At 66.8% G+C, this 114342-nt stretch carries 100 protein-coding genes and 1 pseudogene (1 of these 101 only partly in view); 44 read left to right on the top strand and 57 right to left on the bottom strand.

Features of this window, described 5'->3' with window-relative positions:
* Window positions 1-45: the 5' end (the start) of an acylphosphatase gene (locus tag FFI87_RS17340; RefSeq protein ID WP_012367074.1), read on the bottom strand. 252 nt of this gene lie to the left of the window's left edge; 45 of the gene's 297 nt are visible here — the first part of the coding sequence; it begins with the start codon at window positions 43-45; the stop codon falls past the left edge of the window.
* Window positions 46-255: 210 nt separating this feature from the next.
* On the opposite strand from FFI87_RS17340, the gene hpnA reads away from it, so the two are divergent.
* Window positions 256-1263, top strand: a complete 1008-nt coding sequence (gene hpnA / locus FFI87_RS17330) for a hopanoid-associated sugar epimerase (RefSeq protein ID WP_006760929.1) — start codon at window positions 256-258, stop codon at window positions 1261-1263.
* Between the two features lie 108 nt (window positions 1264-1371).
* Window positions 1372-2769 carry a phage tail protein gene (locus tag FFI87_RS17325; protein WP_138849703.1) on the top strand — a complete coding sequence of 466 codons (1398 nt, stop codon included), beginning with the start codon at window positions 1372-1374 and terminating at the stop codon, window positions 2767-2769.
* Between the two features lie 108 nt (window positions 2770-2877).
* Here the strand turns inward: FFI87_RS17325 and FFI87_RS17320 are convergent, their stop codons facing one another.
* Entirely contained in the window at window positions 2878-4065 is a 1188-nt protein-coding gene (locus FFI87_RS17320) for a glycosyltransferase (protein WP_012367077.1), read from the bottom strand.
* 432 nt (window positions 4066-4497) lie between these two features.
* On the opposite strand from FFI87_RS17320, the gene ispH reads away from it, so the two are divergent.
* Entirely contained in the window at window positions 4498-5439 is a 942-nt protein-coding gene (gene ispH / locus FFI87_RS17310; protein WP_011659818.1) for a 4-hydroxy-3-methylbut-2-enyl diphosphate reductase, read from the top strand.
* A 12-nt stretch (window positions 5440-5451) separates the two neighbouring features.
* Window positions 5452-6612, top strand: coding sequence for an adenosyl-hopene transferase HpnH (hpnH, locus tag FFI87_RS17305; protein ID WP_012367078.1), 1161 nt, complete (start codon window positions 5452-5454; stop codon window positions 6610-6612).
* Between the two features lie 155 nt (window positions 6613-6767).
* On the opposite strand, the gene FFI87_RS17300 is transcribed toward hpnH, so the two are convergent.
* The 4 genes from FFI87_RS17300 to FFI87_RS17290 form a co-directional block, all read right to left on the bottom strand.
* A complete protein-coding gene (locus FFI87_RS17300) occupies window positions 6768-7028 on the bottom strand; it encodes a hypothetical protein (RefSeq protein WP_012367079.1) in 261 nt (86 codons plus the stop codon).
* 181 nt (window positions 7029-7209) lie between these two features.
* Complete coding sequence (locus tag FFI87_RS17295) at window positions 7210-7689, bottom strand: hypothetical protein (RefSeq protein WP_138849704.1); 480 nt, start codon at window positions 7687-7689, stop codon at window positions 7210-7212.
* Complete coding sequence (locus tag FFI87_RS34500) at window positions 7686-7898, bottom strand: hypothetical protein (RefSeq protein WP_186381743.1); 213 nt, start codon at window positions 7896-7898, stop codon at window positions 7686-7688. Before FFI87_RS34500 ends, FFI87_RS17295 begins: the two co-directional genes overlap by 4 nt.
* Window positions 7899-7912: 14 nt before the next feature.
* Entirely contained in the window at window positions 7913-8287 is a 375-nt protein-coding gene (locus FFI87_RS17290; RefSeq protein WP_138849705.1) for a hypothetical protein, read from the bottom strand.
* A 492-nt stretch (window positions 8288-8779) separates the two neighbouring features.
* On the opposite strand from FFI87_RS17290, the gene FFI87_RS17280 reads away from it, so the two are divergent.
* On the top strand, window positions 8780-9133 hold the full coding sequence (locus FFI87_RS17280; protein ID WP_138849706.1) for a DOPA 4,5-dioxygenase family protein: 354 nt from the start codon (window positions 8780-8782) through the stop codon (window positions 9131-9133).
* Between the two features lie 108 nt (window positions 9134-9241).
* Complete coding sequence (locus FFI87_RS17275; RefSeq protein ID WP_138849707.1) at window positions 9242-9673, top strand: nuclear transport factor 2 family protein; 432 nt, start codon at window positions 9242-9244, stop codon at window positions 9671-9673.
* Window positions 9674-9706: 33 nt separating this feature from the next.
* Here the strand turns inward: FFI87_RS17275 and trhA are convergent, their stop codons facing one another.
* From trhA to FFI87_RS17260, 3 genes are all read right to left on the bottom strand, one after another.
* A complete protein-coding gene (gene trhA / locus FFI87_RS17270) occupies window positions 9707-10327 on the bottom strand; it encodes a PAQR family membrane homeostasis protein TrhA (protein ID WP_006761278.1) in 621 nt (206 codons plus the stop codon).
* Window positions 10328-10855: 528 nt separating this feature from the next.
* On the bottom strand, window positions 10856-11551 hold the full coding sequence (locus tag FFI87_RS17265; protein ID WP_138849708.1) for a RelA/SpoT domain-containing protein: 696 nt from the start codon (window positions 11549-11551) through the stop codon (window positions 10856-10858).
* 3 nt (window positions 11552-11554) lie between these two features.
* The gene (locus tag FFI87_RS17260) at window positions 11555-12661 is read right to left on the bottom strand and encodes a ParA family protein (RefSeq protein WP_138849709.1); all 1107 of its coding nucleotides are present in this window, start codon (window positions 12659-12661) and stop codon (window positions 11555-11557) included.
* Between the two features lie 160 nt (window positions 12662-12821).
* Between FFI87_RS17260 and FFI87_RS17255 the strand changes: the two genes are divergently transcribed.
* A complete protein-coding gene (locus tag FFI87_RS17255) occupies window positions 12822-13001 on the top strand; it encodes a hypothetical protein (protein WP_138849710.1) in 180 nt (59 codons plus the stop codon).
* 52 nt (window positions 13002-13053) lie between these two features.
* Here FFI87_RS17255 and FFI87_RS17250 read toward each other — a convergent pair whose 3' ends face one another.
* The 4 genes from FFI87_RS17250 to FFI87_RS17235 all read right to left on the bottom strand — a co-directional run bounded on the left by FFI87_RS17250 (window position 13054) and on the right by FFI87_RS17235 (window position 17598).
* A complete protein-coding gene (locus FFI87_RS17250; RefSeq protein ID WP_012367086.1) occupies window positions 13054-13260 on the bottom strand; it encodes a YbdD/YjiX family protein in 207 nt (68 codons plus the stop codon).
* Between the two features lie 12 nt (window positions 13261-13272).
* Window positions 13273-15351: a carbon starvation CstA family protein gene (locus FFI87_RS17245; protein ID WP_138849711.1), complete on the bottom strand. Its 2079-nt coding sequence runs from the start codon at window positions 15349-15351 to the stop codon at window positions 13273-13275.
* A gap of 279 nt (window positions 15352-15630) precedes the next feature.
* Window positions 15631-16059, bottom strand: coding sequence for a PRC-barrel domain-containing protein (locus FFI87_RS17240; RefSeq protein ID WP_012367088.1), 429 nt, complete (start codon window positions 16057-16059; stop codon window positions 15631-15633).
* A 408-nt stretch (window positions 16060-16467) separates the two neighbouring features.
* A complete protein-coding gene (locus FFI87_RS17235; protein ID WP_012367089.1) occupies window positions 16468-17598 on the bottom strand; it encodes a 3-deoxy-7-phosphoheptulonate synthase in 1131 nt (376 codons plus the stop codon).
* A 261-nt stretch (window positions 17599-17859) separates the two neighbouring features.
* Between FFI87_RS17235 and FFI87_RS17230 the strand changes: the two genes are divergently transcribed.
* A complete protein-coding gene (locus FFI87_RS17230; protein ID WP_138849712.1) occupies window positions 17860-18414 on the top strand; it encodes a hypothetical protein in 555 nt (184 codons plus the stop codon).
* A 28-nt stretch (window positions 18415-18442) separates the two neighbouring features.
* Window positions 18443-18865, top strand: a complete 423-nt coding sequence (locus tag FFI87_RS17225) for a hypothetical protein (protein WP_138849713.1) — start codon at window positions 18443-18445, stop codon at window positions 18863-18865.
* Between the two features lie 84 nt (window positions 18866-18949).
* Here FFI87_RS17225 and FFI87_RS17220 read toward each other — a convergent pair whose 3' ends face one another.
* Complete coding sequence (locus FFI87_RS17220; RefSeq protein WP_138849714.1) at window positions 18950-19660, bottom strand: YceH family protein; 711 nt, start codon at window positions 19658-19660, stop codon at window positions 18950-18952.
* A gap of 423 nt (window positions 19661-20083) precedes the next feature.
* Here FFI87_RS17220 and FFI87_RS17215 point away from each other — a divergent pair, with 423 nt between their 5' ends.
* Entirely contained in the window at window positions 20084-20848 is a 765-nt protein-coding gene (locus FFI87_RS17215) for an SDR family oxidoreductase (RefSeq protein WP_138849715.1), read from the top strand.
* A gap of 17 nt (window positions 20849-20865) precedes the next feature.
* Here the strand turns inward: FFI87_RS17215 and FFI87_RS17210 are convergent, their stop codons facing one another.
* Genes FFI87_RS17210 through FFI87_RS17200 form a run of 3 tightly spaced genes read right to left on the bottom strand, consistent with a single transcriptional unit; the run spans window position 20866 to window position 23296 of the window.
* Entirely contained in the window at window positions 20866-21570 is a 705-nt protein-coding gene (locus tag FFI87_RS17210) for an MOSC domain-containing protein (RefSeq protein WP_138849716.1), read from the bottom strand.
* Window positions 21567-22463 (bottom strand): dihydrodipicolinate synthase family protein, encoded by an 897-nt coding sequence (locus FFI87_RS17205; protein WP_138849717.1) that lies wholly within the window; start codon window positions 22461-22463, stop codon window positions 21567-21569. The genes FFI87_RS17210 and FFI87_RS17205 overlap by 4 nt, the downstream gene beginning before the upstream one ends.
* 50 nt (window positions 22464-22513) lie before the next feature.
* Window positions 22514-23296 (bottom strand): aldolase, encoded by a 783-nt coding sequence (locus FFI87_RS17200; protein ID WP_138849718.1) that lies wholly within the window; start codon window positions 23294-23296, stop codon window positions 22514-22516.
* 134 nt (window positions 23297-23430) lie between these two features.
* Here FFI87_RS17200 and FFI87_RS17195 point away from each other — a divergent pair, with 134 nt between their 5' ends.
* Both FFI87_RS17195 and hutC read left to right on the top strand, forming a co-directional pair.
* Window positions 23431-23973, top strand: coding sequence for a helix-turn-helix domain-containing protein (locus tag FFI87_RS17195; protein ID WP_006750216.1), 543 nt, complete (start codon window positions 23431-23433; stop codon window positions 23971-23973).
* 31 nt (window positions 23974-24004) lie between these two features.
* Complete coding sequence (gene hutC / locus FFI87_RS17190; protein ID WP_012367097.1) at window positions 24005-24742, top strand: histidine utilization repressor; 738 nt, start codon at window positions 24005-24007, stop codon at window positions 24740-24742.
* 91 nt (window positions 24743-24833) lie between these two features.
* On the opposite strand, the gene FFI87_RS17185 is transcribed toward hutC, so the two are convergent.
* Window positions 24834-25682, bottom strand: coding sequence for a phytanoyl-CoA dioxygenase family protein (locus FFI87_RS17185; protein ID WP_138849719.1), 849 nt, complete (start codon window positions 25680-25682; stop codon window positions 24834-24836).
* A 57-nt stretch (window positions 25683-25739) separates the two neighbouring features.
* Window positions 25740-26543 (bottom strand): ABC transporter substrate-binding protein, encoded by an 804-nt coding sequence (locus FFI87_RS17180; protein ID WP_012367099.1) that lies wholly within the window; start codon window positions 26541-26543, stop codon window positions 25740-25742.
* Between the two features lie 527 nt (window positions 26544-27070).
* On the opposite strand from FFI87_RS17180, the gene FFI87_RS17175 reads away from it, so the two are divergent.
* Complete coding sequence (locus FFI87_RS17175; RefSeq protein WP_138849720.1) at window positions 27071-27937, top strand: LysR family transcriptional regulator; 867 nt, start codon at window positions 27071-27073, stop codon at window positions 27935-27937.
* Window positions 27938-28003: 66 nt separating this feature from the next.
* Here the strand turns inward: FFI87_RS17175 and FFI87_RS17170 are convergent, their stop codons facing one another.
* Both FFI87_RS17170 and FFI87_RS17165 read right to left on the bottom strand, forming a co-directional pair.
* Window positions 28004-28492, bottom strand: coding sequence for a nuclear transport factor 2 family protein (locus FFI87_RS17170; protein WP_138849721.1), 489 nt, complete (start codon window positions 28490-28492; stop codon window positions 28004-28006).
* A 65-nt stretch (window positions 28493-28557) separates the two neighbouring features.
* Window positions 28558-29742, bottom strand: a complete 1185-nt coding sequence (locus tag FFI87_RS17165) for an amidohydrolase family protein (RefSeq protein ID WP_138849722.1) — start codon at window positions 29740-29742, stop codon at window positions 28558-28560.
* Window positions 29743-30278: 536 nt separating this feature from the next.
* Between FFI87_RS17165 and FFI87_RS17155 the strand changes: the two genes are divergently transcribed.
* Window positions 30279-30893, top strand: coding sequence for a glycine zipper 2TM domain-containing protein (locus tag FFI87_RS17155; RefSeq protein ID WP_138849724.1), 615 nt, complete (start codon window positions 30279-30281; stop codon window positions 30891-30893).
* A gap of 253 nt (window positions 30894-31146) precedes the next feature.
* Window positions 31147-31653: a GNAT family N-acetyltransferase gene (locus FFI87_RS17150; RefSeq protein WP_012367104.1), complete on the top strand. Its 507-nt coding sequence runs from the start codon at window positions 31147-31149 to the stop codon at window positions 31651-31653.
* Window positions 31654-31705: 52 nt separating this feature from the next.
* On the opposite strand, the gene FFI87_RS17145 is transcribed toward FFI87_RS17150, so the two are convergent.
* Window positions 31706-33700, bottom strand: a complete 1995-nt coding sequence (locus FFI87_RS17145) for a glycosyl hydrolase family 28 protein (RefSeq protein WP_138849725.1) — start codon at window positions 33698-33700, stop codon at window positions 31706-31708.
* 328 nt (window positions 33701-34028) lie between these two features.
* Between FFI87_RS17145 and FFI87_RS17140 the strand changes: the two genes are divergently transcribed.
* Window positions 34029-35387, top strand: coding sequence for an aspartate aminotransferase family protein (locus FFI87_RS17140; protein WP_138849726.1), 1359 nt, complete (start codon window positions 34029-34031; stop codon window positions 35385-35387).
* Window positions 35388-35566: 179 nt separating this feature from the next.
* On the opposite strand, the gene FFI87_RS17135 is transcribed toward FFI87_RS17140, so the two are convergent.
* Both FFI87_RS17135 and FFI87_RS17130 read right to left on the bottom strand, forming a co-directional pair.
* Window positions 35567-36751 (bottom strand): M20 aminoacylase family protein, encoded by a 1185-nt coding sequence (locus FFI87_RS17135; protein ID WP_138849727.1) that lies wholly within the window; start codon window positions 36749-36751, stop codon window positions 35567-35569.
* A gap of 38 nt (window positions 36752-36789) precedes the next feature.
* The gene (locus FFI87_RS17130) at window positions 36790-38034 is read right to left on the bottom strand and encodes a diaminopropionate ammonia-lyase (RefSeq protein WP_138849728.1); all 1245 of its coding nucleotides are present in this window, start codon (window positions 38032-38034) and stop codon (window positions 36790-36792) included.
* A gap of 181 nt (window positions 38035-38215) precedes the next feature.
* Between FFI87_RS17130 and FFI87_RS17125 the strand changes: the two genes are divergently transcribed.
* Window positions 38216-38692, top strand: coding sequence for an Lrp/AsnC family transcriptional regulator (locus tag FFI87_RS17125; protein ID WP_138849729.1), 477 nt, complete (start codon window positions 38216-38218; stop codon window positions 38690-38692).
* A gap of 2 nt (window positions 38693-38694) precedes the next feature.
* Here FFI87_RS17125 and FFI87_RS17120 read toward each other — a convergent pair whose 3' ends face one another.
* The 4 genes from FFI87_RS17120 to mhpT form a co-directional block, all read right to left on the bottom strand.
* The gene (locus FFI87_RS17120) at window positions 38695-39312 is read right to left on the bottom strand and encodes a PolC-type DNA polymerase III (RefSeq protein ID WP_138850244.1); all 618 of its coding nucleotides are present in this window, start codon (window positions 39310-39312) and stop codon (window positions 38695-38697) included.
* Window positions 39313-39542: 230 nt separating this feature from the next.
* On the bottom strand, window positions 39543-41264 hold the full coding sequence (locus tag FFI87_RS17115) for a tannase/feruloyl esterase family alpha/beta hydrolase (RefSeq protein ID WP_138849730.1): 1722 nt from the start codon (window positions 41262-41264) through the stop codon (window positions 39543-39545).
* 28 nt (window positions 41265-41292) lie between these two features.
* A complete protein-coding gene (locus FFI87_RS17110) occupies window positions 41293-42441 on the bottom strand; it encodes a porin (protein WP_012367111.1) in 1149 nt (382 codons plus the stop codon).
* A 63-nt stretch (window positions 42442-42504) separates the two neighbouring features.
* Window positions 42505-43710 (bottom strand): 3-(3-hydroxy-phenyl)propionate transporter MhpT, encoded by a 1206-nt coding sequence (mhpT, locus tag FFI87_RS17105; protein ID WP_138849731.1) that lies wholly within the window; start codon window positions 43708-43710, stop codon window positions 42505-42507.
* Window positions 43711-43802: 92 nt separating this feature from the next.
* Here mhpT and FFI87_RS17100 point away from each other — a divergent pair, with 92 nt between their 5' ends.
* On the top strand, window positions 43803-44855 hold the full coding sequence (locus FFI87_RS17100; RefSeq protein WP_138849732.1) for an RNA-guided endonuclease InsQ/TnpB family protein: 1053 nt from the start codon (window positions 43803-43805) through the stop codon (window positions 44853-44855).
* 164 nt (window positions 44856-45019) lie between these two features.
* Here FFI87_RS17100 and FFI87_RS17095 read toward each other — a convergent pair whose 3' ends face one another.
* From FFI87_RS17095 to FFI87_RS17080, 4 genes are all read right to left on the bottom strand, one after another.
* Window positions 45020-46912: a feruloyl-CoA synthase gene (locus FFI87_RS17095; protein WP_409995116.1), complete on the bottom strand. Its 1893-nt coding sequence runs from the start codon at window positions 46910-46912 to the stop codon at window positions 45020-45022.
* Window positions 46913-46923: 11 nt separating this feature from the next.
* Window positions 46924-48372 carry an aldehyde dehydrogenase gene (locus FFI87_RS17090; protein WP_138849734.1) on the bottom strand — a complete coding sequence of 483 codons (1449 nt, stop codon included), beginning with the start codon at window positions 48370-48372 and terminating at the stop codon, window positions 46924-46926.
* A 47-nt stretch (window positions 48373-48419) separates the two neighbouring features.
* Window positions 48420-49250, bottom strand: a complete 831-nt coding sequence (locus FFI87_RS17085) for a p-hydroxycinnamoyl CoA hydratase/lyase (protein WP_011659856.1) — start codon at window positions 49248-49250, stop codon at window positions 48420-48422.
* Window positions 49251-49474: 224 nt separating this feature from the next.
* The gene (locus FFI87_RS17080; protein ID WP_138849735.1) at window positions 49475-50002 is read right to left on the bottom strand and encodes a MarR family winged helix-turn-helix transcriptional regulator; all 528 of its coding nucleotides are present in this window, start codon (window positions 50000-50002) and stop codon (window positions 49475-49477) included.
* A 231-nt stretch (window positions 50003-50233) separates the two neighbouring features.
* Here FFI87_RS17080 and FFI87_RS17075 point away from each other — a divergent pair, with 231 nt between their 5' ends.
* The 3 genes from FFI87_RS17075 to FFI87_RS17065 are packed head-to-tail and all read left to right on the top strand — an operon-like array spanning window position 50234 to window position 55214.
* Window positions 50234-50503, top strand: coding sequence for a PAAR domain-containing protein (locus tag FFI87_RS17075; RefSeq protein ID WP_138849736.1), 270 nt, complete (start codon window positions 50234-50236; stop codon window positions 50501-50503).
* Window positions 50504-54358: a type VI secretion system Vgr family protein gene (locus FFI87_RS17070; RefSeq protein WP_138849737.1), complete on the top strand. Its 3855-nt coding sequence runs from the start codon at window positions 50504-50506 to the stop codon at window positions 54356-54358.
* Entirely contained in the window at window positions 54324-55214 is an 891-nt protein-coding gene (locus FFI87_RS17065; protein ID WP_261378601.1) for a hypothetical protein, read from the top strand. The genes FFI87_RS17070 and FFI87_RS17065 overlap by 35 nt, the downstream gene beginning before the upstream one ends.
* Before the next feature lie 253 nt (window positions 55215-55467).
* Here FFI87_RS17065 and FFI87_RS17060 read toward each other — a convergent pair whose 3' ends face one another.
* The 8 genes from FFI87_RS17060 to FFI87_RS17020 all read right to left on the bottom strand — a co-directional run bounded on the left by FFI87_RS17060 (window position 55468) and on the right by FFI87_RS17020 (window position 65438).
* Window positions 55468-56367, bottom strand: coding sequence for an SMP-30/gluconolactonase/LRE family protein (locus FFI87_RS17060; protein WP_138849738.1), 900 nt, complete (start codon window positions 56365-56367; stop codon window positions 55468-55470).
* Between the two features lie 50 nt (window positions 56368-56417).
* Complete coding sequence (gene araH / locus FFI87_RS17055; protein ID WP_011659859.1) at window positions 56418-57437, bottom strand: L-arabinose ABC transporter permease AraH; 1020 nt, start codon at window positions 57435-57437, stop codon at window positions 56418-56420.
* A 35-nt stretch (window positions 57438-57472) separates the two neighbouring features.
* Entirely contained in the window at window positions 57473-59035 is a 1563-nt protein-coding gene (gene araG / locus FFI87_RS17050) for an L-arabinose ABC transporter ATP-binding protein AraG (RefSeq protein ID WP_012367123.1), read from the bottom strand.
* A gap of 20 nt (window positions 59036-59055) precedes the next feature.
* Entirely contained in the window at window positions 59056-60060 is a 1005-nt protein-coding gene (locus FFI87_RS17045) for an arabinose ABC transporter substrate-binding protein (RefSeq protein WP_012367124.1), read from the bottom strand.
* A gap of 81 nt (window positions 60061-60141) precedes the next feature.
* Complete coding sequence (locus tag FFI87_RS17040) at window positions 60142-61071, bottom strand: Gfo/Idh/MocA family protein (protein ID WP_012367125.1); 930 nt, start codon at window positions 61069-61071, stop codon at window positions 60142-60144.
* A 24-nt stretch (window positions 61072-61095) separates the two neighbouring features.
* The gene (locus FFI87_RS17035) at window positions 61096-62025 is read right to left on the bottom strand and encodes a dihydrodipicolinate synthase family protein (protein ID WP_138849739.1); all 930 of its coding nucleotides are present in this window, start codon (window positions 62023-62025) and stop codon (window positions 61096-61098) included.
* Between the two features lie 52 nt (window positions 62026-62077).
* Window positions 62078-63436: an MFS transporter gene (locus tag FFI87_RS17030; protein WP_138849740.1), complete on the bottom strand. Its 1359-nt coding sequence runs from the start codon at window positions 63434-63436 to the stop codon at window positions 62078-62080.
* Between the two features lie 250 nt (window positions 63437-63686).
* Window positions 63687-65438 (bottom strand): IlvD/Edd family dehydratase, encoded by a 1752-nt coding sequence (locus FFI87_RS17020; RefSeq protein ID WP_138849741.1) that lies wholly within the window; start codon window positions 65436-65438, stop codon window positions 63687-63689.
* Window positions 65439-65552: 114 nt separating this feature from the next.
* Between FFI87_RS17020 and FFI87_RS17015 the strand changes: the two genes are divergently transcribed.
* Window positions 65553-66503, top strand: coding sequence for a LysR substrate-binding domain-containing protein (locus FFI87_RS17015; RefSeq protein ID WP_138849742.1), 951 nt, complete (start codon window positions 65553-65555; stop codon window positions 66501-66503).
* A gap of 2 nt (window positions 66504-66505) precedes the next feature.
* On the opposite strand, the gene FFI87_RS17010 is transcribed toward FFI87_RS17015, so the two are convergent.
* A complete protein-coding gene (locus FFI87_RS17010; RefSeq protein ID WP_012367129.1) occupies window positions 66506-66982 on the bottom strand; it encodes an OsmC family protein in 477 nt (158 codons plus the stop codon).
* A gap of 409 nt (window positions 66983-67391) precedes the next feature.
* Here FFI87_RS17010 and FFI87_RS17000 point away from each other — a divergent pair, with 409 nt between their 5' ends.
* Window positions 67392-69497 (top strand): TonB-dependent siderophore receptor, encoded by a 2106-nt coding sequence (locus FFI87_RS17000; protein WP_138849743.1) that lies wholly within the window; start codon window positions 67392-67394, stop codon window positions 69495-69497.
* Window positions 69498-69598: 101 nt separating this feature from the next.
* Here the strand turns inward: FFI87_RS17000 and FFI87_RS16995 are convergent, their stop codons facing one another.
* Entirely contained in the window at window positions 69599-70636 is a 1038-nt protein-coding gene (locus tag FFI87_RS16995; protein WP_138849744.1) for a LacI family DNA-binding transcriptional regulator, read from the bottom strand.
* 189 nt (window positions 70637-70825) lie between these two features.
* Between FFI87_RS16995 and FFI87_RS16990 the strand changes: the two genes are divergently transcribed.
* The 5 genes from FFI87_RS16990 to FFI87_RS16970 all read left to right on the top strand — a co-directional run bounded on the left by FFI87_RS16990 (window position 70826) and on the right by FFI87_RS16970 (window position 77200).
* Window positions 70826-71974 carry an ABC transporter ATP-binding protein gene (locus FFI87_RS16990; protein WP_012367132.1) on the top strand — a complete coding sequence of 383 codons (1149 nt, stop codon included), beginning with the start codon at window positions 70826-70828 and terminating at the stop codon, window positions 71972-71974.
* Between the two features lie 8 nt (window positions 71975-71982).
* Window positions 71983-73974 (top strand): beta-galactosidase, encoded by a 1992-nt coding sequence (locus FFI87_RS16985; RefSeq protein ID WP_138849745.1) that lies wholly within the window; start codon window positions 71983-71985, stop codon window positions 73972-73974.
* Between the two features lie 67 nt (window positions 73975-74041).
* Complete coding sequence (locus FFI87_RS16980; RefSeq protein WP_138849746.1) at window positions 74042-75301, top strand: ABC transporter substrate-binding protein; 1260 nt, start codon at window positions 74042-74044, stop codon at window positions 75299-75301.
* A 60-nt stretch (window positions 75302-75361) separates the two neighbouring features.
* Complete coding sequence (locus tag FFI87_RS16975) at window positions 75362-76327, top strand: carbohydrate ABC transporter permease (protein WP_138849747.1); 966 nt, start codon at window positions 75362-75364, stop codon at window positions 76325-76327.
* A gap of 21 nt (window positions 76328-76348) precedes the next feature.
* On the top strand, window positions 76349-77200 hold the full coding sequence (locus tag FFI87_RS16970) for a carbohydrate ABC transporter permease (RefSeq protein WP_012367136.1): 852 nt from the start codon (window positions 76349-76351) through the stop codon (window positions 77198-77200).
* Window positions 77201-77592: 392 nt separating this feature from the next.
* Here the strand turns inward: FFI87_RS16970 and glcC are convergent, their stop codons facing one another.
* Complete coding sequence (gene glcC / locus FFI87_RS16965) at window positions 77593-78363, bottom strand: transcriptional regulator GlcC (RefSeq protein ID WP_138849748.1); 771 nt, start codon at window positions 78361-78363, stop codon at window positions 77593-77595.
* Window positions 78364-78586: 223 nt separating this feature from the next.
* On the opposite strand from glcC, the gene glcD reads away from it, so the two are divergent.
* From glcD to FFI87_RS16925, 8 genes are all read left to right on the top strand, one after another.
* The gene (gene glcD / locus FFI87_RS16960; RefSeq protein WP_138849749.1) at window positions 78587-80086 is read left to right on the top strand and encodes a glycolate oxidase subunit GlcD; all 1500 of its coding nucleotides are present in this window, start codon (window positions 78587-78589) and stop codon (window positions 80084-80086) included.
* Window positions 80086-81168 carry a glycolate oxidase subunit GlcE gene (gene glcE, locus FFI87_RS16955; RefSeq protein WP_138849750.1) on the top strand — a complete coding sequence of 361 codons (1083 nt, stop codon included), beginning with the start codon at window positions 80086-80088 and terminating at the stop codon, window positions 81166-81168. The genes glcD and glcE overlap by 1 nt, the downstream gene beginning before the upstream one ends.
* Window positions 81169-81192: 24 nt before the next feature.
* The gene (gene glcF / locus FFI87_RS16950; RefSeq protein WP_138849751.1) at window positions 81193-82413 is read left to right on the top strand and encodes a glycolate oxidase subunit GlcF; all 1221 of its coding nucleotides are present in this window, start codon (window positions 81193-81195) and stop codon (window positions 82411-82413) included.
* A gap of 22 nt (window positions 82414-82435) precedes the next feature.
* Complete coding sequence (locus tag FFI87_RS16945; protein ID WP_006753196.1) at window positions 82436-82840, top strand: GlcG/HbpS family heme-binding protein; 405 nt, start codon at window positions 82436-82438, stop codon at window positions 82838-82840.
* Window positions 82841-82876: 36 nt separating this feature from the next.
* On the top strand, window positions 82877-85051 hold the full coding sequence (locus tag FFI87_RS16940) for a malate synthase G (RefSeq protein WP_138849752.1): 2175 nt from the start codon (window positions 82877-82879) through the stop codon (window positions 85049-85051).
* Window positions 85052-85537: 486 nt separating this feature from the next.
* On the top strand, window positions 85538-87100 hold the full coding sequence (locus FFI87_RS16935) for a GGDEF domain-containing protein (RefSeq protein WP_138849753.1): 1563 nt from the start codon (window positions 85538-85540) through the stop codon (window positions 87098-87100).
* A gap of 127 nt (window positions 87101-87227) precedes the next feature.
* A complete protein-coding gene (locus FFI87_RS16930; RefSeq protein ID WP_138849754.1) occupies window positions 87228-88607 on the top strand; it encodes a cache domain-containing protein in 1380 nt (459 codons plus the stop codon).
* 31 nt (window positions 88608-88638) lie between these two features.
* The gene (locus FFI87_RS16925; RefSeq protein ID WP_012367145.1) at window positions 88639-89283 is read left to right on the top strand and encodes a response regulator; all 645 of its coding nucleotides are present in this window, start codon (window positions 88639-88641) and stop codon (window positions 89281-89283) included.
* 683 nt (window positions 89284-89966) lie between these two features.
* Here the strand turns inward: FFI87_RS16925 and FFI87_RS16920 are convergent.
* Window positions 89967-90563, bottom strand: a complete 597-nt coding sequence (locus FFI87_RS16920; RefSeq protein ID WP_041490220.1) for a phospholipid-binding protein MlaC — start codon at window positions 90561-90563, stop codon at window positions 89967-89969.
* Window positions 90564-90893: 330 nt separating this feature from the next.
* On the opposite strand from FFI87_RS16920, the gene FFI87_RS16915 reads away from it, so the two are divergent.
* Together FFI87_RS16915 and FFI87_RS16910 are read left to right on the top strand one after the other, a co-directional pair.
* On the top strand, window positions 90894-93527 hold the full coding sequence (locus FFI87_RS16915) for an MMPL family transporter (protein WP_012367148.1): 2634 nt from the start codon (window positions 90894-90896) through the stop codon (window positions 93525-93527).
* Window positions 93520-94491 carry a VacJ family lipoprotein gene (locus FFI87_RS16910; protein WP_138849755.1) on the top strand — a complete coding sequence of 324 codons (972 nt, stop codon included), beginning with the start codon at window positions 93520-93522 and terminating at the stop codon, window positions 94489-94491. Before FFI87_RS16915 ends, FFI87_RS16910 begins: the two co-directional genes overlap by 8 nt.
* Window positions 94492-94973: 482 nt before the next feature.
* Here FFI87_RS16910 and FFI87_RS16905 read toward each other — a convergent pair whose 3' ends face one another.
* The 7 genes from FFI87_RS16905 to FFI87_RS16875 all read right to left on the bottom strand — a co-directional run bounded on the left by FFI87_RS16905 (window position 94974) and on the right by FFI87_RS16875 (window position 101856).
* The gene (locus FFI87_RS16905; protein ID WP_138849756.1) at window positions 94974-95567 is read right to left on the bottom strand and encodes an N-acetylmuramoyl-L-alanine amidase; all 594 of its coding nucleotides are present in this window, start codon (window positions 95565-95567) and stop codon (window positions 94974-94976) included.
* 14 nt (window positions 95568-95581) lie between these two features.
* The gene (locus FFI87_RS16900) at window positions 95582-96064 is read right to left on the bottom strand and encodes an Hcp family type VI secretion system effector (protein ID WP_138849757.1); all 483 of its coding nucleotides are present in this window, start codon (window positions 96062-96064) and stop codon (window positions 95582-95584) included.
* 393 nt (window positions 96065-96457) lie between these two features.
* A complete protein-coding gene (locus FFI87_RS16895) occupies window positions 96458-97165 on the bottom strand; it encodes a phosphorylase (protein WP_138849758.1) in 708 nt (235 codons plus the stop codon).
* 3 nt (window positions 97166-97168) lie between these two features.
* A complete protein-coding gene (gene shc, locus FFI87_RS16890) occupies window positions 97169-99142 on the bottom strand; it encodes a squalene--hopene cyclase (RefSeq protein WP_138849759.1) in 1974 nt (657 codons plus the stop codon).
* A 15-nt stretch (window positions 99143-99157) separates the two neighbouring features.
* Window positions 99158-100411, bottom strand: coding sequence for a hydroxysqualene dehydroxylase HpnE (gene hpnE / locus FFI87_RS16885; protein WP_138849760.1), 1254 nt, complete (start codon window positions 100409-100411; stop codon window positions 99158-99160).
* 3 nt (window positions 100412-100414) lie between these two features.
* The gene (hpnD, locus tag FFI87_RS16880; protein ID WP_138849761.1) at window positions 100415-101263 is read right to left on the bottom strand and encodes a presqualene diphosphate synthase HpnD; all 849 of its coding nucleotides are present in this window, start codon (window positions 101261-101263) and stop codon (window positions 100415-100417) included.
* A 260-nt stretch (window positions 101264-101523) separates the two neighbouring features.
* Window positions 101524-101856 carry a hypothetical protein gene (locus tag FFI87_RS16875; protein WP_012367154.1) on the bottom strand — a complete coding sequence of 111 codons (333 nt, stop codon included), beginning with the start codon at window positions 101854-101856 and terminating at the stop codon, window positions 101524-101526.
* 218 nt (window positions 101857-102074) lie between these two features.
* Between FFI87_RS16875 and FFI87_RS16870 the strand changes: the two genes are divergently transcribed.
* On the top strand, window positions 102075-102959 hold the full coding sequence (locus FFI87_RS16870) for an alpha/beta fold hydrolase (RefSeq protein ID WP_012367155.1): 885 nt from the start codon (window positions 102075-102077) through the stop codon (window positions 102957-102959).
* A gap of 44 nt (window positions 102960-103003) precedes the next feature.
* On the opposite strand, the gene FFI87_RS16865 is transcribed toward FFI87_RS16870, so the two are convergent.
* The 3 genes from FFI87_RS16865 to FFI87_RS16855 are packed head-to-tail and all read right to left on the bottom strand — an operon-like array spanning window position 103004 to window position 104959.
* Window positions 103004-103975, bottom strand: a complete 972-nt coding sequence (locus tag FFI87_RS16865; protein WP_138849762.1) for a GGDEF domain-containing protein — start codon at window positions 103973-103975, stop codon at window positions 103004-103006.
* Window positions 103972-104598: a chemotaxis protein CheC gene (locus tag FFI87_RS16860; protein ID WP_012367157.1), complete on the bottom strand. Its 627-nt coding sequence runs from the start codon at window positions 104596-104598 to the stop codon at window positions 103972-103974. Before FFI87_RS16860 ends, FFI87_RS16865 begins: the two co-directional genes overlap by 4 nt.
* A complete protein-coding gene (locus FFI87_RS16855) occupies window positions 104591-104959 on the bottom strand; it encodes a response regulator (RefSeq protein ID WP_006751668.1) in 369 nt (122 codons plus the stop codon). The genes FFI87_RS16860 and FFI87_RS16855 overlap by 8 nt, the downstream gene beginning before the upstream one ends.
* Before the next feature lie 467 nt (window positions 104960-105426).
* On the opposite strand from FFI87_RS16855, the gene FFI87_RS16845 reads away from it, so the two are divergent.
* Window positions 105427-107667 (top strand): hybrid sensor histidine kinase/response regulator, encoded by a 2241-nt coding sequence (locus FFI87_RS16845; RefSeq protein ID WP_138849764.1) that lies wholly within the window; start codon window positions 105427-105429, stop codon window positions 107665-107667.
* Window positions 107668-107712: 45 nt separating this feature from the next.
* Here the strand turns inward: FFI87_RS16845 and FFI87_RS16840 are convergent, their stop codons facing one another.
* Window positions 107713-108267: an NADPH-dependent FMN reductase gene (locus FFI87_RS16840; protein ID WP_012367159.1), complete on the bottom strand. Its 555-nt coding sequence runs from the start codon at window positions 108265-108267 to the stop codon at window positions 107713-107715.
* Between the two features lie 366 nt (window positions 108268-108633).
* Between FFI87_RS16840 and FFI87_RS16835 the strand changes: the two genes are divergently transcribed.
* Together FFI87_RS16835 and FFI87_RS16830 are read left to right on the top strand one after the other, a co-directional pair.
* Window positions 108634-109230, top strand: a complete 597-nt coding sequence (locus tag FFI87_RS16835) for an RNA polymerase factor sigma-70 (protein ID WP_138849765.1) — start codon at window positions 108634-108636, stop codon at window positions 109228-109230.
* The gene (locus FFI87_RS16830; protein ID WP_012367161.1) at window positions 109211-109450 is read left to right on the top strand and encodes a zf-HC2 domain-containing protein; all 240 of its coding nucleotides are present in this window, start codon (window positions 109211-109213) and stop codon (window positions 109448-109450) included. The genes FFI87_RS16835 and FFI87_RS16830 overlap by 20 nt, the downstream gene beginning before the upstream one ends.
* A gap of 384 nt (window positions 109451-109834) precedes the next feature.
* Here FFI87_RS16830 and arsC read toward each other — a convergent pair whose 3' ends face one another.
* Window positions 109835-110191 (bottom strand): arsenate reductase (glutaredoxin), encoded by a 357-nt coding sequence (arsC, locus tag FFI87_RS16825; protein ID WP_041490116.1) that lies wholly within the window; start codon window positions 110189-110191, stop codon window positions 109835-109837.
* Window positions 110192-111138: 947 nt separating this feature from the next.
* Between arsC and parA the strand changes: the two genes are divergently transcribed.
* Window positions 111139-111801 (top strand): ParA family partition ATPase, encoded by a 663-nt coding sequence (gene parA / locus FFI87_RS16820; RefSeq protein ID WP_006751663.1) that lies wholly within the window; start codon window positions 111139-111141, stop codon window positions 111799-111801.
* 23 nt (window positions 111802-111824) lie between these two features.
* Window positions 111825-112886, top strand: coding sequence for a ParB/RepB/Spo0J family partition protein (locus FFI87_RS16815; protein WP_012365030.1), 1062 nt, complete (start codon window positions 111825-111827; stop codon window positions 112884-112886).
* Between the two features lie 94 nt (window positions 112887-112980).
* Here FFI87_RS16815 and FFI87_RS16810 read toward each other — a convergent pair.
* Window positions 112981-114299 (bottom strand): annotated as a pseudogene (locus FFI87_RS16810) (replication initiation protein); the annotation flags it as partial.
* Between the last annotated feature and the right edge of the window lie 43 nt (window positions 114300-114342).

The following is a 114342-nucleotide window of genomic DNA, read 5'->3' as shown; positions in this document are numbered from 1 at the left end:
CACGTAGTAGGTCTCGATCCGTTCGTCCAGTTCATTACGGCTCATCGCGTCGCCCTCCTGTTGCATTCAAGCCCGGCATTGTAGTCGCGTCGGCGGCTTCCTACACGCGCCCGGCAGGCCGGCCATCGGCCGCCGCCCGGCGTGGCCGCGGAGTGCGGCCGCCCGCGCGGCGCTCGCGTCGCCGTGCGCGCCGACCACGTACAATCTCGCCGACGCACAACCGCCGCGCCGCCCGCGCGGCCCTGAAGGAAACGCATGACTGATACCTCCCGCGATCTCGTTCTCGTCACCGGCGCGTCCGGTTTCGTCGGCTCGGCCGTCGCGCGCATCGCGCAGCAGAAAGGCTATGCGGTGCGCGTGCTGGTGCGCCCGACCAGCCCGCGCACGAACGTCGCGGATCTCGACGCCGAGATCGTCACCGGCGACATGCGCGACGAGACGTCGATGCGCGCCGCGCTGCGCGGCGTGCGCTACCTGCTGCACGTCGCGGCCGACTACCGGCTGTGGGCGCCGGATCCGGACGAGATCGAGCGCGCGAACCTCGAAGGCGCAGTCGCGACGATGCGCGCGGCGCGTGCCGAAGGCGTCGAGCGGATCGTCTATACGAGCAGCGTCGCGACGCTGAAGGTCACGAGCGCCGGCGATCCGTCCGACGAAAACCGGCCGCTGACCGCCGAGCAGGCGATCGGCGTGTACAAGCGCAGCAAGGTGCTGGCCGAGCGCGCGGTCGAGCGGATGATCGCCGACGAAGGGCTGCCGGCCGTGATCGTCAACCCGTCGACGCCGATCGGCCCGCGCGACGTGAAGCCGACGCCGACCGGCCGCATCATCGTCGAAGCCGCGCTCGGCAAGATTCCCGCATTCGTCGATACCGGCCTGAACCTCGTGCATGTCGACGACGTCGCGCACGGCCACTTCCTCGCGCTCGAGCGCGGCCGGATCGGCGAGCGCTACATCCTCGGCGGCGAGAACCTGCCGCTGCAACAAATGCTGGCCGACATCGCGCAGATGACGGGCCGCAAGGCGCCGACGATCGCGCTGCCGCGCTGGCCGCTCTACCCGCTCGCGCTCGGCGCGGAGGCCGTCGCGAAGTTCACGAAGAAGGAACCGTTCGTGACCGTCGACGGGCTGCGGATGTCGAAGAACAAGATGTATTTCACGTCCGCGAAGGCCGAGCGCGAGCTTGGCTACCGCGCGCGTCCGTACCGCGAAGGGCTGCGCGACGCGCTGGACTGGTTCGGCTCGGCGGGCTACCTGAAATAGCACAACGCGGCGTGCTTCACGCCGCTTTGCGCACTTTGTTACACGTCGCTGACGGACCGGCACCGGCGCAGCGGTTAAAATCGCGGGTCTTACGCAGAGAAGACACGCATGAACCTGAACGATCAGATCGATTCGCTCAACGCGGGCGTCGATCAGCTGCTCCACGATCACCACGCCGCGCAGCAGGCGGCACGCAGCGCGGAAGCGTTCGCGCGCGCCGCCGCGGCGGAAGCCCAGGCCGCTGCCGAGCGTCACGCCGCGGCGGAGACCGAAGCACTGGCCGCCGCGCAGCGCCACACGGCCGCAGCCGCCGACGCCACCGCCGCGCAGCAGCGCCACGCCGATGCCACCGCCGCGGCCGAAGCCGCCGCCCAACGCCACAACGAAGCCGCCGCGCAGGCCGAAGCCGCCGTCCAGCGACACACCGAAGCGACCGCGCTGACCGAAGCGCTCGCGCAGCGTCACGCGGATGCGGAAGCCGCGTCGCAGCGCCATGCGGCCGCGATCGCCGAAGCCGAGGCCGCCGCACAACGTCATCACGCCGCCGCGACCGAAGCGGAAGCCGCCGCGCAGCGTCATGCCGCCGCCACCGCCGAGGCCGCGGCCGCCGCGAAACGCCACGCGGATGCGACGGCCGAAGCGGAGGCCGCGACGCAACGCCACGCGGCCGCGATCGCCGAGGCCGAAGCGCTCGCGCAGCGTCATCTGCAAGCGATCGCCGAAGCGGAAGCCGCCGCGCAGCGCCACGCCGATGCGACCGCCGAAGCGCAAGCCATCACGCAGCGCCACACCGACGCCATCGCGCAAGCCGACGCGGCCGCGCAACGGCACGCGCAGGCCACTGCCGAGGCGGAGGCTGTCGCGCAACGCCACAGCGAAGCGATCGCGCAGGCCGAAGCGGCCGCCGAGCGTCACGCGAAGGCGATCGCCGACGCGGAAGCGCTCGTCGAAGCCGTCGTGAAGGACGCGGCGACGAACCCGGCGGCGTCCGACACCGCGACGGCCATTGCAACCGTCGCGGCCGAAGTCGTCGAACCGATTGTCGAACCCGCTGCCGCGCCAATTGCCGCCGATGAAGGCGCTGCGGCGCCGGCCGATGCGAGCACCGCAGTCGTCGCGACGAACGGCGCCGCCGGCGCGATCGAAGTCGCCCCTATCGAAGCAGCGGATGCGCCCGCGGACAAGCCGACGCTGCATGTCGCACGCCCGTCGCAGAACGAACTGACGCTGACCGTCAACGGCCAGTCGATCACGCTGCACCCGGAGCAGTTGGGCCAGTTGATCGAGGAACTCGCGCATGCGCGCGCGTCGATGCAGCCGGAACCGCCGCCGGGCATCCCGGCCGGCTGGCGCTTCGTGACGACGAAGAACCCGATGATGGCCGTGCAGAAGCAGTCGAACGGCGACCGCCTGCTGGTCGCGCGCCACACCGGCTACGGCTGGGTGCCGTTCACGTTCTCGCCGGACGTCGTGATCCAGATGTACATGATGCTGACGCAGCGGTAAGCGGGCGCACCACCGCCGCACAAGAAACAGCCCGATCGGTTCACACCGATCGGGCTGTCTGCTTTCCGAGGCCTGGAAGTCAGCCGGCATGCGCCGGCGTCATTCAGTTCAACGCTCCACCGGCGCCTGCACCCGCGCCTTCCACTGGCCGCCCTTGCCGCGCCAGTAGCGCCACGCGGACGCGAACGTCGCTCCGACGTAGAACAGCGCGACGAGCGGCAACGCGGGCGCCCACAGCGGCGAGCGCCGGTAGTAGCGCAGCATCGGCGCATACGCGGTGCACATCGACGCCCACGCGAGCCACGCCGGCCATGCGCGCGCGCCGTACGCCAGCGCGGCGACGGGCGGCACGAGGTAGATGATCGTCATCCCGAGCAGCGTGCCGGCGAGCAGCAGCGGCGAATAATGGAGCTGCGTGAACGCGGTGCGCGCGATCATGTTCCAGATGTCGCGCCAGCTGTCGTACGGACGCAGCGACACGCTGCGATCGGCCAGATCGAGCCGGATCGGGTGCCGGCCGCTGCCGCGATGCTTGATCTGCGCGGCGAGGCTGCAGTCGTCGATCAGCGCGCCGCGGATCGATTCGATGCCGCCCGCCTCCTCGAGCGCGCTGCGCTTGACCAGCATGCAGCCGCCCGCGGCGCCGGCCGTCCGGTTGCGCGGATTGTTGATCCACGAGAACGGATAGAGCTTCGCGAAGAAGAACACGAACGCCGGGATCAGCGCCTTTTCCCAGAATGAATCGCAGCGCAGCCGCACCATCAGCGACACGAGATCGCGCTGTTCGGCCTGCGCGCGCGTGACGAGCTGGGCGACGGCGTCGGGCGGATGGCCGATGTCGGCATCCGTCAGCAGCAGGTAGTCGGCCGGCAGCCCGAGCGTGCGCACCGCCGCGATGCCCTGCGACTGCGCCCATACCTTGCCCGACCAGCCGGACGGCAGCGGCTTCGCGGCCAGCACGGTCAGGCGCTCGGCGCGGTTGATCGCGAGCGCGGCCGCACGGGCCGCGTCGGCGGTGCCATCGTCGCTGTGGTCGTCAACGATGATCAAGTGAAAATCGCCCGGATAGTCCTGCTCGAGCAACGACGTCGCCGCCTCGGCGATCACATCGACCTCGTTGCGCGCCGGCACGACCGCGACGACGGCCGGCCAGCCGGCCTCGGCCGCCGCGCCGCGCGCCTGCGGCGGCAGCGCCCGCGCGGGCCGCGCACGCCAGAAACCGCCGCGCGCGACGAGCAGCACGATCCAGATCAGCAGCGACAGGCCGGATACCAGGAAGGTAATCGCCAGCATCATCGGCAAGCCTCCTGCCGGACACCGGCGCGAACGGCACGGCCGCCCGCCGCGCACGATCGGTCGAGCATATTGAGGGTCGGAGTAAAAGCGCCCATGACCGCACGGGCGGCAGGGCAATACGCGTAAGAATCGACGGTCATCGAATGGCCTTGAAATGAGCGCGACGCCGGGCAGCCGAACCGGCTGCCCGCGAAAGCGCGCAGTTTACCGGGTTCCGCGCGCGCCAGCGCCGACGCGGCTCTGCTATGGATGCAACACGGTGGATACAGCACCAGAGCACGGACGGCCCGATAGGGTTAAAATGCGCGATTAATTCGGGGTTCCGGGGCCTGGCCTGGCCGGTTCGTTCCTGCCTTCATAACATCAAGCCGGGGCGAGCGAGCTGTGCCAGCTCCTCGAACCCCGGCGTCTGTCGTCGGAGTTCGCTCATATATGCGAGTCATCCTTGCCCAGCCCCGCGGCTTCTGTGCGGGGGTTGTCCGCGCAATCGAAATCGTCGATCGCGCGCTGCAACAGCACGGCGCGCCGGTCTATGTGCGTCATGAGATCGTGCATAACCGGCATGTCGTCGAAAATCTGCGTAATAAAGGGGCACGATTCGTTGAGGAACTCGACGAGGTGCCGCACGGCGCCGTGGCGATCTTCAGCGCGCACGGTGTCGCCCAGACGGTCGAACGCGACGCCGAAACGCGCGGGCTCGACGTGCTGGACGCCACCTGCCCGCTCGTCACGAAAGTGCACGTGCAGGGCCGCCAGTACGTTGCTGCGGGCCGCCGGCTGATCCTGATCGGCCACGCGGGCCATCCGGAAGTCGAAGGCACGATCGGCCAGATTCCTGCCGAGGTGATCCTCGTGCAGAGCGAGGCAGAAGTCGATACGCTGACGCTGCCGGTCGATACGCCGGTCGCGTACGTCACGCAGACCACATTGTCGGTCGACGACACGCGCGGCATCATCGAAGCGCTGCAGCGCCGGTTCACCGACATCGTCGGCCCGGACACGCGCGACATCTGCTACGCGACGCAGAACCGCCAGGCCGCCGTGCGCGAGCTGAGCGGCCAGGTCGACGTGCTGCTGGTCGTCGGTGCGACGAACAGCTCGAACTCGAACCGCCTGCGCGAGATCGGCACCGAAAGCGGCGTGCCGAGCTATCTCGTCGCCGACGGCTCGGAAGTGAAGCCCGAATGGTTCGCGGGCGTGCAGACGGTCGGCCTGACCGCCGGCGCGTCGGCACCCGAGGAAATGGTTGAGGATGTAATCGGCGCGCTGCGCGCGCTGGGGCCCGTCGATGTCACGACGATGGCGGGCCGTGAAGAAAAAGTCGAATTCAAGTTGCCGGCGAAGCTTACGCAAGCTGTCGCCCGCGAAGTTTAAGGAGGACATCTCTTGTCTATTCCGCTGCTCCAGCAAGTCCGCGTCGGCGCATACATCATGCGCCAACACCTGTCCGGCAACAAACGCTATCCGCTCGCGCTGATGCTCGAGCCGCTGTTCCGCTGCAACCTCGCGTGCAACGGCTGCGGCAAGATCGACTATCCGGACCCGATCCTGAACCAGCGCCTGTCCGTCGAGGAATGCCTGGGAGCCGTCGACGAGTGCGGCGCGCCCATCGTGTCGATCGCCGGCGGCGAGCCGCTGCTCCACAAGGAGATGCCGGAGATCGTCAAGGGCATCATGAAGCGCAAGAAATTCGTGTACCTGTGCACGAACGCGCTCCTGATGGAAAAGAAGATGGACGACTACGAGCCGAATCCGTACTTCGTCTGGTCGGTCCACCTCGACGGCGACAAGGAGATGCACGATCACTCCGTATCGCAGGAAGGCGTGTACGACAAGGCGGTCGCGGCCATCAAGGAAGCGAAGCGCCGCGGCTTCCGCGTGAACATCAACTGCACGCTGTTCAACGATGCGATCCCCGAGCGCGTCGCGAAGTTCTTCGACACGCTGGGGCCGATCGGCGTCGACGGCATCACCGTGTCGCCGGGCTACGCCTATGAGCGCGCGCCGGATCAGCAGCACTTCCTGAACCGCGACAAGACGAAGAACCTGTTCCGCGAGATCCTGAAGCGCGGCGAAGGCGGCAAGCGCTGGTCGTTCAGCCAGTCGTCGCTGTTCCTCGACTTCCTGGCCGGCAACCAGACGTACAAGTGCACGCCGTGGGGCAACCCCGCACGCACCGTGTTCGGCTGGCAGAAGCCGTGCTATCTGGTCGGCGAAGGTTACGTGAAGACCTTCAAGGAACTGATGGAAGACACGAACTGGGACAACTACGGCGTCGGCAACTACGAGAAGTGCGCGGACTGCATGGTCCACTGCGGCTTCGAAGCCACGGCCGTGATGGACACGATCTCGCATCCGCTGAAGGCGCTGCGCGTGAGCAAGAAGGGCATCAAGACCGACGGCCCGTTCGCACCGGACATCTCGATCGCGAAGCAGCGTCCGGCCGAGTATGTGTTCTCGCGCCACGTCGAGATCAAGCTCGACGAAATCCAGCGCGCCGGCAAGGGCAAGCTGCAGAAGCCGGCGAAGCCGGCAACGGCGGCTTAAGCGCGTGTCGCCCGCGGAGGCTCACGCCTCCGCGCAGGCAGGCGGCAAGAAAGCGCCACGGAGTTCGCTCCGTGGCGCTTTTGTTTTGTCGGGGCCCGCCATGGGGCCGCCGCGCATCCGCGCACGCATCGGAATGCGCACGCCGCTTGCCCAGGCTAGTGTCGCGACTCCGCCGCCGCGATCAGCTGCCATGCGGTCGGGCCGGGATCGAGCAGCGGGTCGGACGGCGGATCGAGATCGTGCCGATGGGTTTCCTCGGACGGCAGCGTCTGCGATTTCGCAATGCCGATCTCGTCGCCGCACACGGTGCATCGATAGATGCCCGCGATCTTCACTTCGCTGCCGGGCGGCAGGTTCTCGCTGAATGCGCGGCCGATTCCGCACGTGAAGTAGCCGCCGATCCTGTATAGCGCCATCGCTCCTCCTGACTGAAACGAATGCGTTCGCGCCGACACGCACGATCGTCGCAAACGCGAGGATGGATCGTCATCGACCGAACCCGTTCGGCTCCTGTCGTGACATTAGACGGCGAGAGTCAGCCCCCGTGAATTGGACTGGTACGAAACATGGCCCGGGCGTCGGTCGCGTGGCCGCCGCTCAATGCAGAACGGCCGGCTCCCGCATCTTCGCCGCCGCGTGCGCGACCAGCGCCGGCTGTTCGGCCGACGCAAACGTGCAGACGTGATTCCACAGCTCGGCGAGCCGATGTCGCGTGAGCGTCGCGACGCACGCGTCGTTCGCGGCGAGCACGCGCTCGAGCGCCGCGCATTCGTCGTCGTGCAGCGTCCATGCGCCGCTTTGCGCGGCGCGCGCCACGCTCGCGTCGAGCACGCGCTCCGCCTCGACGCAGAGGTCGATGCTCGCGTCGGGGCACACCGCATCGTCGAGCGCGAGGAACACCAGATAGACACTCGTGCGCAGCCGCATCAGCAACGCTTCGCTGCCGTGCTCGCCGCGCAGCGCGACGAGCGCCATGTGGCATTTCAGCGAAATGTCGCGCACATGCGCGGGCGGCAGCGGCAGCAGCCACTCGCGCGTCAACGGCGGGCGGCGACGGCCCTTCCGGACGCCCTTCATGATTCGTCCTCGCTTGCGGCAGCGCCGTCCGCATCGAATGCCGGCCACGCGGTGCGGCACGCGACGCCACCGCGGCTTGCGTCGCGATTGCCATTCGCGCGGCGCCGCGCGCCGTACACGTCGTCCCGCCGCCGCGTCGCGCACGCCGCCGGCAGCCGGCGGATCAGCGACGCGCGCAACGCGGCGGGGAGTCGGTTCGCGCATGCCATGCTCGTCTCCCGCATCAGAACGTGTTCTCGCCCTTCAGGTAGTACGCGGTCTTCACGAAGAACGCCTTCACCGGATGGCCGGTCTGCGCGTCGCGCGCGGCACGCTGTTCCATCGCCGCCTTCTCTTCCTGCGAGCGGTCGGGCAACGGGTTGTGCACGCGCTCGAGCGCACGCTGCATCGCGAGCGGATAGTTCTGGTTGCCGGCTGCCGTCGCACGATAGCCGGCGCGCGCCATCTGCATCAGCTGCACGTCGGTCTCGGCACGCGCCGCCTTCCAGTTCAACGGCGCGGCGTTCTGCCACTCGGTGTCGACGGACTGCGCGAAGCTCGCGACGGGCAGCACGGCAAGCGCGCCGGACAGAACGGCAAGGGAAACAAGGGATCGCATCATGGCCTCCAGATGGTTGTTTGCGCATCGATCTCGATGATCGATGCGGTGTAGTCATCGTATGCCGCGAGGCCGTGCGCTTGAATAGCCGATTCCGCAATTGATATTTTCGGCACCGGCAGCCGGGGCGCGATCCGCGCATTCGCGACTGCCGCCTGCTCGGAATTTCTTTATTTCATTCAACTACCTGATCGCGTTTTCGCAGACGATTCGAAGCAGCACGTGAATCGCCTTTGCAGTTTTCGAAATGACATATTTCCGCCGGGATTTCTGCCGAAGCGTGGCCCGGCAAGGCTTTCGGCGCGATGCAGCATGCATGGACGCACGCGAGAAAAAACCTATCAAACGAGCCGGTTTCGCTGACGCGCGGCAAATCCTCCGCGCCGATTCACCGTTCTGAGACAAGACGTGTCCGACGAGTAAGCGCGATAATTGCGCATCGGCCGTATGTCACGGCACTCATGCCTTCCCCATTCTTTACTCGAGTCCGCCATGTCCGCCATCGACACCACCGCCATCGACAGTTGGCACGCACACGTCTACTTCGACGCCGCGAGTCGCGACGCGGCCTGGGCGTTTCGCCTCGTCGTCGAAGAACGGTTTGGCGCGATCATCGAGCTCGGCCGCTTTCACGAACGCCTCGTCGGCCCGCATCCGGCGTGGTCGTACCAGATCGCGTTCGACGCCGCGCGGTTCGACACCATCGTGCCGTGGCTCGTGCTGAATCACGGCGCGCTCGACATCTTCCTGCATCCGAACACGAACGACGAACTGCGCGACCACCGCGACAGCGCGGTGTGGATCGGCAAGTCGCACGAACTGAATCTCGGCGCGCTGGGGCGCTGAGGGGCTGACGGCGGCTCGCGCGACATCGACGTTTCGATTTGCGCTGAAACGTCCGGCGGCGTTGCATCAATACAGTGGTTCAGTTATCCACGCTTGCCGGAACCCGCCATGACCCACGCCGACACCGATGCGCAACGCATCCATCGAGACTGGCACGCCGCCGTCGTCGCACGCGACCTCGACGCGCTGATGTCGCTGTACGCGGACGACGCGATCCTCGAAACGCCGCTGATCGTCGTCACGCTGCCCGATCAGCGCGCGGGCGTGCTGCACGGCAAGGCCGCGATCGGCGCGTTCTTCGCGGCGGGCCTGCGCAATCCGGGCAACAAGCTCGGACGCTGGCACCGCACGGGCACGTTCTTCTCGAACGGGCGGCAACTCATATGGGAATATCCGCGCGAAACGCCGGAAGGCGATCAGGTCGATCTCGTCGAGGTGATGGATCTGCGCGATGGGCTGATCGCGCATCACCGCGTCTACTGGGGATGGGTCGGGTTCATCGCGCTGCGCGGCGCGGCACAAGCGGCCGGGCGCGAATGACGCGCACCGGGCCGTCCACGGCGATGCTCACGCTCACGCAACGTACATCGCGACACTGACGAACTGGCACAGGCTGCCGGCCAGCACGAACAGGTGCCAGATGCCGTGCCCGTGGCGGATGCGTTCGTCATTGATGAAGAAGTAGATGCCCGCGCTGTAGATGACGCCGCCGGCCACGAGCCAGGCGGTCCCCACAGGCGGCAACGCATGGATCAGCGGGCGGATCGCGACGAGCGCGAGCCAGCCCATCAGCACGTACAGCACCATCGATACGATGCGCGTGCGCCGTCCGAGCGTGAGCTCCTGCGCAATCCCGAATGCGGCGAGCCCCCAGCTCACGCCGAACAGCGACCAGCCCCACGGGCCGCGCAGCGTGACGAGCGCGAAGGGTGTGTAGCTGCCCGCGATCAGCAGATAAATGGCCGAATGGTCGCACTTCTGCAGGATCGCCTTCAGCCGCGGGTTGCGCACGCTGTGGTACAGCGTCGAGATCGCATACAGCAGGATCAACATTGCGCCGTACACGCTGAAGCTCACGATCTTGTAGGGATCGCGATCGAGCGCGCCCATCGTCACCAGCGCGACCAGCCCTGCCACCGACAACACCGCGCCGACGAGATGGGAAATGCTGTTGAAACGCTCACCGACATGCACGACGTTGACCTCTGGAGGGGTTGCTGGAGGGGAATGGCTCATATGATAGCGGGGGCGGGCATCGCTCTTGGGGGGTAGCGAGGGCCAGTGAAGCGAAATTGATCTCCCTGACGGTCACGCAAACATCTGATGGCTGCCCGCCGTTGCGTGAGAGCGCAATACAATCTCCCGCGCCGTGCCATATGATGGTGATGCGCCCCTCGGGACCCGGCATCGATATCCGTCATTACGCTACGGTATTGAGCGGGATTAGCGCCAGATTTCTCTACGGCATGCATTGATTTTTTGCAAGCAATTCTGGCTGAGCGTTAGCAAGGGTAACGGCTCGGTCTTTGCGAACGTTTGCGGACTGTTTCGGTATGAATTGACAATGACCGCCATCTAGCCTCTTGAAAGGTCGACTGCGGCCAACAATGTAGCACCATTCGCAGGCACCTTTCGCCGGACGTCATGCTCGTGATAGCGGTGCTATTGAGTCAATCCACTTAAGTAGCCAACGCCGGCACCCGCGCCAGAAGCATACAGTCGTCAATTGTTTCCATGAACTTTGAAAATCGCGTCCGCCAACCGAGACCCTGTTGAGACCAACTTAGACAACACTCGGAGCTGCTCGATACTTGCCATCTTAGTAGTTCTTTCTGGGTAGTTTATTGAATGATCAATCTCCCCCCAAGCCTCTTCGAATAGCGTTCTCACCTGTATTTCACACGAAATCCCCTCTTGAGAATTTGCTGGCGCAAGCACGTAATGCACGCTCGTGTAATAAGATGGTTTTACGGACGTCCTCAATCTGAAACCTTTAAAATAATCAACCGACTCCGGATCCCAAGTATATGCAATGGGCTTTTCAAGAAGTCGCCAGTTTCTCGATCGCACCTTCTTCGTTATAAAAGAATTAATTTCAGAGAATTGACTTTGATAAAGATGAAGCACCCTAAGCCCAGCAAAATCCGTTATCTCCGAAAATAAATTCTTCTCCGTTATTAAACGCCCCTCGGCCTGCTTTCTGACTATCTTACCCACAAGATGATCTTCATCCTTTAATCGACCGCGCAAAGAATGAATTACAGTCGGCGTCCCGGTATTAAGCTCGGGAGCTGAAGAAAATTCGGCTTCAACCGAATGCAAAAACAACTCAAAAAATCGACGCTTCTTTTTGTAAAGATCAAGGAGATGATGATACTCATCTGCAATTTCGTTTGCAGGCAGCGGATTAATTTTCATTTTTTATCCAATCATCCGAACTCGCTCGATCAACGCTTCGGCAAATGCATCGTATTTTACCTTCGTTGCAAGAATGTCAGGCTTTTGTCCATTAACAGTATTTTGGTGATCCTTTTCCAACGTTGAAAGCTTGGGAATTTCCCACATCGGCACTCTATAGTGTTGAGCAAGCGTCGGAAACGTATTATGTCCATGCATAATTGACTCCCCACCAATAGGTTCAGCCAAAACACCTTCCGCGATATTTCGCCGTAGACTTTTTCCGATATGCTCATTAATCACGGTCGGAACTTCGAGCGCATACTTCAAATGCGCCTGAGCCAAATTCCATGGCGCACTCGCTTTTGTATACTTTCTTGCATTATAAATTGTATACCCAAGAAATTGAACGAAATTAGCAGGAAACAACTTTCTTTTATCAGATGATATTAATTTGTATATAATCTCAAACTCTTCCTGCCACTTCCTGAGCGAATTTCCAATATTTCTTATCCCATAGAGCGAGAACATATCTGGCGCAGCAGGAACAAAAAATCCGTCAACTGTCGAGATAATTGCTTTATTGAGAGCACCGAGACTAGGTGACGTATCAACAATGATGTAATCGTACCTATTTTTCTTCGAATACTCTTCCGCCAATGAGCGGATCCGCGTAATCGTCCTAATTGCCAAGGCATCCCCTCTATAAGCATCACTCCAACGAGTAGAAATTTTTTCTTCGAACTCGTGAATAGAAAGGCGCCCCGGTATTAAATGGAGATTTGGCGTAACTTTATACGGCGGCGGCAACCGCTCATATTCTCCTGTACCATCGATCGTAGGTTGAAGAAGATAGTGCAACGACCGTGCCGTGCGATGCAATTTCTCCAACTCGGTCTTAGTCTTCTTCTTCCTGACTTCCTCAATTCCGAGCTCGACAACCTCATCTTCTGCAGCCCAAATTTTATGTATGGTTTCGACGTCTATGGAATATATTGTTAGATTGCATTGAGGATCGGCATCCAAAAGCAAAACTTTCTTGCCGGCTTGACTGAGGGCATGGGCCAAATGATAAGTGAGGGTTGTCTTCCCGACCCCACCTTTGTTGTTAAAAACAGATAATATTTTCATATATTAACCGAATGCACTACAAAACATCTTTCCAATTATCACCATTGCGGACGTTCGCCTACCGCGCTGATACCCCAATCGCACAAGTGGTGCCCAAAAACCACAACGAGTTGAATCCAATTGTACAGAATAACCCAAAAGTGACATTCACTATTGTGACATGTTGCCCGCCTCCCGGGTCCGCGCCGACATCCAGACATTTGATCAATCACAGTCCAACAAAAATGGTCATGCAGCTCAAAAGTCGGAAATGATGACGAAAAAACGTAACTCCGGTTCGCAGGGGCGAACCATCGCCCCGACACACCATCCCGCCGACCAAATAAAAAAAGCGCCGTGACACTCATCACGACGCTTTCCGCTCATCACCAACTCCAATCAGAGATTCGAGCTCAGCAACACTTCCCCGCCCCCGACCCGTACCGCGCATTCTGACGCTCGCGGAAGAATTCCTCGTACGTCATCGGCTCGCGGTCCGGATGGGTTTCACGGATGTGCGCGACGTAGGTGTCGTAGTCGGGCAGGCCGACCATCAGCCGCAACGCCTGCCCGAGGTAACGCCCCGCGCTGCGCAGGTCGCCGCCGAGATCGCTGAACATCGCGGCCTCCCGTTATCGGCCGCTGCCGAGCGCCTGCGCGGCCGGCATCGGCTCGTACGGCGTCTCGCGCACGGTCGGCTTCGACTCGCGGCGCGCGCGCAGCACGGCGAGCAGGCCGTACACCGCGATCGTCACGACGACGAAGATGAACAGGCCGGCCAGCGCCGCATCGATGTAGTCGTTGAAGATGATCCGCTGCATCTGCGCGATCGACTTCGCCGGCGCGAGCACCTTGCCTTCGTCCACCGCGGCCTGCAGCTTCGCGGCGTGCGCGAGGAAGCTGACCTTCGGATTCGAATCGAAAATCTTCTGCCAGCCGGCCGTCAGCGTGCAGATCAGCAGCCACGCGGTCGGCACGATCGTCACCCACGCGTAGCGCTCGCGCTTCATCTTGAACAGCACGACGGTGCCGAGCACCAGCGCGATCGCGGCGAGCATCTGGTTCGAGATGCCGAACAGCGGCCACAGCGTGTTGATGCCGCCGAGCGGATCGACCACGCCCTGGTACAGGAAGTAGCCCCACGCGGCCACGCACAGCGCGGTGGCGACCAGGTTCGCGGGCAGCGACTCGGTGCGCTTGAGCGCCGGATGGAACGTGCCGAGCAGGTCCTGCAGCATGAAGCGGCCCGCGCGCGTGCCCGCGTCGACGGCCGTCAGGATGAACAGCGCCTCGAACAGGATCGCGAAGTGATACCAGAACGCCATCATCGCTTCGCCGCCGATCACCTGGTGCAGGATGTGCGCCATGCCGACGGCCAGCGTCGGTGCGCCACCCGCGCGCGCGATGATCGTCGTCTCGCCGACGGCCCTCGCGGTCTGCGTCAGCATGTCGGGCGTCAGCACGAAGCCCCATTGCGTGACCGTATTCGCGACGGCTTCCGGCGTCGAGCCGAGCACGGCCGCCGGCGCGTTCATCGCGAAGTAGATGCCCGGCTCGATCACGCACGCGGCGACGAGCGCCATGATCGCGACGAACGATTCCATCAGCATCGCGCCGTAACCGATGAAGCGCGCGTTGGATTCGTTGTCGATCAGCTTCGGCGTCGTGCCCGACGAGATCAGCGCGTGGAAACCCGACACCGCGCCGCACGCGATCGTGATGAACAGGAACGGGAACAGGTTGCCCGACCACACCGGGCCCGTGCCGTCGACGAACTTCGTCAGCGCGGGCATCTTCAGTTCCGGTGCGACGACCAGGATGCCGATCGCGAGGCCGAGGATCGTGCCGATCTTCAGGAACGTCGACAGGTAGTCGCGCGGCGCGAGCAGCAGCCACACCGGCAGCACCGATGCGACGAAGCCGTAGCCGATCAGGATCCACGTGAGCTGCGTGCCGTTGAACGTGAACCATGCGGCGAGCGTCGCCGAATCGTGCACGTGCTGGCCGAACGCGATCGATGCCATCAACAGCACGAAGCCGATGATCGACACTTCGCCGATGCGGCCCGGACGGATGTAGCGCGTGTAGATGCCCATGAACAGCGCGATCGGAATCGTCGCGGCGACGGTGAACGTGCCCCACGGCGAATTGGTCAGCGCCTTCACGACGATCAGCGCGAGCACCGCGAGGATGATCACCATGATCAGGAACGCGCCGAACAGCGCGATCACGCCGGGCACCGTGCCGAGCTCCATCTTGACGAGATCGCCGAGCGAGCGGCCGTCGCGGCGCGTCGAGATGAACAGCACGATGAAGTCCTGCACCGCGCCGGCGAACACGACGCCGGCCAGGATCCACAGCATGCCGGGCGTATAGCCCATCTGCGCGGCGAGCACGGGGCCGACGAGCGGTCCGGCGCCGGCGATCGCGGCGAAGTGATGGCCGAACAGCACGTACTTGTTGGTCGGTACGTAGTCGAGGCCGTCGTTGTATTTGACCGCCGGCGTCATCCGCAGCCCGTCGAGCTGCATGACCTTGCTGGCGATGAAGCGGCTGTAGAAGCGATATGCGATCAGATACACGCAGACTGCGGCGATCACGATCCATAGCGCGCTGACGCGTTCGCCGTGCGCAAGTGCGATCGTCCCGAATGCGAATGCGCCGAGCAGCGCGACCGCGATCCAGAGCAGGGTACTGGAAGCCCGATTCATGGCGTCTCCTGGTCTCCAATGTGTTTTTGAGTGGATGCGGCGAGGGGCCGAACCCGCGTGACGTCGATGCGTCGTGCCGCGTCTCGTGAAAGCCGAGGCAGTGGGCCGTAGTATTCCGCGCGATGGGGGCGGCTTACAAGCGCACAACTACGTATGCGGGGCTACGTAGAATTACGTAGGCAGGGGGGATGAAGGAGCGCGGCGGTGAGGGATCGCCGCGCAGCGCGACGTGGCACCCGGCCGGCCCGGCACATCGCGCGCCGGGCCGGGCCGCATCCGTCAATGCTTGTCGTCGAGCTTCTTCGGCTTCGGCGCCGACGGCACCTTCGCGTACTGGAACGCCGGCGTCGCCTTCAGTGCATCCTTCGTCGCGCCCGGCAGGTAGATGTTGCCGTTGCGCACGTCGAGCGACGCGATCGGCACCGCGACGTCATGCGCGGCCACGCCGAGGAAGCCGCCGGCCGACACGATCGCCGCCGACACCGAGCCGTCCGGCGCGACGATCAGGTCGCGCACCGTGCCGACTTTCTGGTTCGCGTCGTTGTACACGACCTTGCCCAGCACGCTCTTCTTCACGCTCCAGCCTTCGAGCAGCGCCTGCGATTGTTCGACGGTCACGCTGAGCGGCTGTGCGCCGGCGATCTGCGCGTGCGCGCTGACGCTCGATGCGAGGACGGTTGCTGCGATGAGGGTCTTGTAGAACTTCATGTAGTTTGCACTCCGGTTCGGTTGTTGTTGATTCCGGGAGCGAAGCGACGCGGGCGCAATGGCTGATCGGTGAGCACCCCGCGCTTCGTCGGTCGCATGGCGGTCGGCCGCGCCGCCACTGCGTGTGTGCATGGCGGACCGGCATGGCCGGGCCGCGGCGTGCAGCACGGCGTTCATGGTAGCGACATTCGCCGGATCGTGCGTCCAGCGTGCAACGCGGCAGAGGATCGAGCCGGAGCCAGATCAATGACCGTGCGGATAGTTGGTGCGCGCGGCGCGGAAATAGCGCCGCCGCGGCATGTCGATCAGGAGAATATGGCAAACAGTCAACAGATCTTCACGGGTGCATCGAACTACGGGCGGGCGCCACCCCGCCGGCCCGCCACCCTGCCCCGCAGCCATGCCGCGTCACGCGTTGCGCGAATACACCCGGCGATGCCGCACCGCCTCGGCCAGCACGTCGAGCACCGGCTCGGTCTGCGACCAGCTCAGGCACGCATCGGTGATCGACACGCCGTACTGCAACGGCACACCCGGCTTCAGATCCTGACGCCCGGCCTCGAGATGGCTCTCCACCATCACGCCGACGATCCGGTGCTCGCCCTGCCCCAACTGTCGCGCGAGATCCTGCGCGACGTCGATCTGCCGCTCATGCGACTTGTTCGAGTTCGCATGCGAGCAATCGACCATCACCTGCTCGCGCAACCCGCTCTTGCGCAGCACCGCGCAGCTCGCCTCGACGTGCTCGGCGTCGTAGTTCGGCCCGTTCTTGCCGCCGCGCAGGATCACGTGCGCGTCGTCGTTGCCGCGCGTCTCGAAGATCGCGGCCATCCCCATCTTCGTCATCCCCATGAACGCGTGGCTCGCGCGCGCGGCGACGATCGCGTCCGACGCCACCTGCACGCCGCCGTCGGTGCCGTTCTTGAAGCCGATCGGGCAGCTCAGCCCCGACGCGAGCTGGCGATGGCTCTGGCTCTCGGTCGTGCGCGCGCCGATCGCGCCCCACGCGATCAGGTCGGCAATGTATTGCGGGCTCAGCAGGTCGAGAAATTCGGTCGACGCCGGCAGGCCCAGCGCGTTGATGTCGAGCAGCAGCTGCCGCGCGGCGCGCAGCCCTTCGTTGATGCGGAAACTGCCGTCCAGGCGCGGATCGTTGATGTACCCCTTCCAGCCGACCGTCGTGCGCGGCTTCTCGAAGTACACGCGCATCGTGATCAGCAGGTCGTCCTTCAGCGCATCGGCGGCAGCCTTCAGGCGGCGTGCGTAGTCGAGCGCCTGATCGTGGTCGTGGATCGAGCACGGGCCGACGACGAGCAGCAGCCGGTCGTCGCGGCCATGCAGGATGTCGCCGATCGCGCGGCGGGTGTCCTCGACGAGCGTCTGCGTGGCGGCCGGCACCGGCAGCTCGTCCTGCAGCAGCGCGGGGGAAATCAGCGGACGCACGGCGCCGATGCGGACGTCGTCGATGCGCGTGGTGTCCTGCGTCGCGTCGGCGCTGCCTACCTCGCGATCGTGGGAAGGATTGTCGAGGTTCTGCATGAGAATTCTCCGGGGGACGTCTGGAATGATTGGCAGCCTCGATTATGGCACTCGCGCAAGGCGGCACGCCGCTCGCGCAGCACTTCCGCGCGAGCGCGCACCTCGCGACGCGAGCCGGCCGTTCGGCCGAGTGGTCGCATGCCATCGAAGTACCGTACGATCGTGGCTGTCCCCTGCCGATGCGGGCCCTCGTTCGACGCCGGCGGCACGACGCACCATCCGTCCGTGATTGACGTTCACAACCTGACCCGACCCGCCAAGATGACCGTATCCGAACTGCTCAGCGCCATCCGCCAGCCCTACGCCGACCTGCTCGCGCAAGCGGCGGCGCAACCGGTGGCCGTCGTCGAACCGGCCTACCGGAAAGCCGACGGCATGCTGGCCACCGAAGGCCCGCTCGCGCTGCCGTGCCGCGCTGATCTCGTTCACACCGCAGGCGAATCGGCCGGCCAGCCGGCGATGGTCGACTCGACCGCGCAACTGGATTTCGAGCCCTTCGCGTTCGAACTCGACACGGCGGCCGTGTCGATCCGGCCGTTCGTGTGGGACTGGGTGACGGTCGAAGCCGACGGTTTCGACGAAGCCACGGCCACCGACGCGTTCAAGGCATGGTTCTTCGCGTGGTTCGACACCGACGACGCACGCGTGCCGGCCGAGGACGGCCTGCACGGCGTCGTTCACTATCTGTCGGAGCCGGCGCGCACGGAGCACGGATGGCGGGTCAACGCGGATCTCGGTTCGGCGCCGGGCGCAGCCGTCGAGGATCTGCTGTTCCGGCTCGTCGACGCGGGCGCCACGCGAATCAGCATCGGCTGAATCGCCTCACCTTCATTCATCTGCCAACATGAAAAGAGCATTCGCCGCGTTGCTGCTTTGCATCGCATTGCCCGTGTCGGCCGAGGTCAGCACGGAAGTGCTGTGCTTCAGGACGACCGGCGACAAACCCGTGCGATTCGAGCTGCGCACGTATTACGACGACGTGGCCAAGTGGCAAGGCGGCGTCGTCCGGTATGCGAAATCGAAGTCGGCCATCCCGCTGCTGTTCAAGCACGAGGAGCACGAGGAACTCGCGGAAGGCCGCCCGTACCAGTACACGACAACCTGGTGGGAAATGGTCGACGGCAAGATCAACGGCGAATATGAAATGATGAGCCAGGGTGCGATCGTCTATTCGATGACGTACACCCATGCGCGTACCGGCAAGAAGACCGATTTCACGTGGGCGCAGGATGTCGATGCGTCCGCGAAGACGGGGTGCCGCTGGTGATCCGGATCGGGCGGTGTCGCGACGCTCGGCCGTCCACCCGCGCGCCCGCTTGCGCGCCGGCGGCCGATTGATTCGAGCAACCCGTCAGCTCACGTCGCCCGGCGCGTCGACGTCGATCCCGAGTTCGGTCGCCATCCGCTGAACGAGCGCGTTCAACCGCGCCACTTCATCCGCAAGCCGCTTCTGCTCGGCCTTCAGCGCCTCGAACTCGGACGGCGGAACGGAATCCGTGCCGCCACCGGTGTCCGAACCGGCGAAGTCGGCGACGTTCACCTCGCCGCACATCAGGTGCATCCAGCGGTTCTCGCGCGCACCGGGCGCACGCGGCAGCCGGATCACGAGCGGCTGCGCACGCGCGGCGAGCTCGTCGAGGAAGGCCTCGACCGACGAGATGTCCGCGAAGCCGTGCAGGCGCGCGCTGTTCAGGCGCAGTTCGGCCGCCGTCTGCGGGCCGCGCAGCAGCAGGATCGTCAGCAGCGCTATCGCCTGGCTCGGGATGCCGAGCACGCGATTCATGTTGTGCTCGAAACGCGGCACGCGGCTGCTGCTGCCCTCCATCACGAGGCTCAGGTGCTTGAGGCTGTCGAGCGCGGTCGTGACCTCGTCCTCGCTGACGTTCATCACTGGCGAGCGTGCGGTTTTCTGGTTGCAGCCCGCGGTCAGCGCGTTCAGCGACAGCGGATAGGTGTCCGGCACCGTGTGCTGCTTCTCGACGAGCACCCCGAGAATGCGGGCCTCGAGGGGCGTGAGTTCGCGCAGGGCGCGTGGCGTGGGCATATCCGGCGTGGTGTTCATGGATGGCGTCGCAGCGTGCAGCAGGTGAAGGGAAACGTCGCGGCCCGTCCGGCGTCGCGAACGGGCGAGCCATATGATAGCTCGCGACGTGGGGCCCGGCGCCACCTGCCGCCGCGCCGCGCGCACTTGCCGCAGACGGCTTTCGTCCAACGTATCGGGAGGGCGACGGCGGCGGCCGCGACGATGCGTGCATTCGGCGCCGCGCATTCACGCTGCATGGCAGCGGCTGGCGTCGCCGCGCGTTTGCGCGTGGTGCAGGCCGGCGCTACGATACGCGTTCAGCCGGAGAGGCGGCGCGGCACGCGGCCGCCTTCGAATGCCACACCGGCACCGTGCATCGCCCCGTCCCGCACGCCGGGTTGCCGCGCATGCGCATCACTCGCCACTCGTCAACACGGTTCAACCGTTCACTCGTTCACCACCATGACCGCATCCTCTTCAGCGCCGAACGTGCGCGCCATCGTCACAGGACACACGCGCGGCCTCGGCGCGTCGCTCGCGGAACAGCTGCTGCAGGAAGGCATCGCCGTGCTCGGCGTGTCGCGCAGCCGTCATCCGTCGCTCGCCGCGCAGGCCGGCGACCGGTTCGCCGAAATCGAACTCGACTTGTCGGATACGTCGGCCGTCGCAACGTGGCTGGCCGGCGACACGCTGCGCAGCTTCGTCGACGGCGCGTCGATCGTGCTGCTCTTCAACAACGCGGGCATCGTCGATCCGATCGGACCGCTCGACGCGCAGGACCCGGCGCTCGTCGCACGCGCGGTCGGCCTGAACGTCGCGGCGCCGCTGATGCTGTCGGCCGCGCTCGTGCAGGCGGTATCGGCCCCGACCGAATGCCGGATCCTGCACGTGTCGAGCGGCGCCGCGCGCAACGCGTACGCGGGCTGGAGCGTCTATTGCGCGACCAAGGCCGCGCTCGATCATCACGCACGCGCCGTCGCGCTCGACGCGAACCGTGCGCTGCGGATCTGCAGCGTCGCGCCGGGCGTCGTCGATACGGGGATGCAGGCGACGATCCGCTCGACCAGCGAAGAGAATTTCCCGATGCGCGAGAAATTCGACCAGTTGAAGGCGAGCGGCGCGCTGTCGACGCCCGAGGCCGCCGCGCGGCACCTGATCGGCCATGCGCTGAGCGACGCGTTCGGTGCAGAGCCGACGGCCGACGTACGGAACCTGCCGGCCGGTTAAGCCGCGCACGCGACGCGTCAGCCTTCGAGCCGCTTCGTCCAGTCTTCGACCTGCCGCTCCGTCCGGCGCTTGTCGAGCATCTTGCGCCAGCCGGGCGGCAACACCGGAACGCCGCACAGCGCATCGAGCGCGGCCATGTCGAGCGTGCGCCGGTACAGCACATCGAGCACCGTCGACAGCGGCCATTGCGGATACCGCCGCTCGTGCAGCGCCAGCACATCGCCCGGCGCCACCCAGCCTTCGTCCAGCACACGGTAGTACCACCCGGTCCGGCCGCTTTGCTGCACGAGCGCCGCCATGCGCGGATGGTCGAAACGCGCATTGAGCTTCCAGCACGGCTGCCGAGACTGCGACACCTGCAGCACGGCGCCGCCCAGCGTGAACACGTCGCCGAGACACACGTCGCGCTCGGTCACGCCGTGCGTCGACAGGTTCTCGCCAAAGGCGCCCGGTCGCTCGAGCACGTCACGCGCCCCGATCTGCGCGGACCACCACGCATAGTGGTCGTAAGCATAGTGATGGACCGCCTTGTCGGGCCCGCCGTGATGCCGCGCATCGGCCTGCCCGTCACCCGCGAAGCCGAGTGCGCCGAGCCACAGACGCGCGTCGACCGGCTGCTTGTCGATCGCACTCAGGTGCGGCGTGCCGGCCAGCGGGCGGCTCGTGCCGACCCGCACCGCGGCGATGGCGACCGCGATCGCCGGCCGCGCGTCGCCGCTCATGCCGGCACACCGTCCGGCAGTGCCGCGAGCAGGCGTTCGAGCTCGCGCGTGCGCACTTCGCCGAGCGGCAGCAACGGCCGCCTCGGCTCGCCCGCGTCGAAGCCGCGCAGCCGCAACCCGGCCTTCACGGTCACCGGCAGGCCGCCGTCGACGATGAACCGCAGCAGCGGCAACTGCGCGTGAAAAACCGTCCGTGCACGCGCCAGGTCGCCGGCGCGCATCGCGTCGACCAGCGCAATCGGCAACGCGGCGTTCAGGTTCGGCGCGGCCGTGCACCATCCGGCCGCGCCCGCGGCCAGCGCGGCAAGCGCCATCGGATTGCTGCCGTTGTAGAACGGGATCGTCCCGTCGCTCAACTGCGCGAGCCGGTGCATCCGCCCGATGTCGCCGGTGCTCTCCTTGACCATCGTCACGTTGTCGACGGTCCTGCAGATCGTCGCGATCAGGTCGGGCGACATGTCGACGCCGCTCGTCGCGGGGTTGTTGTACAGCATGATCGGGATGCCGATGGCGTCGCCGATCGCGCGATAGTGCGCGACGATCTCGTCGTTGCCGAGCTTCCAGTACGACACGGGCAGTACCATCACGGCATCGGCGCCGGCCTGTTCGGCGATGCGCGCGCGGCGCACCGCGCCGGCCGTCGTAAGATCGGAGATGCCGACGACGGTCGGCACGCGCCGGCGCACCGCGCGAATCGACGCGGTGGCGACCGCCTCCCATTCGGCGTCGGACAGGTACGCGCTCTCGCCGGTACTGCCCAGCGGCGCGATCGCGTGGACGCCATCGGCGATCAGGCGCTCGATCAGCGCATCGAGTGCCGGCAGGTCGATAGCGCCGTCGGCGGAGAACGGCGTAACCGGATAGGCGATGATGCCTTGCAGCAGGATGGACACGTTGTGGATTCCTCAATGATGGATGGACGAGACGAGCGCAATGCGCGTGTTCATGCAATACAGTCCGGATGCGTGCGCAACGCGCGCCGCGCGTAGTAGTCGAACGTCACCGCATCGCGCTTCGGCTTCGAAATCCAGTCGCGCGCTTCCCGCGCGAGCGCCGGCGGCACCGGCTTGATCTCGCCGGCCGACATCGCCAGCAGTTGCAGCTTCGCGGCCCGCTCGATCAGCAGCGCGAGGATGCAGGCTTCCTCGATCGTTTTGCCGACCACGAGCTGGCCGTGATGCGACAGCAGAATTGCGCGTTTATCGCCGAGCGCCTTCGAAATGATCTCGCCTTCCTCGTTGCCGACCGGCACGCCGGGCCAGTCCTTCAGGAACGCGCAATCGTCGTACAGCGGGCAGGTGTCCATGTGCGACACGACGAGCGGCTGCTCGAGCATCGACAGCGCCGCGACATGCGCCGGGTGCGTATGGATGATGCAGTTCACGTCCGGGCGCTCGCGATAGATCCACGTATGGAACCGGTTGGCCGGGTTCGGAATGCCTTCGCCGTCGACGACGTCGAGATCCTCGTTCACGCGCAGCAGGTTCGCGGCCGAGATCTCGTCGAAGCCGAGCCCCAGCCGCTGCGTGTAGTACGTGCCGGCGTCGCCCGCGCGGCAGGTGATCTGCCCGGCCAGGCCCGAATCGTGACCGGCGTCGAACAGGATCCGGCACGTGAGCGCGAGCTTTTGCCGCGGGGACCAGCCGCTGTCGCCCACCTCATTCTCGAGACGCCGCTCCGCCAGCGCGACCAGCGTCGCCTTCGTCAAATTCAACGTTTCCGCCATGTTCACCTCCTGAATGGATCGGATCTGCCGCGCCGCCCGCGGCCGTGTCCGTGGGCACGAAAGACACACGATACACCACATGACACTTTGTGTCATACGTTACAATCGATTTTTCGAAGGACACCTGGCGCCCCATGACGATTCGCCTGAAGCTGCTCAGAAAACAGAAGGGCTGGACGCTCGATGTGCTGGCCGACGAGACCGGCCTGACCAAGAGCTACCTGTCGAAAGTCGAGCGCGGCCTGAGCGTGCCGTCGATCGCGGTCGCGCTGAAGCTGTCGAAGGCGCTGAACATCGACGTCGAGCAGCTGTTCTCGGAAAGCCACAACCGCGAGCTGATCACGGTCACGCGCGCCGGCGAGCGCACGGCGATGGGTGCGGCGGCCGACAGCCACGCGCACCGCTTCGAAAGCATCGCGGCCGGGGTCGCGCCGAAGAAGATGCTGCCGTTCGTCGTGCATCCGCCGCACGAATTCGTCGCGTCGACGTTCCGCGAGCACGAAGGCGAGGAATTCCTGTTCGTGCACAAGGGGCGCGTCGAAATCGAATTCCCGAACGAGACGGTGCAACTCAAGACGGGCGATTCAGTCTATTTCAACGCACTCATCCCGCACCGCACGCGCAGCCTCGGCGCCGCGCAGGCGGAGATCCTGGTCATCGTCAGTCACGACGACTAGCCTCGTCACCTCTTCGCGCAAGGATCTTCCGATGGTCACAAAGGCCACCGCACCGTTCCAGCAGATCAAGACGCTCGTTCGCCAAAAGGTCGACGCGAGCGAGTGGCGCCCGGGCGACCGCATTCCGTCCGAACTCGATCTCGCCGCGCAATTCAGCGTCGCGCGCATGACGGTCAACCGCGCGCTGCGCGAGCTGACCGAGGAAGGTGTGCTGAAGCGCATCGCGGGCGTCGGCACCTTCGTCGCCGAAGTGAAACCGCAGTCGAACCTGCTGATGATCGCGCACATCCGCGACGAGATCCGCGCGCGCGGACACGAATATCGCTGCCGCGTGCTCAGCCAGTCGCGCGAACCCGCGTCGTTCGACGTCGCGGCCGCGTTCGGGCTGGCGGTCAACACGCCGGTCTTTCACGTGGTGTGCGTGCACGAGGAAAACGGCCGCCCGATCCAGCTCGAGGATCGCTACGTGAATCCGGCCGCCGCGCCCGAATTCATCGATCAGGACTTCCAGGCCGAGCCGCCGTCCGAATACCTGTTCAACAACGTGTCGCACTACGAACTGGAGATCGAGCACGTCGTCGACGCGTCGCTGCCGACGAGCGAACAGGCGCGGCTGCTCGACATGCGCGCCGACGAGCCGTGTCTCACCCTCACACGCCGCACCTGGACGAACGGGCTGCCCGTCACGTTCGTGCACTTCCTGCATCCGGGCAACCGCTACCGGCTCGGCTCGCGCTTCAAGCCGGGCGCCGGACGGCACCAGACCTGAGCCTGTTTCGGCACCCGAAAACGACCACGCGCGGCGGCCGCTTCATCGCGAAACGGCCGCCGCGCGCGTGATGTCGCTCGATATTCGCCGCTCAGATCGTCCGGACCTGCCCCGCGTCACGCGTCCACACGACCGGAAACAGCGGATGCTCGAGCGGCGCGCCGGCCGGCAGTTCGTGGGCCAGCCCGGGGAAATCGGGCGACGTCTTCCAGCGGCGCGGCGCGTGACGGATGTCGTCGCCGACGAAGCGGATCGAGAACGCGCGCCGGCGGTTCTGCGTACCGCCCGACGCATGCAGCGTCAGCATCCGGAAGCACACCATGTCGCCGGGCTCGAGCGCCCAGTGCCGAATCGGGAATGCCGAGCGGTCGGCCTCGATGTCCGGCAGGTCGGCGAGGCTGCCTTCGGGGAACCACTTCGCCTCCTTGTCCATGAACGTGCGCGGCATCAGCCATGGCCCCTGGTGCGAACCCGCAACGAATTCCAGCGTCGATTCGAGCGGCACCGGGTCGACCGGAATCCACATGCTGACGTTGTCGTCGCCTTCGATGTTGTAGTACGGCTGATCCTGGTGCCACGGCGTGCGCTGCCGCGTGCCGGGCTCCTTCACGAGCAGATGATCGTGATGCAGGCGAACAGTCTTCGTGCCCATCAGCGCGGCGGCCACCGACGGCGCGGGCGACCGCACGATGAAGTCGCGGTACGCATCGTTGTGCCGCCAGTTGCAGAAGTCCTCGAAGAACCAGCCCGGATCGTCGGGCCGGCTCGCGACCTTCGCGCGCTGGCTCGGCTGCGCGAGGTTCGCGTCGATGCCGGCGCGCAGCGCGGCCACTTCGTCGGGCGAGAAGATACCCTTGATGCACACCGCGCCTTCGTCGCGGAAGGCGGCGATCAGTTCGGGCGTCACGGCTGTCGCGACGCGGTCCTGGATACTCGTCATGGCTTGCCTGTCGATTGAATGAAGCACGGGATCATGGGGGGCATGGCGCGCATGCGGTCACGGCGCGGCGCTCAATTGCTGCTTCGCGCCGTAGATGTCGAAGTCGAAGTATTTCGCGGCGATCTTTTGGTACGTGCCGTTCGCGCGGATCGCGGCGATCGCGTCGTTCAGCCGCTTCTTCATGTCGGCGTCGCCCTTGCGCACGCCCATCGCGACGCCATAGCCGGTGATGCGCACGTCGGTCACGTCGGGGCCCGCGAACGCGTAGCCCTTGCCGCGCGGCGTCTTCAGGAACGAATAGCCGGCCTGCGTCTTGTCCTGGAAGGTCGCGTCGAGACGGCCGTTCACCAGATCCTGATACACCTGGTCCTGATTCTGGTACGACACGATCGTCACGCCCTTGGTCGCCCATTCGGCCTTTGCGTACGCCTCCTGCGTGGTGCCCTGGTCAATCCCGACGCGCTTGCCGGCGAGCGACGCCGCGGTCGGCAGCAGCTTCGAGCCGGCCGGCGCGACGAGCGCGCCCGGCGACGCGTACAGCTTGTTCGAGAAGTCGATCTGCTTGAGCCGCTCGTCGGTGGCCGTCATCGCGGACATGATCACGTCGAACTTGCGCGCGCGCAGCGCCGGAATCATCCCGTCGAAGCCCTGCTCGACCCACACGCACTTCGCGCGCAGCTGCTCGCAGATCGCATCGCGCAGGTCGATGTCGAAGCCGGCGAGCGAGCCGTCGGGCTGCTTCGCCTCGAACGGCGGATAGGTGGGATCGATGCCCCAGCGGATCGTTGCCGTGTCCTGCGCGAACGAGACGAGCGGCGCGAACGCCAGCGCGGAAACGACGAGCTTTGCAGTGCGGTTCATGGTGTGTCCTTGTGGTCTCGACGTGGCGGGCGAGCGCCGGGCGTCCGTTGGGGGGCGTCGTGCCGGGAGGCCGGCGCGGTGCGCGAAAGACTGGGACTTCCTTCGATGAAACTGCGATGCAGTCTAGACCGCTCAATTTTTGAGCGCAAGCGGGGGAGCGGATTGGGCGACGCTGGAGGGTGAGATCGGTACGAAGGGCTGGATTGAGTGGCCCGAAGTGGCGCGATTTTCCCGGATTTTCGAGTGTTTACCCGGGTGATGTTTGATTGCCACAGGGCGAGTTTTCGCTGATACCTGCCGGAGGCGAATGACTATACAGCGCGGTCTATCAAGGCATTTTTTCGCCCCGCCGCCCGTGCAGCCTATACCGCTCCCAACCACGAGTGGCGACGAATATCGTCGAGATGCCTCGCGAGCAACCCTAGCCCCGTGTCCGGCGAACCCACGATTGCCCACGCTCTCCGGCCATGCTAAAAGTCCTCGCACGCATTTGGAAATGAAATGCTCGAATCCAGAAAAGTGCAGAAATGAATCGACCTTTGTTCGACCTCGACCTGTTGCGCGCACTCGTGATGGTCGCCGATTGCGGCAGCTTCACGACCGCGTCCGCGCGGCTGCATTCGACGCAGTCGACGGTCAGCCAGAAGGTGCGGCGGCTCGAGGAGATCGCCAGGCATCGCCTGCTCGACCGTGGCACGCGCGACGTGCGGCCGACCGACGCCGGCGTGACGGTGCTCAGCTACGCGCGGCGCATGATCGCGCTGAACGACGAGATGCTGGAAGCGCTGTCGGGCGCGACCGTCGCGCTCACGATCCGGCTCGGCGTACCCGACGATTTCGCGGCGGGCCGCACGACCCACGCGCTCGCCGCGTTCAAGCGCGATCATCCGCAGGTGAAACTCGAGGTGACGTGCGGGCTGAGCCGCGACATCTGCGCGGCCTACGATCGCGGCGAGCTCGATCTCGTGCTGATCAAGCAGCGGCGCGACAGCCGCGAGACGGTGGTGCGCTGGCCGGAGAAGCTGCGCTGGATCGACAGCGCGCGGCATCCGACGATCGAACTCGACCCGGTGCCGCTCGTCGTGTTTCCGCCGCGCGGGCTCTATCGCGACGACATGATCAAGGCGATCGAGGAACGCGGCCGCCGCTGGCGGATCAGCTTCACGACGTCGAGCCTGAGCGGCATCCAGGCGGCCGTCGCGGACGGGCTCGGCATCAGCGTGCTGCCCGCGCGCGCGGTGACCGACGACCACGTGGTGCTGACCGACGAGCACGGCGGCTTCGCGCCGATCGAGAACATGGACATCGCGATCCTGCATCGGCCGACGGCCGATCCGATGGTCAGCGAACTGACGAAGGCGCTCGCGGCGATGCTGGAACACGAGCCAGAATAAGCGCAGCCGTCGCGATACGGAGCGGCATCGACGGAGCACCGGCCTAACCGGGCAAGCCCGCGCCCGTCAGAACATCGTGTTCCCGTTCGCCGCATGCTCGGGCACGGGCTGGTTCACGTCCCAGTGCTCGACGATCTTGCCGTGCTCCAGCCGGAAGATGTCCATGATCGCGCTGCCGCGCGTGCCGGGCTCGCGCACCGCATGCACGTGCAGGATCACGTAGTCGCCGTCGACGAACGCGCGCTTGATCTCGCTGTGCGACTGCGGATATTTGTCGCGCAGGAACGCGACGAACTTGCGGAAACCGTCGCGACCGTCGGCGGCGTTCGGGTTGTGCTGCACGTACTGGTCGCCGACATACGCGAGCGCGGCATCGGCATCCTTCTCGTTCAGGCCTTTCTCGTAGAACGCCAGCACCGTGCGACGATTCGCTTCCTGCTGGGCTTGATCCGGTCCGACCGCCGCCGCATGCGCGGCCGTCACTGCGAACGTCGCCGCGGCCATCCAGCGCGTCCCTCGCGCGGCCCGTGCCGCCATCGTGCGTGTGCGTCGCATCGTCGTCTCCCGCGGGATCAGGCTGAAAAGAGCACGATCATACCCGGCGCAATTTGGCACCGCGCTCAGACGAACGCGCCGTCGCGCGCGACGATCCGCCCCGACGACACGACGAGCCGGCGCATCGGCCGCGCGACGACGGCCTCGGCGAACGTCAGCGCATCGACGAGCACGACGTCCGCACGCTTGCCGGCCTCCAGCCCGTAGTCGGCGAAGCCGCAACCACGCGCCGCGCTGTGCGTGACGCAGTCGAGTGCGACTTCGAGCGCGTCGTCGCGGCGGAAATCGTTGCGCATGCCGATCAGCATCGCGCGTTCCAGCATGTCGGGCGAACCGTACGGCGTCCACGTATCGCGCACGCCGTCGTTGCCGCCGACGACGGTCACGCCGGCCGCCCGACACGCGACGACCGACGGCACGGGCACCGCGGCCGGCGCGGTCGTGACGATCGCGACGCCGAGTTCGGCCATCCGCGCGAGCAGCGCGTCGCGCTCGCGGCCGGCAACGTCGCCGAGGCAGAAGCCGTGGCTGATCGTGACCTTGCCTTGCATGCCGAGCGCGGCCGTGCGCTGCAGGATCAGGTCGAGCGAGTACGCGCCCATCGACCCGCGCTCGTGCAGGTGCAGGTCGAGCCCGCGGCCGTGGCGCTCGGCGATGCCGAACAGCACGTCCACCGCTTCGACCGGATCGCCTTCGATCGCGCACGGGTCGAGGCCGCCGAGCAGGTCGGCGCCCGCGCCGAGCGCGTCGGACAGCAGCGCGGCGGTGCCGGGCCGCTTGAGCACGCCCGACTGCGGAAACGCAACGATCTGGATCTCCACCTGGCCGCGCAGCGTCTCGCGCGTTGCGAGCACGCCATGCAGATGCCGCAGCCCGGCGTCGGTGTCGACGTCGACGTGCGTGCGGATGCGCGTCGTGCCGGCCGCGAGGAACGCGCGCGCCAGCGCGAGCGACGCGGCGCCCGCATCGTGAGCGCTCGTCGCGCGGTAGTGGCGCTCGTTCTCGATGCGGTCGACGAGGCGCGGCCCCACCGCGTTGCGATACCACGGCATGCCCCAGTGGGTCTTGTCGAGATGCGTGTGGCCTTCGACGAGGCCGGGCAGCGCAAGCGCGTGCGCGCCGTCCTCGATCGCGCAGCCGGCGGGCGCGTCGAGCGACGGGCCGACGCGCGCGATGCGCTCGCCTTCGATCAGGATGTCGAGCGCTTCGTCGGCGTGCGTGCGGACGTTGCGGATCAGCAGGTTCGTCATGTCGGTTCCGGTGTGGTCGGTCGGTGCGGGACCGTCACGATGCGCGCACCGTGACGGCGGTCAGGTCGTTATCGCGAGAAACGCAGCGCCAGCGCGGACAGGGGAAGGAACCGCGGCACGGTGCGGCGCGACCGTTGGCAGGGAATGCGTCACGATATCGGACGGGGCCGCCATAGACCAATTAAATGTCGCGATGCCGCGCATTCGATTTCGCGATGCGCGGCACGCATGCCGCGCTGACCGGCGCGACGATGGAGCGGGATCGCGGCGGTAGCGGCGGTAGCGATGCGATGTAAACAGAGGAAAAGTCGCGCATCGCGCTACATCATAGGAATAGCGGCGCCCGGAGGCCGCGTCGCGCCGTGCCGGGCACCCACTTCAACGCCCCGCCGTGCCGGCGAGTTGCCCGGCAACAGACTTTACACGTTGTTACCCGGCCGCACCGGACGCGCATCAGCCCATTACTTATACTCACGGCGAGTTCGCCACCCGTCCCGGAATTCGTAGGCGAACACGTTGCCGATGCAGGAACCATCATGATGCGCATGCCTTCCACCAAGACCGTTCTGTTCTCCACGCTCGTCGCCGTGGCGGCGCTTCCGCTGACCGCCTGCGTCGCACCCGGCTACTACGGTGCGCAACCCGGCTATCCGCAGCAGCAATATGCGACGCCCGGCTACGCGCAGCCCGCGTATTCGCAACCCGGCTACGTACAGCCGCAGCAGCCGGCTTATCCGAACCAAGCGCCGCAGTACGACCAATACGGCAACCCGCAGCCTTACGGCGGCCAGTACGGCAACGGCTACGGCACGCAATACGGCACGGTCGCGAACATCCAGCCGGTCAGCGGCTCGGTCGGCACGTCGGGCGTGGCCGGCACCGTCGTCGGTGCGCTGGTCGGCGGCGTGCTGGGCAACCAGTTCGGCCGCGGCCACGGCCGCGAGGCGGCCACCGTGATCGGCGCGCTGGGCGGCGCCGTCGCCGGCAACCAGATCGGCCAGCAGATGGGCGCGGCCCAACCGCCGAGCAGCTACCGGATCGACGTGCGCCTCAGCGACGGCTCGACGCGCTCGTTCGACGTGCAGTCGCCGGGCGACCTGCGCCCGGGCGATCGCGTGCAGATCAACGGCAATCAGCTGTCGCGTTATTGATCCAGACCGCATGCGCCTGACCTGATCGGGCGCATCGGGCAGATTGCGCTCGCTCGACGCGGCGCTACGACGCGCGCGCTCCACTTCATCTCCTTCCTTCTGTCAGCGCAGCACGCTTGCCGCGCTGACACGTCACCGTCAGCTTCCGCACACCGCCGATACTCGCGCGAGCCACCCGTTTGCGCTTAGCATTGTCGATGCCCTGCCGCGCATCGCGCGGCAGATTCCGACACCCCAACAAGAACTGCATTCCATGATCACGATCCGCCTGCTCGACGCCGCCGATGCGGCGCAGTTCCAGTCCGTGCGCCTGCGCGCAATCGACACGTCGCCGACCTCGTTCCTGCCGACCCGCGACGAAGAAGCCGGCATCACGGTCGACGAATTCGCGACGCGCATCACGCCGAGCGGCGTGCAGGCCGTGTTCGGCGCATTCGACGGCGCAACGCTCGTCGGCATCACGGGCGTGCGCCGCGATCCACGGGTGAAGGTCGCGCACAAGGCGCTGATCTGGGGCGTGTTCGTCGAGCCTGCGTATCGCGGGCGCGGCATCGCGCAATCGCTGCTCGACAGCGCGACCGCGCATGCGGCGCAAGCGTGGCAATGCCGGCAACTGATGCTGTGCGTCAACGAGGTCAACGGCACCGCCGAACGCCTGTACGCGTCGCAGGGGTTCGTCCGCTTCGGCACGGAACCGCGCGCGCTGTTCATCGACGGCCGCTTCTACGACGAGCACCACATGGTCAAGACGCTGGCGTAACGCGTCCGCGTGCATCGACCCGCCGCACGCGAACGCGTGCTCGCGCGTTACCTCACCGCGCGTCGGTGACCGTCATGTTGACGGCCTGCCCGGCGATCGTCACGTTCGTCAGCGTCATCGCGCTCACGTTGAACGCGTAGATCGGCCCCGGCGACGTGACGGTCGGCGTGCCCGACGCGACCGGCGTGCCGAAGTCGCAGTTACTGATCGTCACGCCCGAAATCGGCTGCACGGCAGGCGTCGGCGGCGTGCCGTTGTAGTCGAACGCGACCGGCCCTTGCGCGACGATCGCCTGGAAGCACGACGCGGTCACGCCGTTCAGCGTCACGTTGCTCGCCTTCACGTCGGAGATCGTCACGTTCTGCACGACCGGCGGCCGCGTGCGCACGGCGTCGTTCGCGGGCTGGTAGTCGCAGTCGAACGTGACGATGCCGCCCTGCGCGGCCGACGGATTGCCCGCCGACGGCGTCGCCACGCCGAGCGGCACGCTCGCGTTGACCGGGCTGCCCGCGAGCAGCGCACTGCCGTAGCCGCCGCCCTTCAGCGTCACGCCGTTCGGCAGCGTGACGCCCTTCACGTGGAAGTCCTTCACGTAGCCGCCCCGGTTCATGTTCGTCTTCACGCGAATCGCGATGTTCAGCGGGTTGGTCTGCCAGTTCGCGTTCAGCATCGACAGGTTGGTCGCGTAGATCTGCTCGACGCCGCCGCCCATCTCGCTGCCGAGTGTGATGCCGCCGTGCCCGCTGTTCATCGTGCAGTCGCGGATCAGGTGCCGCTTCGCGGGGCCGTATTCCGTGTCGCGGTCCTTGCCCGACTTGATCGCGATGCAGTCGTCGCCGGTGTTGAACGTGCAGCCTTCGCACAGCACGTCGGTGCACGCATCCGGATCGAAGCCGTCGTTGTTCGGGCCGATGCTGTTCGTCGTCACGCCGCGCATCACGACGTTGCGGCTCGCGGTCGGATGATGCTGCCAGAACGGCGTGTTCTGCGTCTGGTAGTGCTCCATCAGCACGTTGGTGCAGCCGATGAATTCGACCATGCACGGCCGCAGGTAGTGACCGAGGCCGAAGATGCGCTTCTCGACCGGCACGCCGGCCTCGGACAGCGCGGGCAAGTAGTTCTGATCCTGCTGCCACGGCGTGACGGGCGACGTGAGCAGCGCATAAAGCGCGTCGGGGATCGCGGGCGCGACGATCCGCAGGTCGACGTTGTTCGGATTCGCGGAATTCTGGGCCGGCACCGTCGCGCCGGCACCGTATGCACCCGACGAGCCCTTGTAGGTCCACCAGCACACGCTGCTGCTGCCCGAGCCGGAGAACGGCGTCATCGCCTGCCCGTTCAGCACCGATGTCGGCCCTTCGCCGGTCAGCGCGATGTTCGTCGCATTCCGCGCATAGACGGGGGCGCCGTAGTTCAGGCAGTCGTTTGCCTGCCAGCGGCTGTAGTACAGGCGGCCGTTCGCGCCGCAGTCGACCGGGCCGTCCTTCGCGTAGTCGGCCGGGTTCGGGCTGAAGTAGATCGTGCAGTTCGCGCTCAGGTGGAAATTCACGTTGCTCTGCAGCACGATCGGCCCCGCGCAGTACCAGTTGCCGGGCGGCACGACCACGCGGCCGCCGCCTGCGCGCACGCACGCGTCGATCGCCGCGAGAAACGCCGGACGCGAGTCGAACGCTCCGGGCGCGGTCGTCAGTTCGGAACCGGGGCTGACCGGAGATTTCGCCGCCGGGTACGGCGACGTCTGCGCGACCGTCGCGCACGCGCGTGCGCCGTAGTGCGTGACGTCGAAGTCGTGCCTGCGGAACGCGAGACGCGACACATGCGCGAGCGATGCCGCGATGCGCGCCGCCGCACCGTGCTCGCCCCAGATCAGGTCGACCGCCGCATTGGGCGATGTGCCGGCCGCGAACGCGCGGGTGGCCGCGAGCGGTCCGCCGACCACGGCGCCGCCGGCGAGCGCACCGGTCCAGCCGATGAAATCGCGACGCGAGAGCCGCCGCAGCGCGGGTGATCGGACAGACGAGGACGAACGGCGACGGTTTGCGGCCATGGGCACTCCTTCAATGGTTGGGGGATCGATGCGCCGGTCGGCGCATCGCTATTCATACGTCGTCGTACTACATGGCGCAGTCTAAACGCGATCGAAGCCGCCGATGTATCTGTCGTTTACCCCTGTTTATACCGGCCTTATGTCGAATATGTGAGCACACACTCACTTCTTGGCTCGTCCGCAAAGATATATGTTGTCGTATCTTTATGCGCAAAAACTCCACCTCTGACGGCTCCGGCAGTCGAGGCCGGATCGACCGCGTGCGTGGAATATGACAAGCTCGCGGAGGCCTCACCCGTCCATTCCAAACCCGTCACAGGAGCCTCAATTGCAGACCCGACACGGAGTCGACCTCATCCGCGCCCGCGCGCTGTTCGATCGCGAGCGCCGTGCATTCACCGAAGCCATGCCGATCTCCCGCGCGTTGTCCGCGGAAGCCGCCGAGCATTTGCTGTTCGGCGTGCCGTTGCACTGGATGCAGGACTGGTCGACCCCGTTCTCGCTGGTCGTGAAGGAGGCGCGCGGCGCGACCTTTACCGACGTCGACGGTCATCGCTACGCGGACTTCTGCCTCGGCGACACCGGCGCGATGTTCGGCCATGCGCCCGAGCCGGTCGCGCGCGCGCTCGCCGACCAGGCAACCCGCGGCTACACGACGATGCTGCCGAGCGAGGACGCCGCGTGGGTGTCGCATGAACTCGCGCGCCGCTTCCGGCTGCCGGTCTGGCAGTTCGCGCTGAGCGCGAGCGACGCGAACCGCTTCGTGCTGCGCTGGGCGCGCGCGGCCACCGGCCGCAACACGATCGTCGTGTTCAACGGCTGCTATCACGGGACCGTCGACGACGTCTTCGTCGATCTCGTCGACGGCCGCCCCGTGCAGCGTGACAGCCTGCTCGGGCAATCCTACGACCTGCTCGCGAACACGCGCGTCGTCGAGTTCAATGATCTCGACGCGCTCGAAGCGGCGCTGAAGGACGGCGACGTCGCATGCGTGCTCGCCGAGCCCGCGATGACGAACATCGGGATGGTGTTGCCGCAGCCGGGCTTCTGGGAGGCGGCGCGCACGCTGACGCGCCGCTACGGCACGCTGCTCGTGATCGACGAAACGCACACGATCAGCAGCGGCCCGGGCGGCTACGCGGCCGCGCACGGCCTCGACGCGGACGCGCTGGTGGTCGGCAAGCCGATCGCCGGCGGCGTGCCGTGCGCGGTGTACGGTTTCAGCGCCGAATTCGCGGAACGCGCGAAAGAGGCGAAGCTGAACGCGCCGCCCGGCCATTCCGGGATCGGTACGACGCTCACCGCGAACATGCTCGCGATGCGAGCGATGCGCGCGACGCTCGCCGAAGTCGCGACCGACGCCGCGTATGCGCACATGTTCGAACTGGCCGCGCGACTCGCCACCGGGCTCGAACAGGCGATCGCGAAACATGGGCTGCCGTGGTGCGTGACACGCATCGGCGCGCGCACCGAGTTCCAGTTCACGCCGACCCCGCCGCGCAACGGCACGATCGCGGGCGAACAACTCGACAGCGAACTCGAGCACATCGTGCATCTGTACCTGCTGAACCGCGGCGTGCTGATCACGCCGTTCCACAACATGATGCTCGTGTGTCCGCAGACGACGGCCGACGACGTCGATACGCTCGTCGCGCAGTTCGACGCGTGTCTGCGCGAGCTGGCGTGATGTGACGACGTTTCGTTCGACGAGCCCGGACACGAGCCAGGCCACCGGCTGCGGCGAAGCGACATGGCATGGGCATGCGTCGCCGCGCCCTTCACTTTGCCGCTCGCCCCGGGCATTCGATCGTTCGAAAGGCATTGTCTCGTCATGAACGATCCGCGTAACCGCCTGCCGACGCCGCGCTACGCAGCCTTCAACGCGCGCCGCGCCACTTCCGCGAAATAGCGCGCGCCGACCGACAAAATCTCGTCGTTGAAATCGTACGTCGCGTTGTGCAGCGGCACCCCGCCGTGCCCGACCGCCTCGCCGTTGCCGATGAACACGAAGTTGCCCGGCACCGCTTGCAAGAACGCGCCGAAGTCTTCCGAGATCATCATCGGCTGCACGTTTGCGTCCACCGCGTCAGCGCCCGCGACCTGCGCGGCGGCCTGCACGGCGGTGTCGACCCATTCCGGAGAATTCACCGTCGGCGCGAACTCGTGCGTGTACTCGAACGTGCAGGTCGCGCCGTGCGTGCGGCAGATTCCGTCGCTGATCTCGCGCATCCGCGTTTCCAGCAGCGCCTGCACGTCGCGCGAATAGCTGCGCGTGTCGCCCTTGATCGTCACCGTCGACGGAATCACGTTGCGCAGCCCGTCGGTGATGAACTCCGTGCAAGAGATCACGGCCGGCTGGCCCGGATCGAGATTGCGCGACACGATCGTCTGCAGCGCGAGCACGATCTGCGCGCCGATCACGATCGGATCGATGCCCATGTGCGGGCGCGCCGCATGCGTGCCGCGCCCGTCGATCCGGATCACGAAGTTGTCCTCGCTCGCCATGATGCCGCCCGCGCGCGTCGAGAACGTGCCGGCGCGCATGCCCGGCATGTTGTGCGCACCGAAGATCGCGTCCACCGGAAAGCGCTCGAACAGGCCGTCGGCCATCATCGCCTTCGCGCCGCGCCCATGCTCCTCGGCCGGCTGGAAAATGAAGCGCACCGTGCCGTCGAAGCCCCGGCGCTCGGCCAGCAGCCGCGCGGCGCCGAGCACCATCGACATGTGGCCATCGTGCCCGCACGCGTGCATCTTGCCCGGCGTGCGCGACGCGTGTTCGCGGCCCGGCGCGTGCTCGGCGATGTTCAGCGCGTCCATGTCCGCGCGGATGCCGATCGCGCGCGTGCCGGTGCCGACCGTCAGGTTCGCGACGACGCCCGTGCCGCCGATCCCGCGATGCACGTCGAGCCCGAGCGTCGTCAGAATCCGCGCGACGTAATCCGACGTGTTCACTTCCTCGAAACCAGTCTCTGGATGCTGATGCAGATGCCGGCGCCAGGTCTTCAATTGCCCTTGCAGCGTGCTTTCTTCCGTTGCGTCGATTGCGTCCATCGTGCTTGCCTCGTCGATCGTCAGGTCGTTCGGTTCGGTCAGGCCATCGCGGCCGCGCGGTTCAGCCAGTCGCGCTGGCGCGCGAGCACCGCGTCGGCCGTATCGCCGACGCACTGCCGGTAGACGGACGGCGCGGTCGCGCCCTCCGTGTTGATCGCCAGCACGCGCGAATGCGCATCGAGCCCCGCCTGACGCGCCAGCGCCGGGTCGCGCATCAGCACGGTCAGGCCCGCGATGCCCGCCGCGCCCGACTCGCCTGACACGAACGGCACGTCGCGTTCGCTACCGGCAGCCAGCGCGCGCATTGCCCGCACCGCGTCGTCGTCGTCGATCAGCATGAAGTGGTCGATGCTCGGCTCGAGGAAATCCCACGCGAGCGGCGACGCCTCGCCGCACGCGAGCCCGGCCATCACCGAATCGACGCTGCCGGACGCCTTCGTCGCGCGCCCGGCGAGCGCGCTCTGGTACAGGCAATCGGCCTGACGCGGCTCGACGACGACGAAATGCGGCCGCCGCGCGCCCGCGTGCTCCCAGAGATAGCTCGCGATGCCGGCCGCCAGGCCACCGACGCCGCCCTGCAGGAACACGTGCGTGAACGGCCGGCCGCCATTATCGTGACCGTCCGCCGGCTGCTGCGCGAGCGCTTCGGCCGCGATCACGCCGTAGCCCTGCATCACGTCGCGCGGAATCGCTTCGTAGCCGTCGTACGACGTATCCGACACCACGTGCCAGCCGTTCTCGTGCGCGAGCCGCGCGGCGTGCACGACCGATTCGTCGTAGTTGCCGGCTATCCGCACGATGCGCGCGCCGTGCGCGGCGATCGCGTGCTCGCGCTCCGCGTCGACGTGCGCGTGCAGCACGATCACGCAGCAGCAACCGATCGCGCGCGCGGCGGCGGCCAGCGCGCGGCCGTGATTGCCGTCGGTCGCGCTGATCACTGTGAGGCCGGTGAGCGACGCCGCGTAGCGGCCCGTGACGAGCCCTCTCGGATCGAGTTCCTCGCGGTGGCCCAGCCGCTTCACGAGCCGCATCAGTGCGATCGGCGCGCCGAGCGCCTTGAAGCTGCCGAGCGGCGAGCGGCACGCCTCGTCCTTCACGCTGACGCTCGCGACGCCGAGCCGCGCGGCGAGATCCGGCAGCATGCGCAACGGCGTGCGCGCGGCGCCGACGAGCGGCCAGTGCGACAGCCACGCGCGGCTCTCGTCGGCCGCCGCGATGTTCATGACACGGCGCAGCGCATCGGGATAGTCGGTGCGCGACGCGCGAGGGTTGGCGATCAGCATGGCGGGAAGGGCTCCGGAAAAGGGCCGCGCGGGCGGCCCGTCGGTGGATGCGGTGCGGGCGCATGCGGGTTGCGCTCGCCGTCGGTCCGAAAAATAATATTGCGCGAGCCGGTCAAAAAAATCGCCAAATCGACCGACCGCACGCAAAAATTTCTCATTCTTTCGAGGTTGCCGCGCCACCATGCCCACCCCACTCGATGCGTTCGATCGCAAGCTGCTGATCGAAGTCCAGCGCGACGCGCACACGCCGCAGAACGAACTCGGCGCCCGCGTGAACCTGTCGACCGCCGCCGTGAACCGCCGCCTGCGGCGGCTCGCGGACGACGGCGTGATCGAGCGCTATACGGCGGTCGTCGCGCCGGACAAGGTCGATCATCCGCTGACGATCGTCGTGAACGTGGAGGTCGAAAGCGAGCAGATCGACCTGCTCGACGCGATGAAGCGGACCTTCGAGCGCTGCCCGCAGATCCAGCAGTGCTACTACGTGACCGGGGAATGGGATTTCGTGCTGATCCTGGCCGTGCGCAACATGGATCAGTACAACGCGCTCACGCGCGAGCTGTTCTTCGCGAACAACAACGTGAAGCGGTTCAAGACGCTGGTGAGCATGAGCCGCGTGAAGGTCGGGCTCGAGGTGCCGGTGGAGCTCGGCGAGTAACGTCAGCGCCCGTCGGCGGCCAATGACCCGAAAAACGTCGCGACCTTGGCCTTGCTCGTCGTCTGCAAGCGCGACATGAGGCCGTGATCGATGTGTCGCAGGCCGTAAGTCGCGCCGATGTCGCGCTGCAACCGGCACCACAGATGGCTCGCGATCTCCGCGTCGACCATCGCCCGGTGAGCGCGGCCCGTCTGCGGCAAGCGCAGCATGTCCGCCAGGCTCGACAGCCGGTGACTGCGCGCGTGCGGGTAGATGCGCCGCGCGACGAGCATCGTGCACGCAAACGCATGCTCGGCCGCCATGCCGAGCATCCCGAGCTCGGCCTGCCAGAACCGCTTGTCGAAGCCGGCGTTGTGCGCGACCACCGGATGGTTTCCGACGAACGCGGCGGCTTCCTTCATGACCTGCGACACCGGCGGCGCCGCCGCAATCATCTCGTTGGTGATCCCGGTGAGCGCGACGACGTCGGACGGAATGCGGCGTCCCGCGTTCATCAGGCTCTGGTAACGGTCGACGATCTCGCCGTCGCGCAGCAGGATTACGGCGATCTCGGTCGCCCTGTCGCCCAGGTTCGGAGAAAGCCCGGTTGTTTCGAAGTCCAGTACCGCTACGGTTTGCATGGTTGAATCGGTGGAAAGATACCTGGCGAGGAACGTCGGTCGGCACGCGTCGCGCCGACAGGAAAGCGCCATAGTATCCCGGGCGCCGCCTGCGGCGGCAAACGCCCTCGTCACGCGCGGCTCACCGCCGCTTTTTTCCATGCGCACCGGCGCGCTCGCCATTGCCGCGGCGGAACCACGGCGGATGGTCCGATCCACGCACCGATCGGCACATCCGCGCTCCGGCTACATCAGCGACAACTGAAGCTCGCCGCCGAATTCACGTCGCCCGAACCGTTGTAGCGCGCCACCTGCGGATACGGGCACAGCGGACGCATGCGGCCGGCCCCCCACGAAGTCGGCACGTCCGCATTCGGCACCGCGTTCGTCGCGTCGCGCGCGGTGGCAACGATCGCGGCGGGTGCCTGCCCCTGCTCGACCCACGCCACGAGCGGCGTCAGCATGTCGAACTGGTCGGCCGCCGGCCCGCCCGCGCAGTGGTTCATCCCCGGCACCGGATAGAAGCGCGCGAAGCTCGATGCATCGCCGCCGTTTGCCTGGGCGACCTGCGCATACCAGTCGCGCGTGTCGTTGAACGAGAACACCGGATCGCCTGTGCCGTGATAGACGAGCAGTTTCGCGTCGCGCGACTTCAGCGCGGACAGGTTGGTCTCGTCGGGCGGCGTCATGAACGACCACGACGATTGCGTGTACACGCCGTTCGTCGCGAAGATCGCCGGCGCGTCGTTGTCCATGTCGAAGCCCAGCGCGAAGCCGGCGAGGTTCGCGAGCGTCGCGGCGGTTTTCGGCGGCGTCATGAACGTGAACGCCATCGCGGCCGGGTCGAGCGTGATCGAATTCGACTGCTTCCAGCCGGCCCAGCCGGCGGCGGCCACACCCGGATCGTACGGAAAGCTCGCGTAGAGCGCCGTGCCCGCGCTGTTGCGCGCGCCCGCGAACACGTTCTCGAGCGCACTCTTCTGCGCGCTCGTCAGGCAGGACCCGGTGCGCGTGCCATTCGCGCAGGTCGGGATGTCCGTCTCGACGCTGAAGTGCGCCTGACACGCGGCGACGTCCTGCACCATGCCGTCCGTCGCGCCGTCGAGCGCATCGCACTTGTCGAGAATCTTCGCGCCGACGAACTGGCGCTCCGCGTCGTTGAAGCCGCTGCGGATGTCCGGCAGCCCGTTCGAGCCGGTGGCCGACGCGATCTTCGCGAACTGCTGCGCGCCGTACATTTCGCCGATCGCCGCCTTCGGCAGGTGAAAGCCCGGGTCGCCGGCGATGATCCCGTCGTAGTCGGCGGGATTGCGCACGGCCGTGACCATCGCGTGACGGCCGCCGTTCGAGCAGCCGCCGAAATAGCTGCGATCGGGCGCCTTCCCGTACGCGAGCCGGATCACCTGCTTGGCCATCGGCGTGAGCGCGTCGACCGCGCCGTAGCCGTAGTCGAGCCGCGCCTGCGGATCGAGGCCGAACAGCGGGTTCTGCGCGGCGCTGTGCCCCGAGTCCGAGCTGATCACCGCGAAACCCTGGTTCAGCGCGTCGGTCAGCGGCCCGCCGCCGCCGATCTCGCCGGTCGCGGTCACGACGTTGCCGTCGAGCCCGCCGTTCGCCTGGTAGAAGAAGCGGCCGTTCCACGCCTTCGGCAAGCGCATCTGGAAACCGATCGCGTAGGTGTTGCCGTCCACCGCGCTCACGCGCTCGTTCATCTTCCCGGCGATCACGCAGTGCTCGGCGATCGGCTTGCCGGCCACCGTCAGCGCGCCGGCGGCCGCGGTCGTCACCGACGTGAACGACGTGTTCGCATACGCGAGCTTCGCGGCGAGCGCGTCGCAGGTCTGCGTCATCGCGGCCGGCGTCGCGGCGCTCAGATGCGTCGGCGCGGAGCTGACCGAATCGTCGCCGCCGCAACCGGCGAGCATGGCGGCCGACAGCGGCGCAATACAGAGGAATGCAGATTTTCTCTTCACGATATCTCCCGTTCGTCAGGCTGCCGAATCAGAACATGTGCCGCACGCCGACCATCGCGCCGAGCTGCCCCATCCCCTGGCCGGGCGTCGTGCCGGCCCCGCCGCCGCTCACTGCGTAGCGCGCATGCGCGCTGTTCCACAGATACGACGATTGCGCGTAGACGGCCGTGCGCTTGGTCAGCAGATAGGTCGCGCGCAGCGTGGCCATCGTCGCGCGCGTGTCGTGCGCGCTGTTGACGATCCGGTAGCCTTCGCCGTCGACGACGAAGTCGGGCTTGATCGCATACGACGCGCCGAGGAAGAACAGGTCCGAATGCGCGCCGGCCGCGGCCGGCGAACCGGTCGACACGCGCCGCCCGATCCAGCCCGCGCCGATGCGCGCGCCCGCCGCCTGCGCGTAGGCGCTCACGTGCGTGCGCGCATCCTTGCCGCCGCTGCTGGTGAAGGCGACCGGCGCGACGCCGTCGAAGAAGTTCGCGGCGGCGCCCGTGCCGCCGCGCTGCTCCTCGTACGACGCCGCCGCACCGAAATACGCGCTGTCGTACTTGAGCATCACCGACCAGTTGCGGCATTGCACCGCGTCGCCCGGCACCTGCCCCGCGCACGTGCCCTGCCCCGGCGAGTTGCCGGTGCCGGCGCCGTCGCGGCCGAACGAATACGCGGCGCCGAGCGTCACGCCGCGATACGTGCCGACGTAGGTCACCGCGTTGTCGGCGCGGCCGTTCGGCACGTATGCGTCGAGCGAGCCGAGCCCGTAGATGTCGGGGCCGATGATGTCCGCGCCCTGCAGCGCGAGATACGTCATCGTGTACTGGCGGCCGAACGCGAGCGTGCCGAAGCCGCTCTTCAGCCCGACGAACGCCTGCCGCCCGAACAGCCGCCCGCCCTGCCCGAGGTCGCCGCCGCGCACGTTGAACCCGCTTTCGAGCGTGAACACCGCCTGGTAGCCGCCGCCGAGATCCTCGGTGCCGCGCAGGCCCCAGCGTGACGGCAGTTCGCCCGTCACGCCCGGCATGCGCACCACGTGGTCGCCGGCCGCGTTCGCGTGCGACACGTACTCGACGCCCGTGTCGATGATTCCGTACAGCGTCACGCTCGACTGCGCGTGCGCGCCCGGCGCGGCCAGTGCGCAGCAGGCGCCGGCGGCCAGCAGGCCGTTCCTGGTTTTCGTGTTCATTGCGTTTGTCTCCAGACCTTGAGTGGGCGCGCTCTGACGGCGCGCATCGAAAAACCGTGAAAGTCAGTCGCCGGCTTGCGGGCGGCGAATCAGCACCAGCGCGGCGACGGCCGCGACGAGCGTGACCGGGATGCTCGCGCCGATCACGACCGGCGCGCTGCGGCCTGCGGCCAGCAGCGTCGCGGCCGCGAGCGGCCCGACGACGGAACCGAGCCGCCCGACCGCCACCGCCGCGCCGACGCCCGTGCCGCGCATCGCGGTCGGGTAATAGATCGCCGCGAGCGCATACAGCACCGACTGCCCGCCGACCACGAACATCCCGGCGGCAAACGCGGCCGCCGCGAGCGATGCGAAGCCGGGCGCGGCCGAGAGCGCGGCAAGCGACAGCACGATCCCGACATACATGCCGCCGACCACGCGCGACGCGCGCATCCGGTCGAGCGCCGCGCCGATGCCGAGCGCGCCGAGTCCCGCGCCGACGTTGAACGCGATCTGCACGAGGCCGACATGTGCACGGTCGAGCCCGCGCGCGGCCATCAGCGACGGCAGCCAGTTCAGCAGGAAGTAGAGGACGATCAGCGTGCAGAAGTAGCTGATCCACAGCGCGAACGTCGACGTCGTGCGGCCGTCGCCGAACAGCGTGTGCGCGACGCTGGTGCGCGCGGCCGGCGTGCCGGCGACATCGAGATACGCGCGCGATTCCGGCAGGCACCACGCGAGCAGCGGCACGAGCAGCAGCGGCCCGGCGCCGCCGACGTAGAAGATGTGCCGCCATTCGGTGTCGCCGGCGAGCAGCACGCCGATCAGCGACGCGATCACGCCGCCGAACGGAATGCCGCAATACATCGTCGCCACCGCGCTGCTGCGCAAGCGCGGCTCGACCGCTTCGGACGACAGCGCGATCAGGTTCGGCATCGCGCCACCGAGGCCGAGGCCGGTCAGCACGCGCACGACGACGAGCATCCAGAAGCTCGACACCTGCGCGGTCGCGATCGACAGCAGCCCGAACAGCACGGCCGACGCGATCAGCACGCGCTTGCGGCCGATCCGGTCGGCGAGCCGCCCGCCGAGCATCGCGCCCGGCAGCAGCCCGAAGGTGCCCGCGCTGAACGCGATGCCCATCTGCGACACGGTCAGCCCGAACTCATGCGCCATGCGCGGCGCTGCGACCCCGACCGACTGCAGGTCGAGCCCTTCGAGGAGTGCGACCGCGAAACACAGCGCGAGCGTGGTCGCGACCGTGGATTTTTCGGCAACGTAAGTGTTCATCACGAATTGCTCCGAGAAACCTCGCCATTGATGGCGGGAAGGAAAGGATGGCTGTTGACAGGCAGCTTCTTCCACGGGTTAGGATCACCGGCATGATTCTTGTCTACCGCTACCGCGTGAAGTCGCTCAACGGACTGCTCAACAAGCAGAGCCGTGCGGTGAACTACGTCTGGAACTTCTGCAATGACACGCAGAAGCACGCGCTCAAGTGGAGCAAGAAATGGCCGACGGGATTCGATCTGAACGTGCTGACGACGGGGAGCAGCAAGGCGCTCGGCATCCACTCCGGCACGATCAACGCGACGTGCGAGCAATACGCGAAGTCGCGCAGCCAGCACCGACGTCCCTACCTGCGCTATCGCGGCAGGAAATCGCTGGGCTGGGTGCCGCTGAAGGGGCGTGACCTGAAGCGCGAGGGTGACGCGTTCCGTTTCGCCGGCAACACCTTCCGCGTGTTCAACAGCCGACCGCTTCCCGAAGGCAAGATCAAGGACGGGACCAACTTTGCGCAGGATGCACGCGGCAACTGGTTTCTCAACATCGTGATCGAGATGCCCGATGTGCAGGCCCGCCCGATCCGTTCCGGTGTCGGCATCGATCTCGGCTTGAAAGACTTCGCCACACTTTCGACCGGCGAGAAGCTGCCCAATGACGGATTCGGCCGACGCGCGGCGGAGAAACTGGCGAAAGCTCAACGGGCGCGAAAGCACAAGCGACATATCGCGAAGCTGCACGCCAAGGTCGCGAATGCCCGTGCCGATTTCCAGCATAAGCTCGCGCTCGATCTGGTGCGGCGTTTCGATTACATCGCGGTTGGCAATGTGTCTGCCGTCAAACTTGCCAGAACCAGGATGGCGAAGAGCGTCTACGACGCGTCCTGGTCGTCCTTCCGAAACAAGCTCCGCTACAAAGCGATCGCGCACGGGGCCACGTTCGAGGAAGTGGACGAAAGCGGTTCTACCCAGTCCTGTTCGGCGTGCGGGTCGAAAGACAGCACGACGCGGCCGAAAGGTATCGCGGGACTGCGAATAAGACAGTGGGCCTGCAGTGGATGTGGTGTCGTGCATGATCGAGATACCAACGCTGCGCTGAACATTCTCCGATGCGGACGTGCATCGCCAGCTGTGGGAATCCTCCGCCTTTAGCAGACGGAGGAGGACGTCAATCTGTCTCCAATTCCATGTCTTGTAGTCCGTCGGTCCGACAACGGCTGCCTTTATCAGGCAGCCTGATCCACTGGCCGCAAGCGTGCCTGCCGGTGCCGTGGCCGGCCGGTCGTTGTGCCTGCTTGTTGCCTACTGCTTACTGCCTACGCGTAAATCACGTCGGGATCGCGCCGCGCCGGGTCGTACAGCGCGTCGATCGTCGCCGCGCGATGCTGCTGCACGGCCGCCTGGTTCAGCGAACCCTTGTCGGTCACTTCGCCGAGATCGAGCGACGGCGGCGTGTCGATCAACCGGATGCGCGCGACGAACGTCGAGCCGCCGCTGGCATGCCGGTTCAGCGCGGCAAGCCACGTCGTGAACGCCGCGCGTACGGCCGGCGCGCGCAGCACGTCGGACACCGGCGCGTCGGCGGCGAGCCCCGCCAGCGCGCGGCACGCGTCGACGCGCGGAAACACGAGCAGCCCGATGTCGTCGCGATTGATCCCGGTGACGACCACGTCCTGCACGTACGGCGCGCCGCTCGACACCGCGTTCGCGCGCAACGGCCCGACGCTGACGAAGGTGCCGCTGCTCAGCTTGAAGTCCTCGGTCAGCCGCCCGTCGAACTGCAGCCCGAGTTCCGGCCGCTGCGGATCGGCAAAGATCCCCGCGTCGCCGCTGCGGTAATACCCTTCGTCGTCGAACACGTCGCGCGGATCGACGTCCGCGTGCCAGTAGCCGCGCATCACGTTCGGCCCCTTGAAACGCAGCTCGAGCTTGCCGCCGCACGGCACCAGCTTCGCGTCGCAGCCAGGCGCGGGCAGCCCGATGTAGCCGGCACGCATCAGCGGCCCCGTGGTGAACAGGCACGACGGCGACGCCTCCGTCATCCCGAGGCCGGCCATGATCCGGATGCGCTCGCCGCAATGCGCGTAGGTCACGCGGTCGAGCCGGTCCCACGCGGCCTGCGACAGCCCCGCGCCGCCGAAGAAATACAGCTTCACGCGCGAGAAGAACGTGTCGCGCAGCGCGGCATCGCGTTCGAGCGCGACGGTCAGCTCTTCCCAGCCCTTCGGCACGTTGAAGTAGATCGTCGGCGCGATCTCGCGCAGGTTGCGCACGGTTTCGTCGAAGCGGCCCGGCATCGGGCGGCCGTCGTCGATGTACAGCGTGCCGCCGTTGTACAGCGCGATGCCGAGGTTGTGACTGCCGCCGAACGTGTGATTCCACGGCAGCCAGTCGACCAGCACCGGCGGCTCGCGCGTGAGCTCGGGCATCGTCTGGCGCAGCATCTGCTGGTTGCTGCACAGCATCCGGTGCGTGGTCGGCACCGCCTTCGGCTGCTTCGTCGAACCGGACGTGAACAGGATCTTCGCGAGATGATCGGGGCCGATCGCCGCATGGATCGCGTCGATCGTGCGCGGTGCCGTCGCGAGCAAACGCGAGAGCGGCACCGCGCGGCCCTTTCCGTGCGCGCCGGCATCGTCGTCGCGTGCGACGATCAGCGCCGCATCGGCCGGCAACGTGGCGTCGAGCGCACGCATGAACGGCGCGCGTTCGGCGACGAAGACCGCCCCCGGGCGCAGCACGCCGAGCGTGTGGCGCAGCTTGCCGTAGTCGGTCGACACGAGCGAATACGCGGGCGAGATCGGCGCGTACGGCACGCCGGCCAGCATGGCCGCGAACATCAGTTGCAGATGCTCGAGATCGTTGCCGGACAGCACCGCGAGCGGACGCTCGGCCGACAGCCCGAGATCGACGAGGCCCTGGCCGAGCGCGCGAGCGCGCTCCAGCATCCGCGCGTAGGTGATCTCGATCCAGCGTCCGTCGGCGCCGCGCCGCGCGGCGAGCACGCGATCGGGGTGCGCTTGCGCGCCGCGCACGAGGCAGTCGGTCAGGCGCGTCGGGTAGTCGCCGAGCGGTTCGCGCGAACGCAGGTACCACGTGCCGTTTTCCGCGCGGCGAATCTCGGCCGCGCCGACGGCGACGGCCGCCGCGCGATAGCGCACGCCGCCCGTGTCGTTCACCGGCCCGCTCGCGGGCGTCGCTACCTTCATCGTGGCCTCGCTCATATGGGGTAATGCCGCGGCGTGGTCTGCACGGTGATCCAGCGCAGCTCGGTGAATTCGGCGATCGACGCACGGCTGCCGAAGCGGCCGTAACCGCTCGCCTTGGTGCCGCCGAACGGCATCTGCGCCTCGTCGTGCACGGTCGGCCCGTTGATGTGGCAGATCCCCGACTCGATCCGTCGCGCGAGCGTCATCGCCCGTGCGATATCGCGGCTGAACACGCTCGCCGACAGCCCGAACTCGCTGTCGTTCGCGAGCGCGACCGCTTGGTCGTCGCTGTCCGCGCGCAGGATCGCGACCACCGGCGCGAACGATTCCTCGCGATAGAGCCGCATGTCGCGCGTGACGCCGTCGACGATCGCCGGCTGCATCGTCGCGCCGTCGATCCGGCAGCCGAGCGGCAAGCGCGCGCCGTGCGCACGGGCATCCTCGACGAGCGACGCCGCGCGCGCGGCCGCCGCCGCGTCGACCATCGTGCCGAGCGGATGGCCGGCCAGCGGATCGCCGGCGACCAGCGTGCGCGCCTTCGCGGCCAACCGTTCGACGAGCGCATCGGCGATCGGCCGCGCGACGATCACGCGCTCGGTCGACATGCAGATCTGCCCCTGGTTGAAGAAAGCGCCGAATGCGATCGCGTCGACGGCTGCGTCGACATCCGCGTCGTCGAGCACGAGCACCGGCGCCTTGCCGCCGAGTTCGAGCAGCACGGGTTTCAGGTGCGCGGCCGCGTGGCGCGCGATGATGCGCCCGACGTGCGTCGACCCGGTGAAGTTGATCCGCTTCACGTGCGGATGCGCGATCAGCCGCTCGACGAGTTCCGGCGCATCGGCCGCCGCGTGCGTGATCACGTTGACGACGCCCGCGCCGAGCCCGGCGTCGTCCAGCACCGCGCCGATCAGCGCGTGCACGCCCGGGCACGCTTCGGACGCCTTCAGCACGACCGTGTTGCCGCACGCGAGCGGCATCGCCAGCGCGCGCGTGCCGAGGATCACCGGCGCATTCCACGGCGCGATGCCGAGCACCACGCCGCACGGCACGCGCATCGCGAGCGCGAGATTGCCGGGCACGTCGGACGGGATCACGTCGCCGTCGATCTGGGTGGTCATCGACGCGGCCTCGCGCAGCATGTTCGCCGCGAGCGTCACGTTGAAGCCGAGCCAGCCGGGCGTCGCGCCGGTTTCGGCGACGCCGGTCGCGATGAATTCGTCGATGCGCGCGTCCATCAGGTCGGCCGCCTTCAGCAGCCGGCGGCGCCGCTCGGTCGGCGCGAGGGCCGCCCAGGCGGGAAACGCGCGGTGCGCGGCGTCGATCGCCGCGTCGGCGTCGGCCGGGCCGGCCGCCGGCGCGCGCGACGCAAGCGCGCCCGTCGCGGGGTTGAATCGGTCGAAGGTTCGCCCGTCGCGGGCGGTGCACCACTCGCCCGCGATCAGCATCCGTCTGTCGGTCATGTCGTCTCCTGCCTTGCCTGTCTCTTGTGGTTGCGTCGGCGGTGATGTCAGCGTTTGTATGCCTGCAGGCCCGGCTTGATCGCCTTGTCGTCGAGGAACTGCTTCAGCCCCTGCTCGCGGCCGCGCTCCGGATCGCGCAACTGCGCCTGGTCGAGCTTCGCATACAGATAATCCTCGCATTGCTCCCACGTGAGTTCGCGCGAACGCTTGAAGCCATGCTTCGCCGCGCGCAGCACGACCGGGTTCTTGTCCATCAGCCGCGCGGCGAGCGCGATCGTCGCGTCGCGCAGCCCGGCCAGCGGCACGCTGCTGTTCACGAGGCCCATTTCCGCCGCCTCGACGCCGGTGAACGTGTCGCCGGTCATGATGTAGTGCAGCGCGCGGCGATGCCCGACCGTGTCCGCCATCGCCTTGCTGACGAGGTTGCCCGGCGGGATGCCCCAGTTGATCTCCGACAGCCCGAACACCGCTTCGTCCGCCGCGATCGCGAGGTCGCACGCGACGAGCGGCGAGAACCCGCCGCCGAAGCACCAGCCGTTCACCATCGCGATCGTCGGCTTGTTGTACATCCGCAGACGGCGCCACTGCCATTCCGATGCGTCACGCCGCACCTTTTCCTGCAGCGCGTCGGAGCCGCCGTCGATCTCGCGGAAATATTCCTTCAGATCCATGCCGGCCGTCCATGCGCTGCCCGCGCCGGTCAGCACCAGCACCTTCGCGTCGTCGTCGAACTCGATCGCGTCGAGCACCTGCAGCATTTCCTGGTTCAGCGTCGGGCTCATCGCGTTGCGCTTGTCCGGACGGTTCAGCGTCACCCACGCGATGCCGGCCTCCACGTTCACTTCAACGGTCTGCCAGCGGTTGTCGTACTTGCTCATGTCTGTTCCTGTCGTTCGTTCCTGTGCGATTCGGTGCGCAGCATTCCTGCTGCGGACGACTTCATTTAATATCAGGCTACCTGATATTGCAAGCGGCACGAGCGCCGGTGTAAACCCGGAGCGCAAAGCGGGGGAAACGACGGAATCGGGGAACGGTCAGGCGACCGGCGCAGCGAACGCGGGCCGTGCGGCCCGCGCCGTGAAGGCTCGAAAAGGGGGGGCGGTCAGCCGCGCAGGTTGCGCGAGAACAGTTCGAGCGCGCGCTGCACGTGCGCGGCGTCGTCGGCGGAGATGTCGCCGAGCATGCGCGTCTCGAGCGGGCGCAGCACGGCCTCGCATTCACGCAGCATCGCCGCGCCTGCGTCGGTCAGCGTCAGCAGGATGATGCGGCCGTGCGACGGGTCGGCCTCGCGTGTGACGAAACCGCGGGTGGCCATCACGCTCATCACCTCGTTCGCCGATTGCGGCGTGATCCATGAGCGTTCGGCCAGTTGCGCATTCGACGACGCGCCGCGCGCCTCGAGCACCGACAGCGCCGTGTATTGCGCGAGCGTGATGCCGAGCGGTGCGAGCGCGTCGGTCATATGCCGGCGCAGCAGCCGGTCGAGACCGCCGATCACGTAGGTCAGGCGCTGCGGCGCGCGCGCCTTCGGCTTGTCGCCCGTCGCGCGGGCGGCGTTCTTCGCGGTGTTCTTCGCGGTGTTCTTCGCGGTGTTCTTCGGCTGCGCGGGCTTGGTCGGTGCGGAACTCATGGTGCGGGCGGGATGGAATTGCGGGCCATCTTACCAGCAGGCAGGGGGGTGAACGCATCGTCATGACATCGCGCTCGGCATGCCTTCACGCGCCCGACTACCTCGTATAAGTACGAATCCATACGTCGGTATACCAATTAAATTTCCGAAAGAAGCCGATTCCTATCTTGAAAATTGTGCAGCCCGTCGTGACGAGGTAAAAGGACGGCTTCATTGTTCGCACGACTATCGATGAAAAACGCACAAGGCCGTGAGATGGTCCGCCTGGGAGACGCCACCGATCATGGCGGCATCGTCGCCGAAGCGGCCGATGACCTGAAACATCTCGGCGTCGGGGTGGCGCTCGACGGCCACGGCGTGACGTGCCCGAAATGCGGCGGCATGTTTCCGCTGCTGGCAAGCGGGCCGCGCACGCACCGGGGGCGGCGTGTCGCTTATCGTGGCGACGCAACCGGCTGCGGCGCAATCGTCATTGGCCCACGAGCCCCAGGGGCGGAATGAATGGCGATTTTTGCTCAGGACCGCACGCTTTCGATCGCCGGCGCATCGTTGCCGACCTGGGGGATGGACGCACTACCGGTCTTCGCTCCAGTCCGCTTGCAAGGCACCGAAACCATTGGCTGTCTCGATGCATGCCGCTACCTCGTCACGCTCCGAACCGACGACGCCTATGCGTTCTCCCCCAGTCACGCGGCCGATGTCGATCTGGACAAGATCGTCGGCACGGAAGTGACGGTGTCGATCCAGCTCGAAGGCAGAGGGCGGCTCATTCCGGAGCTGGTCGGCGCCGCTGGACACGACAACACGGGCGCCGGAACGCGTGAGATCAGCGGATTGGTCGAAGCGGCACGAGTGGCCGGACAGGATCGCGATGCGATTCTGTACGAACTGGAGCTGCGCCCGTGGCTCTATCGCGCGGCGCTGACGCAGGATTGCCGTCTGTTCCAGGACATGACCGTCGTCGACGTCACCGACGCGGTACTCGCGAAATATCCGTATCCCGTCGACAAGCGCCTGGGCGCATTCCGGGGCGCCTATCCGACACGCGACGTGCAGCGGCAGGCGTTCGAATCGGATTGGGCATTCCTGCAACGCCTCTGGGAAGAATGGGGAATCTGGTGGTGGTTCGAACACGACGGCGGTCGTCATCGTCTGGTCTTGTGTGACTCCATGGGCGGTCATCGGCCCCATCGTGCCGCTTACGCGACGTTGCGCTATCGACCGCCCGGCGCGCAGCGCATCGACGAGGAACACATCCACACGCTGTCCGTGACCAGCCGTCTGACGCCGGGCGGCGTGAGCGTGACAGACTACGACTACACGCGCCCGCGGGCGGATCTGGCCGCGACGGTGGAAGACCCTCGCCCGAGCGCAAGCGCCGACGGCGAGATCTACGGCTGGGGCGATTACAGTCAGCCGCTCGCGGGCGCGTCAGGGCTGACGGGTCAACCGAACGATACGGAGCGCGAGGCGCGGCACTTCGCGCGCGTGCAGCTGGAGGCGCAGCGTTGCAAGGGGCTGCGCGCAAACGGGCAAGGGAACCTGCGCGGCCTCGCGGTCGGGCATACCTTTACATTGACCGGCTATCCGCAGCAGGCGGCAAATCGCGAGTACCTCGTCGTATCGTGCACGCTCGATATCGAGGCCGTCGCGCAGCGCACCAGTGACGAGCAGGCCTGTCGCGTCGATGCGCAATTCGAACTGTTGCCGACGAACGAGCCGTTCCGGTTGGCGCGCAGTGTCCGTAAGCCGATCCTGAGCGGGCCCGAGCAAGCGACCGTCGTCGGTCCGGCCGGACAGGAAGTCTGGACGGACCGATACGGCCGCGTAAAGGTGCAATTCGCGTGGGACCGGCAGGGCACGCACGACGAGCATTCCGGTATCTGGCTGCGCGTGCTGTCGCCGTGGCAAGGCATGGACGTGGGGGCGACGTTCGTCCCGCGCATCGGTCATGAGGTCGCGGTGTCGCACTACCATGGCGACCCCGATTTGCCGGTGATTATCGGCAGCGCGGTCAACGCATTCCGACAGCCTGCGCTCGATCTGCCGCACAACCATGCGATGTCCGTGATCCGGGGACGGGAATTTCACGGTACCGCATCCGGTCATCTCGCGATCGACGACACGCAGGAACAAATCCAGACGCAGATCGCGAGCGATGCCGGCGCGTCTGTGCTGAGCTTGGGCAACCTTCGCCGTATCACGCGCAAGAACGGGCGTGCGGATGCACGCGGCAAGGGCTTCGATCTTCGCACCGACGATTGGGGCGTGGTGCGTGCGTTGAAGGGCTTGCTGGTGTCGACCGACGGCCAACCGGGCGGCCCCGGTCACGCGAAGGCCGCCAAAGAGGCTGTCAGCCGGCTGACGCAGGCGCGCGATCTGCAGAAAAGCCTGACGGATCTGGCGCAACGGCACGACGCGCAACCACCGGGCGCCGATCAGAGCGACGTCCCTCGGGCGATCAACGCGCGTAACGAAGCAATTCGGGGCACGCCGTCCGGTGGCGCGGACCACTTTCCGGAACTGGCCGAACCCGACATCGTACTGACCGCTTCGGCCGGAATCAGCATGGCGGCCGAGCGGAGCACGCATATCGCAAGCAGCGAGGATGTGGCGGTGACGAGCGGCCGGCATGTCGGTATCGCGGTGGGGCGTTCGTTGTTTGCGAGCGTGTCGAATGCGTTTTCGCTGTTCGTGCACAAGGCGGGCATGGCGCTCGTCGCCGCTGCGGGGAAAGTGCGGATCGACGCGCAGACCGATGGCGTCGACGTCACCGCCAGGAAGGCAATCCGGCTCACGAGCACGGCTGACACCATTCATTTGCATGCGGCCAAGGAAATCGTGCTGCACGCCGGCAGGACGGAGGTACGCATCAGCGATCGGGGATATGTGGTGCGAACAGCAGGCGAGCATACGATCCATGCTGGCAGTCATCAGACCGATCATGCACAGGTGCGACCGATGCACGTGCCGGTCACGCCGGAACACCCCGGGCGATACGCCGCGCAGTTTGTGCTGCTGGAGCACGGCAGCGGATTTGCTCTGCCGAACCAGCCGTACCGGATCACGCTGGACAACGGACGCGTGGTCGACGGGGTGAGCAACGAACTGGGCGAAACGGACGTGGTGACGAGCCATGACATCGCGTTCGGCACGGTGGAGCTGCTGGCGGCGAGCGCGACGGACAAGGTGATTGCGGTAAACCAGGCCGCCATCGTGCGCGAGAACACGGCGCCCTACACCGTCAGGGCGCCGAATGCCGACAAGCGCACGGCGACGATCAGGGGTAGGGAGGTCAGCACCCCGGAACGGGGGGCTACGTCCGGCAGCCAGCGGCCAGCATTCGCCGCATGCGATCCGCTCAACTTCGGGTTGCGCTTCCATCACTTCATCGGCGGAGCGAAACAGGGCGATACGCCGCTCGATATGCCGGTGCGCCGGGATGTCGAGTATCCAGTGACGAAGGCTTATACGGCGGCGATCAAGAAGGCGCTCAAGGGGATTGGGTGGGGTAGGTTCAATACGTCGAGTGGAGAGATATCGGATGAGGCAAAGGAAAGTATCGCGCTTGCGGTTGGCAATGTATTGAATACCGCCCTTGCGGCGGGGCCGTATGGATTGCCAAGAGGTTCTTCAGGTGACCAGATGAGGTCAAATGGCGGATTTCCCAAGTTCGATATTGTTAATGAAAAGGAAGGTCAGTCCCGATACAACATGCGCTCGGATGTAAGTGCATCGTTTTCCACATTAAGGTGGACGATAGTCGTTCAAGAGGCAGAAATCAGGAAGATCATGGCGGCGAGAAAAAATGATGCCGCCTTGGATGGCACCCTGAAGACGCTCGCAGACACGCTTTATCACGAAGCGCGACATTGTCAGCAAACATTCTGGATGATGGCCCTGCTTCAACAACATTCGAGCGACTATGCGATGTTCTCGAGTGCAATGCACGTATACAAGACCAACTGTCCAAAAGAGATTTTTGAGGCCGCAGCGAAAACAAAAATTCCCGAGGATGCACGGATTGCCACGGGACTTCATCGCATGTTGATTTTCCACTATTACTGGATGATTTCGTACATGCAAAATCAGCCACGCGGAGCCTATGTAAAGCCCGACGTGCCGATTGCACAGGCCGAGGTGTGCAAGTTGTTGAGAGTGTCGCCGGAAACGGCGGCCAAGATGGCGAGTTTCGAAGACGGATACCGGAGCCAGTTACATGAAGAAGATGCTTATGCGTGTGCGGAAGTGGTGCAAGCCTATTGGGATCGTCCTGATCGTGCTTTCGTGCGTAACCCCGGCACATGCACAGGAGAATACGATGCTTCACTTCACGCCATTGGGCGAGGGATTTGAAATGCAGGCGACAGACGAAGAGCAGCGTGTCGTGCTGCGCACCATTCTCAAAACAGCAATGGCGATCCTGCGTGACGATGCGCCGTACGATCCGAAACATATTGTCTTTGGAACAAACTACACGACGTGGACGCACCATCCTGCAAAAGGGTTTCTTTATAAATACCAAAATCGCGCGCTACGGGGTACGAAGATTGAGTTTTCCACAGGCGACGACCCAGAGGACAACAGCGACAATCGAGATAAAGTAAAAATTGTCCCGGCCGGAGTAAGAATTGTCCTTGACGCAAGGGCTGCCAGCCTGTCGGACACGGAAATCAAATCGCTTCTCCAACTAGAGGACTATTGGGTTGATGGGAATGGGCGACGTGAATACGGAAATCAGGTTGGTGGACATACTCCGAGCGAACCGAATTTGGAAGGTTATCGGTATCGATCGAAAGATGTTCCCGGCAGTAAATTTCCGGTAGATGTTTCACTTTTTTACGTCATATCCCCCGACGGGTCATCTCCGCCCTTCCTTGATGAAGTTAGGATAAGCCGCGCATACAAAATCCTGACGCCTGAGGAACGCAAGCAACGCCGTCTCGAAGAGCAACAAGCGAAGCGGCAGAAATATGGGGAAATGAATCTGTGCACGGGCATGCTCTGCCCTGAAACGGGGATATGGCAGGGATACAGCAAAACATCGGAGTCCCATCGGTTACTGGTGCGAAAAGGGCAAAAATTCCCTGACGTTCGCAAGTTGACCTCTTGGGAGCAAGCACAACGAGAGCAATACACGAACCTCTTTGAACCCGGCCGATGGATGTGGTTGGAGGAATACGGCAACCCGCGGTGGACAGAGGAAGGATAACGTCCCGCCCGAGTTAGCCATGCGCACAGCGCGATCAGCTCTCCGCGCGGCGTTCACCACGCCGTGGACGCGCAGCGCCCGAACTCAGCTCATTGCGTAGCATTGGTCGAACGGGTGCGTGCAGTACGCCACGGAATCCAATCAAGCGTGACGCAGAATGACGAGGGCCGCTCAATCGAGTGCAAGACGTCTCTTCCGGACCAACCGTATCCATTCCCGCTAGCCGAGACGAACCAGCGTCGATACCGGCTATTCACCTGGCGGGCATCCCCGCAAACCGCGCCGTCGGCAGCCCCGCATGACGCGTCTGCGCGACGAACACGCCGCCGGCATCGGCATCGCTCGCCAGCGCGTCGTCACTCAGCCCAACACGCGCACTCGTCACGTACAGCCGACCTTCGCCATCAAGCGCCACGCAGCTCGGCTGCGCGGTCGGCACCGCCACGCGGTCCGTCTCGACGCCGTCCGGCCCGTAGCGCACGACCCGCCGGCCGCCCCACTGCGCGTTCCACAGGCCGCCGTCGCGATCCATCGTCGAGCCGTCCGGGTCGCCGTCCGCATCGGTCAGCCGCGCGAACGGCCGCACGTTCGCGACATCGCCGTCCGCGCGGTAATCGCACACGAGGATCTCGCGCACCATCGAATCGCAGAACGTCATCTTCGAGCCGTCCGGCGAGAACGCGATGCTGTTCGCGATCGCGGCCGCCGGCAATGCAAGCCGTTCGAGCGTGAGGTCGGGATTGAGCCGGTAGAACCTGCCGACCGCGCGCGGCGGGTCGCCGCCTTCGTCCTTCATCCCGAACACGAATGCGCCAAACGGATCGCAGCGGCCGTCGTTCAGCCGCGTCGGTAGATCGGGCTCGACGTCGACGATGCGCGTGAACGCGCCGCTGCGCAGATCGAAGAACGCGAGATGCGTCGCGAGCCCGACGAGCACCACGTCCGGCGCGTTCGTCAGCGCGAAGCACGCGAGCCGCTCGGGCATCGGCCAGTGCGCGAGGCCCGAACCGTCCGCGCGGCAACGCCACAGCCGCGCGCCTTCGATGTCCGTCCAGTACAGCGAGCGCGTCGCGTCGCACCACGTCGCGCCTTCGCCGAGCGCGTTGCGGCTGTCGACCAGCAGCGCTGCCGCGCCCGGATGAATCTGTTGCATGCCGTCTCCCGATATCTGTCGTATTCGCTCGCGGCCGCGCATTCGCCAGGTCAGATCTTCATCGCGCGCCGCTGGTTGCGACGATACTGGTCGAACAGCACCGCGAGCAACAGAATTCCGCCGCGTATCAGATATTGGTAAAAGGTCGGCACGTTCAACAGGCTCATCGCGTCCTGCACGGAACCCATGATCAGCACGCCGACCAGCACGCCGGAGATCGTCGCGACGCCGCCCGTCAGCGACACGCCGCCGAGCACGCACGCGGAGATCACGCCGAGCTCGAGGCCGACCGACGTCTTCGGGTCGCCGAGGCTCATCCGCGACGCGAGCATCACACCGGCGAAGCCGGTCACGAGCCCCTGCAGCACGAACACCGCGATCTTGATGCGCATCACCGGCAGCCCCGCGAGCAGCGCGGCCTCGCCGTTGCCGCCGACGGCCAGCACGTTCTTGCCGAACACCGTCTTGCGCAGCAGGAAGCCGAACACGACGAAGCCGACGATGTTGCTCCAGATCGGGTACGAGATGCCGAGGAACGAGCCGGCGCCGAGTTCGAAGAAGCGCTCCTCGGAGATCATCACCGCGTCGCCGTTCGACGTGATGAACGCGAGCCCGCGCACGACTTCCATCATCGCGAGCGTGACGATCAGCGAATTGATCCGCCAGCGCGCGATCAGCACGCCGTTCACGAGCCCGACCGCGCCGCCCGCGAGGATGCCGGCCACGGTGCCGAACACGACGCTGTGCGTCGCGGTGATCAGCGTCGACGCGACCACGCCCGAGAACGCGACGATCGACGCGACCGACAGGTCGACTTCGCCGAGCGCGAGCACGAACATCATCGTCACCGCGATCGAACCGATCAGCGTGACCGACAGCAAGAGGCCCTGGATGTTGCGCGGCGTGAGGAAGTCCGGCACGGTCAGCGACAGCGTCGCGAACAGCACGAGAAACACCATCACGATGCCGGAGCGGTTGATCAGTTGCCACACGCCGCCGCGCGCTCGCGCGGGCGCGGCCGTGGCATCCGGGGACGGGGAAGTGCGTTGGGGTTGCATTGCCTGGCTCATATCAGTTCAGTTGCTTTCCGGTTGACTGCACGGCGCTAGCGCGGCAGCGCGAGCTTGATCAGCGCGTCGGGCGTCGCCTGCGCCTTCGCGACTTCGCCCGCGATCCGTCCTTCCTTCATCACGATGATCCGGTCCGACACGCCGATCACCTCGGCCAGGTCGCTCGACACGAGGATCACCGTGCGGCCCGCTTCCGCGAGTTCGTAGAACAGGTTGTAGATTTCCGCGCGCGCGCCAACGTCGATGCCGCGCGTCGGCTCGTCCATCAGGAACACGTCGATGCGCTCGGCCAGCCAGCGCGCGAGCACGACCTTCTGCTGGTTGCCGCCCGACAGCGCGCCGATCGGCGTGTCGCCATCGGGGGTCTTGATCGCGAGCCGCTCGATGTAGCGTTGCGCGAGGTCGCGTTCGCGCCGCGCGTCGAGCAGCACGCGCGCCGGGCTGAAATGACGGCGCGCGCTGATGTTCAGGTTGTCGGCCACCGACGCGATCGCGACGATGCCTTCCTGCTTGCGATCCTCCGGGCACAGCGCGATGCCCGCGCGCACCGCGTGGCGCGGGCTCGAAAACGCGACGCGCTTGCCGCCCAGCTCGACGTGGCCGCCGCTCGGGCGCGTCGCGCCGTACAGCAGCTTCATCAGCTCCGAGCGGCCAGCGCCGACGAGCCCGAAGAAGCCGACGATCTCGCCGCGGCGCGCGGCGAACGACACCGGCTCGGACAAGCCGGGCCCGGTGAGTTCCTTCGCCTCGATCATCACGTCGCCGGCCGTGCGCGGCCGGTAGCCGTACACGTCCTCGATCGAGCGGCCGACCATGCAGCCGATCAGCTGGTCGCGATCGAGGTCGGCGACCGATTCGAACGTCTCGATCCGGCGGCCGTCGCGGAACACCGTCACGCGGTCGCACAGCGCGTCGACTTCCTCCATCCGGTGCGTGACGTAGATGATCGCGCGCCCTTCCGCGCGCAGCGAACGGATGATCCGGAACAGCTGCGTCGTCTCGCGCGCGGACAGCGAGCTCGTCGGTTCGTCGAACGCGATCACGCGCGCGTCGCGCATCAGCGCCTTGCCGATCTCGATCATCTGGCGCTGGCCGATCGACAAATACTTCACCGGGATGTCCGGATCGATGTGCTCGCCGAGGCGCTCCAGCGCATCGAGCGCACGCACCGCGAGCGCGCGCTCGTCGACCACGCCGAGCCGGCTCGGCAACTGCCCGAGCATCAGGTTCTCCGCGACCGTCAGCTCCGGCACCAGATGCAGCTCCTGGTAGATGATCGCGATGCCGGCCTCGAGCGCGGCGCGCGTCGACGCGAAGCGCTGCACCGTGCCGTTCAACGTCAGCGTGCCGGCCTGCGGCTGGTTCACGCCGGACAGCACTTTCAACAGCGTCGACTTGCCCGCGCCGTTCTCGCCCATCAGCCCGTGCACTTCGCCCGCACGCACCGACAGCGACACGGCATCGAGCGCGCGCACGCCCGGGAACGTCACCGTGATCCCGTCGAGCGCGAGCAGCGCGCCGCCGGGCGGCGGCGCGGCGGCGCCGCGCGTGGCCGCGTCATCGTTGCCGGACACGGCCGTGATCGTCTGCATCGTCATCGCGTCGTCGCCTCGCACGCTCAGATGCCGAGCTCGGCGCGCACGGCCTGCCAGTTCGCGCGCGTCATCAGCTTGCCGCTCGTCTGCGTGTCGGCCGGCGGCGTCTTGCCGTTGCGGATCCAGTCGACGAGGTTCTGCGTGCTGTCCTTGCCGTGGTTCGTCGAGCTGACGGCGATCGTCCCGTAGAAGCCGGTCGGCTCCTTCTTCTGGAATTCGGCAAAGGCTTCGCCCGCGCCGTTGATGCCGACGCCGATCACGTCGGCCGCCGGGATGTGCAGCTGTTCGGTCGCGCGCACCGCGCCGAGCACGGTTTCCTCGTTCAGCGCGTAAACCACCCACTTCTTCACGTTCGGATGGCGCGCGAGCACGGGCGCGGCGGCGCTGAAGCCGCCTTCGTCGTCGGTCGTCTTCTGCGGCGCGTCGAAGATGTTCTCCTTGCGGAAGCCGTTCGCGAGCAGCGCCTGCGTCGCGCCGTCGGTGCGCAGCTTCGCGGTCGGCAGCTCGTAGTTGGTGATGCGCAGCGCGCCGACTTCCTCAGGCTTCCAGCCGCGCCGCTTCATCTCGTCGGCGATCGCCTGGCCGACCTGGTTGCCGATCTTGATCGCCGACATCCCGAGATGCGGCACGTTCGACAGCGGCTTGCCGGTCGAGTCGACGAGCTGGTCGTCGACGGTCACGAACTTCATGTTGTAGCGCTTCGCGCGCGCGGCGATCGCCGGCCCGAGGCGCACGTCGGGCGCGCAGATCACGAAGCCCTGCGCGCCTTGCGAGCCGAGGTTGTCGATCGCGGCGAGCACCTTCTCGCCGTCCGGCGTGCCGATCTTCACGACCGAGAAGTTCTCCTTCTGGCCGAGCGAGGCGGCCGCGTTCTGCTCGTTGATGAACCATGCCTGCTCGGGCATCTTCACCAGGAAGCCGATCTTCAGCGGCGCGTCGGCATGCGCGGCGCCCTGCATCCCGAGCGGCGCGAGGCAAAGCGCGGCCAACAGTGCGCGCAGGGTGTGTCGGCGAGTCGTGCGGTTCATGCGGTGTCTCCTTGTATTGGCTTGGGTCTTCAACATTCGTCGTACACGGTCGCGCTCGCGATGAGGCGCGCCGGCACGTTTTCAGCGGCCGAACGCGTCGGTCCCGACGCGCCGCCCGAACAGGAACGCGTCGGCGACGAGGCGCAACGGCCGTACGTCGACGTCGCTTTCGCCGCGCGCAATCAGCGCGCGGAAGTGAGCATACAGCGCCGGATACTCGCGCTGCGGGCCGATCTCGACCGGCTCGCCGGCGATCGACAGTTGCGCGCCGCCGCGGCTGATCGCGAGCACGCCGTCCGACGTGTCGACCGCGATCTCCCATTGCTCGACGGGGCCGTGCCGCCAGTCGAATTCCGCGTGCACCGGCACGCCGTCCGTATCGGCGCAATCGAGTTCGGCCGCGATCGGTGTCTGCACGTCGCTCGGCACGTAGAGCGTCGCTTCGCGCAGCACGAGCTCGCGCGGCAGGATCCGCGTGACGATCGACAGCGCGTTGATGCCGGGATCGAACACGCCGAGGCCGCCCGGCTCCCAGATCCACTGCTGCCCCGGATGCCAGCGCCGCACGTCTTCCTTCCAGCGCACCTGCACCGCGCGGATCGTCCGCGTCGCGAGCCACGCGCGCGCCGGCTCCACCGCGCTCGCGCAGCGCGAATGCCAGGTCGCGAACAGCGTGAGGCCGCGTTCGCGCGCGAGCGCGTCCAGCGCGGCCACTTCGCCCAGCGTCGCGCCCGGCGGCTTCTCGAGCATCACGTGCTTGCCGGCTTCGAGCGCCGCGCGTGCCTGCGCGTAGCGCACCTGCGGCGGCGCGCACAGCGACACCGCCTCGAGTTCGGGCTCGGCGGCCAGCAGCGCACCCAGTTCCGGATAATTGCGCACGCCGTTGACTTCCGCGTGACGGCTCGCGCAGGCGGTCAGCGCGAAGCCCGGTTCGGCGGCGATCGCCGGCAAATGCTGGTCACGCGCGATCTTGCCGATCCCGATCACGCCCAGCGAAATCACCTTGCTCATCTGCGTTCCTCCTTCGCTACTCGGTCAGTGCGCCCAGCGCAGCACGAGCGGATCAAGCCGGCGCGCGATCGTAAGCAGCTCCGCGCGCGTGTCCGGATGCAGTTCCGGCATCGGATGCCGCGGCCGCTCGCACGCGATCACACCGCCTTCGCGCATCAGCGCCTTCGCGGTGAGAATGCCGGACTGGCGGTTCTCGTGATTGATCAGCGGCAGCCACGCCTGGTAGCGTGCGTACGCGTCGTCCTGCCGCCCTTCGCGCCACGCCTCGAGGATCGGCCGGATGCCGTCCGGATATGCGCCGCCCGTCATCGCGCCGGTCGCGCCGGCATGCAGGTCGGCGAGCAGCGTGATCGCCTCCTCGCCGTCCCACGGACCTTCGATCGCGTCGCCGCCGAGCCGGATCAGCTCGCGCAGCTTGTTCGCGGCGCCGGGCGTCTCGATCTTGAAGTACGAGACCTGCTCGATCTCGCGCGCCATCCGCGCCAGCAACGGCGCGGACAGCGCGGTGCCGCTCGCGGGCGCATCCTGGATCATGATCGGGATGTCGATCGCATCCGACACGCGCGCAAAGAAGTCGACGATCTGCGCTTCGGGCACGCGGAACGTCGCGCCGTGATACGGCGGCATTGTCATCACCATCGCCGCGCCGAGCTGCTGCGCGCGCAGGCAGCGCGCCGCGCATACCTGCGTGCTGTAGTGCGACGTCGTGACGATCACCGGCACGCGGCCGGCGACGTGTTCGAGGATCGTGCGCGTGAGCACGTCGCGTTCGTCATCGGTGATCGCAAATTGCTCGGAGAAGTTCGCGAGGATGCACAGCCCGTCCGAGCCCGCGTCGATCATGAAATCGACCGCGCGCTTCTGGCTCGCGAGGTCGAGCTCGCCGGTCTCGGAAAACGTCGTCGGGACGACGGGGAAGATGCCGCGATAGCGCGGTGTGCTGCTCGATGTCATGGTTCGGGTCCTGCGTCGGTCGAATCGGCGTTCAGCCGGAAAAACAAGGCGTTCAGGATTCGCGGGCGAATGCGCCCGCGGCCGGCTCGGGCGCGCGCAGCGCGGCCCGGACCACGAACGTCATCAGCACCGCGAACAACAGCGTCGCCGCGAGAAAGTACAGGCCGGCCGCGAGACTGCCGGTCGATGCCTTGATCAGGCCGATGCCGTACGGCCCGAAGTAGCCGCCGAGATTCGCGAGCGAATTGATCGCGGCGATGCCGACGGCCGCGCTCGTGCCGGTCAGGAATTCGCCGGGCAACGCCCACACGACGGCCTGGATCGAATAGAGCGAGAACGCGGTGAGGCAGATGAACGCGAACTGCAGCGCGGGCTGCTGCACCCATGCGCTCGCGGCCATCGTCACGGCGGCCGCCGCCGACACGACGACGATGTGCCAGTAGCGCTCGCGCTTGCGGTCCGAATGGCGCGGCACGACGAGCAGGCCGACCACCGCGAACAGATACGGCACCGCGGACAGCAGCCCGGTCGCCGCATCGCCGGCGCCGAATGCGTGGATGATCGTCGGCAGCCACAGCGACAGCCCGTAGATGCACAGCGGAAACGGCAGGAACAGCGCGGCGAGCAGCAGCACGCGGCGGTCGCGCAGCGCGGCGAGCGGATTGCCGTGCGAAGAAGGTCGATACGTGTCGCGGTCGGCGGCGAGTTGCCGCGCGATCCAGCGGCGTTGGTCGTCGTTCAGCCAGCGCGCATGCGCGGGCGACTCGGGCAGCAACCGCAGCGTCGGCCAGGCGAGCAGCACGGCCGGCAAGCCGCTGACGACGAACAACGTCTGCCAGTCCGACAGGCCGAACCAGCCGTGCGTCGACAGCAGCCACCCGGCGAGCGGGCCCGTCACGATGCCGGCGAGCGGCTGCGCGAGCACGAGCAGGCCGATCACGCGGGCCCGGTCGCGCATCGGGAACCATTGCGTGAGGAAGTACAGGATGCCGGGATAGAGGCCGGCTTCGGCCGCGCCGAGCAGGAAGCGCAGCACGTAGAAACTGGCCGGCCCCTGCACGAGCGCCATCGCGATCGTGATCACGCCCCAGGTCGCGAGGATGCGCGCGAACCACACGCGTGCGCCGAAGCGTCCGAGCGCGAGATTGCTCGGCACTTCGCACAGGAAGTAGCCGATGAAGAACAGTCCGGCGCCCAGGCCGTAGGCGGCATCGCCGAGGCCGATCGCCGCGTTCATGTGCAGCTTCGCGAAGCCGACGACCGTACGGTCGACGTAGGCGACCACGTAGATCAGCGCGAGGAACGGCACCAGCTTGCGCGTGAGCAGGCGGGTCAGTTGCCGTTCGTCGACGGCTGCTTGCGAATCGGACTGTTCCGCCATCGCGTGGGCGGGCGTGTACTGCGTCGTCATCTTGTCTCCTGTCGGCCACCGTTAGCGCTTTAGCGCTTACGGGGGTCCCATGCTTCGCGGTCGGCCACCGTTAGCGCTTTAGCGCTTACGGTGGCCCCATGCTTCGCGGTCGGCCACCGTTAGCGCTTTAGCGCTTACGGGGGTCCCATGCTTCGCGGTCGGCCACCGTTGGCGCTTTAGTGCTTACGGGGGCCCCATGCTTCACGGTCGGCCTCTGTTAGCGCTTTAGCGTTTGCGGGGGCCGTTTGTCTCAATGCGAATGGCTCGGCACGTCCGCGCCGCGCATGCCGACCAGGAAGTCCAGATCGCACCCCTCGTCGGCCTGCAGCACGTGATCGATATACAGCCGCGCGTAGCCGCCCTTGCCGAGCTGCGCGGCCACGCCCGGCGCCGCGGTCGGATCGACGTCCGACAGGCGGCGCTGCAGTTCGTCGTCCGGAATGTCCAGGTGCAGCGTGCCGGCCTCGCAGTCGAGCTCGATCCAGTCGCCGTTGCGCACGGCGGCCAGCGGCCCGCCCGCGGCCGCTTCCGGCGCGACGTGCAGCACCACCGTGCCGTACGCGGTGCCGCTCATCCGTGCATCGGAGATCCGCACCATGTCCTTCACGCCCTGGCGCAGCAGCTTCGGCGGCAGCCCCATGTTGCCGACCTCCGCCATCCCCGGATAACCGCGCGGCCCGCAGTTCTTCAGCACCATTACCGAACTCGCATCGACGTCGAGCGCTTCGTCGTTGATCGTCGCCTTGTAGTGCTCGAGATTTTCGAACACCACCGCGCGGCCGCGATGCTTCAGCAGCTCGGGGCTCGCCGCCGACGGCTTCAGCACCGCGCCGCGCGGCGCGAGATTGCCGCGCAGGATGCAGATCCCGCCGTCGGCGATCAGCGGCCGGTCGAGCGAGCGGATCACCTCGTCGTCGTAGTTCGGCGCTTCGCGCACGTTGTCCCACAGCGACTTGCCGTTGACGGTCAGCGCGTCCGGGTGCGGCAGCAGCCCGCCTTCGCCGAGCCGGCGCAGCACGGCCGGCAGGCCGCCAGCGTAATAGAACTCCTCCATCAGGAAGCGCCCGGACGGCATAAGGTCGACGATCGTCGGCGTGTCGCGGCCGATGCGCATCCAGTCCTCGAGCTCGAGCGGCACGCCGATGCGGCCCGCGATCGCCTTCAGGTGGATCACCGCGTTGGTCGAGCCGCCGATCGCCGCGTTCGCGCGGATCGCGTTCTCGAACGCCGCGCGCGTCAGCACCTTCGACAACACGAGCCCTTCGAGCGCCATCTCGACGATCCGGATGCCGGACATGTGCGCGAGCACGTAGCGGCGCGAATCGACGGCCGGGATCGCCGCGTTGTGCGGCAGCGCCACGCCGAGCGCCTCGGCCATGCACGCCATCGTCGACGCGGTGCCCATCGTGTTGCAGGTGCCAGCCGAGCGCGACATGCCGGCTTCGGCCGACAGGAAGTGATGCAGGTCGATCTCGCCCGCCTTCAGCGATTCGTGCAGTTGCCACACGGCGGTGCCCGAACCGATGTTCTTGCCCTCGAGCTTGCCGTTCAGCATCGGGCCGCCCGACACGACGATCGCCGGCACGTCGCAGCTCGCCGCGCCCATCAGCAGCGCGGGGGTCGTCTTGTCGCAGCCGGCGAGCAGCACGACCGCGTCGATCGGATTGCCGCGGATCGCTTCCTCGACGTCCATCGACGCCAGGTTGCGCGTGAGCATCGCCGACGGCCGCAGGTTCGATTCACCGTTCGAGAACACCGGGAACTCGACCGGGAACCCGCCCGCCTCGAAGATCCCGCGCTTCACGTGCTCGGCGAGCTTGCGGAAGTGCGCATTGCACGGCGTCAGCTCGGACCACGTGTTGCAGATGCCGATGATCGGCCGACCGTCGAACTCGTGATCGGGGATGCCCTGGTTCTTCATCCAGCTTCGGTACATGAAGCCGTTCTTGTCGTTCGTGCCGAACCATTGGGTGGAGCGCAGCCTGGGTTTTGTTGCCGACATCGTCAGTCCTGTGGTGACGGGATACCGGCGCAGTCTAGGCAGATTTTTGATAACTCGCTAATGACGTTTTAGGCGATTACGATATCGATTCCGATATCGATATAAACCCGTACCATGCTCGAAGCCAGCCCGTGGGGAAACCGCAGCCGCCTGAAGACGCGCCAGCTCCTGCTGGTCGTCGCGCTCGCCGACGAAGGCAGCATTCACCGCGCGGCAGCCGCGCTCAACATGACGCAGCCGGCCGCGTCGAAGCTGCTGCGCGAGCTCGAGGAATCGATCGGCGCGGTGCTGTTCGAGCGCCTGCCGCGCGGGATGCGCCCGACGCTGTACGGCGACGCGCTGATCCGCCACGCGCGCGCGGCGCTCGGCAGCCTCGACCAGGCGCGCGAGGAGCTGGCCGCGCTGAAGGCCGGCCATCTCGGGCATGTGGCGGTGGGTGCGATCACGTCGCCGGGGTTGCGGCTCGTGCCGCCGGCCGTCGCCGCGGTGAAGGGCACGCATGCGAACGTGCGCGTGTCCGTCGCGATTGACACGAGCAATGTGCTGCTCGAACACCTCGCGCAGGACAAGCTCGATATCGTGCTCGGCCGGCTGTCAGCCGAACACGACAAGCTGCACCTGCGCTACGAGCCGCTGACCGGCGAGCCGGTCGCGGCGGTCGTGCGGCCCGGCCATCCGCTGCTCGCGCAGGCGCCGTTGTCGCTCGCCGACGTGCAGCGTGCCGCGTGGGTCATGCCGCCGGCCGGCAGCGTGCTGCGCCACCGCTTCGAGCTCGTGTTCCAGCGCGCGAGCCTCGCGCCGCCCGCGAACGTCGTCGAGACGGCCGCGCTGCTGTTCATCACTCAGTTGATCGAGCAGAGCGACATGATCGCGGTGCTCGCGGAGGACGTCGCGCTGTACTACGCGCGACATGGCATCGTGTCGGTGCTGCCGCTGGAGATGGATTGCCGGATGGACGACTTCGGGATCATCACGCGCACCGACCGGCTGCATTCGCCGGCCGTCGCGGTGATGGCCGACGCGATCCGCACGGCCGCGCGGGAGGTGTACGGGGTCGCGTTGTAACGTCACGCCGCCGCGAATTCGATCACCGGTTCGCACCGGATCGGGAAGTTCACGGAGTTCGCGATATAGCACTTCGCATGCGCATCGTGATGCAGCCGCTCGGCCAGCTCGCGATCGTCGCCTGCGCGAATCGTCACGCGCGGATGCAGCACGATTTCGGTGAAGCGCCCCTGCTCGGGGCTGTCGAGCATCGCCCCTTCGGCGTCGTCGATGTAGGCAAGCACGCGGATGCCGGCTTCCGAGCAAAGATGCAGATACCAGAGCTTGTGGCACGCCGATGCCGACGCGAGCAGCAGATCCTCCGGATTCCAGCGCGCCGCATCGCCGCGAAACGCCGCGTCCGACGAGCCCGGAATGTCGGGCTTCGTACCCGCGCTGATCACATGATCGCGGCCGTATTCGCGGTACCCCGACGTGCCGGTTCCACGGTTGCCGGTCCACTCGACTGCCACGCGGTACTTGTGTTCGCCATGCGCCATCTCGCTCTCCTGTGCCATCGGATGTGATGGCCGCCATTGTGTCACCGGAATGCCCGGGCGCGAACGCAACGCCTGCGGCGCCCGCGCAATGACGGTCGCACATCTCGATTCGGCGCGACGCGTCGCGATGCGGCTCGTCGAAGGCAACTGAGGCAGTCCGGCGGCCGAGCGCGCGCTCGCGCATTTCCGGCCGCCACCCCGCCACGTGGCACGGCACGGGCACCGGTTCAGCCGCCCCGGCCGGACACTTGCACTCCCCCCGCCCCCAATGCAACAAGGTCAACTTACGATTGCAAATACATCTCATTTGCATTAGATTTCGGCGCGCAAATGAACTGTTTGGAACACGGATGCCGGCGCGAGACGGCCCGCGGTGCCCGAACGCGGACCAATCTCTGAAGGACAGGGTATGAGCAGGAAGAACTGGGCGGCCGCACCGATGGCCATCGTCGTCGGCACGGCCGGCCTGAGCGCCGCCGAGGCTCAGGAACTGTCGCTGCCTGCGATCGAAGTCTCCGGGCAGCGCACGACGGCGCCGTTTCGCGCGCCGGAATCGACGAGCGCGACGCGCACCGAGACGGACGTGATGGAGATTCCGTTCGCGGTCAGCAGCGTCGACAAGAAACTGATCCAGACCGTCGCCGCCACACGCGGCGAAGACCTGTACGACTGGGTCGCTGGCGTCGCGCGGCAAAACAACTTCGGCGGGCTGTGGGACAACTACGCGGTGCGCGGCTTCGCCGGCGACGGCAACACGTCCGGCACCGACTACCTCGTCAACGGCTTCTCGTGGAATCGCGGCATCAGCGTGCCGCGCGACACCGCCACGCTCGAGCGCATGGAAGTCCTCAAGGGGCCCGCGTCCGCGCTGTACGGCCGCGGCGATCCCGGCGGGCTCATCAGCTACACCACCAAGCAGCCGCAGTTCGCGCGCGCGAACACGATCGGCGTGTCGGCCGGCAGCTACGGCGCGCTGCGCGAGACGCTCGATTCGACCGGCCCCGTCACGAAGTCGCTCGCGTACCGCTTCATCGCGATGAACGAGGACAACGGCAGCTTCCGCGATACCGTGTCGAGCAAGCGCTACCTGTTCGCGCCGTCGTTCACGTGGGACATCGGCGCGGATACGACGCTCCACTACGAATTCGAGACCGCCCGCCAGCGCGCGCCGCTCGATCGCGGCGTGGTCGCGGTCAACGGGCAGCTCGGTGCGGTGCCCGCCTCGAGGTTCATGGGCGAGCCGCGCGACGGCGACTACGACGTGCGCAACTCGGGCCACCAGTTCACGCTCGAACATCGCTTCAATGCCGACTGGTCGGTCAACGCCGGCTTCGCGCAGCGCGACACCGACCTGTCCGGCCGCTCGTCCGAAGCGTTCGCGCTGCAGCCGGACGGGCGTACGCTGTGGCGCCGCTACCGGCAGGTCGCGTTTCACTCGAACGACGTGCAAGGGCGCGTCGAGGTGGCCGGCAAGGCCCGCACGGCCGGCATCGGCCATACGTTCGTGATGGGCGCCGACGCGTATCGCTTCAACTATGACCAGTTCGTGTCGCGCTCGACGCCGACGGCCGCGGCGCCGTATGCGATCGACATCTTCGATCCGGTCTACGGCCAGCCGGCGCCCGTGCCGCGCACCGCGACGAACCTGCTCGAGCGCGACGACGGCCAGGGCCTGTACGCACAGGACACGCTCGCGTTCGGGCCGCACTGGAAAGTGCTCGCCGGGCTGCGCTGGGACCGCTTTCACCAGTCGGTCGAGAACCGCCTGAAGGGCGCGACGACGACCCAGCTGCAAACGGCGCTGAGCCCGCGGCTCGGCATCGTGTACGAGGCCAGCTCCGCGCTGTCGCTCTACGCGAACACCGCGTATTCGTTCCGGCCGAACAACGGCGCCGACGTGAACGGCCGCGCGTTCGATCCGGAGAAGGGGCGCGGCTATGAGGCCGGCGTGAAATGGGCCGGCACGCGCTGGCTCGCGACCGTCGCCGCGTTCTACGTGAACAAGCGCAACGTGCTGACCGCCGATCCGGCGAACGCCGGGTTCTCGCGTGCGGCCGGCGAAGTACGCAGCCGCGGCGTCGAATTCGAATGGAACGGCGAACTCGGCCACGGGTTGCGCGGCATCGTCAACCTCGCGTACGTCGATGCGCAGGTCACGCACGACAGCGTGCTGACGCCGGGCGCACGCCTCGTCGACATTCCGCGGCTGAGCGGCAGCGCGCTGCTGATGTACGAAACCGCGCTGCCGCTCGTCGACAAGGCCGGCGCGGGCGCGGGCGTGATCTACGTCGGGCGCCGCGCGGGCAACACAGCGAACACGCAGGACGGCTTCGACCTGCCCGCTTACGCGACCGTGCAGCTCAACGGCTACGTGCAGGTCAACAAGCATCTGCGCGCGTCGGTCGTGCTGAACAACCTGTTCAATCGCACGTACTACGTCAGCTCGTACAACAGCCTGTGGGTCACGCCGGGCGCGCCGCGCAGCCTGTTCGCGTCGCTCGCGTATTCGTTCTAGAACCGACGGGCGTCGCGCAGCGGACGCGAACCGTGCGTGTGGTGCGCGGAAAGCCACCCGGGCATGTCCGCCCATTGCCGCAAGGTGCGCGCCGCCCCTCGCTACATGAAGCGTCGCCCCGACACCGCCGCCGTCGTCCCGCGCACCACCAACCGCGGCAACGACGCGATCCGCACGCGCGACGCATCGTCGATCCGGCCGCCCGCCTCGCGCAGCGCATTGAGCAGTTCGACCGCGAGCCCGGCGGCCTCGGCGGTCGGGATCGCCACAGTCGTCAACGTGGGCCGCGTGTCGCTCGCCAGATGAATGTCGGTAATGCCGACGATCGACAGGTCGTCGGGCACGCGCCGGCCGCGATCGGCCGCCGCGTGCAGCGCCCCGATCGCGGGCAGGTCGTTGGTCGCGACCAGCGCGGTCAGCCCGGGATGCGCGTCGAGCAGCCGGCCCGCCGCGCGCACGCCGCCTTCGATCGAATCGGAATCGGGCCCGGCCGCGACGATCGACGCGTCGAGCCCCGCTTCGCGCATCACGTCGACGAAGCCGTCATAGCGCGCCGCCTGCACGCCGCTCGCCGACCCGCCGACGATCACGCCGATCGTCCGGTGCCCGAGTTCGAGCAGATGCCGCGTCGCGATCCGCCCGGCTTCGCGAAAATCCACCGCCACGCACGGCAACCCTTCGGGCGGCGCATCGGGCCGCTCCCACAGACACAGCACGACCGGCACGCCGCGCCGCGCGACGTCCGCCAGATCCGGCAGGTGCAGGTTCGCGTTGGTCACGAGAATGCCTTCGGAGATCGTGCCGGCGATCTGGTCGAGATACGCTCTGCCCTGCAACGGGTCTTCGTTCGTATTGCAGACGATCAGGAACTGCCCGTTGCGACGCACCGCGCGCTCGACCGCGAGCGCGAACTCCGGGTAGAACGGGTTCGCGATGCTCGATACCATCAGCGCGACCGTGGGCGCGCGCCCTTCAGCGAGGGCCCGCGCCGCGAGATGCGGCCGGTACCCGAGCGCCTGCACGGCTTCGAGCACGCGCGCGCGGGTGGCTTCGCCAACCCGGCCGCGATTGCGCAGCACGTTCGAGACCGTCGCGGCCGTCACGCCGGCGCGGCGGGCCACTTCATCGAGTGTCGCCATGAATTGCTCACTATATGAGACGTTGATCCAGTATTTGCTTCGCTCACCGAAGCGGCGCACTATCGCCGCACACCCTGCCGCCCGACCGACGGGCGCGACTCGGCCGCGATCGCTATCGGCTCTTTTTTGATCGCGATGGTTAAGCGCTTAAGCACTGACGAAAGCGCATTAAAACATGGAGCGGAGACAATGGCGAGCATCTCGATGCGACGCGTGCAGAAAGCCTATGGCGAGCACGCGCCGGTCATTCGCGACGTCGATCTGGAGATCGGCGCGCACGAGTTCTGCGTGTTCCTCGGGCCGTCCGGCTGCGGCAAGTCGACCCTGCTGCGGATGATCGCTGGCCTCGAGGATCTGAGCGACGGCGAATTGTCGATCGACGGACGCCGCGTCGACGACGTGCCGGCCGCCGAGCGCGGCGTCGCGATGGTGTTCCAGAGCTACGCGCTGTTTCCGCACATGACGGTCTACGAGAACATGGCGTTCGGGCTGAAGCTCGCGCGCGTGCCGAAGGCCGAGATCGACCGGAAGGTGCGCGACGCCGCGCGGATCCTGCAGCTCGATACGCTGCTCGAGCGCAAGCCGAAGGCGCTGTCCGGCGGCCAGCGGCAGCGCGTCGCGATCGGCCGCGCGATCGTGCGCGAGCCCGGCGTATTCCTGTTCGACGAACCGCTGTCGAACCTCGACGCCGCGCTGCGCGGCCAGACCCGCATCGAAATCGCGAAGCTGCACCGGCAGTTCGAACGCGCGAGCGTCGTCTACGTGACGCACGACCAGACCGAAGCGATGACGCTCGCCGACAAGATCGTGCTGTTGCACGCCGGCGCCGACACCGCGCAGCACGGCAGCATCGCGCAGATCGGCGCGCCGCTCGACCTCTATCACCATCCCGCCAGCCGCTTCGTCGCCGGCTTCATCGGCTCGCCGCGGATGAACTTCCTGCCGGCCGTCGTCGCCGCCTGCGACGCACGGCACACCACCGTCACCGTCGTGCCGTCCGGCGAAACCTTCACGCTGCCGCGCGACGGCGCCGCGCTCGCGCCGGGCGCGACCGTCACGCTCGGCATCCGCCCCGAACACCTGACGCTCGGCGCCGCGCCCGACGCGACCACGCTCGCACGCGACGTCGCGCTCGTCGAACGCCTCGGCGAGCAGACCTACGTGCACCTCGACCAGCCCGGCGGCACGCCGCTGATCGCGAAAGTGCCCGGCGACGCGCCGCTGCGCATCGGCGAGCGCGTGCACGCGCAGGCGCCGGCCGCGGCCTGTCACCTGTTCACCGAAGACGGCCGCGCGGTGCCCGCGCGCGCCGACGTTCCCGTCCACCACTACGCATAAGGATCGGCATGCGCCTTGGAGTCTGTTACTACCCGGAACACTGGCCGGAATCGATGTGGGCCGCCGACGCCCGCCGGATGAAGGCGCTCGGCATCGCGCAGGTGCGGATCGCCGAATTCGCGTGGAGCCGCATCGAGCCGTCGCCGGGCGAATACGACTGGGGCTGGCTCGACCGCGCGGTCGACGTGCTCGGCGCGGCCGGCCTCGAGATCGTGATGTGCACGCCGACCGCGACGCCGCCGAAATGGCTCGTCGACCGTCACCCCGACATCCTCGCAATCGGCGCCGATGGCCGGCCGCGCGGGTTCGGTTCGCGCCGCCACTACGACTTCTCGTCGCCGACCTATCTGGAAGCGTCGCGCCAGATCTGCACGGCGGTCGCCGAACGCTACGGCCGCCACCCGGCCGTGCGCTACTGGCAGACCGACAACGAGCTCGGCTGCCACCAGACGGTGGTCAGCTATTCGCCCGCCGCGCTCGTGCGCTTTCGCGAATGGCTGAAGGCCCGCTACGGCACGATCGACGCGCTGAACCGCGCGTGGGGCACCGTGTTCTGGAGCATGGAGTACCGGCATTTCGACGAAGTCGACGCGCCCATCGGCACCGTGACCGAAGCGCATCCGTCGCATCGCCTCGACTACCGGCGCTTCGCGTCCGACGAGGTCGCGCGCTATCACCGGATGCAGGTCGACGTGATCCGCGCGCATTCGCCGGGCCGCCCCGTCGCGCACAACTTCATGCAGCTGTTCACCGAGTTCGATCATTACGAGGTGGCGCGCGACCTCGACATCGCGACGTGGGACAGCTACCCGCTCGGCGCGCTCGAGGAGCAATGGTTCGCACCCGAGCTGAAGGCGCGCTGGCTGCGCACCGGCCATCCGGATTTCGCGTCGTTCAATCACGATCTCTATCGCGGGATGTCGAAGCTGCCGTTCTGGGTGATGGAGCAGCAGCCGGGGCCCGTGAACTGGGCGCAGTGGAACCCCGCGCCGCTGCCGGGCATGGTGCGCCTGTGGAGCTGGGAAGCGTTCGCGCACGGCGCCGGCTGCGTGTCGTACTTCCGCTGGCGGCAGGCGCCGTTCGCGCAGGAGCAGATGCATGCGGGCCTGCACACGCCGGACGACCAGCTCGACGAAGGCGGCCGCGAAGCGCAGCGCGTCGCGCGCGAAATCGCGGCCGTGCTCGACGCCGGCGCCGATGCCGACGCGAACGGCGCGGTGCGCGCCCCCGTCGCGCTGGTGTTCGACTATGAAGCGAAGTGGCTGTTCGAAGTGCAGCCGCAAGGCGCCGATTTCCACTACCCGCGCTGCGCGTTCGAGTACTACTCGGCGCTGCGTTCGCTCGGCCTCGACGTCGACGTGATCTCAGCGCATGCGCCGCTCGACGGCTACCGGCTCGTCGTCGTGCCGCCGCTGCCGATCGTGCCGGACGACTTCGCGGCACGGCTCGCCGCATCGGGCGCTCATGCGGTGTTCGGCCCGCGCACCGGTTCGAAAACCGCCGACCTGCAGATTCCGCCGACGCTGCCGCCGGGCCCGCTCGCGTCGATCCTGCCGCTGCGCGTGTGGCGCGTCGAGTCGCTGCGGCCGAACGTGACCGAGCCGATCGACGGAACGTTGCGCGACGGCTCGGCGTTCAGCGGCGACGCACGCCGCTGGCGCGACCTCGTCGAGCTGCGCGACGACGCACCCAGCGTCGTGCGTGCGCGCTTCGCCGACGGTCATCCGGCCTGCGTGTCGCACGGCGCGCTGCACTACTGGGCCGCGCTGTTCGATGACGCGACCACCGCGCGCCTGTTCGCCGACGTCGCGGCCGAAGCCGGCCTGACACCGTCGCCGCTCGGCGACGGCGTGCGCGTGAGCCGACGCGGCGGCCTGACCTACGTATTCAACTACGGCGGCACGCCGCATACGCTCGATGGGGTGCCGCCGTCCGCGTTCGTGGTCGGCGCCGCGCAGGTCGAGCCGCAAGGCGTCGCCGTGTATCGAAGCCGTTTGTAGCAACCGCCCCCGGCGCCGCGACGCGCCGGTCACGCACAACGACAGACACACAGGACTGGAGACACACATGACACATCGCCCCCTTCGCGTCGCCGCCCGGCTTGCGACCGCCGCCGCCATCGCGTTCGCTTCGTTCGGCGCCGCGGCGCCGGCCGACGCGGGCACGCTGACGATCAACATCGCGTTCAAGGGCGCCAGCCAGCGCGCGGTCTGGCAGTCGACGATCGAGGCGTTCCACAAGGCCCATCCCGACATCGACGTGAAGCCCACCTTCGTCGACGAGGAAGCGTACAAGGTGCAGCTCCCCGCATGGCTCACGACCGTCGCGCCCGACGTGGTCAACTGGCACGCGGGCGAGCGCATGGCGTACTACGCGAAGCGCGGGCTGTTCGAGGACCTGAGCGGCGACTGGGCGAAGAACGGCTGGGACGCGATGTACGCGTCGACGCGCAGCGCATCGTCGTACAACGGCAAGCAGTACGCGGCGCCGACCGTCTATTACTCGTGGGGGCTGTTCTACCGCAAGGACCTGTTCCGCAAGGTCGGCATCGCCGACGAGCCGAAGACCTGGGACCAGTTTCTCGATGCGTGCAAGAAGCTGAAGGCGGCCGGCATCACGCCGATCGCGGTCGGCGGCCGCGACGCGTGGACGCTCGCCGGCTGGTTCGACTATCTCGACCTGCGCCTGAACGGCAACGCGTTCCACCAGCAGCTGATGGCCGGCGACGTGCCGTACACCGACCCGCGCGTGAAGAAGGTCTACACGACGTGGAAATCGCTGATCGACTCGGGCTACTTCATCGACAACGCGCTGTCCTACGATCTCGACGGCGCGCAGCCGTTCCTGTTCCAGGGCAAGGCCGCGATGATGCTGATGGGCACCTTCATCGCGGCCGGCTTTCCGCCGAACGTGAAGCAGGAAATGGGCTATTACCGCTTCCCGATCATCGACCCGAAGGTGCCGACCGCCGAGGACGGCCCGGTCGAATCGCTGCACATCCCGACCAAGGCGAAGAACAAGGCCGACGCGCATACGTTCCTCACATTCGTCGAGACGCCCGAGATGGGGGCGAAGCTCGCGGAAGGGCTTGGCTCGCTGTCGGCCAACAGCAAGTCGCCGGAGCCGGCCGACCCGGTTTCGCGGATCGGCTTCCGGATCCTCGCCGACACCAAGGGCGGCGTCGCGCAGTTTTACGACCGCGACATGACAAAGGAGATGGCCGACGAAGGGATGAAGGGGATGCAGCAGTTCCTCGCGAATCCCGCGCAGCTCGATACCGTGCTCGCGCAGCTCGAACAGACCCGCAAGCGGATCTACAAGAAGTAACCGCGTGACCCATGCGGCGGCCGCGTGTGCGTGCCGCCGTGTCCGCCCAGGAGGCTTGCCGTGTCCCGTCCGATCACGTCCACCCCGCCCGCCGGCGCCGGCGCCGGCGCCAACGCTACGCCGGCGCCGCGCGGTGCATCCGCCGCCGCCGGGTTGCGCGCGCGCCGCCCGTCGCCCGCGGTGCGGCGGCAGCAGCGCGCCGCGTGGCTCTTTCTAGCGCCTGCATGCGCGATGGTTGCCGTCTATGTGATCTGGCCGATCCTGTCGACGCTGTGGCTAAGCCTCTGCAACTGGGACGGCATGACCGAGCGCACGTTCGTCGGTCTCGCGAACTACGTCGAGCTGCTGCACGCACCGACCTTCTACACCGCGCTGCGCAACAACGTGATCTGGCTTGCGCTGTTCATGCTCGCGCCGCCGCTCGGCCTCGCGCTCGCGCTGTACCTGAACCAGGCGGTGGTCGGCATCCGGCTCGTGAAGTCGCTGTTCTTCGCGCCGTTCGTGCTGTCGGGCGTGGTGGTCGGCCTGATCTTCTCGTGGTTCTACGATCCGACCTTCGGGCTGCTCGCGCTGATCGCCGGACACGGGATCCCGGTGCTCGGCGATGCGCGTTATGCGACGTTCGGCATCGTGTTCGCCGCGCTGTGGCCGCAGACCGCGTACTGCATGATCCTGTACCTGACCGGCCTCACGTCGGTCAACCCGGAGCAGATCGAGGCGGCGCGGATGGAAGGCGCGCGCGGCTTCGCGCTGCTGTGGCACGTCGTGCTGCCGCAGTTGCGCCCGACCACGTTCATGGCGATCGTCGTCACGGTGATCGGCGCGCTGCGCAGCTTCGACCTGATTTCGGTGATGACGGGCGGCGGCCCGTTCGAGAGCTCGACCGTGCTCGCGTATTACATGTACGACCAGGCGATCAAGTACTACCGGCTCGGCTATTCCGCGTCGATCGCGGTCGTGCTGTTCGCGATCATGCTCGTCTACATCGTGTTCCAGTTGCGCCGCATGCTGCGCAACGAGCAGTGACCTACCGGGAGTTCATTCATCATGTTTCCGACACCCGTTGCCCACTGGAAGCCTGTCTCGCGCCGGCTGTACAAGCTGTCCCTGCCCGTCGCGCTCGTGATCTGGCTGCTGCCGATGATCGCGGTGTTCGTCACGTCGGTGCGCTCGACCGAGGAGCTGGTCGAAGGTCACTACTGGGGCTGGCCGCGGCACTTCTCGATGATCAGCAACTATCGCGACGCGCTGACCACGTCGCCGATGCTGCATTACTTTTGGAACAGCGTGCAGATCACGGTGCCGTCGGTGATCGGGTCGATCGCGCTCGCGGCGATGGCGGGCTTTGCGCTCGCGACCTACAGGTTTCGCGGGAGCACCGCGCTGTTCGGCACGTTCGTCGCGGGGAATTTCGTGCCGGTGCAGGTGTTGATGATTCCGGTGCGGGATCTGTCGCTCAGGTTCGGCGTGTTCAACACGGTCGAGGCGCTGATCCTGTTTCATGTCGCGTTTCAGACGGGGTTCTGCACGCTGTTCCTGCGTAACTTCATCAAGCAGTTGCCGTTCGAATTGATCGAGGCCGCGCGGATTGAAGGTGCGGGCGAATGGACGGTGTTCTGGCGGATCGTGTTGCCGCTGATCCGGCCGGCGTTGGCCGCGCTCGCGATTCTTGTTTTCACGTTCGTGTGGAACGATTACTTCTGGGCACTGTGCCTCACGCAAGGCGACGAGGCCGCGCCGATCACCGCAGGCGTCGCGGCGTTGAAGGGGCAATGGACGACGTCGTGGAACCTCGTGTCGGCCGGGTCGATTCTCGCCGCGTTGCCGTCGGTCGCGATGTTCTTCGCGATGCAGAAGCATTTTGTGGCAGGGCTGACGTTCGGGGCGACGAAAGGGTGAGCCGGCGCTGATCGCGGATTCTGATCTCCTCCTCTTCATCGAGAGGTTGCCCGCTTCGGCGGGCTTTTTTTGGTCCCGCCAGGTTTGACGGTGCGGTGAATAGAGCGGCTATTCTCCGCATAATTTGCGGGGAATATTGAATCGCAGGATCTGGACGGCGCGGGCCGCGGGCCCGTCGTTACGCATCGGAATCGACATGCAGCGTACTCCTTCAAGGATAGGCGGCGCGCCACGGTCAACCGCCAGGCGCGTGTCGCGCAAAGGCAAAACGGGTCGTGTCGGGCCACGCATCGAATTGCTCACATTGCGACATATTCGACCGCGAGACCGCACCGCCAGCGCGATTTGCTTGATACACGTCATGGCGGCAACGGATGCTCCGCTCATCCGGTTCACGTCCACCCTTCGAGCCGCAGCGTCGACCGCACGAGCCGCTGCTCTTCCTCCTCGATCTCGCGCAGATAGTCGACGCACTGCCGGATATGCTCGCTCGCGGCCTTGCGGGCCTGGTCGGGCAGCCGCCCTGTCACCGCGTTATAAAGCCGCGCATGCTGGCGGTCGATCTGCTTCTTCAACGGCTCGCGGTGATAGAGATTGTTCACCGACGCAAACACGGAACTGAGCAGCAAGTCGGTCAGCGACTGCAACGTATTCACAAGCACCGGATTGTGCGACGCCTCGCAGATCGCGAGATGGAACGCATGGTCGAGCTTCGCCCGCGCCGCCGGATCGAGATCCTGCGCATCGGCCGCCGTCATTTCCTCGTAGCGGCGCTTGATCAGGATGAAATCGGCAGGCGTACCGCGCAGCGCCGCGAGCCGCGCGGCTTCGGTCTCAAGCATCCCGCGTACCTCGAACAGGTCGTACAGCGTGCGCGGCTGCGAGCCGAGCAGATGCATCATCGGCGACACTTCGCGCTGCGGGGTCAGGCTCGCGACGAACGAACCCTTGCCGTGCGTCGTGTCGATGATGCCACGCGCACGCAGCAGCTTCATCCCTTCGCGCACGGCCGTGCGCGACACGCCGAGCTTCTCGGTGAGCCGCCGCTCGGACGGCAGCGCCTGTCCGGCCTTCAGCACGCCGTCGACGATCAGCCGCTCGATCCGCTCGGCGACGACATCGGCGACATTGCGCGCCGGCGCTTGTCGAACTTGCGTTTCCATACTGGTATGACCACTTCGGGAGGATATCGCCGATTTTCTCACAAACCCTTGTGTCGATTCGGTTTCCCGTCACCGCAAACCGCGTCCGACAGGCCCCCTTTCAAAAACTGGTACGACCACGTTCGCGACGTCTGGACACGCACCGGCCGCCCGCCAAGAATGCCGTTCATCCGGCGCGCCGCGCATCCCGCGGCCGCCTGCATGGTGGAGACGGAGACACACGATGAGTTTCATCTACGACGAACGGATCGACGGCCCGCTGGCGACCGTCGACCGCGACACGCTCGTCGCCGCGCTCGCTGCGGCGGCGCCCGGCCTCGACGTGCTGCACGAGCGCGAGGCGCTGAAGCCGTTCGAATGCGACGGCCTCGCCGCGTACCGCACGGTGCCGCTCGCGGTCGTGCTGCCCGACACGGTCGAGCAGGTGCGTGCGGTGCTGCGCGTGGCGGCCGCGCACGGCGTGCCGGTCGTCGCGCGCGGCGCGGGCACCGGTCTGTCGGGCGGCGCGATGCCGCTCGAAAAAGGCATCCTGCTCGTGATGGCGAAGTTCAATCGCATTCTCGAAATCGACGCCGATGCCGGCATCGCGCGCGTGCAGCCCGGCGTGCGCAACCTCGCGATCTCGCAGGCCGCCGCGCCCTACGACCTCTACTATGCGCCGGACCCGTCGTCGCAGATCGCATGCTCGATCGGCGGCAACGTCGCCGAAAACGCGGGCGGCGTGCACTGCCTGAAATACGGGCTGACGGTGCACAACATCCTGAAGGTCGAGATCCTGACGATCGACGGCGACTTGCTGACGCTCGGCGCCGACGCGCTCGACGCACCCGGCTTCGACCTGCTCGCGCTGTTCACCGGCTCCGAAGGCATGCTCGGCATCGTCACCGAAGTGACGGTGAAGCTGCTGCCGAAGCCGCCGAGCGTGAAGGTGCTGATGGCGAGCTTCGACGACGTCGCCGAAGCCGGCGCGGCGGTCGCGCGGATCATCGGCGCGGGCGTGATCCCGGGCGGGCTCGAGATGATGGACAACCTCGCGATCCGTGCGGCCGAGGACTTCATCCACGCGGGCTATCCGGTAGACGCGCAGGCGATCCTGCTGTGCGAACTCGACGGCGCGGCGACCGATGTCGAAGAGGACGCCGAACGCGTCGCCGCGCTGCTGCGCGACGCCGGCGCGTCGGAGATCCGCGTCGCACGCGACGAGGCCGAGCGGCAGCGCTTCTGGGCCGGCCGCAAGAACGCGTTTCCGGCGGTCGGCCGCATGTCGCCCGACTACTACTGCATGGACGGCACGATCCCGCGCCGCGAGTTGCCGCGCGTGCTCGAAGGGATCGCCGCGTTGTCCGCGCAATACGCATTGCCGGTCGCGAACGTGTTCCATGCGGGCGACGGCAACATGCATCCGCTGATCCTGTTCGACGCGAACCGTCCGGGCGAACTCGACCGCGCGGAAGCGCTCGGCGGCAAGATCCTCGAGCTGTGCGTCGCGGTGGGCGGCAGCATCACCGGCGAACACGGCGTCGGGCGCGAGAAGATCAATCAGATGTGCGTGCAGTTCAACGCCGACGAAATCACGTTCTTCCACGCGGTGAAGGCCGCGTTCGATCCGCGCCGCCTGCTCAATCCCGGCAAGAACATCCCGACGCTGCACCGTTGCGCCGAATTCGGCGCGATGCACGTCCATCACGGCAAGCTGCCGTTTCCCGAACTGGAGCGCTTCTGATGCGACGCGAACGCGAACCCGATTCGATCGACGACAGCGCGGCGCTCGTCGCGCAGGTCGACGCCGCGATCCACGATCGCCAGCCGCTGCTCATCCGCGGCGCGGGCACGAAGTCCTTTCTCGGCCGCGCCGTCGAAGGCCGCACGCTCGACGTGCGCACGCACCGCGGCATCGTCGCGTACGACCCGACCGAACTCGTGATCACCGCGCGCGCGGGCACGCCGCTCGCCGAACTCGACGCGATGCTCGACGCGGCCGGCCAGATGCTGCCGTGCGAGCCGCCCACGTTCGGCGGCGGGGCCACGGTCGGCGGGATCTTCTCTGCCGCGCTGTCGGGGCCGCGCCGCCCGTGGGCCGGCGCGATGCGCGATTTCGTGCTCGGCTGCCGCGTGATCACCGGCCACGCGAAGCACCTGCGCTTCGGTGGCGAGGTGATGAAGAACGTCGCGGGCTATGACGTATCGCGGCTGCTCGCGGGCAGCTTCGGCTGCCTCGGCGTCGTGACGGAAGTCTCGCTGAAGGTGCTGCCGAAGCCGCGCGCGAGCCGCGATCTCGCGTTGCCGCTCACGGCAGCCGAAGCCGTGCGGCGCGTGGCCGGATGGCGTCGCGCGGGGCTGCCGCTCGCGGGCGCCTGCCATGCGGACGGCGTGCTGCGCGTGCGGCTCGAAGGCGGCGAGGGCTCGGTGAAGGCCGCGCACGACACGATCGGCGGCGAGAACATGGACGATCGCGCCGACGGCTTCTGGTCCCGGCTGCGCGACCTGTCGCTGCCGTTCTTCGACGATCCGCGCCCGCTGTGGCGCGTGTCGGTGCCGGCCGCCGCGCCGCTCGATGCGCTGCCCGGCGCACTGCTGGTCGACTGGGGCGGCGCGCAGCGCTGGCTGAAGAGCGACGCCGCACCGGCCGACGTGCAACGGTTCGCCGCGCAGTGGGGCGGCCATGCGACCTGCTTCACGCCCGGCGCGACGCACGAGCCGTTCCAGCCGCTGCCGGCTGCGCTGCTGCGCGTGCACCGGCAGCTGAAGGCGCAACTCGATCCGCATGCGATCTTCAATCCCGGCCGCCTGTACGCGGACCTCTGACGCCCACCCGACTGCGAACCGCCGATGCAAACCAATCTCAGCGAAGCAAGCAAGGCCCTCGACCGGGCCGACGAAGCGGAAGCGATCCTGCGCGCCTGCGTGCACTGCGGCTTCTGCAACGCGACCTGCCCGACCTATCAGGTGCTCGGCAACGAGCTCGACGGGCCGCGCGGACGCATCTATCTGATCAAGCAAATGCTCGAAGGCGAGCCGTGCGGCGAGCGCACGCAGCAGCATCTCGACCGCTGCCTGACCTGCCGCAACTGCGAAACGACCTGCCCGTCCGGCGTGCGCTATCACACGCTGCTCGACATCGGCCGCGCGGAAGCCGAGAAGCGCGCGCGGCGTCCGGCGCGCGAGCGCCTGCTGCGCGCCGGCCTGCGTCACGTCGTACCGCGGCCGGCGACGTTCGCCGCGCTGCTGAAGGCCGGCCGCGCGCTGCGCCCGCTGCTGCCCGGCGCGCTGCAGGACAAGATCCCGGCCACCGTGCCGGCAGCCGCGCCGCGCCCGCCGCTACGCCACGCACGACGCGTGCTGATGCTCGAAGGCTGCGTGCAGCCGTCGCTGTCGCCGAACACCAATGCGGCCGCGGCGCGCGTGCTCGACCGGCTCGGCATCAGCGTGACGCCGGCCCGCGAAGCCGGCTGCTGCGGCGCGACCGAATATCACCTGAACGCGCAGGAGGCCGGGCTCGCACGCGCACGCCGCAACATCGATGCGTGGTGGCCCGTGATCGAGGCCGGCGCGGAAGCGATCGTTCTGACGGCGAGCGGCTGCGGCGCGTTCGTGAAGGAATACGGCGACCTGCTGCGCTCCGACCCCGCGTATGCGGACAAGGCGCGGCGTGTGAGCGCACTCGCGCGCGACCTCGCGGAAGTGATCGCGGCCGAGCCGCTCGACGCGCTGGCCGACGCAACGCAGCGCCGCGTCGCGGTGCACTGCCCGTGCACGCTGCAGCACGCGCAGCGGCTCGGCGGCGCGGTGGAAAGCATCCTCAGGCGGCTCGGCTTCGATCTGACGAATGTCGCCGACGGCCACCTGTGCTGCGGGTCGGCCGGCACCTATTCGCTGACGCAGCCCGAACTCGCAACCCGACTGCGCGACAACAGGCTCGACGCACTCGAAGCCGCGCGGCCGGACCTGATTGTCACGGCCAACATCGGCTGCCAGACTCACCTGAACGGCGCGGGCCGTACGTCCGTGCGCCACTGGATCGAGCTCGTCGACAACCGATTGGTCAACTGACCGCTGATTCCGGAGGACTTCCATGCAAACGAAACCCGAACTCGAACTCGCCGACGTCGAGCGCATGCTCGCCGCCGCCCGCGCGGAAGCGGAGCACCACGGCTGGGCCGTGTCGATCGCCATCGTCGACGACGGCGGCCACCTGCTCGCGTTCGCGCGTCTCGATGGCGCGTCGCCGGCCAGCAGCTACATCGCGCACGACAAGGCGCGTGCGGCGGCGCTAGGCCGCCGCGAGACGAAGGCGTATGAGGATATGATCAACGGTGGCCGCACCGCGTTTCTGAGCGTGCCGCTGACGGGGTTGCTCGAAGGCGGCGTGCCGGTCACGGTGGACGGCCGGATTGCGGGCGCGATCGGTGTGTCTGGCGTAAAGTCCGAACAGGACGCCCAGATCGCCCGCGCCGGCACACAAAGCGTCGCGGCCTGATCCGCGCGCGTTTTTCATTCCCCGGGAGGAATCACGATGATCGACCAAGCAGGACTGCAAGTCGCGCCAGCGCTGAGCCAGTTCATTGAAAACGAAGCACTGCCGGGCACCGGTATCGACAAGGCCGCGTTCTGGAGCGGTTTCTCGGCGCTGGTGCACGACCTCGCGCCGCGCAACCGCGAGTTGCTCGCGGAACGCGACCGCCTCCAGCACGAACTCGACACGTGGCATCGCGCGCACCCTGGCCCGGTGCGCGACCATGCCGCGTTTCGCGCGTTCCTCGAACAAATCGGCTACCTCGTGCCGGTCCCGTCGAACGTCGCGGCAGCCACCGCGAACGTCGACAGCGAGATCGCGACGCAGGCCGGCCCGCAGCTCGTCGTGCCGCTGTCGAACGCGCGCTATGCGCTGAACGCCGCGAACGCACGCTGGGGCAGCCTGTACGACGCGCTGTACGGCACCGATGCGCTGCCCGAGGACGGCGGCGCCGAACGCACGTCGACCTACAACCCGACACGCGGCCAGCGCGTGATCGATTACGCGCGCAACGTGCTCGACAACGCCGCGCCGCTCGCGAGCGGCTCGCACCGCGACGCGCTGCGCTACCGCGTGGAGGACGGCCAGCTCGCCGTCGAGACCGGCAAGGGCGTCGTGCACCTCGCGCGGCCGGCGCAATTCGTCGGCTACCAGGGGGCGGCGGGTGCGCCGTCGGCAATCTTGCTGAAAAACAACGGCCTGCACATCGAGATCCAGATCGACGCATCGACCCCCATCGGTCGCGCCGATCTCGCGAACGTGAAGGACGTCGTGCTGGAAGCCGCGGTCAGCACGATCATCGACTGCGAGGATTCGGTCGCGGCGGTCGACGCCGAAGACAAGGTCCAGCTGTATCGCAACTGGCTCGGGCTGATGCAGGGCACGCTGGTGGAGGAAGTCGCGAAGGGCGGCAAGACCTTCACGCGCCGCCTGAACGCCGATCGCGAGTACACGACGCCGGCCGGCGGCACGCTGTCGCTGCACGGCCGCTCGCTGCTGTTCGTGCGCAACGTCGGCCACCTGATGACCAACGGCGCGGTGCTCGACCGCGACGGCAACGAGATTCCGGAAGGGATTCTCGACGGCGTCGTCACGACGCTGTGCGCGCTGCACGACCTGAAGGCCAAGCGCAATTCGCGCACGGGCTCGATCTACATCGTGAAGCCGAAGATGCACGGCCCCGTCGAAGTCGCGTTCGCCGATACGCTGTTCGCGCGCATCGAGGATCTGTACGGCCTGCCGCGCAACACGCTGAAGATGGGCATCATGGACGAGGAGCGCCGCACCAGCGTGAACCTCGCCGCATGTATCGCGGCGGCCGCCGCACGCGTCGCGTTCATCAACACCGGCTTCCTCGATCGCACCGGCGACGAGATGCACACCGCGATGGAAGCGGGCCCGATGATCCGCAAGGGCGAGATGAAGTCGTCGGCGTGGATCACCGCATACGAGCGCAACAACGTGCTCGCGGGCCTGTCGGCCGGCTTGCGCGGCCGCGCGCAGATCGGCAAGGGCATGTGGGCGATGCCGGACCTGATGCACGCGATGCTCGAGCAGAAGATCGCGCATCCGCGCGCCGGCGCGAACACCGCGTGGGTGCCGTCGCCGACCGCCGCGACGCTGCACGCGCTGCACTACCACCAAGTCGACGTGCAGGCCGTCCAGCAGCAGCTGGAGAAGACGTCCTACGCGAGCGAACGCGACGCGCTGCTCGAAGGGCTGTTGACCGTGCCGGTCGTCGAGCGCGCCGCCTGGAGCGAAAGCGAGATCCTGAGCGAGGTCGAGAACAACGCGCAGGGCATCCTCGGCTACGTCGTGCGCTGGGTCGAACAGGGCGTCGGCTGCTCGAAGGTGCCCGATATCCACGACGTCGGCCTGATGGAAGACCGCGCGACGCTGCGCATCTCGAGCCAGCACATCGCGAACTGGCTGCGCCATGGCGTGATCACCGAGGCGTTCGTGCTCGACGTGTTCAAGCGCATGGCGCGCGTCGTCGACCAGCAGAACGCGGGCGACCCGAACTACCGCCCGATGGCGCCTAACTACGACCAGTCGACCGCGTTCAAGGCCGCGTGCGCGCTGGCGCTGCAGGGCACGTCGCAGCCGAGCGGTTATACCGAGCCGCTGCTGCATCGGTTCCGGCTCGCGTTCAAGGCGCAACAACAGGGCGCATGAGCGTTCGCATGCGGGCTTTCCCGCATGCGGCTTCACGACACGGGCGGCCATCTCGGCCGCCCGTTTTCCTATGCGGATTCGCGCGGACGCTGAAAACGGATGACCGGTCCGTATCGCTCGGCCTTCGGCGCAGAGCCTTGTACTGCAACGCTTGCGCGCGCGATCGGCAAGCGTCGGCCGGCGCGATAATTTGATCCCGATCAACGGCTTGCAACATTTTTCGCGCTCGATAATGCCCGCGCTATACTCGGACCATTGCGCGCCGCGATTCGTCGGATCGTCGAATCGCGGCCGATCTATCTTGCCGGTGCGCCGGTAATGCGGCGGCTTATCCGGCCGCTCTGATCGATGATCGCGCCCGCTTTTCCTGTCGGTCGGGCGGAATGCGTATCGGGGGCCGCGTAACGGATCGCCGCCGGCCAATCAATACGAACACAATCGCATCGGCCCGCCGCCCGGCGGCGATGCCCCCTCGATCCACGGACCATGGCAGAAACCGACTACGCAATGCCCAGCGAATCCGGCCTGACGGGCCGTGTCGCCGCTCATCTGCGCCGGCTCCTGCTGCCGCACCTGATCTTCTATTCGGGGCTGCTGCTCGGTCTGCTCCTGCTGCTGCTGTGTGGAATCGTGCTGTACGAGGCACGCATCGACGCGCGCGACCGTGCGCGCATCACGCAGCAGAACATCGCGTTGATGGCGTCGTGGGACATCGAGCGCAACATCGAGTTCTTTGCGCTGTCGCTGCAGGCTGTCGTCGAAGGCGAGAACGATCCGGCGGTCGGCGCGCTGCCGATGCCGCTGCGCCGCCAGGTGCTGTTCGATCGCGCGACCACGGCCAAGTATCTCGGCGGCATCTACGTGCTCGACGCGAACGGCGACATTGCGGTCGACGGCAAGAGCGACGTGCCGCGCAAGGCCAATTTCGGCAACGAACAGTATTTCACCGTGCATCGCGACCACCCGGACGTCGGCCTGTACGTCAGCGATCCGTACCATTCGCGGCTGCGCGCCGGCTCGCCGAGCATCGCGCTCAGCCGGCGCATCACGCGGCCCGACGGGTCGTTCGGCGGCGTCGCCGTGATATCGATCCGGCTCGAATATTTCCAGAACCTGTTCTCGCGCCTCTCCCTCGGCGATCGCGGGTCGATGGCGCTGATCAATACGTCCGGCCTGATGCTCGCGCGCCAGCCGTACGAACCGGCGATCGTCGGCCGCAACATCAGCAAGGCCAGCACGTTCCGGCACTTCATGACCGCCAGCGAAGGCAGCTTCTCCGACACCGCATCGATCGACGGCGTGCGGCGCCTGTACGTGTTCCGGCACCTCGAGAACCTGCCGCTGATCATCATGGTCGCGCGCTCGGAAGCCGACACCTACGCCGCGTGGTACGACCGCGCGATCCCGATCGGCTCGGCGATGGCCGTGCTCGCGCTCGGCTTCGTCGGCCTGTCGCTGCTGCTCGACGTGCAGTTGCGCAAGCGTCACCGCGCGGAAACCGAACTGCAGGCGCTCGCGCGCACCGACGGCCTCACCGGCCTCGACAACCGCCGGATGCTCGACGTCACGCTCGCACGCGAATGGCGCCGCGCGGCGCGTTCGCAGCACGCGCTGTCGCTGCTGTTCGTCGACGTCGACCACTTCAAGCGCTACAACGACACGCAGGGCCACCAGGCCGGCGACGACGCGCTCGCCGCGGTCGCCCGCTGCATCGCCGGCTGCCTGCACCGGCCGGCCGACTATGCGGCCCGTTACGGCGGCGAGGAGTTCGTCGTCGTGTTGCCCAATGTCGACACGAACGGCGCCGTGACGATCGCCGAATCGATCCGCACCGGCATCCTCGATCTCGGCATCCGGCACGACACGGGCGTGTCCGGGCGCCTGACCGCGAGCATCGGCGTGACGACCTGCTATCCGGAGCGCGACGACAGCATCCAGGCCGCGCTGAAGCTCGCCGATGACGCGCTGTACCGCGCGAAGGAATCCGGGCGCAATCAGGTCGTCGTACTGACGTCCTCGTCGGTCGAGCGGATGCCGCGGCGCGCCTGAGCGCGGCGTCGGCCCGGCCCCTCGGGCCGCCACACCGCCGCCTGCGGGCAAAATCGCCGACAATGTCGGCTCGCCGCGCCGCCGCGCGACACACGCGGCCGCCGGCCCGCGCCCGCTTCGCACCACCATGAGACTCAAGGCAAAGATCTTCCTTCTGGCCATCGTGCCGTTCCTGCTCGCGATCGCCGGCATCGGCTTCGGCGTGCGCCAGCAGGCGACGTCGCTCGCGCGCACGCAGCACGCGACGATCCAGGCCGCCTACCTGTCGAGCAAGGAAGTCGAGCTGAAGCATTACGTCGAGCTCGCGACGAGCGCGATCATGCCGCTGTACGACGCGAGCGGCCGCAATGCGCGCGACGACTCGCTGCTGCGCACGCAGGCGCTCGCGATGCTGCAGAAGATGGATTTCGGCCCCGACGGCTATTTCTTCGTGTACGACCTGCACGGCAATTCGCTGATGCATCCGCGCGAGCCCGAGCGCGTCGGCCACAATTTCTGGTCGATGCGCGACCCGCAGGGCGCGCTGACGATCCAGCAGCTGATCGGTGCCGCGTCGCACGGCGGCGGCTACGTGCGCTACGCGTGGCAGCGGCCGTCGACGGGCAAGGTCGCGCCGAAGCTCGGCTACGTCGTCGCGCTCGAACGCTGGGGCTGGATGGTCGGCACCGGCATCTATCTCGACGACGTCGACAACGCGCTGCAACGGATCGACGCGCGGGCGTCCGCGAACATCGAGCGCACGATGAGCTGGCTCACCGCGATCGCGCTGACCGGCGCGGCGGTGATCGCCGCGTGCGCGCTGGTGCTGAACGTCAGCGAATCGCGCAGCGCCGATGCGAAGCTCAAGCAGCTCGCGCAGCGCGTCGTCGAATCGCAGGAGCAGGAGCGCGAGCGGCTGTCGCGCGAGCTGCATGACGGGATCAGTCAGATGATGGTGTCCGCGAAGCTGATGCTCGAGTCCGCGCTCGCGCGGTTCGAGCGTGGCGCGACGCGGATGCCCGAAGCCGAGCAGGCGCTCGCGACGGGCGTCGGACGGCTCGGCGACACGCTGCGCGAAGTGCGGCGCATCTCGCATGCGCTGCGCCCGGCGATGCTCGACGATCTCGGCCTCGCGGCCGCGCTCGAGCAGCTCGTGCGCGAACTCGGCGCGGAGAGCGGCATCGACATCGGCTATACGCAGGTCGCGCACAGCGGCGCGCGGCCGTTGCCCGCGCCGGTCAATACGGCGCTGTTCCGGATCGCACAGGAAGCGCTCAGCAACATCGTGCATCATGCGCAGGCGTCGCGCGCGGCCGTCACGCTCGACGTCGGCGCGCATGCCGTCAGGCTGACCATCGCCGACAACGGCTGCGGCTTCGACGCCGAGCGGACCCAGACCGATGCGCGCCGCGGCATCGGGTTGCGCAACATGCGCGAGCGCCTCGACGCGCTCGGCGGCACGCTGACGATCACGTCGCAGGTCGGTCACACCGTCGTGGCCGCGCGCGTGCCGCTGCGCGCCGCCTGACGAGCACCACCATAACCGGAGACCTTTGCCCATGAGCGCCCCCGACACTGACCGGCCCGCCGCCCGACTGCTGCTCGTCGACGATCACCCGCTGGTGCGCGACGGCCTGCGGATGCGGCTCGAGGCGGCCGACCTGTCCGTGGTCGGCGAAGCCGGCAACGCCGACGAAGCGCTCGCGCTCGCCGCGTCGCTCGAGCCCGATCTCGCGCTGATGGACGTCGGCATGAACGGGATGAACGGCATCACGCTCGCCGGCGTGTTCCACGAGCGCTTTCCGGGGATTCGCGTGCTGATGCTGTCGATGCACGACAACATCGAGTACGTGACGCAGGCCGTGCGCGCCGGCGCGAGCGGCTACCTGCTGAAGGATTCGCCGGCGAGCGAGATCGTCCGCGCGATCGGCGCGGTGCTGGCGGGGCAGACGTTCTTCAGCGAAGGGCTCGCCGCGCGGATGATCCAGGCGAGCGCGGCCGCGTCGCCGCTCGACCGCTTGACGCCGCGCGAACGCGACATCCTCGACGCGCTGGCCGAGGGGCTGTCGAGCAAGCAGATTGCCCAGCAGACGGGGCTGTCGGTCCGCACGGTGGAAACCCATCGGCTGAATTTGAAGCGCAAGCTCGAGATCGAGGGGCAGGCGGAGCTGATCAAGTTCGCGGTCGAGCATCGGCGGCGATAGGGCGCGCCCGGGTAGCTTGCGCCCCCATGCCGGGGCCATCGCGCGAACGGCCACAAGCCGGAATTCGCGATACACCAGCGCGTTTGCGTTGCCCCACGCGCAATTCGCTCATCCAATTTCATACTCGTCCAATCGCGCCGTCGCTGGATAGATGGGATTCTCCGTAATTTCCAGTCGCAAACGGCCGTCTACGTGCCCTACAGCCTTCAATTTCATTTGAAAATGCATCCCGAAATATTCGACACGGAAAATCCCGCGCGTGCAACGTATGCACGCAAAGGGCTGGCGTATGCTCGCCGCCGATATAGCTGAGGTCGCAACGTGAAACAGCGTTCGCACGCGTGGTGTAAGGACCGGTTACTGCTCTTGTCAGCTGCGCTTTTGTGCGCCGGATTGGCGAGCGCGTTTGCGCGAGTTTCGGGAAAAGATGCGCCGACGATTATCCTGTCGATTACCGTCTTCGCGTTGCTCATCGATAACCGGAGGCTTCGCAAGGCACTCCGACAAGCCACCGAGGAAAATCGACCACATGAGCCATGAGCGGGCTTCGCGTACGGCCGTCACGGGATCGTCCAGGCCGACGGACACCGCTCAATGTGCAACGCCCCGGCCGCATTCGCGACCGGGGCGTCGTGGTTTCAGCGTCGCATTTCAGTCGCGGCTCGCGCCGCGACCGTTGACCGTCAGTTCGTCCGCGAGTTGTGCTTCTGCAGATACGCGATCAGGCCGTCGATGCCACCCGTTGCGAGCTGGCTCTTGAACTGCCCCTGGTAGACCTGGATCAGCCACGCGCCCGACATGTCGATGTCGTAGATCTTCCAGTCGCTGCCGACCTTGCCGAGCCGGTAGCCGACCGACTGGCTGTCGCCAGGCGTCGTCACCGTCGACTGCACCAGCGCATCGGCACCCGACGCACCGCCGGCCTTGAACGAGAACTTCGCGTCCTGGTTGCCGAGCTGCGCGAGCGACGCGGCATAGGTGCGCGTCATGAGCACCCTGAACTGCTTGTAGAGTTCCTGCTGCTGTTGCGGCGTGGCCTGCTTCCAGGCATCGCCGACCGCGATGCGCGTCGTGCGCTCGAAGTTCGTCACCGGCAGGAAGCGCTGCTCGACGACTTGCGTGATTTTCGCCATGTCGCCGCCGCGTGCAGCCGGATCGGCCTTCATCGCGTTGACGGTGCCCTCGACCGCATTGCGGACGACGTCGACCGGCGCGCTCTGCGCGAAAGCGGAAACCGACACGGCGGCCGCCGCGACGAAAGCAAACAGATGACGTTTCATACGGATATCGCACTCGATGAGAAAAAACGGGCCGGCGGATTGCATCGATTGCATCGGCCGGTGGGTCGAAGTATAGCGGCCCGAACGCCCGCCTGCCGCCCGGTGACCGACTGTTACCTTTGAGCCCCTTTTGTCACAGGACCGCCGCCGCGGCACGATCCGGGCCGATCATGTAAATATCCGCTTACCAATGGTCCGATCATTCGCGCCGATTCCCTCGCCGCGGAGCAAATATCCTTCCCGCCCCTTCATGCTGCAACGTTGCGACCGCCGTCACGCGGCGCCGGTATACTCGTTGCTTTGCCCTTGCCAGCCCCTTCCCACCGCCACATGGTGACATCTCTCATCGTCCGACTCGTCGCATTGTCGGTACGCCGCCCCGTCTGGGTCGTCGTGCTGTCGCTCGTCATTGCCGTCTTTAGCGGCGTCTATGTCGCGCAGCACTTCAAGATCAACACGGACATCAGCAAACTGGTCGACGCGGAACCCCAGTGGGCCGCGCTCAGCAAGGCCGTCGACAAGGCCTTCCCGCAACGCAACGGCACGATCCTCGCGGTGGTCGAGGCGCCGGCGCCCGAATTCGCGACGGCCGCCGCGCACGCGCTCACCGAAGCGCTGCAGAAGCAGGCCGACGCCGGCCGGATCGGCCAGGTCGCCGAACCCGGCGGCGGCCCGTTCTTCGAGCACAACGGGCTGCTGTTCCTGTCGTCGCAGGAAGTGTCGGACACCACGTCGCAGCTCGCGAGCGCGCGTCCGCTCGTCAACGAACTCGCGAAGAACCCGAGCCTGACCGGCCTCGCGACCACGCTGTCCACCACGCTCGGCCAGCCGCTCCTCACCGGCCAGGTAAAGCTGCCCGCGATGGCGAAGCTGCTCGCGCGCAGCGCCGCGACGGTCGACGACGTGCTGGCCGGCAAGCCGGCCGCGTTCTCGTGGCGCGGGCTGGTCGACAGCGATGCCGCGCGCCAGCCCGCCCGCGCGTTCGTCACCGTGCAGCCGGTCGTGAACTACGGCGCGCTGAAGGCCGGTGCGGAAACGACGCAGGTGATCCGCGACACCGCGCAAGCGCTCGGCCTCGAGCAACGCTACGGCGCGGCCGTGCGCCTGACCGGCGAACAGCCGCTCGCCGACGACGAATTCGCGTCGGTGGAAGACGGCGCCGCGCTCAACGGCGCACTCACGCTGCTCGCCGTGCTCGTGATCCTGTGGCTCGCGCTGCGCTCGAAGCGGATGATCGGCTCGGTGCTCGTCACGCTGTTCGTCGGCCTCGTCGTGACGGCCGCGCTCGGCCTCGCGATGGTCGGTTCGCTGAACATGATCTCGGTCGCGTTCATGGTGCTGTTCGTCGGCCTCGGCGTCGACTTCTCGATCCAATACGGCGTGAAGTACCGCGAGGAACGCTTCCGCGATCAACGCATCGATCACGCGCTGATCGGCGCCGCGCACTCGATGGGCATGCCGCTCGCGCTCGCCACCACGGCGGTCGCCGCGAGCTTCTTCTCGTTCATCCCCACCGCCTATCGCGGCGTGTCCGAGCTCGGCCTGATCGCGGGCGTCGGGATGTTCGTCGCGCTGCTGACCACGCTCACGCTGCTGCCCGCGCTGCTGCGCCTGTTCGCGCCGCCGGGCGAATCGAAGACGCCGGGCTTTCCGTGGCTCGCACCGGTCGACGATTTCCTCGATCGCCATCGCAAGCCGATCCTGATCGGCACGCTCGCGGTCGTGATCGGCGCGCTGCCGCTGCTCGCGTTCCTGCACTTCGACTTCAACCCGCTGCACCTGAAGGATCCGCACAGCGAATCGATGGCGACGCTGCTCGCGCTGAAAGATTCGCCCGAAGCGGCCGTCAACGACGTCACGCTGCTCGCGCCGTCGCTCGCCGAGGCCGACGCGGCCGCGAAGCGCCTCGACGCGCTGCCGGAAGTCGGCCGCACGACGACGCTCACGACCTTCGTCCCGGCCGACCAGCCGGCCAAGCGCGCGGCGATCGCCGCGGCCGCGAGCGAACTGCTGCCTGCGCTGACGCAGCCGGCCGCGCCGAAAGCGACCGACGCGCAGCGCGTCGCCGCGCTCAAGCGGGTGTCCGACCTGCTGGGCTACGCGGCGGAAGATCACCCGGGCCCGGGCGCGGCCGCCGCCCAGCATCTGTCGGCATCGCTCGCGAAGCTCGCCGCCGCCGACAGCGCGACGCGCGACCGCGCCGAACGCGCGTTTTCCGACACGCTGCGCATCGCGCTGAACCAGCTCGCGACGCTGCTGCAGCCGCAGGACGTCACGCGCGAATCGCTGCCGCCGCCGATCGTGCGCGATTGGGTCGCGCCGGACGGCCATGCGCTCGTGCAGATCTCGCCGAAGGTGCCGAAGGGCGTCGACCCGAACGACGACACGATGCTGCGCCGCTTCGCGAAGGCGGTGAAGGCCGCGGAGCCGGGCGCGACCGGCGGTCCGATCTCGATCCTGCATTCGGCCGACACGATCATCAACGCGTTCCTGCACGCGGCGCTGTGGTCGATCATCTCGATCACCATCCTGCTGTGGATCACGCTGCGCCGCTTCGGCGACGTGCTGCGCACGCTGGTGCCGCTGCTCGTGTCGGGCCTCGTGACGCTCGAGATGTGCGTGCTGCTCGGCATGTCGCTGAACTTCGCGAACATCATCGCGCTGCCGCTGATGCTCGGCGTCGGCGTCGCGTTCAAGGTGTACTTCGTGATGGCGTGGCGCGCGGGGCAGACGGGCCTGCTGCACTCGAGCCTCACGCACGCGGTGCTGTTCAGCGCCGCGACGACGGCAACCGCCTTCGGCAGCCTGTGGCTGTCGCATCATCCGGGCACGTCGAGCATGGGCAAGCTGCTCGCGCTGGCGTTGACCTGCACCCTGATCGGCGCCGTGGTGTTTCAGCCCGTCCTGATGGGCAAACCGCGCGTCAAACGCGCCCAGAACCAATCGCAAGGAAACAATGAATAAGGTGCGAATCATTGCGGCGACCGTCGCTGCCAGCGCGGTGCTGAGCGGCTGCGCGACCGGCCCGAACCGCAACCCCAACGACCCGCTCGAGCCGATGAACCGGGCGATGTACAAGTTCAACGACACGGTCGATACGAACATCGCCGTGCCGATCGCGAAGGGTTACCAGAAGATCACGCCGACGCCGATGCGCACCGCGATCAGCAACTTCTTCTCGAACCTCGGCGATCTCGGCAACATGGCGAACAACCTGCTGCAGTTGCGCATCACCGATGCGACGCAGGATCTGATGCGCGTGGCGATGAACTCGGTGTTCGGCGTCGCCGGCCTGATCGACATCGCGACGCCTGCCGGGCTGCCGAAGCATCACCAGGATTTCGGGCTGACGATGGCGCGCTGGGGCATGCCGTCCGGCCCGTACCTCGTGCTGCCGGTGTTCGGGCCGAGCACGATCCGCGACGGCGTCGGCCGCGCGGTGGACGTCCGCTTCAACCTGCTGAACTACATCGAGCCGGCCGCGCGCAATCCGATGTACATCGCGCAGTTCATCAGCGCGCGTTCGGATCTGCTCGGCGCGACCGACCTGCTGAAGCAGGCGGCGCTCGATCCGTACTCGTTCGTCCGCGACGCGTATCTGCAGCAGCGCAAGTCGCTGACGTATCGCGGCCAGTCGGCCTCGGCCACGCCGCCGAACTACACCGAGCCGGGCGAGTCGGGTGCGGTGCCGGCGGCCGCGCCGGCCGTGCCGGGCTTGCCGAACTACGAGGATCCGGGTGAGGCGGGCGGCGCATCGGGCGCGGCGCCGAACAACGCGCCGGGGTTACCGCAGTACGACGATCCGGGTGCGGACGGCGCTATGCCTGCGAGTGCGCCTGCTGCGGCACCGGTGGCTACGCCCGCGGCTGCATCCGCTGGTGCGACGACGGCGCCGGCCATGGCGGCCAGTAGTCCCATCGCACAGTAACGCGACACGGAGCGAGACGTACCGAGGAGCGCCGCACAATACGCGGCGCTTTTTTTATCCGCACACGGGCCAGGCAACCTAGCATTCCCCAACGTCGCCAAGTCCATAAGTACAAGCAAACGGGTCGTACCATTTATTGTTTTTATAATAAAGCGTTACTGCATCGCCTCTCGTGAAGATAAATGTAGCAACGCCGCTTGAAGATAGATCCCACTTCCCCGAACTGCCGTCATCGAATCTCAACGTTCCCGCTGCATAACACGAGGAATACCGTTCGTGAGAAAACATATATCCCTCGACCGGATATGCCCTCGTGAAGAAATTTCTGAGCTGTTGAACAGTGGGTCGAAATTTTTTACAGACCTCCGACGCATCACCCTCTCTGCTCTTCCCGGATTCGAGAATCTCAATATCCCTCACCCCTCTCGCCTGTGAGGAGGAACAGAACAAGAAAACACACACAAGGAAAAAATATTTACACATCAATCCCATTGTGCAGTCCCCGCCTCAGTTCCCATCTTGCAAGACACCTCAGGATGCCTGTATATCTCAGAAAAAGATATTCCTAATGTTTCGCAAAGCTCTTTCACGAGCCACCTCAGTGAATTATTTTGCCATTCATTCACCGTTTCGTATATTTTCGTTTCCCTGTCCATACGACCAACGATTTCTATTCCAATAGAGTCCGCATTCCCCGGATACCTGCCTGGGAAAACCTTCCCATACTCCACTCGCGATAATTTTGCATATTTCCCGGCCATATCAGACATTCTTTTAAATTCGGATGGGCTACACTTCCTTTCCATAAGGCACCGGGATTTAAGCAATCCAACATGGTTGGTTCTCTTGTATACGGAGGCAGTTTGATATATGACTCCAGTCTTGTCTATCAGGAAATGCGCTCCGTTTGCCCCACTTCCTGCATAGCTATTAAACGTACTATCAGCCGTGGTGCCGTCAGTTTGGTGAACAACGATTCCATTCACCTTAGCCATCGCGCTTCGCTCAATTGTCGAAAAAATCTTCACCTCGACGCGCTCCGCATCAACATGACCTTGTTTTGAAATAAACAGCATTCCACCCCCTGTCGTTAAATAGTCATGTTGGCCTTGATGTCGTAGCCCATGCTCACCGCTCCGCCATTACCGCCCTGAGAATTTTGAATCACATATTCCTGCCTCACGCGGGAGAAGGATAGTCGAACCTCCTCGCGCGGAACCCTCATATTGGCGGTGCCAACCTGATTGACCTGGGTTACGAGTACATCCTCCATCGTGACCCTGAGGTATTCGAGCGGTGTACCGCCAGCTTTGCGCATTACGAGCACAGCACTCTCAATATGCTTTCCCGTCAGGCAGTACTGAATAAGATTCGGCGTGGCACGATCGATATAGTGCTCGAAAGTCAGATCGTCGACGGTACTTCTGCCTGCGCCGCCACCACTTCCCATATGCATATTGGATTGCTGACTCACGGACCAATCCCACGTCAGCACTTCGATTTCATTCGGGTGATTGGCATCGGGCGATTCGCCCGCTATGCCCGCCAGCTTCAAGAAAATGTCCCGCGCCATTCGCTCCCCTCGATCAGCAAATAAGAAAATCAAATCGATTCGAACGATGAAAGATAGGACCCGACGCGTCAATCAGACGAAGTCGAAAAACAGAATCCAATTGCCTCGACGCACTGTCCACCAGCAAATGAGCCCGCGGGCGCGCGCTTATACCGGGTGATGAACCTGGAGCAAAGGAAACTCACCGTGCGTACGATGCTGGTGCAATTCCCGTTGGAGATTCAGGGATCTCATTCGGACGGCAGTTCCGAAGACACCGACTCCAGTGCGACGCCCATGCCGGTGCAGGCGCGCACCGACTTCATGGGCTCGCGGCTATGGCGCGGTAACGACAATGCGTCGGCTCCGTGCGATCGAATGGGGAAAGAAGAAGTGAACCGCGGCGAACGCCGCTCAGACGATCCGCATCGCGCCCGCACGCTCGAATGCGTGCCGCGCCTGGATCAGCGTCGTGCGCGCCGCCCGCGCGTCGCCGGCGACCTGCAGCAGCGGGCCGAGCTGCGACGGCTGCTTCAGCAGTTCGCGCAGGATCGGCAGGATCGCGGTGCTGCCGTCGTCGCGCAGGCCGGCCGTCGCCGCGCGCGGCAGCGTGCGCCACGCCGGGTCGACGATCGCGCGGCACACCGCGAACGGCACGCCGCGCGACGCCGCGAAGGCCGCGGCGATATGCGATTCCATGTCGACGGCGAGCGCGCCCTTCGCGCGATGCAGCGACGCCTTTTCCTGCTCGCCGACCACCGGCGCGCTAACCGCCGCCATCGTGCCGCGCGTGACGCGCGCCCACACCGGCGTGTCGTGCAGCGCGGCGACGAGCCGCGCGCTCCAGGCCGGATCGGTCTGCACGCGGCCAAACGGCCCGTCGATCGCGTCCGCGATCACGAGCGCGCCCGGCGCGAGGTCGGGCGCGAGCCCGCCCGCCGTGCCGAAGCTCACGATGCCCGCGCAACCGCGCGCGGTCGCCTCGGCCAGCGCGCGCTCGAGCCGGTCGGCACGCGCGGCGAACACGGCCTCGACGCCGTGACCGCGCGCAATGCGTGCCTCGAACGCCATCCCCGTGACGGCGATGACGGGCAACGTGCCGTTGTGCTGCGTCGGCGCCACGCGTTACAGCCCGAACGTCACGCGCGTGGCGTTGTTGCGCTTCAGGTTGCGATAGCGCGCGAGCGCCCACAGCGGGAAGAACTTGCGATAGCCGTGGTAGCGCAGATAGAACACGCGCGGGAAGCCCGTCGCCGTGAAGCGCGTCTCGTCCCACAGCCCGTGTTCCTTCTGCTCGGCGATCAGGTACTCGACGCCGCGCGCGACGGCCGGATTGTTCACCTCGCCGGCCGCCATCAGGCCGAGCAGCGCCCAGGCCGTTTGCGACGCGGTGCTCGGCGCCTGCTCGAAACCACGATAGTTCAGCTTGTAGCTGTCGCCGTCCTCGCCCCAGCCGCCGTCCTTGTTCTGGATCGACAGCAGCCACTGCGCGCCGCGCTTCACGCGCGGATCGTCCGGCGTCAGGCCCGCGGCGTTCAACGCGCACAGGGCCGTCCACGTGCCGTACACGTAGTTCATCCCCCACCGGCCGTACCAGCTGCCGTCCGGCTCCTGCTCCTTCAGCATGTAGTCGAGCGCGCGGCGCGCCGGCTCGCTGTTCAGCGGCGTCTCGCCGAGCTGCGCCAGCATCGACAGGCAGCGGCCCGACACGTCGGCCGTCGGCGGATCGAGCAGCGCGCCGTGATCCGAGAACGGGATGTTGTTCAGGTAGTACTGCGTGTTTTCCGGTTCGAACGCGCCCCAGCCGCCGTCGCTGCTCTGCATCCCGACGACCCACTCGCGCGCACGCGCGATCGAATCGCGAAACGCGTCGTCGTGCTTGAGTTTCTGCACGCGATCCATCGCCACCGCGACCACCGCCGTATCGTCGACGTCCGGGTAGTGCGGGTTCGCGTACTGGAACGCCCAGCCGCCGGGTCGCACGTGCGGGCGGCGCGAGATCCAGTCGCCGCGCACGTCGAGGATCTGCAGCGGGCGCAGCCATTCGAGGCCGCGGATCACGGCCTCCTCGGCGCGCGCGTCGCCGGTCTCGAGCAGCGCATGCGCGGCGAGCGACGTGTCCCACACCGGCGACAGGCACGGCTGGCAATACGCTTCGTCCCCGTGCACGACGAGCAGCTTCTCGATCGACTTGCGCGCGATCGCGCGGTTCGGATGATCTTCCGCATAGCCGAGCACGTCGTACATCATCACCGCGTTGGCCATCGCCGGATAGATCGCGCCGAGGCCGTCCTCGCCGTTCAGGCGCTCGTCGACGAACGACACGGCCTGACGGATCGCGCGTTCGCGCGTGTAATTCGGGAACAGGCCGTCGGCCGCGCGCAGCGCATGGTCGACCACGCGGAAGAACGCGAACCAGCCGGGGCTCTGGTGGCCCTGGCGCGGCAGCAGCCCGGCGTTGACGGGCGGGTCGACGAACAGCTCGTCGATGCGCACGCCGCGCGGGTTCTTCGCGATCGGACGCTTCGCGTTCAGCACCAGCAGCGGCACGATCACGGTACGCGCCCAGTACGACACCTTCGACAGGTGGAACGGGAACCACTGCGGCAGCAGCATGATCTCGACCGGCATCATCGGCACCGCGCGCCACGGAATCGCACCGTACAGCGCGAGCTGGATCCGCGTGAACACGTTCGACATCTCGGCGCCGCCCATCGCGTGGATCGCACGGCGCGCGCGCTGCATGTGCTCGGCGTTCTCGTCGTCGCCGATCACCTTCAGCGCGAAATAAGCCTTCACGCTCGCGCTGATGTTCGGCGCGCCGTCGGTGAACAGCGGCCAGCCGCCATCGGCCTGCTGGACGCGGCGCAGATAGCGGCCGATCTTCTGTTCGAGCTCGAGGTTCGGCGTCTCGCCGAGATAGTGGACGAGCAGCACGTATTCGGCGGGAATCGTCGAGTCGGCCTCGAGTTCGTAGACCCAGTGGCCGTCCGCGTTCTGTGCGGCCAGCAGCGCGTCGGTCGCGCTGGCGACGGCGGCGTCGAGCCCGGCCGGCACGGTGCCGGCGGACAGGGTAGCCATTTCGGTGAGATCGTTCATCGGTCCCTCTGTTACTTACTGTGTCTGGAGCACGTCCGCGGCCAGTTGGCCGGAACGGATCGCGCCCTCGATCGTGGCGGGCAAGCCGGTGGCAATCCAGTCGCCCGCCAGCACGAGATTGGTCCAGCGCGTACGCGCGGCCGGACGTTTCATTTCCTGCGACGGCACCGCCGCAAAGCCTGCGCGCGGCTCGACGACGAGCTGCCACGCGGGAATCGTTTCCGGGTTCGCGCCGCTCACGCGCGCAACGTCTTCCCAGATGCGCCGCGCAAGCGCGTCGCGCGGCATGTCGAGCCAGCGGCCCGCGTCGCGGATCGTCGCCGCGAGCATGCCGCCGCTGGCGCGCACCGCGTCGACGACGCCGTTGACGACGGTCGTCTGCGGCGTGCCGCCGGCCGGTGCGTCGACCGCGAAGTATGCGGTCACGACCGCGCTGAACGTGTCGGGCGCGGTGAGATCCGGGACGAGCGGCTGCGCGACCTCGGGCGGCACGGCGAGCACGACCGCGTCGCCCGGCGCGAGATCCACGCGCTCGCCGCCGACCGTGACCGCATCGACCGCATTGCCGTGCGCGCCGAATTCGAACGCGTCGAGCCGCGAGTTCAGCCGGATCTGCGCGCCGCCGTGCTGCAGCATCCGCAGCGCCGGTTCGACGAAGGCGCTGCCGAGACCGTGGCGCGCGACGAGCGGCCGGCAGCCTGGGCCGCCCGAGGCGAACGTGCCGCACAGCACCGCGCGCGCGAGCTCGGCGCTCGCGTGGCGCGGCTCGACGTTCAGCACCCCGAGGAAATAGGGGCGCAGCCAACGATCCCACAGCACGCCGTCACATCGCATCGTCTGTGCGAGCGAGCGGCCGGTGCGCGCGAACGCGAGCGAGGCCAGCGCGAGGTAGTCGAGCGGCGTGGTGCCCGGCGCGCGCGATGCGGGGTCGAACAGCCACGACGGCCAACGCCCGTTGCCGAAGCGCAGCGTCCAGCGCTGCTGCGACGCGACGTCGGCCACCGGACATTCAGCCAGCGCGGGCCCCGTCAGCTGATCGGCCGCGCCGATCGCACGCAGGTAGCGCTGCGTCGCCGGCTGCCCCGCGAACACCTGATGCAGCCCGCTGTCGAGCGTCGTGTTCAGCGTCCCGTCGAACCACGAGCGGCAGCGGCCGCCCGCGTGCGCATGCGCGTCGTGCAGCACGATGCGCCGCCCGCGACGTTGCAGCTCGACGGCGGCCGACAGGCCCGCGAGTCCTGCACCGATCACGTGGACGGTTCTGGGCATCGCTCAGAACAGCGCGTAACGCGCGGCGATCATCAGCATGCGCGCCTTCGGCTTGCGCAGCGGCGCGCGCGGCGCGGCGAAGCCGCGCGCGATCGCGGCCTCCAGAATGCAGCGATACGCGCCCGACATGATGCGCGGCGCTTTCACCTGCGCACGCGTGCAGGTATCCATCACGGCGTCCGCCGCGCGGAAATGCTCGAGCGCGCGCTCGACGAGCGTCGCGCAGACGCGCGGCAGCGCCGGGTCGCGCACGATCGTCGCCGGATCGGTAATCGCGATGCCTTCGCGCGCGAGCAGCTCGCGCGGCAGGTAGCAGCGGTTGATCGCCGCGTCGTCGTCGATGTCGCGCAGGATGTTCGTCAGCTGCAATGCGCGACCGAGGTGGTGCGACAGCGCGATGCCTTGCGCTTCCGGGATCCCGAAAATCCTCACCGACAGACGGCCGGCCGCGCTCGCCACGCGATCGCAGAACAGCTCGAGCGTCGGCTCGTCCGGCGCGCAGATGTCCTCGGCGGCGTCCATCGCCATTCCGTCGATCATCGCGTGGAAATCCTCGCGCTTCAGGTCGAACGCGCGAATCTCGCGCTCGAGCGCGACCAGATGGCGCGGCGGCTGGCCGGCGAAGCACGCGTCGATGTCCGCGCGCCAGCGATCGAGGCCCGCATTGCGCTCGGCGCGCGGCAGGTCGCTGTCGGCGATGTCGTCGACCGCGCGGCAGAACGCGTAGACCTGGAACATCGCGTCGCGCTGCACCGCTGGCAGGATGCGCATCGCCAAATAGAAAGAACTGCCCGATGTGACGGCAGCGGCGTCGGTTTCTTGTTCGTCCACGACGAGATTGGAAACGGCCAAGACGAGCTCCACGGAGACGCCCACGCGGGGCGATTGAAGAAGCCATGCCCGGCTGGGTTGGTCAGGGCGTCAAATGCGTGCGAGATATGCGAACGATCGACGCAGACAGGCACAAATTACCGGCCGGAAGCCGGAATTGGGCGAAAGTATAGCAATCTTTGAAGTTCGATGGCGGCCCCGTGCCGCGCCCGGCGGGCCGCGCCAAGACTGGCGGGAGCCGGTGCGGCCGGCCCTGGCGGGGAATGGCGTCGCGCGGTGCGTCAGCCGTAGACGATGTCCCGCTGCAGATCGAGCGCGATGAGCCCCATTTCACGGGTCAGCTGCAGCACCGAGCGCCGTTCGAGCCGCGAGCCCATGAAGCTCGTCACGCAGCCGTCGGGCTCAGCCGTGAACTGGAACGACGCGCCGCCGGTGCCGAACCACGCGCCCGGGACGTCGGGCGACTCGTGCCAGTCGAGCTGGTCGAACACGCGGGCGATTCCCGCGCGCACCGCGTCGCTCGGGCCAATCGGCGGCGCGATCTCGCCCAGGTCGTCGAGGGAATAGGGGCCGGGCTTGTCAGGCCGCCGGTAGAAAAGGTAGTCGACGTTCATGGGGCGCCATCGGAAGCAAAGTGTCAAATTAGCGCGCTTCGGCGCAAAATCAAATCAGATCGGGACAAAATGTGGCCTGTACGAGACAAAAGGCCTTCGTTGCGGCAACCGGTGCGGGTATGCGCACAGTCGGCCCGCGTGTGCCGGCTTGAACGCGCGCGGTTTCGGCCACGCGCCTTCGTCTAAGATGAACATCTTTCTCGAAAAAAACGGACACCATGGAGACGAACGTAACCGCCGCCGCACCATCCGACCATCCCGTTTTCGTGCTGGTGCACGGCGCGTGGCACGGTGCGTGGTGCTATGCGCACGTCGCGGCCGCGCTGGCCGAGCGCGGCTACCTGTCGATCGCGCGCGACCTGCCCGCACACGGCATCAACGCCCGCTTTCCCGCATCGTATCTCGAACGGCCGCTCGACAAGGACGCTTTCGGCGCCGAGCCGTCGCCGGTCGCGAATACCACGCTCGACGATTACGCGACGCAGGTGATGGAGGCCGTCGACGACGCGTACGCGCTCGGCCGCGGCAAGGTCGTGCTGGTCGGCCACAGCATGGGCGGCCTCGCGATCACGGCCGCGGCGGAACGCGCGCCGGAGAAGATCGCGAAGATCGTGTATCTCGCCGCGTTCATGCCCGCGTCGGGCGTGCCGGGCCTCGACTACGTGCGCGCGCCCGAGAACAAGGGCGAAATGCTCGCGCCGCTGATGCTCGCGAGCCCGCGCGTCGCCGGCGCGCTGCGGATCGATCCGCGCAGCGGCGATGCCGCGTATCGCGCGATGGCGAAGCGCGCGCTGTACGACGACGCGGCGCAGGCCGACTTCGAGGCGATGGCGAACCTGATGACCTGCGACGTGCCGGCCGCGCCGTTCGCGACCGCGATCCCGACGACCGCCGCGCGCTGGGGGGCGATCGACCGTCACTACATCAAGTGCCTGGAGGATCGCGTGATCCTGCCCGCGCTGCAGCAGCGCTTCATCGACGAAGCCGACGCGTTCGTGCCAGGCAACCCGACGCACGTGCACCAGCTCGACAGCAGCCATTCGCCGTTCGTGTCGCAGCCGGCCGTGCTGGCGGGCGTGCTCGTGGATATCGCGAAAAGCTGAACGACGCGCGGCGCCGGCACGGCGCCGCAACGGTCACGCAGCGCTCACGCGTACGCGATCGACCGGTCGCGCCCGAGGCGCTTCGCGCGATAGAGCGCGGTGTCGGCCTCGTTGACGAGCACGTCGGGCGCCGCCACGCCCGGCGTCGCGCACGCGCCGCCGACGCTCGCCGTCACCGGCACGCTGACACCTTCCGCGTCGACCGGCGTGCTGCCGATCGCGTCGCGCACCTTGTCGGCCACCCGCATCGCCTCGTCGAGATTCGTGCACGGCAGCAGCAGCGCGAATTCCTCGCCGCCGAAGCGGCCGAACGTATCCTGGGAGCGCACGATCGACGCGACGCGGCGCGCCGTCTCGCGCAATACCGCATCGCCGGCCGCATGCCCGAACCGGTCGTTGATCGTCTTGAAGTGATCGAGGTCGAACAGCAGCATCGACAGGTCGCCGCCGTAGCGTTGCCAGCGCGCGAACTCGTCGCCGAGCCGCGCCTCGAAGAAGCGCCGGTTCGCGATGCCGGTGAGGCCGTCGCGGTTCGCATGCTCGCGCAGCTTCGCGACCGCTTCCTCGCGCTCGCGCTGCATCACGCTCACGTGCGTGACGTCCGAGATCGTCACGCAGACGGCCTCGACTTCGCGGCCGCGCGTGAGCGGCATGAACGTGCAGTCCTGCTGCATGTAGTCGACGCCGCCGGTGATCGGCCGGTCGTGCTCGAAGCGAAACAGGTAGGGCCGCTGCTCCCACGAGCTGAACGCGAAGCTGCCGAGCTGGAACACGCTCTCGAGCTTGCGTTCGAGCCACGCGCGCGGCAGCTCCGGAAAGCAGTCGAACAGGTTGCGGCCGATCACGTCGGCAGCCGGGATGCCGCTGTGGTCCTGCATGAAGCGATTCCACATCAGCACGGTCATCGAGCGGTCGAGCACGAACAGGCCGAAGCCCACCCGTTCGATCACGAGGTCGCTCAGCGACGCCGCGGTGGCGGTGGTGGTGGGGCGGGTAGTAGTAATAGTGGCGGTCATAGCGCGGACAGCAACGCGTCGAGCGAGTCGCCCATCAGCCGGATCGAATCCTCGGCCATCAGCATCACGAAATGTGCGCGGAACGCGTGATCCTCGAGTCCGAAATTCACTTCGAGCAGCAACGCGACGCTCCATGCGAGCACGTTCGGCTGGAACACGTCGTCGAACGACACGTTCGCGCCGAGCAGCCCGGGCGGGAAGAACACAGGCTTGCGGCCGAGTTCGTCGAGGATCGACGACACGCACGCGCTCATCAGCACGTTCGCGACATCGAACACGATCTCATCCTGCGTCGCCATGCCGGCATACACGCCGTCGCCGAACGTGCGGTCCATCAGCGACATGAGCCGCGCGACACCCGCGCTGCGGCACAGCACGATCGCCTCGCCCTTGATGTCGGAACGGAAGCCCTGGCGCACGGCCGTCACGTTTTCGCGGATGCCCGTCATCTCGCGCAGCGCGTCGCCCGCATCGGCGGCCTTCACGACGCGCACGCGCGGTACCGACAATTCGATGAAATGTCCGAGCAGCAGCGCGAGCCGTGCGGCGGCGCGCCCCATCGCGAGGTTGGCGATCTCCTGCAACGCGTCGCGTTGCTCCGCCGTGAACACCGATTCAGGCATACAACCCATACTCCTTGAGAATGGGCAGCAATGCCTCCGACGTCACGGGCTTGGCAACGAATGCGATCGCGCCCAACTCGCGCACGCGTGCTTGCGCCTGCGGCTGAATATCGGCGGATACCACGATCACGAACGTGTTCAGATCTTCGTGGCGCAGTGTCTCCAGCACCTGATAGCCGTTCAAGTCAGGCATCGTCAGGTCCAGAAACATCACGGAAGCTTTGCCGTCACGATAGAGCGCCAGCGCCTCGCGACCATTCGCCGCATACGCGACATCGACGTCCCAGTCTCCGGGCAGTGCCTTTGTCAGAAGTTTGCGAGCGAGCAAAGAGTCGTCGGCGATCACGATCGGCAAAGGCATGGCAGCGAAGCGGTATTCGGAATGGTCTCTCTCGCGTTAACGACCGCGCGGCGCGCTTCTTGAGGCGCCATGCAATCAAGCGCTGGCAGCCACCGTGCGGACACGCGCGGGCGCCGCGGCACGATGCACGCGACACACCGCGCCGCAAACGCCGGCGGGCGCATATATCTGTCATAGGGAAAGCAAGGCGCGATTCTCTGAGTAAACCGGAGGCGGTGCAACTCGCCATATTCACCATTTCGAACAAAATCGATCCGATCACCCGGCATTCCGAAAACAGCTGCGATCATTTTCGAGATAAGCACGCAAAATTTTTCTTTGTGTACGTTTGCGCTGCCGGATTCATAGCGTTTTCAAACTTTCGATTTACCCCTGTCGGAATCACCAGGTTGCCCCGCTGCGCCGGGTACGGCGGGTGGGCGCAACTCGTTTATGATTGAACACCGCAGCTTGACCCGCTCTCTTCAATGACGTCCGAACGTCCCGCCGACTCCCGCCCGCCCGCCTCCACGCCTGCCGACGACTGGCAGGATGGCGGCAGCTATTCGGCCGGCGCGCCCGAGCACGATTTCGCGGTCCGGCGCGTGACGCTGATCGTGCTGCTGGTCGCGGCGATCGTGCTGCCGTGCATCTACGTGTCGGTTATGGCGTACAACGACCTGAAGGCGCGCGAAGCCGCCGCGAGCGACGTGACGATGCGCACCGTGCGCGTCGCGGAGGAGCATGCGCTCAAGGTGTTCGACCTGACCGAGACGCTCGATGCGCGCATCGTCGACCTCGTGCAGGACATGGACGATGCCAGCGTGCGCCGCCAGGAATCCGACATCCACGAAGCGCTGAACACGATCGGCGGCGGCTATCCGCAGGTGGCCGCGGTGTCGATCTTCGGCGCGAGCGGCATGTTGCTCGCGAACAGCCTCTACTATCCGGCGCCCTATGCGTCGATCGCGAACCGCGACGACTTCGCCGGCATTCGCGACGGCAAGGTCATCGAACATATCTCGCGGCTGATGATGGGGCCGCTCAAGCTCGAGAACATCCCCGTGTTCAATACGGGCGTCGCGCGCCGTCATAGCGACGGTTCGTTCGCCGGGATGGTGTCGATCGCGCTGAAATCGTCGTACTTCAATTCGTTCTACCGCGAGCTCCTCGGCGGCGCGGCCACGCCGATGACGATGGCGCTCGCGCGCTCCGACGGCGCGGTCATCGCGTCGTATCCGCCGCCGCCGTCGCTCGCGCACACCGATCTCACGACCACGTTCGGCAACGAACGCAACGATCCGCGCGCGGGCATCGTGCGCGTGCGCCACGACGGCGCCAGCGAGATCGTCGCGTACCGCCAGGTCGGCAGCTATCCCGTGTACGTGACCTGCGCGTACCGCACGTCGGCGATCCGGCGGGAATGGTACGAACACCTGAGCGTGCTGGTCATCTCGATGTTCGCGCCGTCGATCGCGCTATGGTCGGTGATCTGGCTGTCGCTGAAGCGGCTGAAGGCGGAAGAGGAGGCGTGGGACCGCTGGCAGGCGGAGGCGTCGATGCGGCGCTCGATCGAATCGGCGTACCGGCAGTCGCGCAAGATGCAGGCGCTCGGCAACCTGGTCGGCAGCGTCGCGCACGATTTCAACAACCTGCTGATGATCATCTCGAGCAACGTGCAGATCGCGCGGCGGCGCGGCGTCCAGCATCTCGACAAGGAACTCGGCGCGATCGAACGCGCGCTGAAGAACGGCCAGTCGCTCACGCGCCAGCTGCTCGGCGTCGCGCGCAAGCAGCCGCTGCACAACGAGACGATCGACATCGGTCAATGGGTCGGCACGTGCCGCGAACTGCTGAAGACGTCGCTCGGGTCGAAGTCGTCGCTGGTCGTCGCGATCGAGCCCGGGGTGTGGCCGATCCGCGTCGATGTCGCCGAGCTCGAACTCGCGGTGATCAATCTCGCCGTCAACGCGCGCGACGCGATGACGATCGGCGGCCGCTTCACGGTCGGCGCGCGCAACGTGACGCTGCGCCGCGAGGACGGCTTTCCGCTGACCGGCGACTTCGTGCAGATCTCGCTCGACGATACGGGCGCGGGCATGGCGCCCGAGGTGCTCGCGCGCGCGTTCGAGCCGCTGTTCACGACGAAGGCGCAGGGGATGGGAACGGGGCTCGGGCTGCCGCAGGTGTTCGCGTTCTGCGAGCGCTCGGGCGGCCTGGCGACGATCGACAGCGCGGTCGGCGCCGGCACGTCGGTGCGCCTCTATCTGCCGCGCGCACGCGTCGAGGACATCGTCGCGCGGCCGCCGGCCGTCGCGCACGACACGAGCGCGCTCGCGGGCCTGCACGTGCTGCTCGTCGAAGACAACAGCGAAGTCGCTGCCGGCACCGAAGCGCTCCTCACGCTGCTCGGGCACCGCGTCACCTATGCGCCCACCGCCGACGACGCGTTGCGCCTGATCGAGGGCGCGGCCGCGAACGACGCGTTCGATCTGGTCATCTCGGATATCCACATGCCGGGCCGCCTGAACGGCATCGATCTCGCCGAAGCGATCGACAAGCGGCCGGGGAAGCTGCCCGTGATCCTGGTCACGGGTTACGCGGAGGAACTCGACCGCACGCGCACCGTCAACGTGCGCGTGCTGTCGAAGCCGTTCGACATCGCGCTGCTCGACGAGATCCTGCTCGGCATCCGCGAAGCGCGTGATGCGCGGCACACCGACACCTGACCCGCGGCACGCGGGCAGGCGCCGGCAGCGCGCAGGGTACGGCGATCAGGCGGACTTCAGCACGCGCACCCAGTCGACGTAGCGGTCGACGAAGCCCTGCAGGAACTTGCGGGTGTCCTCGCTGACGATCTGGCCCTGGTCGTCGATGCGCGCCGGGTCGTGCTTGATGAACATTTCCGGCTGCGCGAGCGTCTTCACGTCGAGATACGCGAGCACGTTGCGCAGGTGCTGCTGCGCGAGCGCGGTGCCGGTCGCACCCGGCGACGTGCCGAGCACGGCGCCCGGCTTGCCGGACCACGAGTTGTGCCCCCACGGGCGCGAGCCCCAGTCGATCGCATTCTTCAGCACGCCCGGAATCGAGCGGTTGTACTCGGGCGTGACGAATAGCAGCGCGTCGGCCGCTTCGATCGACTCCTTGAAGCGCTTCGCGACGTCCGGAAAATCCGCGTCGTAGTCCTGGCTGTACAGCGGCAGCTCGCCGATCTCGACGAACTCGAACGAGAAATCGGCGGGCGCGAGCGAGATCACGGCGTGCGCGAGCGCGCGATTCCAGGAACCGCGACGCAGACTGCCGACGACGACGGCAACACGATAGGACATGGCTTTCTCCTTCCGGTGAGTGAGGAATCGGATCGATTGATTCGAAACAGGCGACAAAGGTCTGTTTATAGGCAAGCCAGCCCGCGAACCGTCCCACGGGGCCGACCGCCCGACTTTCCACAAGGTTTTCCACAGAAATTGTGGATAACTCGACCGTTATGGTCTGATGTTACAAACCGCCCGCATCGCGATTTCGCGCCCCGCGACGCAAGGTTCCGGCAAGCATAGCGCAGCGCGCCGGCCGGCTTCATCAAATCGTGACGGAACATGCGTTGCAGCGCGGCGTCGCGCCCAGTAAGCTGCTCGCAGCGCGCCCGCCCGGTGGCGCACGCGATTGCTTTCGCTTCGTAAGGCTCCCGACCCGCCATGCCGTCCGCGTACGACGATCCTCCTTATCTCACGCAACTGCGGCGCGACCTGCTGCGCTTCGCGCGACTCCAGCTGCGCGATGCCGATGCGGCCGAGGATGCCGTGCAGGAAGCGCTGACCGCCGCATGGTCGCACGCGGGCGAGTTTGCGGGACGGTCCGCGCACAAGACCTGGGTGTTCGGGATCCTGCGCAACAAGCTGATCGACATCCTGCGCTCGCGGCAGCGGACGGTGAGCCTGTCCGCGCTCGATGCGGAGCTCGACGGCGAATCCGCGCTCGATCGCGAGCTGTTCAAGGAAAACGGCCACTGGGCCGCGCATACGAAGCCGCGCCCGTGGCCGCGCCTCGAGACGGTATTGCAGCAACAGCAGTTCTGGACGCTGTTCCAGGTCTGTCTCGATCACCTGCCGGAACACATCGGGCGCGTGTTCATGATGCGCGAGTTCCTCGATGTCGAGATCAACGACATCTGCACCGAACTGACGTTGACGACGAACCATTGCAGCGTGCTGCTGTATCGGGCGCGCACGCGCCTGCGCACCTGCCTCAGCGAAAAAGGACTGACGACCGAAGATGCTGCCGGGGAAATGTAGGGACGTGACGCGACTGCTGTCGGATGCGCTCGACCGGTCATTGACGCTGCATGAGCGTCTGCAGGTGCGCGTGCATCTGCCGGCCTGCAGCGGATGCCGCGCGTATCGCGGGCAGATCGCGATGCTGCGGACGGCAGCGCAGGCGGCGGCGGGGCGGGGGGTGGGAGATGGGGTCGGCGAGGATCGGGATGGGTCGTCTGCGGGGGACGGGCGGGGGTGAGTTGGCTGGGGCTGTGTCGTTCGCGATCACGCGTTGCGGCGGCCGCGGGGTTGTTCTTGTCGACGTTGATGGGTTGACGCGGGAGGTCGCTCGGGTCGCTCGGGTCGCTCGGGTCGCTCGGGTCGCTCGGGTCGCTCGGGTCGCTCGGGTCGCTCGGGTCGCTCGGGTCGCTCGGGTCGCTCGGGTCGCTCGGGTCGCTCGCGGTCCATCGAGTGTGGCGCCGGTGCCGGTGATGCGCGTGAGGCCGGCGGCAATGTATGAATGCGGCGAGTCGATCCGCGGCGCTCGGTGTTGTCACTGCGAGCCACTGCGCGAGAATTCAGTCGATCAATCCGGCACGCTCGCGCCGGACTGACGCAATAAGAAAAATACGCCGAATAACAATTACTCGAACAGCGCACGCACCGATTCGGGCGGCCGGCCGATGGCTGCCTTGCCTCGATACACGACGATCGGACGTTGCAGCAGAATCGGATGCGCGGCAATCGCTTCGTAGGCCTCCGCATCGGTCAGACTCTCTCGGGCCAAATCCAGCGTCTTGTACGGCTCCTCGCCATCGCGAAGCATGTCGCGCACCGGGCAACCAAGCTGACGATGCAGCGTTTCCAGTTCCTCGACCGTGGGGGGCGTCTTCAGATACTCGACGATATGCACCGGCGTGCCAGTGGTGTTCAGCGCCTCGACCAGCGCGAGCGTCTCGCGGGACTTCGAGCAGCGGGGGTTGTGATAGATCGTGATCATCATTCAGGCCAGGATGGGAGAGGCCCGTATTGTAGCCAGTCTGGTTGGGGGCGTTTTCATGCGGTGCCGGCGCGCGTGAGGAACGGGAAATTGAATGCTCGGGTGACGTGGGGAGCACGTCGGTAGTGCCGCGGAGCCCGTGATGCCCGTGATGCGTTTATGCGCATAAAGTGCATGGCGCGGAGCGATACGTGAGTCGTCTTCGCGCTCGAATGGCGCAGGGGAATTGCACAACGTATCGCTATGGCGTGCGCGGGCTACGACCCGGAGGACCCGCTGTCCGGTTTATCTGTCGCTCGGTTTATGCGCATAAAGCCGTCGCTCCCCGGGGTGGGGCAGTCGACTGATATCGCAGTCGGCTCCTGAAAATCTAGGCGTCGACTCATCAGCGAGGCGATACGCGATGGTGTTCGGGGCATCGTCGTAGGGCGACTTTTACGCTTGCGAGCCGACGGGGCGACCACGAATGGTCGCAGATCCTCTCGATGGTTTATGCGCATAAAGGCCGGGAGCAATCAATGCAGTGTTGCTCCAAACGACGCGTATCCCGTCGCCCTGAGCAACGCATAGTTGATTGTTCGGGCTCGCGCTCAAAGCAAGGACCCGAGTCGTAGATGCTCTCCGGTGCGCAGAAGTTTATGCGCACAAACTCCGCCGCCGTCTCGGCTGCGCCCCCTCTCGACAAGCGGAAGGGCAGGCCCTGATACATCTCAACACAGCATCTCGAACGCGCTGCCGAGACGTGGACCTGCGTGAAGCTTGCTCCACCACTCATCATCGACGCCGGCAATCTCGCCTCTAACCATTGCCGCCATCCGGCGTCCCTCCTTCGTTGATGCGCATAAACCGATAGCCCGAATGGCCAATGCGTAGTTTGTGAACGACAATTTCATTGAAATATAAATATCGTCCTGTAGAATTCCAACGACCAAAAACAGGAGTGAAAATTGGCCGCGGAAATCATTGCAGTCACTCAACAAAAAGGTGGCGTCGGCAAAAGCACGATTGCCATGCATCTCGGCGCGGCATTCCATGAGAAAGGGAAGCGTGTCCTCGTCATCGACGCCGACGGTCAAAACACACTGATTCACTGGTCGAGCGCATCGGGTGACAGCGACGCCGGCATTCCTTTCCCGGTCGTCAACCTCGCTGAAGCCGGCGGCCAAATCCATCGCGAGATCAAGAAGTTCATCAACGACTACGACATCATCGTCGTCGATTGCCCGCCGTCGATCACCGAGAAGGTCTCCGGCGTCGTGCTCCTGGCCGCATCAATCGCCGTGATTCCGACTTCGTCGTCGCCGGCCGACTACTGGTCGAGCGTCGGGCTGGTCAAGCTGATCCAGCAGGCGCAGGTGATGAACGAAGACCTCCGTGCCGTCTTCCTGCTGAACAAGACCGAAGAGAAGCGCATGCTGACCCGCGAACTCAAGCGCGCGCTCGAGGAACTCGGCTTCCCGTTGTTGAAGACGCAAATCCCGACCCGGGAAGCGTACAAGCAAGCGATGGCGCTCGGGCAGACCGTGCTGCAGATGAACGACCGCGGCGCCAAGCTGGCCGCCGCGGAAATCCGCGCATGTGCCGACGAAATCGTCGCCATGCTGCCCTGACTTTATGCGCATAAAGGAGTCACATGAAGCCCTCCCAATTTGCAAAAGGATTCCAAGCGCGCCCGGATATCACGACGAGCGAGAAGCGCACGGCGCTTGATCGGCTCAATGCCATCGACGGCATCGTCAAGTCCGACACGGCCACGCCGGCCCCGACGAAGTCCGCCAAGAAGGACATCACGCCGCCGCCGGCTATGGAAGTCCTGCTCGATCCGTCGGTCGACGAATCGCCGCAATATCGCGCGTGGCGCCTCGAGAATCGCTATGCGCCCGGCCAGGTGATCGAACTGCCGCTGAAGGCAATCAAACATAGCCCGTTCAACCCGCGGCACTTCTATCTGAAGTCGTCGATTGCCGAGCTCGCGGTCAACCTCGCGAAGCAGGGGCAGCAGCAGGCGATCCACGTGATTCCGGACTACGACAATCCGGGTACGTATTTCGTCAGCGACGGCGGCCGTCGCGTGCGCGCGCTGAAGGAAGCGAACAAGGAGTCGGTGAAGGCGATCGTGATCGACGTGCCGATCGGGATCCAGAGCTACAAGCTCGGCTACGACCTGAACGTGCAACGCGATTCGCAGACGGTGTTCGACAACGCCGTCGTGTGGCGCCGCTTCCTCGACGACAAGCACTTCCAGAGTCAGAAGGAACTGTCCGAGCATCTCGGCCTCGACGAGTCGACGGTCGCGGTTGCGCTGTCGATCGGCAAACTGCCGGAAACCGTGATGCAGGAGATGGTCGCGCGCCCCGATCGCTTCGGTTCGAACATGGCGTATCAGGTCGGCCGTTATCACAATGCGCGCGGCACCGAGGCGACGCTGCGGCTGATCAACAAGATCGTCTCCGACGATCTCAGCACGCGCCAGGTATCGGACATCGTCAAGGGCCGCGTCGCGGCGCAGGAGACGCCGAAGCCGGCGGGCCGCCAGCGCTATGCGCAGCGTCTCGAGATCAAGCTTGGCGGCAAGTCGGTGGGCGACCTGAAGTCGTATGGCGAAGATCGCATCGAACTGCGCCTGCGCGGCCTCCCGAAGGACAAGCGCGACGCGATCCTCGAGCAGCTCGAGCGGATGCTGTTGTCGGAGTGACGGAAACGGCCGGCAGGGCCTGGCGATGCGCCGGGCCCACCGAGGTTGGGCGGGCGGCCGGCGGCGGCCCGTCAGAGGGCCTGAACGGGCCTCAGGCGGCCCGCGATTGATTCAGAGTGAACGACAGCAGGTCGCCGTCGGTCGGCTCGCCCCAGGTCTTCTGGGCCAGCCAGTCGAAAAATGCCGTCTCTGCGAGCTTCGAATCGAGGCCGCGCTTGCGCCAGTCGTCGCGCAGGTGCGAGCCCATCGTCGGCAACACTTCCGACTCGAACGACTCGCGCGCCACTTCGCGCTCCGCGTCGCCCTGCTCCTCGTACAGCACCTTCGCTTCCTTGCGGCGGAACGCCGAGAATTCGCTCAGCAGCCGCGCCTTCAGATCATCCGGCTGCGCCGCGACGGCCTTCGCGGCGGGCATGCCGGACGGCAGCGTGTCGACGGATTCGACCGGCGGCGCATAACCCTTCTTCAGCGCATCCTTGAACAACGCGGGCGCACTGCGCACCGGCGGCAGCGTCGTGCTGCGCATCCGCTGTTCGGTCATCTGCAGCGCGGCGCGAATCCGGTTTTCCTCGCTGTCCGCGTAGAGCGTCTGCGCTTCCTTGAGCGGAATCCCGAGCTTCACCATCCGGTCGACCAGCGTGCTGTCGAACACGTTCGGATGCTCGTCGAGCGCGAGCATCGGCTGCTTGCGCTCGGTCACGCGGAACTGGATCTCCGCCACCCGCCGCCCTTCACGATGCTCGATCAGCTCGACGAAGATGTTGGTGACCGCATTGACCTCGGCGATCGCCGGACGCAGATAGTCGCGCTTGAAGTACTTGTACTCACGCTTCGCCTCGTCACCGGCCTCCGTATCGGGGGTACCCGACAGGATCGGCCGCCACCATTCCCACGGCTCGCGCATCGTCAGGTGGCTCGGGTTCGTCAGGTAGCGCACGCAGATCTCGTAGAGCGCGAGACCGGCGCTGCTGCGCAGCTGGCTCTGGAACTGCAGGCTCAGACGCGCGTACTGGACCGGGTCGAGCAGCTTCTTCTTGATCTTCGGAGCGAACGAGAATTCGACCCACACGCGGCGGGTGGCCGGATCCTCGAGAATTTCGGCATCGGCGATCAGCGTCGAGATTCCCCACTTGCGGCCCGGCTTCTGGCTCGACGTCCCCGTGCTCCATTCGACCTGGACCGACACCATGCGGCGCAGGTGTTCCTTCACCAGTGCGGTGTCGTTCGAATCGAAGGCGGAATTGGCGACGATATCCGACAGCAGCGCGCGGTAGGTGTCGCCCGAGTCGTCGGCCTGCTGCGCGACGGCGAGCAGGACGTTGAACAGCTTGCGGGTAAGGAGAGTGATCTTGCCGCTTTTCGGCTGAATTGCGATCGCCTCGACGGCCTTACGCAATTCGGCTGAACTGGCACTCACCACATCCACATCGGTTTTCTTGGCGCGCTTCGTGGCCAT

The sequence above is a fragment of the Burkholderia sp. KBS0801 genome, from assembly GCF_005937855.2.
Lineage (GTDB): Bacteria > Pseudomonadota > Gammaproteobacteria > Burkholderiales > Burkholderiaceae > Burkholderia > Burkholderia ambifaria.
The sequence above is the reverse complement of the archived record's forward strand: the minus strand, read 5'-3'. Positions and strand labels throughout refer to the sequence as shown.

What these genes read in the sequence shown, in the direction of transcription:
- hpnA (WP_006760929.1), top strand. Translation starts at nt 256, where the DNA reads ATGACTGATACCTCCCGCGATCTCGTTCTCGTCACCGGCGCGTCCGGT.
- FFI87_RS17325 (WP_138849703.1), top strand. Translation starts at nt 1,372, where the DNA reads ATGAACCTGAACGATCAGATCGATTCGCTCAACGCGGGCGTCGATCAG.
- FFI87_RS17320 (WP_012367077.1), bottom strand. Translation starts at nt 4,065, where the DNA reads ATGATGCTGGCGATTACCTTCCTGGTATCCGGCCTGTCGCTGCTGATC.
- ispH (WP_011659818.1), top strand. Translation starts at nt 4,498, where the DNA reads ATGCGAGTCATCCTTGCCCAGCCCCGCGGCTTCTGTGCGGGGGTTGTC.
- FFI87_RS17300 (WP_012367079.1), bottom strand. Translation starts at nt 7,028, where the DNA reads ATGGCGCTATACAGGATCGGCGGCTACTTCACGTGCGGAATCGGCCGC.
- FFI87_RS17295 (WP_138849704.1), bottom strand. Translation starts at nt 7,689, where the DNA reads ATGAAGGGCGTCCGGAAGGGCCGTCGCCGCCCGCCGTTGACGCGCGAG.
- FFI87_RS34500 (WP_186381743.1), bottom strand. Translation starts at nt 7,898, where the DNA reads ATGGCATGCGCGAACCGACTCCCCGCCGCGTTGCGCGCGTCGCTGATC.
- FFI87_RS17290 (WP_138849705.1), bottom strand. Translation starts at nt 8,287, where the DNA reads ATGCGATCCCTTGTTTCCCTTGCCGTTCTGTCCGGCGCGCTTGCCGTG.
- FFI87_RS17280 (WP_138849706.1), top strand. Translation starts at nt 8,780, where the DNA reads ATGTCCGCCATCGACACCACCGCCATCGACAGTTGGCACGCACACGTC.
- FFI87_RS17275 (WP_138849707.1), top strand. Translation starts at nt 9,242, where the DNA reads ATGACCCACGCCGACACCGATGCGCAACGCATCCATCGAGACTGGCAC.
- FFI87_RS17265 (WP_138849708.1), bottom strand. Translation starts at nt 11,551, where the DNA reads ATGAAAATTAATCCGCTGCCTGCAAACGAAATTGCAGATGAGTATCAT.
- FFI87_RS17260 (WP_138849709.1), bottom strand. Translation starts at nt 12,661, where the DNA reads ATGAAAATATTATCTGTTTTTAACAACAAAGGTGGGGTCGGGAAGACA.
- FFI87_RS17255 (WP_138849710.1), top strand. Translation starts at nt 12,822, where the DNA reads ATGTTGCCCGCCTCCCGGGTCCGCGCCGACATCCAGACATTTGATCAA.
- FFI87_RS17250 (WP_012367086.1), bottom strand. Translation starts at nt 13,260, where the DNA reads ATGTTCAGCGATCTCGGCGGCGACCTGCGCAGCGCGGGGCGTTACCTC.
- FFI87_RS17245 (WP_138849711.1), bottom strand. Translation starts at nt 15,351, where the DNA reads ATGAATCGGGCTTCCAGTACCCTGCTCTGGATCGCGGTCGCGCTGCTC.
- FFI87_RS17240 (WP_012367088.1), bottom strand. Translation starts at nt 16,059, where the DNA reads ATGAAGTTCTACAAGACCCTCATCGCAGCAACCGTCCTCGCATCGAGC.
- FFI87_RS17235 (WP_012367089.1), bottom strand. Translation starts at nt 17,598, where the DNA reads ATGCAGAACCTCGACAATCCTTCCCACGATCGCGAGGTAGGCAGCGCC.
- FFI87_RS17230 (WP_138849712.1), top strand. Translation starts at nt 17,860, where the DNA reads ATGACCGTATCCGAACTGCTCAGCGCCATCCGCCAGCCCTACGCCGAC.
- FFI87_RS17225 (WP_138849713.1), top strand. Translation starts at nt 18,443, where the DNA reads ATGAAAAGAGCATTCGCCGCGTTGCTGCTTTGCATCGCATTGCCCGTG.
- FFI87_RS17220 (WP_138849714.1), bottom strand. Translation starts at nt 19,660, where the DNA reads ATGAACACCACGCCGGATATGCCCACGCCACGCGCCCTGCGCGAACTC.
- FFI87_RS17215 (WP_138849715.1), top strand. Translation starts at nt 20,084, where the DNA reads ATGACCGCATCCTCTTCAGCGCCGAACGTGCGCGCCATCGTCACAGGA.
- FFI87_RS17210 (WP_138849716.1), bottom strand. Translation starts at nt 21,570, where the DNA reads ATGAGCGGCGACGCGCGGCCGGCGATCGCGGTCGCCATCGCCGCGGTG.
- FFI87_RS17200 (WP_138849718.1), bottom strand. Translation starts at nt 23,296, where the DNA reads ATGGCGGAAACGTTGAATTTGACGAAGGCGACGCTGGTCGCGCTGGCG.
- FFI87_RS17195 (WP_006750216.1), top strand. Translation starts at nt 23,431, where the DNA reads ATGACGATTCGCCTGAAGCTGCTCAGAAAACAGAAGGGCTGGACGCTC.
- hutC (WP_012367097.1), top strand. Translation starts at nt 24,005, where the DNA reads ATGGTCACAAAGGCCACCGCACCGTTCCAGCAGATCAAGACGCTCGTT.
- FFI87_RS17185 (WP_138849719.1), bottom strand. Translation starts at nt 25,682, where the DNA reads ATGACGAGTATCCAGGACCGCGTCGCGACAGCCGTGACGCCCGAACTG.
- FFI87_RS17180 (WP_012367099.1), bottom strand. Translation starts at nt 26,543, where the DNA reads ATGAACCGCACTGCAAAGCTCGTCGTTTCCGCGCTGGCGTTCGCGCCG.
- FFI87_RS17175 (WP_138849720.1), top strand. Translation starts at nt 27,071, where the DNA reads ATGAATCGACCTTTGTTCGACCTCGACCTGTTGCGCGCACTCGTGATG.
- FFI87_RS17170 (WP_138849721.1), bottom strand. Translation starts at nt 28,492, where the DNA reads ATGCGACGCACACGCACGATGGCGGCACGGGCCGCGCGAGGGACGCGC.
- FFI87_RS17165 (WP_138849722.1), bottom strand. Translation starts at nt 29,742, where the DNA reads ATGACGAACCTGCTGATCCGCAACGTCCGCACGCACGCCGACGAAGCG.
- FFI87_RS17155 (WP_138849724.1), top strand. Translation starts at nt 30,279, where the DNA reads ATGATGCGCATGCCTTCCACCAAGACCGTTCTGTTCTCCACGCTCGTC.
- FFI87_RS17150 (WP_012367104.1), top strand. Translation starts at nt 31,147, where the DNA reads ATGATCACGATCCGCCTGCTCGACGCCGCCGATGCGGCGCAGTTCCAG.
- FFI87_RS17145 (WP_138849725.1), bottom strand. Translation starts at nt 33,700, where the DNA reads ATGGCCGCAAACCGTCGCCGTTCGTCCTCGTCTGTCCGATCACCCGCG.
- FFI87_RS17135 (WP_138849727.1), bottom strand. Translation starts at nt 36,751, where the DNA reads ATGGACGCAATCGACGCAACGGAAGAAAGCACGCTGCAAGGGCAATTG.
- FFI87_RS17130 (WP_138849728.1), bottom strand. Translation starts at nt 38,034, where the DNA reads ATGCTGATCGCCAACCCTCGCGCGTCGCGCACCGACTATCCCGATGCG.
- FFI87_RS17125 (WP_138849729.1), top strand. Translation starts at nt 38,216, where the DNA reads ATGCCCACCCCACTCGATGCGTTCGATCGCAAGCTGCTGATCGAAGTC.
- FFI87_RS17120 (WP_138850244.1), bottom strand. Translation starts at nt 39,312, where the DNA reads ATGCAAACCGTAGCGGTACTGGACTTCGAAACAACCGGGCTTTCTCCG.
- FFI87_RS17110 (WP_012367111.1), bottom strand. Translation starts at nt 42,441, where the DNA reads ATGAACACGAAAACCAGGAACGGCCTGCTGGCCGCCGGCGCCTGCTGC.
- mhpT (WP_138849731.1), bottom strand. Translation starts at nt 43,710, where the DNA reads ATGAACACTTACGTTGCCGAAAAATCCACGGTCGCGACCACGCTCGCG.
- FFI87_RS17100 (WP_138849732.1), top strand. Translation starts at nt 43,803, where the DNA reads ATGATTCTTGTCTACCGCTACCGCGTGAAGTCGCTCAACGGACTGCTC.
- FFI87_RS17095 (WP_409995116.1), bottom strand. Translation starts at nt 46,912, where the DNA reads ATGAAGGTAGCGACGCCCGCGAGCGGGCCGGTGAACGACACGGGCGGC.
- FFI87_RS17090 (WP_138849734.1), bottom strand. Translation starts at nt 48,372, where the DNA reads ATGACCGACAGACGGATGCTGATCGCGGGCGAGTGGTGCACCGCCCGC.
- FFI87_RS17085 (WP_011659856.1), bottom strand. Translation starts at nt 49,250, where the DNA reads ATGAGCAAGTACGACAACCGCTGGCAGACCGTTGAAGTGAACGTGGAG.
- FFI87_RS17080 (WP_138849735.1), bottom strand. Translation starts at nt 50,002, where the DNA reads ATGAGTTCCGCACCGACCAAGCCCGCGCAGCCGAAGAACACCGCGAAG.
- FFI87_RS17075 (WP_138849736.1), top strand. Translation starts at nt 50,234, where the DNA reads ATGAAAAACGCACAAGGCCGTGAGATGGTCCGCCTGGGAGACGCCACC.
- FFI87_RS17070 (WP_138849737.1), top strand. Translation starts at nt 50,504, where the DNA reads ATGGCGATTTTTGCTCAGGACCGCACGCTTTCGATCGCCGGCGCATCG.
- FFI87_RS17065 (WP_261378601.1), top strand. Translation starts at nt 54,324, where the DNA reads ATGCTTCACTTCACGCCATTGGGCGAGGGATTTGAAATGCAGGCGACA.
- FFI87_RS17060 (WP_138849738.1), bottom strand. Translation starts at nt 56,367, where the DNA reads ATGCAACAGATTCATCCGGGCGCGGCAGCGCTGCTGGTCGACAGCCGC.
- araH (WP_011659859.1), bottom strand. Translation starts at nt 57,437, where the DNA reads ATGAGCCAGGCAATGCAACCCCAACGCACTTCCCCGTCCCCGGATGCC.
- araG (WP_012367123.1), bottom strand. Translation starts at nt 59,035, where the DNA reads ATGACGATGCAGACGATCACGGCCGTGTCCGGCAACGATGACGCGGCC.
- FFI87_RS17045 (WP_012367124.1), bottom strand. Translation starts at nt 60,060, where the DNA reads ATGAACCGCACGACTCGCCGACACACCCTGCGCGCACTGTTGGCCGCG.
- FFI87_RS17040 (WP_012367125.1), bottom strand. Translation starts at nt 61,071, where the DNA reads ATGAGCAAGGTGATTTCGCTGGGCGTGATCGGGATCGGCAAGATCGCG.
- FFI87_RS17035 (WP_138849739.1), bottom strand. Translation starts at nt 62,025, where the DNA reads ATGACATCGAGCAGCACACCGCGCTATCGCGGCATCTTCCCCGTCGTC.
- FFI87_RS17030 (WP_138849740.1), bottom strand. Translation starts at nt 63,436, where the DNA reads ATGACGACGCAGTACACGCCCGCCCACGCGATGGCGGAACAGTCCGAT.
- FFI87_RS17020 (WP_138849741.1), bottom strand. Translation starts at nt 65,438, where the DNA reads ATGTCGGCAACAAAACCCAGGCTGCGCTCCACCCAATGGTTCGGCACG.
- FFI87_RS17015 (WP_138849742.1), top strand. Translation starts at nt 65,553, where the DNA reads ATGCTCGAAGCCAGCCCGTGGGGAAACCGCAGCCGCCTGAAGACGCGC.
- FFI87_RS17010 (WP_012367129.1), bottom strand. Translation starts at nt 66,982, where the DNA reads ATGGCGCATGGCGAACACAAGTACCGCGTGGCAGTCGAGTGGACCGGC.
- FFI87_RS17000 (WP_138849743.1), top strand. Translation starts at nt 67,392, where the DNA reads ATGAGCAGGAAGAACTGGGCGGCCGCACCGATGGCCATCGTCGTCGGC.
- FFI87_RS16995 (WP_138849744.1), bottom strand. Translation starts at nt 70,636, where the DNA reads ATGGCGACACTCGATGAAGTGGCCCGCCGCGCCGGCGTGACGGCCGCG.
- FFI87_RS16990 (WP_012367132.1), top strand. Translation starts at nt 70,826, where the DNA reads ATGGCGAGCATCTCGATGCGACGCGTGCAGAAAGCCTATGGCGAGCAC.
- FFI87_RS16985 (WP_138849745.1), top strand. Translation starts at nt 71,983, where the DNA reads ATGCGCCTTGGAGTCTGTTACTACCCGGAACACTGGCCGGAATCGATG.
- FFI87_RS16980 (WP_138849746.1), top strand. Translation starts at nt 74,042, where the DNA reads ATGACACATCGCCCCCTTCGCGTCGCCGCCCGGCTTGCGACCGCCGCC.
- FFI87_RS16970 (WP_012367136.1), top strand. Translation starts at nt 76,349, where the DNA reads ATGTTTCCGACACCCGTTGCCCACTGGAAGCCTGTCTCGCGCCGGCTG.
- glcC (WP_138849748.1), bottom strand. Translation starts at nt 78,363, where the DNA reads ATGGAAACGCAAGTTCGACAAGCGCCGGCGCGCAATGTCGCCGATGTC.
- glcD (WP_138849749.1), top strand. Translation starts at nt 78,587, where the DNA reads ATGAGTTTCATCTACGACGAACGGATCGACGGCCCGCTGGCGACCGTC.
- glcE (WP_138849750.1), top strand. Translation starts at nt 80,086, where the DNA reads ATGCGACGCGAACGCGAACCCGATTCGATCGACGACAGCGCGGCGCTC.
- glcF (WP_138849751.1), top strand. Translation starts at nt 81,193, where the DNA reads ATGCAAACCAATCTCAGCGAAGCAAGCAAGGCCCTCGACCGGGCCGAC.
- FFI87_RS16945 (WP_006753196.1), top strand. Translation starts at nt 82,436, where the DNA reads ATGCAAACGAAACCCGAACTCGAACTCGCCGACGTCGAGCGCATGCTC.
- FFI87_RS16940 (WP_138849752.1), top strand. Translation starts at nt 82,877, where the DNA reads ATGATCGACCAAGCAGGACTGCAAGTCGCGCCAGCGCTGAGCCAGTTC.
- FFI87_RS16935 (WP_138849753.1), top strand. Translation starts at nt 85,538, where the DNA reads ATGGCAGAAACCGACTACGCAATGCCCAGCGAATCCGGCCTGACGGGC.
- FFI87_RS16930 (WP_138849754.1), top strand. Translation starts at nt 87,228, where the DNA reads ATGAGACTCAAGGCAAAGATCTTCCTTCTGGCCATCGTGCCGTTCCTG.
- FFI87_RS16925 (WP_012367145.1), top strand. Translation starts at nt 88,639, where the DNA reads ATGAGCGCCCCCGACACTGACCGGCCCGCCGCCCGACTGCTGCTCGTC.
- FFI87_RS16920 (WP_041490220.1), bottom strand. Translation starts at nt 90,563, where the DNA reads ATGAAACGTCATCTGTTTGCTTTCGTCGCGGCGGCCGCCGTGTCGGTT.
- FFI87_RS16915 (WP_012367148.1), top strand. Translation starts at nt 90,894, where the DNA reads ATGGTGACATCTCTCATCGTCCGACTCGTCGCATTGTCGGTACGCCGC.
- FFI87_RS16910 (WP_138849755.1), top strand. Translation starts at nt 93,520, where the DNA reads ATGAATAAGGTGCGAATCATTGCGGCGACCGTCGCTGCCAGCGCGGTG.
- FFI87_RS16905 (WP_138849756.1), bottom strand. Translation starts at nt 95,567, where the DNA reads ATGCTGTTTATTTCAAAACAAGGTCATGTTGATGCGGAGCGCGTCGAG.
- FFI87_RS16900 (WP_138849757.1), bottom strand. Translation starts at nt 96,064, where the DNA reads ATGGCGCGGGACATTTTCTTGAAGCTGGCGGGCATAGCGGGCGAATCG.
- shc (WP_138849759.1), bottom strand. Translation starts at nt 99,142, where the DNA reads ATGAACGATCTCACCGAAATGGCTACCCTGTCCGCCGGCACCGTGCCG.
- hpnE (WP_138849760.1), bottom strand. Translation starts at nt 100,411, where the DNA reads ATGCCCAGAACCGTCCACGTGATCGGTGCAGGACTCGCGGGCCTGTCG.
- FFI87_RS16875 (WP_012367154.1), bottom strand. Translation starts at nt 101,856, where the DNA reads ATGAACGTCGACTACCTTTTCTACCGGCGGCCTGACAAGCCCGGCCCC.
- FFI87_RS16870 (WP_012367155.1), top strand. Translation starts at nt 102,075, where the DNA reads ATGGAGACGAACGTAACCGCCGCCGCACCATCCGACCATCCCGTTTTC.
- FFI87_RS16865 (WP_138849762.1), bottom strand. Translation starts at nt 103,975, where the DNA reads ATGACCGCCACTATTACTACTACCCGCCCCACCACCACCGCCACCGCG.
- FFI87_RS16860 (WP_012367157.1), bottom strand. Translation starts at nt 104,598, where the DNA reads ATGCCTGAATCGGTGTTCACGGCGGAGCAACGCGACGCGTTGCAGGAG.
- FFI87_RS16855 (WP_006751668.1), bottom strand. Translation starts at nt 104,959, where the DNA reads ATGCCTTTGCCGATCGTGATCGCCGACGACTCTTTGCTCGCTCGCAAA.
- FFI87_RS16845 (WP_138849764.1), top strand. Translation starts at nt 105,427, where the DNA reads ATGACGTCCGAACGTCCCGCCGACTCCCGCCCGCCCGCCTCCACGCCT.
- FFI87_RS16840 (WP_012367159.1), bottom strand. Translation starts at nt 108,267, where the DNA reads ATGTCCTATCGTGTTGCCGTCGTCGTCGGCAGTCTGCGTCGCGGTTCC.
- FFI87_RS16835 (WP_138849765.1), top strand. Translation starts at nt 108,634, where the DNA reads ATGCCGTCCGCGTACGACGATCCTCCTTATCTCACGCAACTGCGGCGC.
- FFI87_RS16830 (WP_012367161.1), top strand. Translation starts at nt 109,211, where the DNA reads ATGCTGCCGGGGAAATGTAGGGACGTGACGCGACTGCTGTCGGATGCG.
- arsC (WP_041490116.1), bottom strand. Translation starts at nt 110,191, where the DNA reads ATGATCACGATCTATCACAACCCCCGCTGCTCGAAGTCCCGCGAGACG.
- FFI87_RS16815 (WP_012365030.1), top strand. Translation starts at nt 111,825, where the DNA reads ATGAAGCCCTCCCAATTTGCAAAAGGATTCCAAGCGCGCCCGGATATC.